101 protein-coding genes, 1 tRNA gene and 1 pseudogene (2 of these 103 cut by a window edge) are annotated in these 115,343 nt (G+C 60.3%); 45 read left to right on the top strand and 58 right to left on the bottom strand.

Translation table 11 applies throughout. The annotated features are described in order from the left end of the window. A protein-coding gene (gene fdhA / locus OC605_RS05775; protein ID WP_186568921.1) for a formaldehyde dehydrogenase, glutathione-independent crosses the window boundary here: on the top strand, positions 1-262 show its 3' end. It extends 938 nt beyond the left edge of the window; the window shows 262 of its 1,200 coding nt (coding positions 939-1,200); the start codon falls outside the window, past its left edge; its stop codon occupies positions 260-262. Positions 263-319: 57 nt separating this feature from the next. On the opposite strand, the gene OC605_RS05770 is transcribed toward fdhA, so the two are convergent. Both OC605_RS05770 and OC605_RS05765 read right to left on the bottom strand, forming a co-directional pair. Beyond that, positions 320-541, bottom strand: a complete 222-nt coding sequence (locus OC605_RS05770) for a cold-shock protein (protein ID WP_186568920.1) — start codon at positions 539-541, stop codon at positions 320-322. A gap of 38 nt (positions 542-579) precedes the next feature. Beyond that, positions 580-834 carry a hypothetical protein gene (locus tag OC605_RS05765; RefSeq protein WP_189691476.1) on the bottom strand — a complete coding sequence of 85 codons (255 nt, stop codon included), beginning with the start codon at positions 832-834 and terminating at the stop codon, positions 580-582. Between the two features lie 223 nt (positions 835-1,057). Between OC605_RS05765 and OC605_RS05760 the strand changes: the two genes are divergently transcribed. Further along, on the top strand, positions 1,058-1,621 hold the full coding sequence (locus tag OC605_RS05760; RefSeq protein WP_262136478.1) for a DUF2780 domain-containing protein: 564 nt from the start codon (positions 1,058-1,060) through the stop codon (positions 1,619-1,621). A 1-nt stretch (position 1,622) separates the two neighbouring features. Here the strand turns inward: OC605_RS05760 and OC605_RS05755 are convergent, their stop codons facing one another. Next, positions 1,623-2,510 carry an acyltransferase gene (locus tag OC605_RS05755; protein ID WP_262136477.1) on the bottom strand — a complete coding sequence of 296 codons (888 nt, stop codon included), beginning with the start codon at positions 2,508-2,510 and terminating at the stop codon, positions 1,623-1,625. Positions 2,511-2,789: 279 nt separating this feature from the next. Here OC605_RS05755 and OC605_RS05750 point away from each other — a divergent pair, with 279 nt between their 5' ends. The 4 genes from OC605_RS05750 to creD all read left to right on the top strand — a co-directional run bounded on the left by OC605_RS05750 (position 2,790) and on the right by creD (position 6,964). After that, positions 2,790-3,296, top strand: coding sequence for an ATP-dependent zinc protease (locus tag OC605_RS05750; protein WP_125925481.1), 507 nt, complete (start codon positions 2,790-2,792; stop codon positions 3,294-3,296). A 69-nt stretch (positions 3,297-3,365) separates the two neighbouring features. Continuing rightward, on the top strand, positions 3,366-4,046 hold the full coding sequence (gene creB, locus OC605_RS05745) for a two-component system response regulator CreB (protein WP_262136476.1): 681 nt from the start codon (positions 3,366-3,368) through the stop codon (positions 4,044-4,046). Next, positions 4,046-5,464 (top strand): two-component system sensor histidine kinase CreC, encoded by a 1,419-nt coding sequence (creC, locus tag OC605_RS05740; protein ID WP_262136475.1) that lies wholly within the window; start codon positions 4,046-4,048, stop codon positions 5,462-5,464. Before creB ends, creC begins: the two co-directional genes overlap by 1 nt. A 132-nt stretch (positions 5,465-5,596) precedes the next feature. Next, positions 5,597-6,964, top strand: a complete 1,368-nt coding sequence (creD, locus tag OC605_RS05735) for a cell envelope integrity protein CreD (protein WP_262136474.1) — start codon at positions 5,597-5,599, stop codon at positions 6,962-6,964. Between the two features lie 199 nt (positions 6,965-7,163). On the opposite strand, the gene OC605_RS05730 is transcribed toward creD, so the two are convergent. From OC605_RS05730 to OC605_RS05695, 8 genes are all read right to left on the bottom strand, one after another. Next, positions 7,164-7,793, bottom strand: a complete 630-nt coding sequence (locus OC605_RS05730; protein WP_051600799.1) for a glutathione S-transferase — start codon at positions 7,791-7,793, stop codon at positions 7,164-7,166. 163 nt (positions 7,794-7,956) lie between these two features. Continuing rightward, positions 7,957-8,136 (bottom strand): hypothetical protein, encoded by a 180-nt coding sequence (locus OC605_RS05725; RefSeq protein WP_016772844.1) that lies wholly within the window; start codon positions 8,134-8,136, stop codon positions 7,957-7,959. Further along, positions 8,133-9,263 carry a PepSY-associated TM helix domain-containing protein gene (locus OC605_RS05720; RefSeq protein ID WP_262136473.1) on the bottom strand — a complete coding sequence of 377 codons (1,131 nt, stop codon included), beginning with the start codon at positions 9,261-9,263 and terminating at the stop codon, positions 8,133-8,135. Before OC605_RS05720 ends, OC605_RS05725 begins: the two co-directional genes overlap by 4 nt. Positions 9,264-9,337: 74 nt before the next feature. Then, positions 9,338-11,764: a TonB-dependent siderophore receptor gene (locus OC605_RS05715; protein WP_262136472.1), complete on the bottom strand. Its 2,427-nt coding sequence runs from the start codon at positions 11,762-11,764 to the stop codon at positions 9,338-9,340. 258 nt (positions 11,765-12,022) lie between these two features. Further along, a complete protein-coding gene (locus OC605_RS05710) occupies positions 12,023-12,997 on the bottom strand; it encodes a FecR domain-containing protein (RefSeq protein ID WP_262136471.1) in 975 nt (324 codons plus the stop codon). Beyond that, positions 12,994-13,470, bottom strand: coding sequence for an RNA polymerase sigma factor (locus OC605_RS05705; protein WP_262136488.1), 477 nt, complete (start codon positions 13,468-13,470; stop codon positions 12,994-12,996). The genes OC605_RS05710 and OC605_RS05705 overlap by 4 nt, the downstream gene beginning before the upstream one ends. 204 nt (positions 13,471-13,674) lie before the next feature. Beyond that, positions 13,675-14,382, bottom strand: a complete 708-nt coding sequence (locus tag OC605_RS05700) for a PolC-type DNA polymerase III (RefSeq protein WP_197891300.1) — start codon at positions 14,380-14,382, stop codon at positions 13,675-13,677. Beyond that, on the bottom strand, positions 14,379-16,313 hold the full coding sequence (locus OC605_RS05695) for a putative nucleotidyltransferase substrate binding domain-containing protein (RefSeq protein WP_316044630.1): 1,935 nt from the start codon (positions 16,311-16,313) through the stop codon (positions 14,379-14,381). The genes OC605_RS05700 and OC605_RS05695 overlap by 4 nt, the downstream gene beginning before the upstream one ends. A gap of 255 nt (positions 16,314-16,568) precedes the next feature. Between OC605_RS05695 and OC605_RS05690 the strand changes: the two genes are divergently transcribed. Next, a complete protein-coding gene (locus OC605_RS05690; protein ID WP_016772851.1) occupies positions 16,569-17,015 on the top strand; it encodes a response regulator in 447 nt (148 codons plus the stop codon). A gap of 204 nt (positions 17,016-17,219) precedes the next feature. Here the strand turns inward: OC605_RS05690 and OC605_RS05685 are convergent, their stop codons facing one another. Then, positions 17,220-19,397, bottom strand: a complete 2,178-nt coding sequence (locus OC605_RS05685) for a malate synthase G (RefSeq protein WP_262136469.1) — start codon at positions 19,395-19,397, stop codon at positions 17,220-17,222. 623 nt (positions 19,398-20,020) lie between these two features. On the opposite strand from OC605_RS05685, the gene OC605_RS05680 reads away from it, so the two are divergent. Then, positions 20,021-20,539: a glycine cleavage system protein R gene (locus tag OC605_RS05680; RefSeq protein WP_016772854.1), complete on the top strand. Its 519-nt coding sequence runs from the start codon at positions 20,021-20,023 to the stop codon at positions 20,537-20,539. A 223-nt stretch (positions 20,540-20,762) separates the two neighbouring features. Here OC605_RS05680 and rarD read toward each other — a convergent pair whose 3' ends face one another. The 5 genes from rarD to OC605_RS05655 all read right to left on the bottom strand — a co-directional run bounded on the left by rarD (position 20,763) and on the right by OC605_RS05655 (position 26,556). Next, the gene (gene rarD / locus OC605_RS05675; protein WP_186568909.1) at positions 20,763-21,650 is read right to left on the bottom strand and encodes an EamA family transporter RarD; all 888 of its coding nucleotides are present in this window, start codon (positions 21,648-21,650) and stop codon (positions 20,763-20,765) included. Positions 21,651-21,854: 204 nt separating this feature from the next. Further along, on the bottom strand, positions 21,855-22,829 hold the full coding sequence (locus OC605_RS05670) for a serine/threonine protein kinase (protein WP_262136468.1): 975 nt from the start codon (positions 22,827-22,829) through the stop codon (positions 21,855-21,857). 164 nt (positions 22,830-22,993) lie between these two features. Continuing rightward, positions 22,994-24,895, bottom strand: coding sequence for a PhoX family protein (locus OC605_RS05665; protein ID WP_133336042.1), 1,902 nt, complete (start codon positions 24,893-24,895; stop codon positions 22,994-22,996). 70 nt (positions 24,896-24,965) lie between these two features. Continuing rightward, a complete protein-coding gene (locus OC605_RS05660) occupies positions 24,966-25,730 on the bottom strand; it encodes a TOBE domain-containing protein (RefSeq protein WP_262136467.1) in 765 nt (254 codons plus the stop codon). Between the two features lie 91 nt (positions 25,731-25,821). Continuing rightward, positions 25,822-26,556 (bottom strand): ComF family protein, encoded by a 735-nt coding sequence (locus tag OC605_RS05655; protein ID WP_262136466.1) that lies wholly within the window; start codon positions 26,554-26,556, stop codon positions 25,822-25,824. Positions 26,557-26,647: 91 nt separating this feature from the next. Between OC605_RS05655 and bioB the strand changes: the two genes are divergently transcribed. The 10 genes from bioB (at position 26,648) to OC605_RS05605 (ending at position 39,032) form a co-directional block, all read left to right on the top strand. Beyond that, positions 26,648-27,703: a biotin synthase BioB gene (gene bioB / locus OC605_RS05650; RefSeq protein ID WP_016772860.1), complete on the top strand. Its 1,056-nt coding sequence runs from the start codon at positions 26,648-26,650 to the stop codon at positions 27,701-27,703. A 160-nt stretch (positions 27,704-27,863) separates the two neighbouring features. Continuing rightward, a complete protein-coding gene (gene bioF, locus OC605_RS05645) occupies positions 27,864-29,042 on the top strand; it encodes an 8-amino-7-oxononanoate synthase (RefSeq protein ID WP_262136465.1) in 1,179 nt (392 codons plus the stop codon). Beyond that, a complete protein-coding gene (locus tag OC605_RS05640) occupies positions 29,035-29,766 on the top strand; it encodes an alpha/beta fold hydrolase (protein ID WP_262136464.1) in 732 nt (243 codons plus the stop codon). Before bioF ends, OC605_RS05640 begins: the two co-directional genes overlap by 8 nt. Then, positions 29,759-30,568, top strand: a complete 810-nt coding sequence (bioC, locus tag OC605_RS05635) for a malonyl-ACP O-methyltransferase BioC (protein WP_122692419.1) — start codon at positions 29,759-29,761, stop codon at positions 30,566-30,568. Before OC605_RS05640 ends, bioC begins: the two co-directional genes overlap by 8 nt. Then, positions 30,565-31,245 carry a dethiobiotin synthase gene (bioD, locus tag OC605_RS05630; protein ID WP_016772864.1) on the top strand — a complete coding sequence of 227 codons (681 nt, stop codon included), beginning with the start codon at positions 30,565-30,567 and terminating at the stop codon, positions 31,243-31,245. The genes bioC and bioD overlap by 4 nt, the downstream gene beginning before the upstream one ends. Positions 31,246-31,353: 108 nt before the next feature. Further along, the gene (locus OC605_RS05625) at positions 31,354-31,650 is read left to right on the top strand and encodes a hypothetical protein (RefSeq protein ID WP_016772865.1); all 297 of its coding nucleotides are present in this window, start codon (positions 31,354-31,356) and stop codon (positions 31,648-31,650) included. A gap of 274 nt (positions 31,651-31,924) precedes the next feature. Continuing rightward, a complete protein-coding gene (locus tag OC605_RS05620; RefSeq protein ID WP_024014564.1) occupies positions 31,925-33,730 on the top strand; it encodes a phenylacyl-CoA dehydrogenase in 1,806 nt (601 codons plus the stop codon). A gap of 191 nt (positions 33,731-33,921) precedes the next feature. Further along, on the top strand, positions 33,922-35,211 hold the full coding sequence (locus tag OC605_RS05615; RefSeq protein ID WP_041476719.1) for a GGDEF domain-containing protein: 1,290 nt from the start codon (positions 33,922-33,924) through the stop codon (positions 35,209-35,211). Between the two features lie 90 nt (positions 35,212-35,301). After that, complete coding sequence (locus tag OC605_RS05610) at positions 35,302-37,098, top strand: acyl-CoA dehydrogenase C-terminal domain-containing protein (RefSeq protein WP_262136463.1); 1,797 nt, start codon at positions 35,302-35,304, stop codon at positions 37,096-37,098. A gap of 155 nt (positions 37,099-37,253) precedes the next feature. Continuing rightward, complete coding sequence (locus OC605_RS05605) at positions 37,254-39,032, top strand: acyl-CoA dehydrogenase C-terminal domain-containing protein (RefSeq protein ID WP_262136462.1); 1,779 nt, start codon at positions 37,254-37,256, stop codon at positions 39,030-39,032. A 228-nt stretch (positions 39,033-39,260) separates the two neighbouring features. Here OC605_RS05605 and OC605_RS05600 read toward each other — a convergent pair whose 3' ends face one another. Further along, on the bottom strand, positions 39,261-40,175 hold the full coding sequence (locus OC605_RS05600) for a LysR family transcriptional regulator (RefSeq protein ID WP_262136461.1): 915 nt from the start codon (positions 40,173-40,175) through the stop codon (positions 39,261-39,263). A gap of 169 nt (positions 40,176-40,344) precedes the next feature. On the opposite strand from OC605_RS05600, the gene OC605_RS05595 reads away from it, so the two are divergent. Together OC605_RS05595 and OC605_RS05590 are read left to right on the top strand one after the other, a co-directional pair. Further along, positions 40,345-41,571, top strand: coding sequence for an aspartate aminotransferase family protein (locus OC605_RS05595; protein ID WP_262136460.1), 1,227 nt, complete (start codon positions 40,345-40,347; stop codon positions 41,569-41,571). 192 nt (positions 41,572-41,763) lie between these two features. Continuing rightward, entirely contained in the window at positions 41,764-41,922 is a 159-nt protein-coding gene (locus OC605_RS05590; protein ID WP_003228885.1) for a YqaE/Pmp3 family membrane protein, read from the top strand. A gap of 142 nt (positions 41,923-42,064) precedes the next feature. Here the strand turns inward: OC605_RS05590 and OC605_RS05585 are convergent, their stop codons facing one another. The 16 genes from OC605_RS05585 to rpsU all read right to left on the bottom strand — a co-directional run bounded on the left by OC605_RS05585 (position 42,065) and on the right by rpsU (position 62,559). Further along, positions 42,065-43,864: a S9 family peptidase gene (locus OC605_RS05585; RefSeq protein ID WP_262136459.1), complete on the bottom strand. Its 1,800-nt coding sequence runs from the start codon at positions 43,862-43,864 to the stop codon at positions 42,065-42,067. After that, complete coding sequence (gene pqqE / locus OC605_RS05580; protein ID WP_262136458.1) at positions 43,830-44,990, bottom strand: pyrroloquinoline quinone biosynthesis protein PqqE; 1,161 nt, start codon at positions 44,988-44,990, stop codon at positions 43,830-43,832. The genes OC605_RS05585 and pqqE overlap by 35 nt, the downstream gene beginning before the upstream one ends. Beyond that, positions 44,962-45,237 carry a pyrroloquinoline quinone biosynthesis peptide chaperone PqqD gene (gene pqqD, locus OC605_RS05575; RefSeq protein ID WP_016772874.1) on the bottom strand — a complete coding sequence of 92 codons (276 nt, stop codon included), beginning with the start codon at positions 45,235-45,237 and terminating at the stop codon, positions 44,962-44,964. The genes pqqE and pqqD overlap by 29 nt, the downstream gene beginning before the upstream one ends. Further along, a complete protein-coding gene (pqqC, locus tag OC605_RS05570) occupies positions 45,234-45,986 on the bottom strand; it encodes a pyrroloquinoline-quinone synthase PqqC (RefSeq protein WP_024014556.1) in 753 nt (250 codons plus the stop codon). Before pqqC ends, pqqD begins: the two co-directional genes overlap by 4 nt. A gap of 149 nt (positions 45,987-46,135) precedes the next feature. Then, positions 46,136-47,047: a pyrroloquinoline quinone biosynthesis protein PqqB gene (gene pqqB / locus OC605_RS05565; protein WP_073476540.1), complete on the bottom strand. Its 912-nt coding sequence runs from the start codon at positions 47,045-47,047 to the stop codon at positions 46,136-46,138. Between the two features lie 81 nt (positions 47,048-47,128). Further along, complete coding sequence (gene pqqA / locus OC605_RS05560; RefSeq protein WP_003444522.1) at positions 47,129-47,203, bottom strand: pyrroloquinoline quinone precursor peptide PqqA; 75 nt, start codon at positions 47,201-47,203, stop codon at positions 47,129-47,131. A gap of 156 nt (positions 47,204-47,359) precedes the next feature. Beyond that, complete coding sequence (gene pqqF, locus OC605_RS05555) at positions 47,360-49,771, bottom strand: pyrroloquinoline quinone biosynthesis protein PqqF (protein WP_262136457.1); 2,412 nt, start codon at positions 49,769-49,771, stop codon at positions 47,360-47,362. A 38-nt stretch (positions 49,772-49,809) separates the two neighbouring features. Next, complete coding sequence (locus OC605_RS05550; protein WP_016772877.1) at positions 49,810-50,604, bottom strand: carbon-nitrogen hydrolase family protein; 795 nt, start codon at positions 50,602-50,604, stop codon at positions 49,810-49,812. Positions 50,605-50,616: 12 nt separating this feature from the next. After that, complete coding sequence (locus OC605_RS05545) at positions 50,617-52,299, bottom strand: flavin monoamine oxidase family protein (protein ID WP_016772878.1); 1,683 nt, start codon at positions 52,297-52,299, stop codon at positions 50,617-50,619. Positions 52,300-52,511: 212 nt separating this feature from the next. Next, complete coding sequence (locus OC605_RS05540; protein ID WP_039757699.1) at positions 52,512-52,973, bottom strand: Lrp/AsnC family transcriptional regulator; 462 nt, start codon at positions 52,971-52,973, stop codon at positions 52,512-52,514. A gap of 272 nt (positions 52,974-53,245) precedes the next feature. Further along, positions 53,246-53,818 (bottom strand): PBECR2 nuclease fold domain-containing protein, encoded by a 573-nt coding sequence (locus tag OC605_RS05535; RefSeq protein ID WP_186568894.1) that lies wholly within the window; start codon positions 53,816-53,818, stop codon positions 53,246-53,248. Positions 53,819-54,012: 194 nt separating this feature from the next. Then, positions 54,013-54,089, bottom strand: a tRNA-Ile gene (locus OC605_RS05530). Between the two features lie 15 nt (positions 54,090-54,104). Beyond that, positions 54,105-57,851: a bifunctional diguanylate cyclase/phosphodiesterase gene (locus OC605_RS05525; protein ID WP_262136456.1), complete on the bottom strand. Its 3,747-nt coding sequence runs from the start codon at positions 57,849-57,851 to the stop codon at positions 54,105-54,107. Positions 57,852-57,977: 126 nt separating this feature from the next. Next, positions 57,978-59,825, bottom strand: coding sequence for an RNA polymerase sigma factor RpoD (rpoD, locus tag OC605_RS05520; protein WP_024014550.1), 1,848 nt, complete (start codon positions 59,823-59,825; stop codon positions 57,978-57,980). Between the two features lie 67 nt (positions 59,826-59,892). Continuing rightward, positions 59,893-61,857, bottom strand: coding sequence for a DNA primase (dnaG, locus tag OC605_RS05515; protein WP_262136487.1), 1,965 nt, complete (start codon positions 61,855-61,857; stop codon positions 59,893-59,895). 486 nt (positions 61,858-62,343) lie between these two features. Then, positions 62,344-62,559 carry a 30S ribosomal protein S21 gene (gene rpsU, locus OC605_RS05510; protein WP_002551877.1) on the bottom strand — a complete coding sequence of 72 codons (216 nt, stop codon included), beginning with the start codon at positions 62,557-62,559 and terminating at the stop codon, positions 62,344-62,346. 199 nt (positions 62,560-62,758) lie between these two features. On the opposite strand from rpsU, the gene tsaD reads away from it, so the two are divergent. Continuing rightward, a complete protein-coding gene (gene tsaD / locus OC605_RS05505) occupies positions 62,759-63,784 on the top strand; it encodes a tRNA (adenosine(37)-N6)-threonylcarbamoyltransferase complex transferase subunit TsaD (protein WP_262136455.1) in 1,026 nt (341 codons plus the stop codon). 23 nt (positions 63,785-63,807) lie between these two features. On the opposite strand, the gene plsY is transcribed toward tsaD, so the two are convergent. Then, positions 63,808-64,377: a glycerol-3-phosphate 1-O-acyltransferase PlsY gene (plsY, locus tag OC605_RS05500; RefSeq protein ID WP_186568892.1), complete on the bottom strand. Its 570-nt coding sequence runs from the start codon at positions 64,375-64,377 to the stop codon at positions 63,808-63,810. Between the two features lie 74 nt (positions 64,378-64,451). Between plsY and folB the strand changes: the two genes are divergently transcribed. Beyond that, complete coding sequence (folB, locus tag OC605_RS05495) at positions 64,452-64,808, top strand: dihydroneopterin aldolase (protein ID WP_016772885.1); 357 nt, start codon at positions 64,452-64,454, stop codon at positions 64,806-64,808. After that, on the top strand, positions 64,799-65,317 hold the full coding sequence (gene folK, locus OC605_RS05490; protein WP_186568891.1) for a 2-amino-4-hydroxy-6-hydroxymethyldihydropteridine diphosphokinase: 519 nt from the start codon (positions 64,799-64,801) through the stop codon (positions 65,315-65,317). Before folB ends, folK begins: the two co-directional genes overlap by 10 nt. Before the next feature lie 82 nt (positions 65,318-65,399). Here the strand turns inward: folK and OC605_RS05485 are convergent, their stop codons facing one another. The 11 genes and pseudogenes from OC605_RS05485 to OC605_RS05435 all read right to left on the bottom strand — a co-directional run bounded on the left by OC605_RS05485 (position 65,400) and on the right by OC605_RS05435 (position 79,471). Continuing rightward, positions 65,400-66,629, bottom strand: a complete 1,230-nt coding sequence (locus OC605_RS05485; protein ID WP_262136454.1) for a multifunctional CCA addition/repair protein — start codon at positions 66,627-66,629, stop codon at positions 65,400-65,402. A 63-nt stretch (positions 66,630-66,692) separates the two neighbouring features. Further along, positions 66,693-68,255, bottom strand: coding sequence for a SpoVR family protein (locus tag OC605_RS05480; protein ID WP_073476558.1), 1,563 nt, complete (start codon positions 68,253-68,255; stop codon positions 66,693-66,695). Next, positions 68,252-69,523, bottom strand: coding sequence for a YeaH/YhbH family protein (locus tag OC605_RS05475; protein ID WP_039757709.1), 1,272 nt, complete (start codon positions 69,521-69,523; stop codon positions 68,252-68,254). The genes OC605_RS05480 and OC605_RS05475 overlap by 4 nt, the downstream gene beginning before the upstream one ends. Positions 69,524-69,642: 119 nt before the next feature. Next, the gene (locus OC605_RS05470; RefSeq protein ID WP_016772892.1) at positions 69,643-71,565 is read right to left on the bottom strand and encodes a PrkA family serine protein kinase; all 1,923 of its coding nucleotides are present in this window, start codon (positions 71,563-71,565) and stop codon (positions 69,643-69,645) included. A gap of 296 nt (positions 71,566-71,861) precedes the next feature. Further along, positions 71,862-72,191 carry a thiosulfate sulfurtransferase GlpE gene (gene glpE, locus OC605_RS05465; protein ID WP_016772893.1) on the bottom strand — a complete coding sequence of 110 codons (330 nt, stop codon included), beginning with the start codon at positions 72,189-72,191 and terminating at the stop codon, positions 71,862-71,864. 33 nt (positions 72,192-72,224) lie between these two features. After that, positions 72,225-73,105: pseudogene (locus OC605_RS05460) on the bottom strand (symmetrical bis(5'-nucleosyl)-tetraphosphatase). Next, positions 73,105-73,485 (bottom strand): Co2+/Mg2+ efflux protein ApaG, encoded by a 381-nt coding sequence (gene apaG, locus OC605_RS05455; RefSeq protein ID WP_122506055.1) that lies wholly within the window; start codon positions 73,483-73,485, stop codon positions 73,105-73,107. Before apaG ends, OC605_RS05460 begins: the two are co-directional and overlap by 1 nt. Positions 73,486-73,598: 113 nt before the next feature. After that, on the bottom strand, positions 73,599-74,417 hold the full coding sequence (gene rsmA, locus OC605_RS05450; protein ID WP_186568889.1) for a 16S rRNA (adenine(1518)-N(6)/adenine(1519)-N(6))-dimethyltransferase RsmA: 819 nt from the start codon (positions 74,415-74,417) through the stop codon (positions 73,599-73,601). Then, positions 74,414-75,403 (bottom strand): 4-hydroxythreonine-4-phosphate dehydrogenase PdxA, encoded by a 990-nt coding sequence (gene pdxA, locus OC605_RS05445; protein ID WP_262136453.1) that lies wholly within the window; start codon positions 75,401-75,403, stop codon positions 74,414-74,416. Before pdxA ends, rsmA begins: the two co-directional genes overlap by 4 nt. Beyond that, positions 75,400-76,722, bottom strand: coding sequence for a peptidylprolyl isomerase SurA (gene surA, locus OC605_RS05440; protein WP_186568887.1), 1,323 nt, complete (start codon positions 76,720-76,722; stop codon positions 75,400-75,402). The genes pdxA and surA overlap by 4 nt, the downstream gene beginning before the upstream one ends. After that, entirely contained in the window at positions 76,697-79,471 is a 2,775-nt protein-coding gene (locus OC605_RS05435) for an LPS-assembly protein LptD (RefSeq protein ID WP_262136452.1), read from the bottom strand. Before OC605_RS05435 ends, surA begins: the two co-directional genes overlap by 26 nt. A gap of 130 nt (positions 79,472-79,601) precedes the next feature. Here OC605_RS05435 and OC605_RS05430 point away from each other — a divergent pair, with 130 nt between their 5' ends. From OC605_RS05430 to OC605_RS05420, 3 genes are read left to right on the top strand one after another with little or no spacing between them, the layout of a single operon-like run. Beyond that, complete coding sequence (locus tag OC605_RS05430; RefSeq protein ID WP_262136451.1) at positions 79,602-80,621, top strand: aminoglycoside phosphotransferase family protein; 1,020 nt, start codon at positions 79,602-79,604, stop codon at positions 80,619-80,621. Then, a complete protein-coding gene (murU, locus tag OC605_RS05425) occupies positions 80,618-81,289 on the top strand; it encodes an N-acetylmuramate alpha-1-phosphate uridylyltransferase MurU (RefSeq protein WP_262136450.1) in 672 nt (223 codons plus the stop codon). Before OC605_RS05430 ends, murU begins: the two co-directional genes overlap by 4 nt. Before the next feature lies 1 nt (position 81,290). Next, the gene (locus OC605_RS05420; RefSeq protein ID WP_262136449.1) at positions 81,291-82,058 is read left to right on the top strand and encodes a TerB family tellurite resistance protein; all 768 of its coding nucleotides are present in this window, start codon (positions 81,291-81,293) and stop codon (positions 82,056-82,058) included. Positions 82,059-82,180: 122 nt separating this feature from the next. On the opposite strand, the gene OC605_RS05415 is transcribed toward OC605_RS05420, so the two are convergent. Then, positions 82,181-83,167: an alpha/beta hydrolase family protein gene (locus OC605_RS05415; RefSeq protein ID WP_262136448.1), complete on the bottom strand. Its 987-nt coding sequence runs from the start codon at positions 83,165-83,167 to the stop codon at positions 82,181-82,183. A 73-nt stretch (positions 83,168-83,240) separates the two neighbouring features. On the opposite strand from OC605_RS05415, the gene OC605_RS05410 reads away from it, so the two are divergent. The 6 genes from OC605_RS05410 to OC605_RS05385 all read left to right on the top strand — a co-directional run bounded on the left by OC605_RS05410 (position 83,241) and on the right by OC605_RS05385 (position 91,264). Continuing rightward, entirely contained in the window at positions 83,241-85,637 is a 2,397-nt protein-coding gene (locus OC605_RS05410; protein WP_262136447.1) for a PAS domain S-box protein, read from the top strand. 84 nt (positions 85,638-85,721) lie between these two features. Further along, positions 85,722-86,351: a response regulator transcription factor gene (locus OC605_RS05405; protein ID WP_003228820.1), complete on the top strand. Its 630-nt coding sequence runs from the start codon at positions 85,722-85,724 to the stop codon at positions 86,349-86,351. Positions 86,352-86,684: 333 nt separating this feature from the next. Continuing rightward, positions 86,685-87,809 (top strand): ABC transporter ATP-binding protein, encoded by a 1,125-nt coding sequence (locus OC605_RS05400; RefSeq protein ID WP_016772906.1) that lies wholly within the window; start codon positions 86,685-86,687, stop codon positions 87,807-87,809. A 48-nt stretch (positions 87,810-87,857) separates the two neighbouring features. Beyond that, a complete protein-coding gene (locus tag OC605_RS05395; RefSeq protein ID WP_016772907.1) occupies positions 87,858-88,901 on the top strand; it encodes an ABC transporter substrate-binding protein in 1,044 nt (347 codons plus the stop codon). A gap of 278 nt (positions 88,902-89,179) precedes the next feature. Beyond that, positions 89,180-90,427 (top strand): ABC transporter permease, encoded by a 1,248-nt coding sequence (locus OC605_RS05390; protein WP_016772908.1) that lies wholly within the window; start codon positions 89,180-89,182, stop codon positions 90,425-90,427. A gap of 12 nt (positions 90,428-90,439) precedes the next feature. Beyond that, on the top strand, positions 90,440-91,264 hold the full coding sequence (locus tag OC605_RS05385; protein ID WP_016772909.1) for an ABC transporter permease: 825 nt from the start codon (positions 90,440-90,442) through the stop codon (positions 91,262-91,264). Between the two features lie 212 nt (positions 91,265-91,476). On the opposite strand, the gene OC605_RS05380 is transcribed toward OC605_RS05385, so the two are convergent. Beyond that, positions 91,477-92,619, bottom strand: a complete 1,143-nt coding sequence (locus OC605_RS05380) for an IS481 family transposase (RefSeq protein WP_410055979.1) — start codon at positions 92,617-92,619, stop codon at positions 91,477-91,479. Positions 92,620-92,839: 220 nt separating this feature from the next. On the opposite strand from OC605_RS05380, the gene OC605_RS05375 reads away from it, so the two are divergent. The 4 genes from OC605_RS05375 (at position 92,840) to trpE (ending at position 97,144) form a co-directional block, all read left to right on the top strand. Then, positions 92,840-93,988, top strand: a complete 1,149-nt coding sequence (locus OC605_RS05375) for an iron-containing alcohol dehydrogenase (RefSeq protein ID WP_262136446.1) — start codon at positions 92,840-92,842, stop codon at positions 93,986-93,988. 114 nt (positions 93,989-94,102) lie between these two features. Beyond that, positions 94,103-94,777, top strand: a complete 675-nt coding sequence (gene rpe, locus OC605_RS05370; protein WP_007918813.1) for a ribulose-phosphate 3-epimerase — start codon at positions 94,103-94,105, stop codon at positions 94,775-94,777. Beyond that, positions 94,774-95,592: a phosphoglycolate phosphatase gene (locus OC605_RS05365; RefSeq protein WP_122612452.1), complete on the top strand. Its 819-nt coding sequence runs from the start codon at positions 94,774-94,776 to the stop codon at positions 95,590-95,592. Before rpe ends, OC605_RS05365 begins: the two co-directional genes overlap by 4 nt. A gap of 70 nt (positions 95,593-95,662) precedes the next feature. Beyond that, positions 95,663-97,144, top strand: a complete 1,482-nt coding sequence (gene trpE / locus OC605_RS05360; protein WP_262136445.1) for an anthranilate synthase component I — start codon at positions 95,663-95,665, stop codon at positions 97,142-97,144. Positions 97,145-97,311: 167 nt separating this feature from the next. Here trpE and estP read toward each other — a convergent pair whose 3' ends face one another. Then, positions 97,312-99,219 (bottom strand): esterase EstP, encoded by a 1,908-nt coding sequence (gene estP / locus OC605_RS05355; RefSeq protein ID WP_262136444.1) that lies wholly within the window; start codon positions 99,217-99,219, stop codon positions 97,312-97,314. Between the two features lie 407 nt (positions 99,220-99,626). Between estP and OC605_RS05350 the strand changes: the two genes are divergently transcribed. The 4 genes from OC605_RS05350 (at position 99,627) to OC605_RS05335 (ending at position 102,941) form a co-directional block, all read left to right on the top strand. Continuing rightward, positions 99,627-100,220, top strand: a complete 594-nt coding sequence (locus tag OC605_RS05350; RefSeq protein ID WP_041476683.1) for an aminodeoxychorismate/anthranilate synthase component II — start codon at positions 99,627-99,629, stop codon at positions 100,218-100,220. 9 nt (positions 100,221-100,229) lie between these two features. Next, positions 100,230-101,279 carry an anthranilate phosphoribosyltransferase gene (gene trpD, locus OC605_RS05345; protein WP_016772917.1) on the top strand — a complete coding sequence of 350 codons (1,050 nt, stop codon included), beginning with the start codon at positions 100,230-100,232 and terminating at the stop codon, positions 101,277-101,279. After that, on the top strand, positions 101,276-102,115 hold the full coding sequence (gene trpC / locus OC605_RS05340; RefSeq protein WP_262136443.1) for an indole-3-glycerol phosphate synthase TrpC: 840 nt from the start codon (positions 101,276-101,278) through the stop codon (positions 102,113-102,115). Before trpD ends, trpC begins: the two co-directional genes overlap by 4 nt. Before the next feature lie 124 nt (positions 102,116-102,239). Beyond that, positions 102,240-102,941 (top strand): biotin/lipoate A/B protein ligase family protein, encoded by a 702-nt coding sequence (locus tag OC605_RS05335; protein WP_262136442.1) that lies wholly within the window; start codon positions 102,240-102,242, stop codon positions 102,939-102,941. 9 nt (positions 102,942-102,950) lie between these two features. Here OC605_RS05335 and crp read toward each other — a convergent pair whose 3' ends face one another. Next, positions 102,951-103,595, bottom strand: a complete 645-nt coding sequence (crp, locus tag OC605_RS05330) for a cAMP-activated global transcriptional regulator CRP (protein WP_016772920.1) — start codon at positions 103,593-103,595, stop codon at positions 102,951-102,953. A gap of 235 nt (positions 103,596-103,830) precedes the next feature. Between crp and OC605_RS05325 the strand changes: the two genes are divergently transcribed. Both OC605_RS05325 and speD read left to right on the top strand, forming a co-directional pair. Next, a complete protein-coding gene (locus tag OC605_RS05325; RefSeq protein WP_016772921.1) occupies positions 103,831-104,253 on the top strand; it encodes an OsmC family protein in 423 nt (140 codons plus the stop codon). A gap of 237 nt (positions 104,254-104,490) precedes the next feature. Further along, positions 104,491-105,285, top strand: coding sequence for an adenosylmethionine decarboxylase (gene speD / locus OC605_RS05320; RefSeq protein ID WP_090286802.1), 795 nt, complete (start codon positions 104,491-104,493; stop codon positions 105,283-105,285). Between the two features lie 110 nt (positions 105,286-105,395). On the opposite strand, the gene coq7 is transcribed toward speD, so the two are convergent. From coq7 to hemJ, 6 genes are all read right to left on the bottom strand, one after another. Continuing rightward, the gene (gene coq7 / locus OC605_RS05315) at positions 105,396-106,043 is read right to left on the bottom strand and encodes a 2-polyprenyl-3-methyl-6-methoxy-1,4-benzoquinone monooxygenase (RefSeq protein ID WP_041476678.1); all 648 of its coding nucleotides are present in this window, start codon (positions 106,041-106,043) and stop codon (positions 105,396-105,398) included. Positions 106,044-106,239: 196 nt separating this feature from the next. Beyond that, positions 106,240-106,578: a histidine triad nucleotide-binding protein gene (locus OC605_RS05310; protein WP_016772924.1), complete on the bottom strand. Its 339-nt coding sequence runs from the start codon at positions 106,576-106,578 to the stop codon at positions 106,240-106,242. Positions 106,579-106,634: 56 nt separating this feature from the next. Then, positions 106,635-107,423, bottom strand: a complete 789-nt coding sequence (locus OC605_RS05305) for an SDR family NAD(P)-dependent oxidoreductase (protein WP_133336122.1) — start codon at positions 107,421-107,423, stop codon at positions 106,635-106,637. A 61-nt stretch (positions 107,424-107,484) separates the two neighbouring features. Continuing rightward, entirely contained in the window at positions 107,485-108,432 is a 948-nt protein-coding gene (locus OC605_RS05300) for a DUF805 domain-containing protein (protein WP_262136441.1), read from the bottom strand. A 66-nt stretch (positions 108,433-108,498) separates the two neighbouring features. Continuing rightward, positions 108,499-109,467 (bottom strand): NAD(P)H-dependent flavin oxidoreductase, encoded by a 969-nt coding sequence (locus OC605_RS05295; protein WP_262136440.1) that lies wholly within the window; start codon positions 109,465-109,467, stop codon positions 108,499-108,501. A 33-nt stretch (positions 109,468-109,500) separates the two neighbouring features. Further along, a complete protein-coding gene (gene hemJ / locus OC605_RS05290; RefSeq protein WP_186568878.1) occupies positions 109,501-109,929 on the bottom strand; it encodes a protoporphyrinogen oxidase HemJ in 429 nt (142 codons plus the stop codon). 133 nt (positions 109,930-110,062) lie between these two features. On the opposite strand from hemJ, the gene argC reads away from it, so the two are divergent. Together argC and erpA are read left to right on the top strand one after the other, a co-directional pair. Then, entirely contained in the window at positions 110,063-111,097 is a 1,035-nt protein-coding gene (argC, locus tag OC605_RS05285; protein ID WP_110603588.1) for an N-acetyl-gamma-glutamyl-phosphate reductase, read from the top strand. 168 nt (positions 111,098-111,265) lie between these two features. Further along, entirely contained in the window at positions 111,266-111,616 is a 351-nt protein-coding gene (gene erpA, locus OC605_RS05280) for an iron-sulfur cluster insertion protein ErpA (RefSeq protein WP_007918905.1), read from the top strand. A 69-nt stretch (positions 111,617-111,685) separates the two neighbouring features. Here erpA and OC605_RS05275 read toward each other — a convergent pair whose 3' ends face one another. Together OC605_RS05275 and OC605_RS05270 are read right to left on the bottom strand one after the other, a co-directional pair. Next, positions 111,686-112,777 (bottom strand): anhydro-N-acetylmuramic acid kinase, encoded by a 1,092-nt coding sequence (locus tag OC605_RS05275; RefSeq protein WP_262136439.1) that lies wholly within the window; start codon positions 112,775-112,777, stop codon positions 111,686-111,688. A gap of 3 nt (positions 112,778-112,780) precedes the next feature. Further along, the gene (locus tag OC605_RS05270) at positions 112,781-114,205 is read right to left on the bottom strand and encodes a peptidoglycan DD-metalloendopeptidase family protein (protein ID WP_186568876.1); all 1,425 of its coding nucleotides are present in this window, start codon (positions 114,203-114,205) and stop codon (positions 112,781-112,783) included. A 212-nt stretch (positions 114,206-114,417) separates the two neighbouring features. Between OC605_RS05270 and tyrS the strand changes: the two genes are divergently transcribed. Next, positions 114,418-115,343, top strand: the 5' portion of a protein-coding gene (gene tyrS / locus OC605_RS05265; RefSeq protein ID WP_016772931.1) for a tyrosine--tRNA ligase. It continues 274 nt past the right edge of the window; only the first 926 of its 1,200 coding nucleotides appear in the window; it begins with the start codon at positions 114,418-114,420; its stop codon lies beyond the right edge, outside the window.

Raw genomic sequence — 115,343 nt, 5'->3', positions numbered from 1 at the left:
TGCCGCGAAAATGGGCAGCCTGAGCATCCGCTTCGGCCTGGGCTGGGCCAAATCCCACAGCTTCCACACTGGGCAAACGCCAGTGATGAAGTACAACCGCCAGTTGATGCAGGCGATCATGTGGGACCGCATCAACATCGCTGAAGTGGTCGGCGTGCAAGTGATCAGCCTCGATCAGGCGCCGGAAGGTTACGGCGAGTTCGATGCCGGCGTGCCGAAGAAGTTTGTGATTGATCCGCACAAGTTGTTCAGTGCGGCGTAGGGTTTACCGCAACGCAGAACGGCGACCTCAGGGTCGCCGTTTTGTTTGGTTTATGGCTCATGCAGGGCGGACTTGTGCTGCCTGGAGGCCTTTCTGCCCTTGCTCAGCTATGAAGGAAACGGCTTGCCCTTCTTTCAGTGATTTAAAGCCATCACTTTCAATAGCTTTGAAATGTACAAAAAGATCGTCGCCTCCAACCTGAGGAGTAATGAAGCCGAAGCCCTTTTCATCGTTAAACCATTTAACCGTACCGTTTTCTCTTTGGCCTGTGATGCGCATGGTCGTGCTTCCTATTTCGCTTTGAATAATGGTTCACATCAGAACCGGGGATTGACGGTTCTCTTGTCGCGAACCAATCGAACGTTGATTGCGTATTGCTGCCCTGTATCGCTTTTTATCACTTCATAACTAACCCTTCGTCCGGCCTTGATTTTTCCAATGATGGGGTCGTCCGGATCAACGCAAAAGATGATTGCTGCGGGTTGAGCAATCACTTCCTTTGCAGCGCCTTTGGACGGTCCCTTCACTGGCGCGATGATCGAGTCGTCGCGGTCTGACAATCGCTTCTCCATCGCAGCACCTCCCTCAGAATGATCCGCGGCAAACTTGTCTCGAATTCAAATCTAAACAACTTGAATTCAGCAGGTAACTGTCAGGTTTGACAGTTTTTAGAATCGTTTTGGAATAGCCTGAATCTCGATTTGGAATGACCGGAACATGCCGCCAGATCCCCGGTCAAACCGGCAGTTTCGTCGCCGTTGTCCGGTGGCAGCTTTTCCCCAAGAGGATGTCTGAATGAAGATTTCACGCGGTATTGTCCTGGCATCGCTCCTGACCCTGGCCGCCGGGCCGGTGTTTGCCGGTTTCAGTTTGAACGACGTGGCCGGTGCGGTAGCGGGGATGCAGGGTGGTGACAAGGCGGCCGCTGCGGCGCCGACCTCGGAGACCGCTGGTTTGTTGAGTGCCTTGAGTGCGCTGGACGTCACGCCGGAGCAGGCCGTTGGCGGTACCAGTGCGATGCTCGGGCTGGCGAAGAATCAGTTGAGCAGCACCGACTATTCGCAACTGGCCAAGGAAGTGCCGGGTATCGACAAACTGTCCGGTGGCAGCGGCAATCTGGCGGCGCTGGGCGCGTTGCTCGGTTCGTCCGGCAAATCCGCTGGCCTTGAAAATGCGCTGGGCAATGTCAAAGACACTAACGACCTCAACAACGCGTTCAGCGCGCTGGGCATGGACAGTGGCATGATCGGCCAGTTTGCCCCGGTGCTCCTGCAATACCTCGGTCAGCAGGGCGTCGGTGGTTCGCTGTTGAGCAGCCTGGGCAGCATCTGGGGCACCGGCACCGGCACCGGCACTTGAGTCAGCCGCGCTCGTTGCGCAGCTCGACGATGCGCTGATCCTTCTCGGTCCAGAGCTGGTTGACCCAGTTCTGGACGCGCTGGCGAAACGCCGGATCTTTCTCGTAATCGCCCTGCCACAGCGTCGGGTCGAGTTCGCGGGTCCTGATGTCGATGATCACTCGCGGCACGTTGCCGCTGATCAGGTCCCAGAAGCCCGGGATTTTTTCCTGCGGATACACCACCGTCACATCGAGCATCGCATCGAGTTGTTCACCCATCGCCGCCAGCACGAACGCCACGCCGCCGGCCTTGGGTTTGAGCAAGTGGTTGAACGGTGATTCCTGCTGGGTGCTTTTCGCCAGGGTGTAGCGTGTGCCTTCCAGATAATTCACTACCGTCACCGGCTGGCGCTTGAACAGCTCGCACGCCGCTTTGGTGATTTCCAGATCCTTGCCCGCCAGCTCGGGGTTCTTTGCCAGAAAGGCTTTGGTGTAGCGCTTCATGAACGGGTAATCCAGCGCCCACCACGCCAAGCCCAGGAACGGCACCCAGATCAGCTCTTTCTTCAGAAAGAACTTGAAGAACGGCGTGCGCCGGTTGAGGGTCTGGATCAGTGCTGGAATGTCGACCCACGATTGATGGTTGCTGACCACCAGATACGAGGTATCGCGGCGCAGATCGTCGCCGCCGCGAATGTCCCATTGCGTCGGGATGCACAGCCGGAAGATCAGCTTGTCGATCTCGGCCCAGGTCTCGGCGATCCACATCACCGCCCCCGATGCGTAATCCCGCCAGCGCCCGGGTGCAACCAGCTTGAGCAGGGCGAACACCATCAACGGCCCGATCAGGATCAGGGTGTTGAGCAACAGCAGCAGGGTGACGAAACAGCCGGTGAGCAGGCGGCGCATAAGCAACTCTATGAAGTGGCAGGGGCGAGCCATGATAAGCAGCTTCGCGCAACAGGCCAAATCGGCGCTGACGAATGTTCCACTTTTCGCCGGGTATGCTTCGCTCAAGATTGGATCTGAATGCACTGGCCGCTTCGCGAGCAGGCTCGCTCCCACAGGGCAATGCATTTCAATGTGGGAGCGAGCCTGCTCGCGAAGGGGGCCGAGAAGCGAACGAATAACTTGGCGCGTGTCTAAAATCCCAGTTTGCCGCCCTCAATTTCCAAGGAAGCCCCTTACGTGAAATCCCTCCTTGCTCTGTTTGCCCTCGTCGCGCTGCCGGTCATGGCCGCCGAGCCGACGCTGTACGGTCGCTACGAATACATCGCGCTGCCGGAAATCGGTGGCGAAGTGCTCAAGGCCAAGATGGACACCGGTGCGCTGACCGCCTCGCTGTCGGCCAAGGACATCGAGACCTTCACCCGCGACGGCGAAGACTGGGTGCGTTTCCGCCTCGCCACCAAGGACGCCAGCAACAAGGTTTTCGAGCACAAGGTCGCGCGCATCAGCAAGATCAAAAGCCGTTCCGACGAGGACGATGATGAGCGCGACAGCAGCGATGTCGCCAAGCGCCCGGTGGTCGATCTGGAACTGTGCCTGGGCAACGTCAAACGCACCGTCGAGGTCAACCTGACCGACCGCAGCCACTTCAACTATCCGCTGCTGATCGGCGCCAAGGCCCTGCGTGAGTTCGGCGCGGCGGTCAACCCGGCGCGGCGTTACACCGCCGACAAGCCTGACTGCTAAGTGGTCTGATTGACGTAACCCCGGGCTTGGGGCACCGTTCGCGCACTAACTGCCACGGGCTCGGACGCCATGCCGCACATCCTGATTGTCGAAGACGAAGCGGCGATTGCCGACACACTGATTTTTGCCTTGCAGGGCGAGGGGTTCAGCACCACCTGGCTGAGCCTCGGCGCAGCGGCGCTGGAGCATCAGCGGCAGACCCCGGCCGACCTGATCATTCTCGATATCGGCCTGCCGGACATCAGTGGCTTCGAAACCTGCAAGCAGTTGCGACGCTTCACGGAAGTGCCGGTGCTGTTTCTCAGCGCCCGCGACGCCGAAATCGACCGCGTGGTGGGTCTGGAGATCGGTGCCGACGATTACGTGGTCAAGCCGTTCAGCCCGCGTGAAGTGGCTGCGCGGGTCAAAGCCATCCTCAAGCGCATGGCGCCGCGCGCAACCCTGGAAGCAGGCTCAACGCTGTTTCGCATCGATGCCGAACGCGTGCAGATCAGCTATCGCGGCCAGCCGCTGAGCCTGACCCGCCATGAATTCCGCTTGTTGCAATGCCTGCTCGAACAACCTGAGCGGGTGTTCAGCCGCGAGCAATTGCTCGATGCGCTGGGCGTAGCGGCCGACGCCGGTTACGAGCGCAGCATCGACAGCCACATCAAAAGCCTGCGCGCCAAGTTGCGCCTGGTACGTGCCGAGGCCGAGCCGATCCAGACCCATCGCGGCCTCGGTTACAGCTACAGCCCGGGGCACAGCTGATGTCGCTGGGGCTGCGGATCTTTCTGGTGTATGTGCTGTTTGTCGGCCTGACCGGTTATTTCGTCCTCAACACGGTGATGGAAGAAATTCGCCCCGGCGTGCGCCAGTCCACCGAAGAGACGCTGGTAGACACCGCCAACCTGATGGCAGAAATCCTGCGCGACGATTTCAAGGCCGGCACCCTCAGCGAGAACCGTTGGCCGCAGCTGCTCCGTGCCTATGGCGAGCGTCAGCCGCAAGCGACCATCTGGGGCTTGCCGAAAAACCAGGTCAACCACCGCATCTACGTCACCGACGCCAAGGGCATCGTTGTGCTCGACTCCAGCGGCGTCGCGATCGGCCAGGATTATTCGCGCTGGAACGATGTTTACCTGACCCTGCGCGGCGAGTACGGCGCGCGCTCCAGCCGCAGTGATCCTGATGATCCGAGCTCTTCAGTGATGCACGTCGGTGCGCCGATCCGCGACAACGGCAAGATCATCGGCGTGGTCACCGTGGCCAAGCCCAACAGTTCATTGCAACCCTACGTTGATCGCACCGAGCGGCGCTTGCTGTTTTACGGCGCCGGACTGATCGGCCTCGGTCTGCTCTTCGGCGCCTTGCTCTCATGGTGGCTCAGCCGCGCGCTGCATCGTCTGACCGGTTATGCCCAAGCGGTCAGCGAAGGCCGGCGCGTGGAAGTGCCGCATTATCGCGGCGGCGAGCTGGAGCAACTGGCCACAGCGGTCGAGCAGATGCGCACGCAGCTCGAAGGCAAGGCCTACGTCGAGCGCTACGTGCACACGCTGACCCATGAATTGAAAAGTCCGCTGGCGGCGATCCGGGGCGCAGCGGAGCTGCTGCAAAGTGATATGCCGGCCGTCCAGCGTTTGCGCTTTGTCAGCAATATCGACAGCGAAAGCGCGCGGATGCAGCAGTTGATCGAGCGCCTGCTCAACCTGGCGCAAGTCGAACAACGCCAAGGGCTGGAAGAACGGGTGGCAGTGCCGCTGGCACTGTTGGTCGCAGAACTGCTCAAGGCGCAGGCCGCGCGGATCGAGGGCAAACAACTGCGCGTCGAGCAAGCGATCGGCGAGGATCTGCTGTTGATTGGCGAGCCGTTTCTGCTGCGCCAGGCGTTGGGCAACCTGCTGGAAAACGCCTTGGATTTCACCCCGGCGCAGGGCCTGTTGCGCTTGAGCGCCGAGCGGGTTGGCGAGCAGATCGAATTCCACCTGTTCAACCAGACCACGCCGATTCCTGATTACGCCTTGCCGCGTTTGACCGAACGCTTCTACTCGTTGCCGCGCCCGGACAGCGGCCGCAAGAGCACCGGGTTGGGGCTGAACTTTGTTGAAGAAGTGGTCAAGTTGCATGGCGGGGTGATGCGCATTGGCAATGTCGAGGGCGGGGTTGAGGTGGTATTGCGCCTGCCGTGAGACCCCGTTGCTGCCTTCGCGAGCAGGCTCGCTCCCACAGGGGAATGCATTCTCCACACAATCTCCACGTTCCCCCCACATTCCCACCACACCGCATCAGCAGACTTTTCCTATCCAAACAGGGAGAGTCCCATGAACAAGAATCTGACCATCAAGCTCGGCGCGATTGCCTTGCTGATCATGCTGTTATTGATCCCGTTGCTGATGATCGACGGCATCATCGATGAGCGTCAGCTACTGCGCGACGGTGTGCTCGAAGACATCGCGCGCAGTTCCAGTTACAGCCAGCAACTGACCGGGCCGGTGATGGTGGTGCCGTATCGCAAGGTGGTGCGCACCTGGAAGACCAACGACAAAACCAACAAGCGCTACGAAGAAGTCAGCGAGGCGCGCGGGCGTCTGTACTTTCTGCCGGAGCGTTTTGAACTCGACGGCCAGGTGCAGACCGAACTGCGCAAACGCGGCATTTACGAGGCGCGGCTGTTCCACGCCGATAACCGTATCGACGGGCATTTTTCCCTGCCGGCACAGTTGGGCATCAAGGAAAATTTTGCCGATTATCGATTCGACGCGCCGTACCTCGCCGTGGGTATCAGCGACATTCGCGGCATCGAAAACGCGCTGAAACTCGAGCTCGCCGGCCAGCAACTGGACTTCGTGCCCGGCAGCGAAGTGGCCTGGATCGGCGAGGGCGTACACGTGACCCTGCCGGCGCTCGACGCCAGCAAAGCCACGCAACTGACTTTCGGTTTCGACCTGCGCCTGCAAGGCACCGGCTCGCTGCGTGTGGTACCGGTAGGCAAGACCAGCAGCGTCAGCCTCGCCGCCAACTGGCCGCATCCCAGCTTCGTCGGCAACTTCCTGCCGGCCAAGCGCGAGATCAACGATCAGGGTTTCACCGCCGACTGGCAGACCTCGTTTTTCTCCACCAACCTGCAAGAGGCGATGGAGCGCTGTGTCGCTGGCGACTGTGATGCACTCAACGGGCGCAGCTTCGGCGTCAGCTTCATCGATCCGGTGGATCAGTACCTCAAGAGCGACCGGGCGATCAAATACGCGCTGCTGTTCATCGTCCTGACCTTCGCCGGTTTCTTCCTCTTCGAAGTGCTCAAGAGCCTGGCGGTGCACCCGGTGCAATATGCCCTGGTCGGTGTTGCGCTGGCGTTCTTTTACCTGCTGCTGTTGTCACTGTCGGAACACATCGGTTTTGCGCTGGCGTATCTGTTGTCGGCGAGTGGCTGCGTGTTGCTGATTGGCTTCTATGTCAGCCACGTCTTGCGCAGCGCACGGCATGGCTTGAGTTTTTCGGCCGGGCTGGCGGCGCTGTATGGCCTGCTGTACGGATTGCTCAGCGCCGAGGATTACGCGCTGCTGATGGGCTCGCTGATGCTGTTCGGTCTGCTCGGGGTGTTCATGGTGCTGACGCGCAAACTGGACTGGTACGGGATTGGTTTGAAGTCCGCCAAGCCGCTGGAGTTTGACGTGGAGGCGATGCAATGAGCGGGTTGAGGGCTGAGCGCAGGGAAGTGGCGGTTCTGCTGACGCTGATTGTTGCAGCGCTGCCGCCAGAACCGAGGTGGTGCCATCGCTGGCAAGCCAGCTCCCACAGGATATATGCCGACACACAGGTCAGCGGTCTGTCCCGATTCAATGTGGGAGCTGGCTTGCCAGCGATGGGGGCAGATCAGGCGCCGCAGAATCAGGGCTTGGGCATCGTCGCCACCATGGACGGTCGCTGACTCACCTCGAAATACCAGTTGGCCAGTTGCGGATTGGCTGCACGCCAGTCCATGTCCGGGAAGCGCAGGTCCAGATAGCCCAGCGCGCAGGCCACGCTGATCGCCGCGACATCGAAGTGGCTGGTCAGCTCGGCAATCGCTTCGCTCTCCAGCACGGCGAGGGCGCGGCGGATCTTGTCGCGCTGGGCGTCGAGCCATTCGTCCCAGTGTTTTTCCACCGGGCGCAGGACGGTTTCATAACGCACCATCACCGAGGCATCCATGATCCCGTCAGCCATCGACGCCAGGGTCAGGCGCCGCCAGCGCGCCGCACCTTCACGGGGGATCAGCGGATTGCCGACGTGCTGCTGGTCGAGGTACTCGAGGATGACGCGGCTGTCATGGATGACATTGCCGTCGGCCAGGCGCAGGGCGGGGATCTTGCTCAAGGGGTTGTCGGCGATCAGCTCCGGGTTCGGGCTGACCGGGCTGAGCACACAGTCCTGCAGCGCGACACGATCCTGCTGACCGGTTTCGTGCAGCAGCACCATGACTTTGCGGACAAAGGGCGACAGGGTGTTGTGGTACAGGGTCATGCTGGGGGCGGACATGGGCAAGGTCTCGATCAGGACAATGATCGGGCAGCATAGCCTGCTCGAGTCCGGCGCAGAACCCATGTGGGAGCGAGCCTGCTCGCGAAGGCGTCGTGACAGTCGACTTTGATGTTGAATGTCTGGGCGCTTTCGCGAGCAGGCTCGCTCCCACAAGGGATTCTCAGCTTCGCGGCAGAAAACCTCTTATCGCCAGAAATGCCGGCACACCAAGCCCGACCCAGCTCAAGGCATCCCAGATTCCATCCCCCAGCAACGCCGCAAACAGCCCCGCCGCACTGAGCAGCGCGATCACGATCGGTGTGCTGAAAACTTTCCAGAAACTCGACTGACGCGGCTTCATGCCGAGGCCTCCGCCGCTTCCAATACAGGCTTGGCCGCCTTGCGCCGCACTACCCAAAGATAAACGCCACTGGCCAGCACGATGATCGTCAGCACATCCAGCGTCGCCCAGAGAATCTTCATCGGCATGCCGCCGTAGTCACCAAAGTGCAGCGGCTGCGACATGCCCATGGCGTCCATGTACCACGGCCGTTCGGCCACGGCGGTGACCTGCAAGGTCGTGGCGTCGATCAGCACCGGCGTCAGCAGGTGCGAAGTCAGGTGCGTGCCGCCCTTCATGAACACCGAATAATGGTGCTCGCTGGAAAAGCGTGTGCCGGGGAAGGCGATGAAATCCGGCTTCATCCCCGGTGCGACTTCCTCGGCGATGTCGAGCAGCCGCGTAGCCGGCGCCAGTTGGGACAGCGGCGGCGCATCGCGATAAGGCGCGATCAGCGTGGTCAACGCGTCGTTGCGCCACGCAGCGATGAGCAGGTCGGCGCAGGCGCTGATCACCCCGGTCACGCCCACCACCAGGCACCAGGTCAGGGTCACGACGCCAATCAGGTTGTGCAGATCGAGCCAGCGCAGGCGGGTGGATTTGTCCTGGCGCACGGTGCCGAACTTCAAGCGGCGCATGAACGGCAAGTACAACACCGTGCCGGAGACGATCGCCACGACAAACAGCAGGCCCATGAACGCCAGCAGCAGCTTGCCCGGCAGCCCGGCAAACATGTCGACATGCAGGCGCAGGATGAACAGCATCAAGCCGCCGTTGGCCGAAGGGGTTTCCAGCGCTTCGCCAGTGCGCGCATCGAGCATGAAGGTGTGCGAAGAATTCGGCTCGGTGTCGGCCGTCTTGGCCATGATCGCGAACGCCGCGTTCGGCTCTTCGTCGTCATAACCGAAGTACTGCATGACTTCGCCCGGGCGATGTTTCTGCGCGGCATCGACCAGTTGCTGCAGGTTGAGTTGCGGCGTGTCGGCCGGCATCTCGCGCAGTTCCGGGGCGTTGCCTAGCGCGTGATCAATCTCGTGGCTGAAAATCAGCGGCAGACCGGTCAGCGCCAGCATCAGCAGAAACACCGTGCAGATCAGGCTGGTCCAGGTGTGGATGAACGACCAGCGGCGGATGGTTTTACTTTTCATTGCATGACCTTCAAAAACACCAAAGCCGTCCGGTACGGACGGCCTGGGAACAGGGCCTGTTTCAGCTCACTGGCTTACCACTTGTAAGTGGCGCTGGCGACGACACTGCGCTGGTCGCCGTAGTAGCAGTAGAAGCTGTCGCAGGTGGAAATGTAGTCCTTGTCGAACAGGTTGGTCGCATTCACCGCCAGCGATGCACCCTTCAGACTGTTGTCCAGACGGCCGAGATCATAATGCACGCTGGCGTCGAACACGGTGTAGGCGTCAGCCTTGCCCAGCCAGGTGTTGGCCTTGTCGCCGTAGGTGTTGCCGGTGTAGCGCACGCCGGCACCGATACCGAAACCGTCGAGCACGCCGGTGTGCCAGGTGTAGTCGGTCCACAGCGAGGCTTGTTGGTTGGGCATCAGTTGCAGACGATTGCCCTTGTCGATGCCTTTCTGCACTTCGGACTTGGCCAGGGTGTAGGCGGCGATGACTTTGAGGTTATCGGTCACATCCGACACGGCCTCGAGTTCCAGGCCTTTGACCTTCACTTCGCCGGTCTGGCTGGTCACCGAGACGTTGTTGACGAAGGTGTTCACCGCGACGTTCTTCTGGGTCAGGTCATACACGGCGGCGGTCAGCAGGGTCTTGCTGCCCGGAGGCTGGTATTTAATGCCCAGTTCCCACTGCTTGCCTTCGGTTGGCTTGAGCGAGCCGGTCGAGGTGGCATCGGCGCCGGTGGTCGGCTGGAACGATTCGGCGTAGGACAGGTACGGCACGAAGCCATTGTCGAAGACGTAGCTGAGCGCCGCGTTGCCGCTGAATTTCTTGTCACGCTGGGTGTTGGTCGCGTCGTCCTTGTTGAAGAATTCAGTGCTGGTGTGCACCCAGTCTTCACGGCCGCCGAGGGTCAGGCGCCACTGGTCGAGAGCCATTTGGTCCTGCACGTAGAGGCCGGTCTGATAGGTCTTCTGGTTGTAGTCGTAAAACGCCGTGGAGCGCGCCGGACGTACGATCGGCTGGCCGTAGATCGGGTTGATGACGTTGGTTTGCAGACCATCGCCAAAAATCGAGGTGTAGTTGGTGTTGCTGCGCTGGTGATCCAGACCCAGCAGCAAGGTGTGGCGAATCTCACCCGTGGCGAAGTCGGCCTGGAAGTTGTTGTCCACGGCGAACTGGCTGATGTCTTCGTCGACGCTGGTGCTGGTGCGGCCGACGTTGCCCTCTGCATCCACGGTAGTGAACGGGTAGGAACCGGGTGTCAGCGACTGGAACGACAGGTCCGACTTGGTGTAGCGCAGGTTCTGTTTGAACTGCCAGACATCGTTCAACCGATGTTCGAAGGCATAACCCAACGCGTAGTAGGTGCGGTCGTAGTATTCCCAATCCGGATCGCCGAGATTCTTGTGATGGGAAATATCACCGAGCGGCGATTTGATCTTCGTGCCCTGAATGGGCAGAAACTGGCTGGTGATGCCGGTGTCGTCGCGGGTGAACTGGCTCAGCAGAGTGAGTTTGGTGTCGTCATCGATGTTCCAGGTCAGGCTCGGCGCGATGTTGTAGCGCTTGTTGTCGACGTGATCGACCTGGGTGCCGCTGTCGCGTACCACACCACTGAGGCCATAGAGAAACTGCCCGGCGTCATCGATCTTGCCGGTGCTGGCAAAGTTGATCTGGCGGTGATTGTCGCTGCCGTATTGCAACTGGATTTCGCTGCTGGTCTCGGCGCTCGGGCGACGGCTGACCATGTCGAGCAAACCGCCCGGCGGGGTCTGGCCGTACACCGACGAGGCCGGGCCACGCAGCAGGGCGAGGCGGTCGAGGTTCCAGGTTTCCTGTTTCGGGTTGGCGTACACGCCTTTGGGCAGCGGCAGGCCATCGAGGAACTGGGTCGGTTCGAAACCGCGCACGCGCAGCCAGTCGGCGCGGGTGTCGCTGCCGTAGCTGCTGGCGGTGATGCCCGGCATGTAGCGCACCGCGTCGTCGAGGCTGTGCACGCTGCGGTCGTCCATTTGCTGACGGGTTGCCACCGAAATCGAACGCGGTGCTTCGACCAGCGCGGTGTCGGTCTTGGTGCCGGCGGCGGTGCGAGTCGCGGTGTAGCCTTCGACCGGGCCCCAGGCGCTTTCGAAGTTTTCCACGCCGATGACCGAAGTTTCCGGCAGGGCCAGCGTGCCTTCCGGCACGGCCACCAGGGTGTAAGTGCCGGCGCTGCTCTGTTCCAGCTGCAGACCGGTGCCGCGCAAAGCCGCGCGCAGGGCACCGGCGGCGTCGTACTGGCCGTCGACCGGCGCCGAGGTTTTGCCGGCGGCCAGCGCAGGATTGAGCGACAGGGCGAGGCCGCCCTGGCTGGCGATCTGGTTCAGGGTGGTCGACAGCGGCGCCGCCGGCAGGTTGTAGGCGCGCACGCTGGACGCTTGCTCAGCGGCGAGCAACGGACTGCTGATCAGCGGCGTGCCGAAAGCGATGGCAAAAGCCAGCAGACTGGGGCGCAACAAGGTGTCTGGCGAACGGGACATACGGCGGCTCCTGAATGGAAATATTTCTCAATTGCCTGTGTGCCGGACGAGATTGGAAAAGTGATAGGGCTGGGTGGAAATTCTTTTTGGCAGGAAATGGTTGTGCGGCTGATGGCGCCTTCGCGAGCAGGCTCGCTCCCACACTGATCGTTCCCACGCTCCGCGTGGGAATGCCTCAATGGACGCTCTGCGTCCGCTTCGGCAGGGACGCAGAGCGTCCCGGGCTGCATTCCCACGCAGAGCATGGGAACGATCATGTCAAGGGGCGGAGGGCTCCGCCTTCGCCACGGTGACCCAATACGGCGTATGCCGCTCGATCTGCACCGGCAAGGTCGGCAGCAAAGCGCTCAGGGCCTTGTCGGTGTCATGCAATGGAAAGCTGCCGGTAATGCGCAGATCGGCCACTTCCGGCGCCACGCCCAGATGGCCACGACGATAGCGCCCGAGCTCATGCACCAGATCGCCCAGCCGCGCGTTGTCCACCACCAGCATGCCGCGCGTCCAGGCATCGGCGCCGGGGGTGAGGGCGGCAATCGAGCCCAGCCCGTCACTACGCAACAGCACCTGCTGGCCTTCGCGCAGAATCTGTTCTTGCGGGTTGGCTTGGGAATGTGCCGCCACCGCTGACTGCAACACGCTCAGGCGTGTGCCATCGTCCTCGCGCTTGACCAGAAACCGCGTGCCCAGCGCGCGCATGCTGCCTTCGCGGGTTTCGACGATAAACGGCCGCACGTCGCCATGCCCGGTCTCGACGAGAATTTCGCCTTCCTGCAACACAATCAAGCGGCGCTCGTCATCGAAGCGTACGTCGACCGCGCTGTGGGTATTGAGGTTGAGCAGAGTGCCGTCGGACAGGCGCACGGTGCGTTGTTCGCCGGTGGCGGTACGCTGATCGGCGAGCCAGTAATCCAGCGGCAGGTAGCGCTCACTGACAAACAGCCCCAGCCCGATAACCACCACGACACTGGCCAGCCCGCTGCCGAGTTTGCGCACGCGCCGGCGAATGCCTTCGCGCGATTGCAGCAACGCGCTTCGGGCCGGGCCTTTGGCGACGCTGAAACGCTGATCGAGCATGCCCAACTGACGCCACGCGCGGGCGTGTTCTTCATGGGCCGCGTGCCATTTGGCGAATTCCTCGCGCTCCAGTGCGGTGCTCGAATCGAGGGTCAATTGCCAGGCAATCGCCGCGTCCAACACATGCGCCGGCACCGGCCGCGAACTGGCCGCGGTCATGTCGGCTCACCGTAAAGGGCGATGTAACACTGGCGCAGGCCTTGCGCCAGATACTGCCGCACGCGCGGTACCGAGACGCCGAGTTTGCCGGCGATCTCGGCGTGGCTGAGGCCGTCGAGGCGGTTGTACAGGAAGGCCGCACGAGCCTTGGTCGACAACTTGCCGAGCAGGCGATCGATGGCTTTGAGGTCGTCGAGGATCATTTGCTGTTCTTCAACCGACGGTTGTTCGTCTTCGGGGATCAGCATCAGTTCGGTGAGGTAGGCCTGTTCCAGCGCGGCGCGGCGGAAGTAGTCGAACAACAGGCCTTTGGCGATCGCCACCAGAAACGCCCGAGGTTCGCGCGGCGTCAGCAATTCGTCGCGGTCGAGCAGGCGCACGAACGTGTCCTGGCTCAGGTCCTCAGCACGCTGCGGACACGCCACATTGCGCCGCAACCACGCCAGCAGCCAACCGCGATGGTCGCGATACATCGCACCGACGAGCTCACTGTGGGGGTTGGGCACTGACGACACCGGACATCACCGATTGGGAAATGTTAACTAACGAGAATAATTCGCGATTCTGGCAGAGGTGGGAATGGTTAGCAATTGGCCACTGGTCAGGTGATCTGACGCAACGCGTTGCCTTGTGGGAGCGAGCCTGCTCGCGAAGGCGGCTGGAGAGGTGCCGAAAAGCTAAAAGGACGGCGCCTGCTGCCTGCGCTTCCACTGACTCAACCGCTGCTGCAGCTGCAACGGACTGTAAATCTGCTGCGCCCGCGCGCGGCTGAACAGAATCAACGCCAACTCCGCCGTGGCCAGCGCATCGGCACTCGCGTTATGCCGCTCGAACACTTCGAGGCGGAACCACTCGATCCACTCATCCAGCCCCGCCTCGCGGATCTGCGCCTGCGGACATAACAGCGGCGCGATGTCCGCCACATCCAGAAACACATGCTGCAGCTTATGCCCCAAGTGTTCTTTCACTGCGCGCCCGAGCATGTGCTGATCGAACGGCGCATGAAACGCCAGCACCGGGCTGTCGCCGATGAACTCCAGCAACTCCAGCAACGCTTCCGCCGGGTCGCTGCCTGCGGCAATCGCATTCGGCCCCAAGCCATGAATCAGTACGCTGGGGCTTAGCTTCAGCTCGCGACATTGCAGCGTGCGCTCGAACTGCTGACTGAAATCGATCGCGCCGTCCTCGATCACCACCGCGCCGATCGACAGAACCCGATCCTTGCTCATATTCAGGCCGGTGGTTTCCAGGTCCAGCACCACCCAGCGCTGCTCGCGCAGGCTGCATTCGCTCAGTCCGGCAAGCGCCGGCAGCTTCGCCAGCCGCTGCTGCAAATCCGCCGACACCACGGGGCTGGCCGGGCGTAGCCAGGAGAACAGGCTCATAGCTGATACCGCAAGGTCAGGCTGCTTTGCAGGCGCTGCGCCTGGCGCAGGGATTCGCGCAGGATGCGCCGGTCGAGATGATTGAGGCTGTCGGGATCGACGCGGTTGGAGTACGGCTGGTTCTCCCGGGTCTGCAACTGATGCTGCTGCATCCGCGTTTGTTGAATGAAGTGATAGGCCTCTTCATACGCCGCGCCGTCGAGCGGCTCGATGACTTGTTTATCGACCAGTTGGCGGAAGCGTTCGAGGGTGTTGTTGGCGTCAATGCCGTTGGCCAGCGCCAGCAAACGGGCGCCGTCCACGAATGGCGTCAGGCCCTGGATTTTCAGATCCAGCGTGGCCTTCTCGCCGTTCTTGCGGGCCAGCACGAATTCACGGAAACGCCCAACGGGAGGGCGGTTGCGCAGCGCATTTTCGGCGAGCATGCGCTGGAACAGACGGTTGTCACCGACCTGATCGAGGATGCCCCGGCGCAATTGCTCGCAGCCTTGTTCATCGCCCCAGACCACGCGCAGGTCGAAATAGATGCTCGAGCCCAGCAGGTTCTCCGGCGTGGCTTCGCGGATGAACGCCGCGAAGCGTCGCGCCCATTCGGCCCGCGACAGACACAGCTCGGGATTGCCGGCCATGATGTTGCCCTTGCACAGAGTGAAACCGCACTGCGCCAGGCTCTGGTTGATCTGCTGGGCAATCGGCAGCAGCTTGCCGCGAATCTCTGCTGCGTGCGCGGCATCGCGGGCATCGAACAGGATGCCGTTGTCCTGATCGGTGTGCAGCGTCTGCTCGCGTCGGCCCTCGCTGCCGAAACACAGCCAGCTGAACGGCACGCCCGGGTCGCCCTTTTCGGCGAGGGTCAATTCGATCACCCGACACACCGTGTGATCGTTGAGCAGGGTGATGATGTGAGTGATCTGCGTCGACGACGCGCCGTGGGCGAGCATGCGTTCGACCAGTTGGCCGATCTCGCCGCGCAAGGTCACCAGTTGTTCGACCCGTTGCGCGCTGCGGATGGTTCGGGCCAGGTGCACCAGATCGACCCGTTGCAGGGAGAACAGATCACGCTCGGACACCACGCCGCACAAGCGCTGATCCTTGACCAGACAGACGTGAGCAATGTGCCGCTCGGTCATGGCGATCGCCGCATCGAAGGCACTGTGATCCGGCGACAGATAAAACGGTGATCGGGTCATGTGCTGTTCGATGGCGTCGCTGAAATCGCCGACACCTTCGGCGACCACATGGCGCAAATCGCGCAGGGTGAAAATCCCCAGCGGCGCCTTGTGCTCATCCACCGCGACGATGCTGCCGACCTGTTGCTCGTGCATCAGCTTCACCGCTTCACGCAGTGGCGTCTCGGCGCTGCAAGTCACCGGATGACGCATCGCGAGTTCACCGAGACGGGTGTTCAGCGAGTATTGGGTGCCGAGGGTCTCAACGGCTTTTTGCTGGACTTGCTGGTTGACCTGATCGAGCAGGCTGCTGACCCCGCGCAAAGCGAAATCGCGGAAGGCGCTGGAAAGGGCGAACAGTTTGATGAACGCCAGTTTGTTCAGTTGCAGACAGAAGGTGTCTTCGCCCGCCAGGTGCTCGGTGCGTGTGGCGCGTTCACCGAGCAGCGCGGCCAGCGGAAAGCATTCGCCGGTGGTGATTTCGAAGGTGGTCTCGGTGCCGGGCTTGGTGATGTGCTGGCGTTCGCCGACCACTCGCCCCTGTTTGACAATATAAAAGTGCTCCACCGGGCCGTCGGCCGGTTTGATGATGCTCTCGCCCTGGGCAAAAAAACGCAGCTGACATTGCTCCACCAGATAGGCGAGGTGGGCATGTTCCATCTGATTGAAGGGCGGGAAGCGCTGGAGGAATTGCAGGGTGCCCTGAATGTTCTGCAACACCGCGGTTTTCCCTGCCTGGGTGAAGGCGTCCGCTTTGCTCATAACCATTACCGCAGTCTTTTTCGAATTGTTGTTGTCGGATCGTTGCGACCATGGTCGGCCCCGGCGGGCAGGGTGCCCATTGGACGTAAGTCTAGGTTTTGCCACCATTGGCCAATTTTCGGAAATAACCTACGCAAAAGCTCGGAAAAGCTTGCGCTAGCCACTTGGAAAAAATTCCGACGAAGTGCACATTGAAGCGCTGTCCGGTGATGTCTGACGACTTGCCAGGGATTGTTTGAACATTTAGAGAGCGCCATGTCCGACCACGATATTTTGAGCGACGCCGAGCGGGAAGCGCTCAGCGCAGTGATGCTCGAACCTGATCTGCCGCCGCAGCGTGTCCTGATCGTCGACGACGACAAGGACGCCCGCGAGCTGTTGTCGGAAATTCTCGCGCTGGACGGCATTCGCTGCATGACCGCAGCCAGCGGTGAAACCGCGCTGAAAATGCTCGATGAAAAGCCTTCGATCGGTCTGGTGATTACCGACCTGCGCATGGGCAATGTCGACGGCCTCGAGCTGATTCGCCAGGTGCGTGAATCGGTACGGGCAGCGATGCCGATCATCATCGTCTCCGGCGATGCCGACGTGAAAGATGCGATCGAAGCGATGCACTTGAGCGTGGTGGATTTTCTGCTCAAGCCGATTGATACGGGGAAGCTGCTTGAGTTGGTGAAGCATGAATTGGGCATCGAGCCTTAAGATACATCCCGTTGCCCAGCAGATGATCGTTCCCACGCTCTGCGTGGGAATGCATCAATGGACGCTCCGCGTCCGCAGTTGTGGGACGCGGAGCGTCCCGGGCTGCATTCCCACGCAGAGCGTGGGAACGATCAATCCACCTCAAAAACATAAAGGCCCTGATCTCTCGATCAGGGCCTTTTTCATTTCCAGCGTCAGCGCAAATTACAGACCATTCGCGGCCTTGAACTCACGACGACGACGGTGCAGCACCGGCTCGGTGTAGCCGTTCGGTTGCTTGGTGCCTTCGATGACCAGTTCGACCGCCGCCTGGAAGGCGATGTTGCTGTCGAAGTCCGGTGCCAGCGGGCGATACAGCGGGTCGTTGGCGTTCTGGCGGTCGACCACCGGCGCCATGCGCTTGAGGCTTTCCATCACTTGTTCCTCGGTGACGATCCCGTGGCGCAGCCAGTTGGCGATGTGCTGGCTGGAGATACGCAGCGTCGCACGGTCTTCCATCAGGCCGACGTCATTGATGTCCGGCACTTTCGAACAGCCGACACCCTGGTCGATCCAGCGCACCACGTAACCGAGAATGCCCTGGGCGTTGTTGTCCAGTTCGTTCTTGATCTGCTCTGGTGTCCAGCTTGGGTTCACTGCCAATGGAATGGTCAGGATGTCGTCCACCGAGGCGCGCGCACGTTTGGCCAGTTCAGCCTGACGCGCAAACACGTCAACCTTGTGGTAGTGCAGCGCGTGCAACGCAGCGGCAGTCGGCGACGGTACCCACGCAGTGTTGGCACCAGCAAGCGGGTGAGCGATTTTCTGCTCGAGCATCGCGGCCATCAGGTCCGGCATGGCCCACATGCCTTTACCGATTTGCGCACGACCTTGCAGGCCGGTGCTCAGGCCGATATCGACGTTCCAGTTCTCGTAGGCGCCGATCCACTTCTCGGCCTTCATGTCAGCCTTGCGTACGACAGGGCCGGCTTCCATGGAGGTGTGGATTTCGTCGCCGGTGCGGTCGAGGAAACCGGTGTTGATGAACACCACACGCTCGCTGGCCGCCTTGATGCAAGCCTTGAGGTTGACCGTGGTGCGGCGCTCCTCGTCCATGATCCCGACTTTCAGGGTGTTGCGCGGCAGGCGCAGGACGTCTTCGATGCGCCCGAACAGCTCGTTGGTGAACGCCGCTTCTTCCGGGCCGTGCATTTTCGGTTTGACGATGTACACCGAACCGGTGCGGGTATTGCGCCGCGAGGTGTTGCCGTTGAGGTTGTGCATTGCTGCCAGGCAAGTCACCAGACCATCGAGGATGCCTTCCGGTACTTCGTTGCCTTGACTGTCGAGGATCGCATCGATGGTCATCAGATGGCCGACGTTGCGCACGAACAACAGCGAACGACCGTGCAGGGTCACTTCTCCGCCGTTGGGCGCGGTGTATGTGCGATCCGGGTTCATGGTGCGGGTGAAGGTCTGGCCGCCCTTGGACACGGATTCCGCGAGGTCGCCCTTCATCAGGCCGAGCCAGTTGCGGTAGATCACCACTTTGTCGTCGGCATCGACGGCGGCCACGGAGTCTTCGCAGTCCATGATCGTGGTCAGCGCCGCTTCCATGAGGATGTCTTTGACGCCGGCGGCGTCGGTCTGGCCGACCGGGGTGCTGGCGTCGATCTGGATTTCGAAGTGCAGGCCGTTGTGCTTGAGCAGCACCGCGATCGGCGCGTTGGCGTCGCCCTGGAAACCGATCAACTGAGCGTCATCGCGCAGGCCGCTGTTGCTGCCGCCCTTGAGCGTCACGACCAGTTTGCCGTCAGCGATTTTGTAGCCGGTCGAATCGACGTGGGAGCCTGCGGCCAGAGGCGCGGCTTCGTCGAGGAAGGCGCGGGCGAAGGCGATGACTTTGTCGCCACGCACTTTGTTGTAGCCTTTGCCTTTTTCCGCGCCGCCGTCTTCGCTGATCGCGTCGGTGCCGTAGAGAGCGTCGTACAGCGAACCCCAGCGGGCGTTCGAGGCGTTGAGCGCAAAGCGCGCATTCATCACCGGCACGACCAGTTGCGGGCCGGCGGTGCGGGCGATTTCATCGTCGACGTTTTGCGTCGTCGCCTGGAAATCAGCCGCTTCTGGCAGCAGATAACCGATCTCTTGCAGGAAAGCTTTATAGGCCACGGCGTCATGCGCCTGGCCGGCATGCTGCTGATGCCAGGCATCGATGCGCGCCTGGAAGTCATCGCGTTTGGCGAGTAGGGCTTTGTTCTTCGGCGCCAGGTCGTGAATGACCTTGTCGGCACCTTCCCAGAATTGTTCGGCGGTGAGGCCGGTACCGGGAATGGCTTCGTTGTTCACGAAGTCGAACAGGACTTTGGCGACCTGCAGGCCACCGACTTGAACGTGTTCAGTCATTGCTTGCCTCACTCTGCTCAGCTATTTCGCTTTTCAGCTCGTCAATTTAACAATGAAGCTTCTGGCCATTTAAACCACAAACCTGCGGACCAGTACATGCCATTGCTGGCGGCTGGGCTAGAACCAATCAACGGCTTGGAGGCCTTGCTGACGGGGCTTTCAGGGTTGCGAAGGGCCTTAGGCAGACATCGATCCAGCGTTATGTAGTGCGCGCTGCGGCATACTACATGATGAGTTGCGCTTGTGAAAATCAGACTAATTACGTCGTTCTGCGACCTCATGACGCATTGCGGTCACGTCGCGGAACGGGATGTTCTCAAAAAAGCATTGGATTGTTCCAGCTAAATATCGAAAGTTGTACACATAATTACTGTGGGCCTGCTAAGGAGCAATTCGGGTGTAACGATTTGTGGCGAGGGGATTTATCCCCGTTGGGGGGCGAAGCCGCCCCCTGCGGTCCGGCTGGCAGACCCAATTGGCAGGACTCACGACTGCTGCGCAGCCGGACGGGGATAAATCCCCTCGCCACAGGTCATCATCTGCCAACACTGGGTCAGGCTGAATCAATCCGCTTGCCTATACTTGCCCTTCGATAACAAAAGTCATGACAAGAGGGCTGCGCCATGGACCATCTCGTACTCACCGTTTTCGCCCCGGACAAGCCCGGGCAGGTCGAGCGCATCGCCCAATGCATTGCCGAGCACGGCGGCAACTGGCTGGAAAGCCGCATGTCACGCATGGCCGGGCAGTTCGCCGGGATCCTGCGCGTGGGCGTGCCGGCGGAGGCTTACGACGAATTGGTCGATGCCCTGCAAGCGTTGTCGGCACATGGCATTCGCGTGTTGATTGCTGAAAGTGGAGTGGAGCAGTCCTGCACCTGGAAACCGATCGCCATGGAGCTGGTCGGCAATGACCGGCCGGGTATCGTCCGCGATATCACTCGGCTGTTGAGCGAGCAGGGTGTGAATCTGGAGCGGCTGGTGACGGAAGTGCGCCCGGCGCCAATGAGCAGCGAGCCGCTGTTTCACGCCGAGGCGATTCTGGCGGTGCCGCTGACCTTGTCGCTCGACGTTCTGCAGGCGCGCCTGGAAACCCTGGCCGATGATCTGATGGTCGAACTGGTGTTACGCACAGAGGTTTAAGCGCAGACATGGTTATTCAGGTTTAACGTGCACCTGCCTGTGGATAACCTGTAGAGACAGACCGCCACGCCACGCCGGCCGTGGCTTTGCGCCCGTTGATCAAAAAACCGCCAACATTCAGTGACTTGCGCACAAACGGCGGGGATCACGCTGTGGATAAGCTTGGGAAGGAACGATGCAGGCCACGAGAACCGTGGCCTGCGGAGGTTTGTGCGTTTTTTGATCAGGCGCGCCGGCGCAGACTTATCCACGCATCGACGCTGTAGACCGCCAGACCGGCCCAGATAAACATGAACGCGACCAGCGTGCTGGACGACAAATGCTCGCCAAACAGCAGCACGGCTTGCAGCAACACCAGCGTCGGCGCGATGTATTGCAAAAAGCCGATGGTGGTGTAGGGCAAGTGGCGGGTGGCGGCGTTGAAACACACCAGCGGCACCAGCGTCACCGGGCCGGCGGCCACCAGCCACCAGGCTTCGGAGGTGGTCCAGAAGGCTGGCTGCACACTCGTCGCAGTCTGATTGAACAGCAACCACGCAATTGCGATCGGCACCAGCATCCAGGTTTCCACTACCAGTCCCGGCAACGCCTTGACCGGCGCCTGCTTGCGGATCAGGCCATAGAAACCGAAGGTCAGCGCCAGCGCCAGCGACACCCACGGCAGACTGCCGACCTGCCACACCTGCTGCGCCACGCCGATGGCAGCCAGCCCGACCGCCATCCACTGCATGCGCCGCAGTCGTTCGCCAAGGATCACCATGCCCAACAGCACGTTGACCAGCGGATTGATGTAGTAACCCAGACTCGCCTCGAGCATGCGACCGTTGTTCACTGACCACACGTAGGTCAGCCAGTTGGCCGCGATCAGCGTGCCGCTCAGAGCCAGAATCGCCAGGCGCTTGGGATTGTCGAGCAACTCGCGCAGCCAGCCCGGGTGTTTCCACACCATCAGCAGCAACGCACCGAACAGCGCCGACCACAGCACCCGGTGGATGATGATCTCGACGGCCGGGACTTCGGCAATGGCTTTGAAATAGATCGGGAACAGGCCCCAGATGATGTAGGCGCTCAGGCCCAGAATGTACCCGCGACGCGGGTTGGCGGCTTGCATGCAGAATCCTTGCTCAGGCAGCTGACAAAGGAGGGATTGTAAGGAGATTTGTCCGCGAATGTCGTAGACCAATGTTCATAGAGTTGTGAACAACGATCTTGTGGGAGCGAGCCTGCTCGCGAAGGCGGTCTGACATTCAACATCGATGTTGCCTGAAATGACGCCTTCGCGAGCAGGCTCGCTCCCACAGGTTTCAGGTTTGTATCAGAAAAGCTTCAGCGGTTCTTCATTCAGTGCCGACAACTGTTCACGCAATGCCAGCACCTGATCGCCCCAGTACCGTTCCGTGCCGAACCACGGAAAGCTGTGCGGGAATGCCGGGTCGTCCCAGCGCCGCGCCAGCCAAGCGCTGTAGTGCATCAGGCGCAGGGCGCGCAACGGTTCGATCAGCGCCAGCTCGCGCGGGTCGAAATCATGGAATTCGTTGTAGCCGTCCATCAATTCCGATAGCTGTCCCAGACACTCCTGGCGATCGCCGGCGAGCATCATCCAGATATCTTGCACCGCCGGGCCCATGCGGCAGTCGTCGAGGTCGACGATGTGGAACATCTCGTCGCGGCACATCATGTTGCCGGGATGGCAGTCGCCGTGCATGCGGATGTTCTGGTGCGGCGTGGCGGCGTAGACGTCTTCGACGCGTTTGAGCAGGTCGCGGGCAACCGACTCGTAAGCCGGCAGCAGGCTCTTGGGAATGAAATTGCCTTCGAGCAAAGTGTTCAGCGAGGCATGGCCGAAGTTCTGCACGGCGAGGGCTTCGCGAAGCTCGAACGGCTTGGTGCCGCCCACCGCATGCATGCGCCCGAGCAACTGGCCGAGGCGATAGAGTTGATCAAGATTGCCCGGCTCCGGCGCCCGGCCACCACGACGCGGGAACAGGGTGAAGCGGAAGCCGGCGTGCTCATGCAGGGTTTCGCCGTTATGAATCAGCGGCGCTACCACCGGAATGTCGATGTCGGCCAGTTCGAAAGTGAACTGGTGCTCTTCGATTATGGCCTCGTTGGTCCAGCGCTGCGGACGATAGAACTTGGCGATCAGCGGCTCGGAGTCTTCGATACCGACCTGATACACACGGTTTTCGTAGCTGTTGAGCGCCAGGATGCGCGCGTCGCTGAGGAAACCGATGCTTTCAACGGCATCCAGGACGAGATCGGGGGTGAGGGTTTCAAACGGGTGGGCCATGCTGACTCCTGCGCGCAGCAGGCTGCTGCGTCCGGCTCGGCATGGTAGCGCAGATGGCGGCGCGAAGGGTGTTGGTGTCTGCCCGGGCCTCTTCGCGAGCAGGCTCGCTCCCACCTTGGAATGCGATTCCCTGTGGGAGCGAGCCTGCTCGCGAGAGCGGTTTATCAGGCGCCGACAATCCCGCCGTCTTCGCGGGTAATCGCCATCACCGAAGACCTTGGCTTGCCATTGGGCAGATGCTCGGGGAAGGTCGAACCGCCGTTCTCGCCCGGATGCTGAATCCCGACAAACAGGGTTTTCTGATCCGGCGAGAAGCTGATTCCGGTCACTTCGCAACCCACCGGCCCGACCATGAAACGGCGAATCTCACCGGTCGCAGGATCGGCGCAGAGCATCTGGTTGTTGCCCATCCCGGCGAAGTCGCCAGCGTTGCTCGAATCGCCGTCGGTGAGAATCCACAGGCGTCCGGCCTTGTCGAAACCCAGACCGTCGGGGCTGTTGAACATGTTCTGCGGGGTGATGTTGGATGAGCCACCCTTCGGCGTCCCGGCATGCACGCCCGGATTGCCGGCGACCACAAACAGATCCCAGGCAAACGTCTTCGAGGCGTGATCGTTGCGGTCGGTACGCCAGCGCAGAATCTGCCCGTAGACGTTCTTCTCGCGCGGGTTTGGACCGCCCACCGGTTGCCCGTCTTCACCGCGCTTGGCGTTGTTGGTCAGGGTGCAATAAACCTGGCCGTCCTTGGGGCTGACGACGATCCACTCCGGACGGTCCATGCGTGTTGCGCCAACCACGCTGGCGGCAAGGCGCGCGTGGATCAGCACTTGCGCCTGATCGGCAAACCCGCTACTGGCGTCGATGCCGTTCTTGCCGTGGGTCAGTTCGATCCACTGGCCCTGGCCTTTCGGGTGATCAGGGTTGCCGTCGCCGGCGTCGAACTTGGCCACATACAAAGTGCCGTGATCGAGGATGTCGCGGTTGGCTTTCTGATTGCGATGGTTGATGCGATCGCGGCTGACGAATTTGTAGATGAACTCACCACGCTCGTCGTCGCCCATGTACACCACAGCGCGACCATCGTCGGTCTCGGCCAGTGCGGCGTTTTCATGTTTGAAGCGGCCCAGCGCGGTGCGTTTGACCGGGGTCGATTGCGGATCGAACGGATCGATCTCGACCACCCAGCCGTGACGGTTGAGCTCGTTGGGGTTCTTGGCCATGTCGAAGCGCGGGTCGTGCGGGTGCCAGTTGATGTCCTTGCTGCTGGCGACAACGCCGTAGCGCTTTTGCGCGGCATCGAACTGCTGCTGGGCGTTGCTGCTGCCGAAGCAGTCGGTGAAGTTTTCTTCGCAGGTCAGGTAGGTGCCCCACGGTGTCTTGCCGTTGGCGCAGTTCTGGAAGGTGCCGAGAACTTTCTTACCGTGCTTGTCGGCAGCGGTTTTCATCAAGTCGTGGCCGCGGGCCGGACCGCTGATGCGCAGCGGCGAGTTACCGTGAATCCGACGGTTGTAGCGCGAGCCCTGGACGAATTGCCACTGGCCGTTCTTGCGCTGCACTTCGATCACCGACACGCCTTCGCAGGCCAATGCCTTGCGCACATCCTCAGCCGACTGCGGCATGCCGCCATGCGGATACAGGTAGCGATAGTTGGTGTATTCGTTGTTGATCGCCATCAGCGCGCGGTTCTTGTCGTCCGGGAAGGCGAACAGGCTCATGCCGTCATTGTTGTCGCCGAACTGCACTTCCTGTGCGGCAGCGGTGCCGTTACCGCTCGGATCGAAAGCCGGGCCGTTCTTGTGCAACGGCTGGCCCCAACTGATCAGCACCGAAGACTTGTAACCCTTGGGCAGGCTGATGGCGTCGGTGGTCGCCGCCGGAATGCTCTCGAAACCGAGCAGGCGGCTGTTGCCGGCGCTGACGCTGGCGGCCATGACGCTGCGGCTCAGCAGGTTGCCGCCGAGGAACATCGCCGCGCCGCACAAGGCACCGGCGCTGATGAAACCGCGACGGCTGAGGCCGACCATTTTTTCCAGATCAGTGGATTGGTTTTCTTCTAATAGGCTCACATCAGGCTCCCTGCTTGGTTATGGGCAACACCTTAATGCGGGTCGATGACGCTTTTGTGGCAGGGACAAATCAGAGCGGCGTGCCGATCAGCACGTTGGACGGCGCGCATTGCACCTGCACCGCAGACCCCACGGCGAGTTGCTGGTTGCGCAAGTGCAGCGGTTCGGCCAAGGCGCAAAGTGTCTGGCCGTTGGGCAGGGAAATGCGCACCTCGCTGGGACCGTCCTCGGCATCGAGGATGGCTTCGATGGTGCCGCGCAGGACATTGTGTCCGGGCGTTGTCGACTGATCGGCGCCGAGCAACTCAAGCCAGCCAGCCTTGATCAGCGCCATCACTTCGGTACCGATCTGCAATTCCAGATGTACGGTGCTGTCGTGGGTGATCTGCGCATCCAGAGCAATGCCTTCGGCCAGTTCGAGGTGGATCAGATCGTTGCGCCCCTGCGCCTGAATCGCTGCCACCGTGCCATGCAGTTGATTGCGCGCGCTGGTCCTGAGCATCAGACGCCCGAGCAGGTCGAGATCACTGGCGTCTTCCGCCGCTTCCAGCACCTGCGCCTGCAATGCCTGCAATTTCTGATACAGGCGCAGCACCCGCTCGCCCTCGCTGGACAGTCTGGCGCCGCCGCCACCCTTGCCGCCCACCACGCGCTCGACCAAGGGCTTCTGCGCCAGATTGTTCAACTCATCGATCGCATCCCATGCCGCCTTGTAACTGAGCCCCGCGCTCTTCGCCGCACGGGTGATCGAGCCTTGCTCGGCGATGTGTTGCAGCAGGGCAATGCGCTGCGGACGGCGGACGATGTGCTGGGAAAGCAGGGAGGGCAGGGACATGGCAGAACGCTTCTGGCTCGGGCGATGAGAGGGACGTTGGCCACTTGCAACGCGCGAGTCAAGCCGAACACACAACCTGTAGGAGTTGAGCTCAGGTACCGGGCTTCGGCGTACGAGCCAGGCAATACACATCAACCCGCGCCGCACCAGCATTCATCAACAACCGCGCCAGCGCCTGAGCGGTCGCGCCCGTGGTCAGAACATCATCCACCAGCGCGAAATGGCGGCCGCTTGCCTCTGCATCAGGCGCCAGCGCAAAGGCATTGCGCAAATTGCGTTTGCGCGCCTTGGCGTCGAGATCCTGTTGGGCGTCGGTGTCCATGACTCGCCGCAGCACCTGTTCTTCACAGGGCAAATCCAGCGACACACTCAACCAGCGCGCGAGCATCGCCGCTTGATTGAATCCGCGCCGACGCAGGCGTTTATTCGCCAACGGCACCGGTAGCAACACATCGGGTCGCGGCAAGTCTTCGGCGAAGCGATGCTGCAGGTATTGGCCGAGAACGTCGGCGAGCAGGTGACCAAGCGGCCATTTCGCGTTGTGTTTAAACCGTGTAATCAGACTGTCCACCGGGAAGCCATAAACCCAGGGCACGGCGACCTGCTCGAAGGCTGGAGGCTCTAGCAGGCACTCGCCGCAAGTCAGGCCATCCGCCGCCAGCGGCAAAGCGCAGCTCTGACAATGGCTGCCGAGCCAGGGCAATTCGGTTTCGCAGGCCTCGCACATTGGCATTTGTGCTTCTGCGGGCTCATCGCACAGCAAACAGGTCTGTACGTTTTTTAAACAGATGTAAACCTGTCCTTGGTATTGCGGTTGACAGCGCATCGCTCTTCCTTAAATATGCCGAACATCCGTGTAGCGCCTGTGGATATTCCATTTTCCCCGGCGCCAGCCAAGCATAACCAAGGAATTGCCCATGAGCGCGAGCACCACTGCCACCCTGCGTCACGATTGGTCTCTGGCCGAAGTCAAAGCACTCTTCGTACAGCCATTCAACGACTTGCTGTTCCAGGCGCAAACGGTGCACCGCGCACATTTCAATGCCAACCGCGTGCAGGTCTCGACACTGCTGTCGATCAAGACCGGCGCCTGCCCGGAAGACTGTAAGTACTGCCCGCAGTCCGGGCACTACAACACCGGTCTGGAAAAAGAAAAGCTGATGGAAGTGCAGAAGGTCCTCGAAGAGGCGGCCCGCGCCAAGGCCATTGGTTCGACGCGATTCTGCATGGGCGCGGCGTGGAAACATCCATCCGCCAAAGACATGCCGTATGTGTTGAAGATGGTTGAAGGGGTGAAAGCCCTCGGCCTGGAAACCTGCATGACCCTCGGCCGTCTCGATCAGGAGCAGACCGAAGCGCTGGCCAAGGCCGGTCTGGATTACTACAACCACAACCTCGACACCTCGCCGGAGTTCTACGGCAGCATCATCACCACCCGCACTTACAGCGAGCGTCTGCAGACGCTGGCCTACGTGCGTGAGTCGGGGATGAAAATCTGCTCCGGCGGCATCCTCGGCATGGGCGAATCGCTGGACGATCGCGCCAATCTGCTGATCCAGCTGGCCAACCTGCCGGAGCACCCGGAGTCGGTGCCAATCAACATGCTGGTAAAAGTCGCCGGCACGCCGCTGGAAAACGCCGAAGACATCGACCCGTTCGACTTCATCCGCATGCTCGCCGTGGCGCGCATCCTCATGCCGCAATCCCATGTGCGCCTGTCCGCCGGTCGCGAAGCGATGAACGAGCAGATGCAGGCCCTGGCATTTTTCGCCGGCGCCAACTCGATTTTCTACGGCGACAAATTGCTCACCACCGCCAACCCGCAGGCGGACAAGGACATGCAGTTGTTCGCCCGCCTCGGTATCCAGCCGGAGGCCCGCGAGGAGCATTCCGATGAGGTTCATCAAGCTGCGATCGAGCAGGCACTGGTGGAGCAGAAGAGTAGCGAGCAGTTCTACAACGCTGCGGTGTAATAAACCGCGCGGATTGCCCTGAAGAAATGCAAAACCCCTGTGGGAGCGAGCCTGCTCGCGAAAGCGGTTTGGCCGCCAACATCCCTGTTGGAGGTGACGCCCATTCGCGAGCAGGCTCGCTCCCACAGGGGATCTGTGTCATTTGAAAATCGAGGCCTGCATGTCATTCGATCTCGCCGCACGCCTTGCTGCCCGCCGTGCCGACAACCTCTACCGGCAGCGCCCACTGCTCGAATCGCCGCAAGGCCCGCAAGTCGTGGTCGACGGCCAACCGCTGCTCGCTTTCTGCAACAACGACTATCTGGGCCTGGCCAACCATCCGCAGGTGATCGAAGCCTGGCGCGCCGGTGCCGAGCGCTGGGGTGTCGGCGGTGGCGCGTCGCATCTGGTGATCGGCCACAGCAGCCCGCATCACGTGCTGGAAGAAGCACTCGCCGAACTGACCGGACGCCCACGTGCGCTGCTGTTCACCACCGGCTACATGGCCAACCTCGGCGCGGTCACCGCGCTGGTCGGGCAGGGCGATACGGTGCTCGAAGACCGGCTCAATCACGCCTCGTTGCTGGACGCGGGCCTGTTGTCCGGCGCGCGTTTCAACCGCTATCTGCACAACGACGCCGAAAGCCTGAGCAAGCGCCTGGAGAAAGCCACTGGCAACACACTGGTGGTGACCGATGGCGTATTCAGTATGGACGGTGACATCGCCGACCTGCCGGCGCTGGCCCGCGCGGCCAAGGCCAAAGGCGCGTGGCTGATGGTCGACGATGCCCACGGCTTCGGCCCGTTGGGCGCCAACGGTGGCGGCATCGTCGAGCATTTCGGCCTGAGCCAGGACGACGTGCCGGTGCTGGTCGGCACCCTAGGAAAAGCCTTCGGCACCGCCGGGGCCTTTGTCGCTGGCAGCGAAGAGTTGATCGAGAGCCTGATCCAGTTCGCCCGCCCGTACATCTACACCACCAGCCAACCGCCGGCGCTGGCCTGCGCGACGCTGAAAAGCCTTGAGCTGTTGCGCAGCGAACACTGGCGCCGTGAACACTTGCAAACGCTGATTCGCCAGTTCCGCCACGGCGCCGAGCAGATCGGGCTGGAGCTGATGGACAGCTTCACGCCGATCCAGCCGATCATGATCGGCGATGCCGGCCGCGCCGTGCGGTTGTCGCAGATGCTGCGCGAGCGCGGGCTGATGGTCACTGCGATTCGCCCACCGACCGTGCCGGCCGGCAGCGCGCGACTGCGCGTCACGCTGACCGCCGCGCACAGCGAAGCTCAAGTGCAACAGTTGCTGGAAGGATTGGCAGATTGTTTCGCCCGATTGTCGTTGGAGCCAGGCCATGCGTAATCGTTTGATCCTGCTGCCCGGCTGGGGCCTCGGCGTGTCGCCGCTGGAACCGCTGGCCGCAGCATTGCGTGGCCTCGACGAACATCTGCAAGTCGAGATCGAACCGTTGCCGGAGCTGGACTCCGCTGACCTTGAAGACTGGCTCGACGAACTCGATGCGCGCATTCCACAGGAAGTCTGGCTTGGTGGCTGGTCGCTGGGCGGCATGCTCGCGTCTGAGTTGGCGGCACGACGCGGTGAGGCGTGCTGCGGGCTGCTCACGCTGGCGAGCAACCCTGCGTTTGTCGCCCATGAACAGTGGCCGAGCGCGATGCCTGGCGAGACGTTCGATGCGTTTCTTGCCGGTTGCCAGGCCGATCCGCGTACCACGCTCAAGCGCTTCGCGCTGTTATGCGCGCAAGGTTCACCAGACCCGCGTGGCTTGTCGCGCTTGCTGCTCGGTGGTGCACCGGCAGCCGCGCCGACTGCGCTGATGGCGGGTCTGGAGCTCCTTGCGCAACTGGACACACGCCAAGCGTTGCTGGGGTTTCGCGGCCCGCAGTTTCATCTGTTCGGCAGTCAGGACGCTCTGGTCCCGGCGGAAGCGGCCGGCGCATTGTTCGCGCTATTGCCGGATATCGAAATTGGTCTGATCGAACAGGCCAGCCATGCTTTTCTGCTGGAAGACCCGCACGGAGTCGCGGGCGCGATCCAGGCTTTTCTACATGAGTGCGCTGATGACTGACCTGTCCCTTGTGCTGCCTGGGGGCTTGCCCGACAAGCGCCAGGTGGCGGCGTCGTTTTCTCGCGCTGCGGCCAGTTACGACAGCGTCGCCGAGTTTCAGCGTGATGTCGGCACGCAGTTGCTTGAGCGTTTGCCTGGGAGTTTCATGCCGTCGCGGTGGCTTGATCTCGGTTGCGGCACCGGCTATTTCACCCGGGCGCTGGCCTCGCGTTTCACCCAGGGCAGCGGTGTCGCGCTGGACATCGCCGAGGGCATGCTCAATCACGCACGGCCGTTGGGTGGCGCTGAGCATTTCATTGCTGGCGATGCCGAACGGCTGCCGTTGCAGGATGCGAGCGTCGATCTGATTTTCTCCAGTCTCGCGGTGCAGTGGTGCGCCGACTTCGAGGCGGTGCTCGGCGAAGCCTTGCGCGTGCTGAAACCGGGCGGGATTTTTGCCTTTGCTAGTCTATGTACAGGAACGCTGTTCGAGTTGCGTGAGAGTTGGCAGCAGGTCGACGGGTTGGTGCACGTCAATCGCTTCCGCGAGTTCGCCCGCTATGAACAGTTATGTGCCGGCAGTGGCATGCGCATTTTGGCGCTGGAGAATCAGCCGCACGTGTTGCATTACCCGGATGTGCGCAGCCTGACTCACGAGCTGAAGGCGCTGGGCGCGCATAATCTGAATCCCGGGCGGCCGGGCGGTTTGACAGGACGGGCGCGGATTCTCGGGCTGATCGACGCGTATGAGCGGTTCCGTCAGGCGTCGGGGCTGCCGGCAACGTATCAGGTGGTGTACGCCGTGTTGGAGAAACCTCTATGAGCGCAGCCTATTTCATCACCGGTACCGACACCGATGTCGGCAAGACCACCGTTGCTGCCGGATTGCTCCATGCGGCGCGGTCGGCAGGCTTGAGCACGGCGGCGGGCAAACCGGTGGCTTCCGGGTGCGACGTCACGCCCAAAGGCTTGCGTAATTCCGATGCCTTGGCGCTGCTGGCCGAATGTTCGTTGCCGCTGACTTATCAACAGGTCAACCCGGTGGCGTTCGAGCCAGCGATCGCTCCGCATCTGGCGGCGCGCGAAGCAGGTGTGGCGCTGACAGTGCAATCGCTGCTGGCGCCGATGCGCGGGATTCTGGCGATGAACGCCGATTTCACCCTGATCGAAGGCGCGGGCGGCTGGCGGGTGCCGTTGGCGGATCAGGACAATCTCTCGGACCTGGCGATTGCGCTGAAGCTGCCGGTGATTCTGGTGGTGGGCGTGAGGCTTGGGTGCATCAGTCATGCGTTGCTGACCGCCGAGGCGATTGCCCGCGACGGTCTGCAATTGGCGGGGTGGGTGGCTAATATTATCGATCCGAAAACTTCGCGGCTGGAGGAAAACCTTGCGACCCTGGCCGAGCGCATTCCCGCGCCGTGCCTGGGGCGGGTGCCGAAACTCAAGGCGTTGAGCGCCGAAGCGGTCGCCGAGCATCTGCAACTGGATTTGCTCGATTAAGTTTCTCGCTATGAACAGGCACTGTGCCATTAGTGTTTTTGACGGGTGTTTTGCTGGCGCGTCTGCTTCAATGGCGAGCATTGATCCTTTGCAGGGATGAGAGTGACTATGGAAATCTCCGGCAACACAGCTTTTTATGCGGGGCTGAGCTCGATTCAGTCCGGGCAGAACCGCGTCGATCAGGCGGCCAGCCAGATCGCCAACAACACCATCGAACGTTCGGTGACCAGCCAGTCGTCCGAAGTGCAGGTCAATCGCCTTCGCGGCGTGGATCGCGCACAAGAATCGGATCTGGCGAGCAATATCGTCGAGCTGTCGCAGGGCAAAATCCAGGCAGAGCTGGGTGTGAAGGTGGCCAAGGCGTCCGACGAAGTGCTCGGGACGATCATCGATACCTTTGCCTGATCGAATTTGTTGTAGACCCCGAAACGCCGCGCCCTGTCGCGGCGTTTTTCGTTTAAGTCCTTCTTGCTCAACTAATCTTTTTACAACGCCCGTGGCTTATGTGAAGTCGCGGCGATTTCCAGTTTCCGGCATTTGGAGAACGTGATGACGAACGGCAAAAGAACGATGCTTGACAAGATTTCGGCGTAAACGTATGTTTCAAACAACTGTTTGACCGTCACAACAACTCAACACGGTCGTTCATTCCCGGTTACATCAGCAGAGGTTTATCGCTATGCCTGACTACAAGGCCCCCTTGCGTGATATTCGCTTCGTTCGTGACGAGCTGCTCGGCTACGAAGCGCACTATCAGAGCCTGCCAGCGTGCGCAGACGCAACGCCGGACATGGTTGACGCCATCCTCGAGGAAGGCGCCAAGTTTTGTGAGCAGGTACTGGCGCCGCTGAACCGCGTGGGCGACATCGAAGGCTGCACCTGGAGCGAGTCCGGCGTGAAAACCCCGACTGGCTTCAAAGAGGCGTACAAGCAATTCGTCGAAGGCGGCTGGCCAAGCCTGGCCCACGACGTTGAGCATGGTGGTCAGGGCCTGCCTGAGTCGCTGGGCCTGGCGGTGAGCGAAATGGTCGGCGAAGCCAACTGGTCGTGGGGCATGTACCCAGGCCTGTCGCACGGTGCGATGAACACCATCTCCGAGCACGGCACCCCTGAGCAGCAGGAAGCCTATCTGACCAAACTGGTCTCCGGCGAATGGACCGGCACCATGTGCCTGACCGAACCGCACTGCGGCACCGATCTGGGCATGCTGCGTACCAAGGCCGAACCTCAGGCCGACGGTTCCTACAAAGTTTCCGGCACCAAGATCTTCATCTCGGCCGGTGAACACGACATGGCCGACAACATCGTCCACATCGTACTGGCCCGCCTGCCGGATGCTCCGGCTGGCACCAAAGGTATCTCGCTGTTCATCGTTCCAAAGTTCCTGCCAAACGCCGATGGCACCATTGGCGCGCGCAACGCAGTGAGCTGCGGTTCGCTGGAACACAAGATGGGCATCCACGGCAACGCGACCTGCGTGATGAACTTCGACGGCGCCACCGGTTACCTGATCGGCCCGGCGAACAAAGGTCTGAACTGCATGTTCACCTTTATGAACACCGCCCGTCTCGGTACCGCACTGCAAGGTCTGGCTCACGCCGAAATCGGCTTCCAGGGCGGTCTGAAATACGCTCGTGATCGCCTGCAAATGCGCTCGCTGACTGGCCCGAAAGCGCCGGACAAGGCCGCTGACCCGATCATCGTCCACCCGGACGTGCGCCGCATGCTGTTGACCATGAAGGCGTTCGCCGAAGGCAACCGCGCGATGGTCTACTTCACTGCGAAGCAGGTCGACATCGTCAAGTACGGCGTCGATGAAGAAGAGAAGAAGAAGGCCGACGCACTGCTGGCATTCATGACCCCGATCGCCAAAGCGTTCATGACCGAAGTCGGTTTTGAAGCCGCCAACCACGGCGTGCAGATCTACGGCGGCCACGGCTTCATCGCCGAGTGGGGCATGGAGCAGAACGTTCGCGACAGCCGCATTTCGATGCTGTACGAAGGCACCACCGGCATTCAGGCTCTGGACCTGCTCGGCCGTAAAGTGCTGATGACTCAAGGCGAAGCTCTGAAAGGCTTCACCAAGATCGTCCACAAGTTCTGCCAGACCAACGAGGGCAACGAAGCCGTCCAGGAATTCGTCGCGCCGCTGGCTGCACTGAACAAGGAATGGGGCGAGCTGACCATGAAGGTCGGTATGGCTGCCATGAAAGATCGCGAAGAAGTCGGCGCGGCCTCCGTGGACTACCTGATGTACTCCGGTTATGCCTGCCTGGCCTACTTCTGGGCGGACATGGCACGTCTGGCTGCGGAAAAACTGGCCGCCGGTACCAGCGACGAGGCGTTCTACACCGCCAAGCTGCAAACCGCGCGCTTCTACTTCCAGCGCATCCTGCCGCGTACCCGTACGCACGTGGCCACTATGCTTTCGGGTGCTGGCAACCTGATGGACATGAAAGAAGAAGACTTCGCGCTGGGCTACTAAGCCTTAGCGCAGTCTGAGGAAAACCGCTGCTCCCATTAGGGGGCAGCGGTTTTTTTGTTTGCGGATCGCTCAGATAGTCGAGCTTCCGGCCGTTATAGAGACCGTGTGTGATCTGGATCACATTGTATGGGCTTGGCCGCACTTTGCAGGCACAATGCCATCTCTTTGCTATGACGGGTCGGAGCTTACCCTTGCCGCGTTCTTCCGCTGTACGTTTCAGCCATTTCCTGCCATCACTGCTGTTATTGCTTGCGGGGTTGGCGGCTGCGTACGTCAAAGACCTCAGCGTATTCTTCACATCGCTGTTCAACGTCCTGCCGACATTGGTTCTGCTCCTCGGTGGCGCGTATTGCGCGGTGTACCGACGTCAGCGCGAACTGTTTCTGATGCTCACGGTGTACATCGCCTACTTTCTGCTCGATACCCAGACCGATTTCTACCGCGACAACGGCAAGGTCCGCGAAGACGCTGCGGTGGTGTTTCATCTGGTCTGCCTGCTGCTGCCGTTGTTGTTCGGGCTGTTCGCGGCGTGGCAGGAACGTACGCATCTATTCCAAGACATGGTCGCGCGCTTTGCCGTGCTGCTGGCATTTGGCAGCGTGGCGCTGGGCCTGGAGCAAAGTTACCCACAGGCGCTGCTGCTGTGGTTGTCGGAGATCCGCTGGCCGGCGCTGCACGGCGCGTGGATGAGTCTGATCCAGTTGTCCTATCCGGTGTTCATCTCGGCCTTCCTGCTCCTGGCCTGGCAATACTGGCGCAACCCGCGTCCGCTGCACGCGGCGCAACTGGTCGGCTTGCTCGGGGTGTTCTGGATGCTGCCGAAGACCTTCATTCTGCCGTTCACCCTGAACATCATGTGCAGCCAGGTGATGCTGATGATCGCCGCCGCCGTTGCGCATGAGGCCTATCAAATGGCCTTCCGCGACGAGCTCACCGGCCTGCCGGGACGTCGCGCGCTCAACGAACGCATGCAGCGTCTGGGGCGCAACTACGTGCTGGCGATGAGCGACGTCGATCACTTCAAGAAATTCAACGACACCCATGGCCATGATGTCGGTGATCAGGTGCTGCGCCTGGTCGCCAGCAAGCTGTCGAAAATCAGCGGTGGCGGTAGGGCGTATCGCTACGGCGGTGAGGAATTTGCCTTGGTCTTTGCAGGCAAAACCCTTGAGGAGTGCATGCCACACCTGGAAGTGATCCGTGAATCGATTGCGTCTTACAGCATTCAGCTACGCAACCAGGAAAACCGCCCGCAGGATGATCAGCAAGGTCGCCAGCGCCGTAGCGGTTCCGGGGCTTCGGCGGTGTCGGTGACGGTGAGTATCGGCGTCGCCGAACGTGTCGAGCAGCGCACCCCTGAAGAAGTGCTCAAGTCCGCCGACCAGGCGTTGTACAGCGCCAAGGGCGCCGGGCGTAACTGCGTCATGGCATTCGGGCAGAACCGCCGTGGGGCGGTGCGCATGGACACTGCTGCGGGTTGAGTGATGACGGCGCATTCAGCGCCTGCACAGTGATTGTCGCGCGTGGTGACCAGCAGTAGGTTGAACAAATCTGCTGACGGAGAAGCCACCATGCCCGAGTACAAAGCTCCCCTGCGCGACATGCGCTTTCTGATCGATCACGTCTTCGACTTCCATACCAACTACGCCAGTCTCGGCGCGCATGACGCCAGCCCGGACATGATCAGCGCGATCCTCGAAGAAGGCGCGAAGTTCTGCGAGAACGTGCTGGCCCCGCTCAATCGCAGCGGCGATGAAGAGGGCTGCCATTTCGACAACGGCGTGGTGACAACGCCTACAGGCTTCAAGAAGGCCTTCGCACAATATGTCGAGGGCGGCTGGCACGGTTTGGCGGCTGATCCGGCTTACGGTGGCCAAGGGTTGCCGAGCTCGCTGGGGCTGGTGATAAGCGAAATGGTCGGCTCCAGCAACACGTCCTGGGGCATGTACCCTGGCCTGACCCACGGCGCGATGTCGGCGATCCACGCCCACGGTACCGCCGAGCAGAAAGACACCTACCTGAGCAAACTCACCGCCGGCCAGTGGACCGGCACCATGTGCCTGACCGAAGCCCACTGCGGCACCGATCTGGGCATCATCAAGACCCGCGCGGTGCCCCGGGCCGACGGCAGCTACGCGATCACCGGCAGCAAGATTTTCATTTCCGCCGGCGAGCATGACCTGAGCGACAACATCATCCATCTGGTCCTGGCCAAGCTGCCGGATGCACCGGCCGGAACCAAGGGCATTTCCCTGTTTATCGTGCCCAAGTTCCTGCCGGATGCAGCAGGCGAAGCGGGTGAGCGCAACGGCGTTTCCTGTGGCTCGATCGAGCACAAGATGGGCATCAAGGCTTCAGCCACCTGCGTGCTGAACTTCGATGCCGCCACCGGTTACCTGATCGGCGAGCCGAACAAGGGCCTCAACTGCATGTTCACCATGATGAACCACGCGCGGCTCGGCACCGGCATGCAAGGGCTGTGTCTGGGCGAGGCGAGTTTTCAGGGTGCGATCAAGTACGCCAATGACCGCCTGCAGATGCGCGCGCTGACCGGCGCCAAGGCCCCGGAAAAACCAGCCGATCCGATCATCGTTCACCCCGATGTGCGGCGCATGTTGCTGACCATGAAAGCCTTCAACGAAGGCAACCGCGCGCTGACCTATTTCACCGCGCAGATGCTCGATGTCGCGCACCTGAGCAGCGATGCCGAGGCGCGTCAGGAGGCCGAAGACCTGTTGGCGTTCCTCACGCCGATCTGCAAGGCCTTCATGACCGACACCGGGCTGGAAGTGACCAACCACGGCATGCAGGTGTTCGGCGGCCACGGTTTCATTCGTGAGTGGGGCATGGAGCAACTGGTGCGCGATTGCCGGATTGCGCCGATCTACGAGGGTACCAACGGCATTCAGGCGCTGGATTTGCTCGGGCGCAAAGTGCTGGGCAGCCAAGGCAAATTGCTCCGCGGCTTCACCAAAATCGTCCACAAATTCTGCGCAGCGAACGCCGACCATCCCCAGCTGGGCAGCTTCGTCGGGCAACTCAACGGGCTCAATCAGCAGTGGGGCGACCTGACCATGAAGGTCGGCATGGCCGCCATGAAGAACCCGGACGAAGTCGGCGCCGCATCGGTGGATTACCTGATGTACAGCGGCTACATCATCCTTGGCTACCTGTGGCTGCGCATGGCGTTGGTTGCCCACACGCAGCTGGAGGCGGGCGAGGGTGAGGCTGATTTCCTCAAGGGCAAACTGGCGACGTGCGAGTTCTACTTCAAGCGCTTGTTGCCGCGTACGGCTGCGCATCAGGCAGCGATCGAGGCAGGCAGTGATTGTTTGATGAATATGCCGGCGGAGGCATTTGCTTTGTAGGGCTTATCGAAAGATCGCGGCGATCTTTTTCTGGTGACTAAAAGTAACAAATCAGTCACCGGCTGACCCTATGTGTCGCAAAAGTTGTTGAGGTACACTCAGGCTCAGAAAACATCATTCCACGAACCACCTGTTTAGATCTTGCGAGGTTTGCCATGGCTGACTACAAAGCGCCGCTGCGCGATATGCGCTTCGTCCTCAATGAAGTGTTCGAAGTCGCCAAACTCTGGGCCGAACTGCCGGCGCTGGCCGAGACCGTCGATGCCGAAACCGTTGAAGCGATTCTCGAAGAGGCCGGCAAGGTCACCAGCAAGAGCATCGCGCCACTGAGCCGTGCCGCTGACGAGGAAGGTTGTCATTGGGCGGACGGTGCCGTCACCACGCCGGCCGGTTTCCCACAGGCCTATAAGACTTATGCCGAAGGCGGCTGGGTCGGCGTCGGCGGTGATCCCGCCTACGGCGGCATGGGCATGCCCAAAGCCGTGTCGGCGCAGGTCGAGGAAATGGTCAACTCCGCCAGCCTCGCGTTCGGTCTGTATCCGATGCTGACCGCCGGCGCCTGCCTGTCGATCAATGCCCACGCCAGTGAAGAACTGAAAGCTGCGTACCTGCCGAACATGTACGCCGGCATCTGGGCCGGTTCCATGTGCCTGACCGAGCCGCACGCCGGCACCGACCTGGGGATCATTCGCACCAAAGCCGAACCTCAGGCCGACGGTTCCTACAAGGTCAGCGGCACCAAGATCTTCATCACTGGCGGTGAACACGACCTCACCGAGAACATCATTCATCTGGTACTGGCCAAGCTGCCGGACGCCCCGGCCGGTCCAAAAGGCATTTCGCTGTTCCTGGTGCCGAAGTTCATGGTCAATGCCGACGGCAGCCTCGGTGCGCGCAACCCGGCCAACTGCGGTTCGATCGAACACAAGATGGGCATCCAGGCGTCGGCGACCTGCGTGATGAACTTCGACGAAGCCGTCGGCTATCTGGTCGGCGAGCCGAACAAAGGCCTCGCGGCGATGTTCACCATGATGAACTACGAGCGCCTGGGTGTTGGTATTCAAGGCCTGGCCACCGGCGAGCGCTCTTACCAGAACGCCGTCGAGTATGCGCGCGATCGTCTGCAGAGCCGTTCGCCAACCGGTGCGCAGAACAAAGACAAAGTCGCTGACCCGATCATCGTCCACCCGGACGTGCGGCGCATGCTGCTGACCATGAAAGCCTCGAACGAAGGCGGCCGTGCGTTCTCCACGTATGTGGCGATGCAACTGGACACTGCCAAGTTCAGCGAAGATGCGACCACCCGCAAGCGCGCAGAAGATCTGGTGGCGCTGCTGACGCCGGTAGCGAAAGCCTTCCTGACCGACCTGGGGCTGGAGACCACCGTCCACGGCCAGCAGATTTTCGGCGGCCACGGTTACATCCGCGAGTGGGGCCAGGAGCAACTGGTGCGTGACGTGCGCATCACCCAGATCTACGAAGGCACCAACGGTATCCAGGCGCTGGACCTGGTCGGGCGCAAGATCGTTGGCAGTGGCGGCGCGTTCTACCAGCTGTTCGCTGACGAGATCCGTCATTTCACCGCAACCGCCAGTGCCGATCTGGGCGAGTTCACCAAGCCGCTGAACGATGCCGTCGACACCCTCGACGAGCTGACCGCGTGGCTGCTGGACCGGGCGAAAAACAATCCGAACGAAATCGGCGCGGCCTCGGTCGAATATTTGCAAGCGTTCGGCTACACCGCTTACGCCTACATGTGGGCGTTGATGGCCAAAGCCTCGCTGGGCAAGGAAGCGCAAGATGACTTCTACGCGAGCAAGCTGGGCACCGCACGTTTCTATTTCGCCCGTTTGCTGCCGCGTATCCACTCGTTGAGCGCGTCGGTCAAGGCCGGTAGCGAGTCGCTGTTTCTGCTGGATGCGGCACATTTTTGATCCTGTAGACATCATGTAAGCATTTGCTTACGTGACGTGCTGCTGTTCTCCCATATCCGTATATTGGATCCACGGCTAATCTACATTTCATGGACGTCGCGCAGGAAGCGCAAAGTAAACAACAAGGACACGTAGGATTCTGCCAGGGTGGCGGAGTGAAATGGATGTCAGGGAAACAGTCTGCAAAGCCCCGCTTCGGCGGGGTTTTCTTTTGCCTGAAAAAAAGTTTCAGGCGAGCGGATCGAGGGGCGGCTTCACTTCGCGATCGATCACCTCTTCAACCAATGTCCGCAGCAATGCCAACGAGGCCTGCTGGCGTTGCACATCACGGCACACCAGGCCAACTTGCAACGGCACCCGTGGCTCGCTCAGCGGTTTCCACAGCAGATCCTCATCGTCGTATTCCTTTTGCGAACGTCCCGGCAGTACCGTCGCCAGCCGGGTGTGCGGCAGGCTGTCGAGAATCCCCAACATATTGTTCAGCTCGGCCTGCACCTGCGGGCGTCGTCCGAGGCTGGTCAGTTGTGCCTGCCAGATCTGCCGGATCTGGAACTCTTCGCCGAGCAGCAGCATTGGCAGCTCAGCAGCCTGGCGCATCGACACTTTCTTGAACTCGCGCAATGGATGGTCTGCCGGGATCACCAGCGTCAGTTCGTCTTCATACAGCAACACCCCGTGCAGACCGGGTTGGCGCGGCGGCAGATAGCTGATGCCGATGTCCAGCGAACCATTGAGCAGACGCCGCTCGATTTCCAGCCCCGTAAGTTCATAGATCTGCACCACCAGATGCGGCTGCGCCTTGCGCACACGCTCGAGCATCTGCGGCACAAGGCTGGTGTGCACCGTTTGCAGCACACCGATCGCCAGGGTGCGCAACGCCTGCCCCTTGAAGTTACCCAATGCCTCGCGCGCCCGCTGCAAGCCATCGAGCAGCGGCAACGCGTGGTTGTACAGCGTGTGCGCAGCGAGAGTCGGCAGCAGGCGTTTACTGCTGCGTTCGAACAGGGTGACGTCGAGATTCTGCTCCAGCTGACGGATCTGTTGCGACAGCGCCGGTTGCGAGATCGACAAGCGCTCAGCCGCACGGCCGACATGGCCTTCTTCGTAGACCGCGACGAAATAACGCAGTTGTTTGAAATCCATAAGTCGCGCTTATCGAAATGGCTGAAAAATCGAAATGGCCTGAAGCCGTTTGCGCGCCTAGTCTAACCGCATTCACAGGGCTTAAAGGGCCAGAAAGCGTGACGAATTCCATTTGCTTCGTTCGTGATTACATAGGCAGTTCAAAAAACCTCAAGCGAGGTTTTTGCTCATGAATCTGTTCAGTTTGCGGCGCCAGACGCCGAGTCTGGATGACCTGACCTTCGAGGCGGGGCCATCCGCTATGACCGACCAGCTCAATGGCCAACGCCTGATGCCCAGTGTCGAGCGGCCGCATCAAGTGTTCGTTCGCGGCCAGGGTTCCTGGCTGTGGGACAGCAATGATCGCGCCTACCTCGACTTTTCCCAGGCAGGCGGCGCCAACAGCCTTGGCCACAGCCCCACAGCGCTGGTCAAAGCCATCGCCAATCAGGCCCAGGCGCTGATCAATCCCGGCTTCAATCTGCACAATCGCGGCATGTTCAGCCTCGCCGAACGTCTGTGCGCCAGCACGTCCAGCGATCAGGCATACCTGCTCAACAGTGGCAGCGAGGCTTGTGAGGCGGCGATCAAACTGGCGCGCAAATGGGGGCAACTGCATCGCGGCGGCGCTTCGCGGATCATCGTGGCGCAGCAGGGTTGCCATGCCCGCAGTCTGGCGACGGTCGATCGAGTGCCATTCAACGACCTGCCGGCGCTGCATGCGGCGGTTGATGCGCAGACCGTGGCAATCATGCTGGAGCCGATCCAGAGCGATGCCGGGGTCATCCCGGCGACCGAGCACTACCTCAAAGGGGTCGAACGACTGTGTCGTGACCTGGGCATTCTGCTGATTCTCGACGAAGTGCAGACCGGTATGGGCCGCTGCGGCAGCTTGCTTGCCGAACAGTCCTACGGGATTCGCGCCGATATCGTCGTGCTCGGCAAAGGCCTCGGCGGCGGCTTGCCGTTAGCGGCCTTGCTGGCGCGAGGCAAGGCTTGCTGTTTCGCCATCGGCGAGCTGAGCGGCACCCATCACGGCAACGCCTTGATCACGGCGGCCGGTCTGTTAGTGCTCGACAGCATCCATGACCGCAGCTTCCTTCAGCAGGTCAACGACAACGGCCAGCACCTGCGCGAAGGTCTGTCACGACTGGCGTACCGCTACGGCCACGGCGAATTGCGCGGCCAAGGCCTGTTCCATGGGCTGACGCTGTCCGACGAATGCGCCGACGCCGTCGTCCATGCCGCACTGCACGAAGGCCTGATATTGAACGCCGCGCAGCCTGACTGCCTGCGCTTTACCCCGGCACTCACTGTCAGCAAAGCCAACATCGACGAAATGCTCCTGCGCCTGGGCCGCGCCTTCTCGCGAGTGCGCACCGCCCAATTGCAATGCCGCAAGGGCATTGCCGTCTGAGCTGAGGTGCCCCAACCGATTACCCGAACCGTCTCGCGGTATAACGCACGCCCCACGCCTGATTCTTTTGGCGTGGGGCATTTTTTTGTGATGCTGGCGATCAAATAGCAAGCGTAATGAACCCTGACGAACGGCGCAGGTCGATTAGCTTGTATGGCTCAAGTGAGCCAACCCCCATTCAGGAGCTGCCCCATGGATTTCATTCGTATCATCATCGCTATTCTGTTGCCGCCACTGGGCGTGTTTCTGCAGGTCGGGTTTGGCGGGGCGTTCTGGCTGAACATTCTGCTGACGTTGTGCGGCTACATTCCGGGGATCGTGCATGCGGTGTATATCATCGCCAAGCGTTGAGTTCAGTGGCGTCTGATCAATAGCTATCGCGGGCAAGCCCGCTCCCACAGTGTTATGAGGGATCACAATTTTTGTGTACACCAAATAACCTGTGGGAGCGGGCTTGCCCGCAATTGGAGCGACGCAGTCTCAAAGTGAGGGCTCAGTCATTCAGCCCCATCACCCGCCGATAAAACGTCCACTCCCGCTCCAGCGCATGCGCCTGGTTGGCCGCGCGACGAAAGCCGTGGCGTTCGTCAGGGTAGTAATGCGCTTCGACCGGGATGCCGTTGTGCTCCAGCGCCGCGACCATGTCACGGGTCTGTTGCGGCACGACCACCGCGTCCAGTTCACCCTGGAAGAAAATCACCGGCACGCGAATGTTATCGGCGTGCAGCAATGGCGTGCGGGCGGCATAGCGTTCGGTATCTCGCTCGGGATCGCCGATCAGCCAGTCCAGATAATCGCCCTCGAACTTGTGCGTGGCCCGTGCCAGCGCGACCGGATCGCTGACGCCATAAAGGCTGGCGCCTGCGCGGAAAACCTGCCTGAACGCCAGTGCGCACAATGTGGTGTAACCACCTGCACTGCCACCGCGAATGAACGCGCGGTCGCCATCGATCAAACCTTGGTCAGCGAGATAACTCACCACCGCGCAGGCATCCTCGACATCCACCTCGCCCCAGCGCAAATGCAGCGCTTGCCGATATTCGCGACCATAGCCACTGCTGCCGCGATAGTTGAGGTCGGCGACGGCAAAGCCGCGCTGCGTCCAGTACTGGATGCGCGGATCGAGGATCGGATAGCACGCCGACGTCGGGCCGCCGTGGATAAACACTACCAGCGGCGGTTTCGCTTCACCGCTCATGGCCGGATAAAAGAAACCGTGTGCCTCGCCGGAGCCGCTCGGATAACGCAAGGTCTGCGGACGGCTGATGCGTTCGGCAGGCAATGGAGCCACGCCGCCAGCGAGGATTTTCGCTGCATGAGAGACACGATCAATGGCAATCACTGCTGACGGGCTCACCGGCGTTGCGGCAATGCAATAGATGAACTGTTGATCCATCGCCAGGTGGCGGAAGCGGCTGTAGTCGCCGCTGAAATCTTCATCGCCAAGGGCCAGGCGACCGAAACCGGCCTCGGTCCAACTGGCTAAATAATGATCGCCGACAGGCAGCCAAGTGCAGCCGCCAAGCTGCCACGGCGCCGGCGCGTGATCGGCCTCGGCACTCAGTAGCGCGGGCAAGCCATCGGACGTTTCGACCCACGGCTGCCAGTAGCCGCCACGATCTGTCAGGCAGTAGAGCCGGCCGTCGGCGTCGAAACGCGGCTGCTGGATCGACTCCTCGATCTGCTCGCCGGCAATACAACGAGGCGCAGAAAAATCACCGTCCGCGACCATCAACCGCGTCGAGGTCCACGGCTGATGCGGTCGGCTCCACTCGATCCACGCCAGCCGCCGGCCGTCCGGGCTCAGCGTTGGCGACGCATAGAAATCCGCACCTTCGGCCAGCACCTGTCGCGTACCGCTCGCCAGATCGATCGCCACCAGGCGATGTCGATCCTGCTGCTCTTCGACCGCCAACACCCGGCCAGCGGCGAATTGCAGATCGCCGTAGCGGCAGTCAGTCGACGTCAGCGCGACCGGCTCGCCATCCAGCGCCTGCTGATACATCTGCTGATCCGCTTCATTGACGAAAACCACCCCATCAGGCGTCAGACAAAACGCACCACCGCCATATTCGTACACGCGGCTACGCACGCTGAAGCCGTCCGGCGTCAGACGTTTCGCCACGCCATCGCGGCAATGCCAGATTCGGCACGCGGCATCCTCGGGGCGATATTCATTCCAGAACACGCCATGGGCGCCGAGCTGCAGTTCGGCGAAGTCGGTTCCGGCGGCGACGGCTTGGGCGGCGCTGAAAGGCTCAGCCCTTGGCGATGAGGCGTGAGTTTCGTTCATTGCGAAAGGCCAGTTGTTCGATGGTTTGAGTGGCGGTCTCGGCTTCTTCGCGGGCCTTGAGGATCACGCCGTGATGTTCGGACTTGCTGCACACCGGGTCGGCATTACTGGCGTCGCCGGTGAGCATGAACGCCTGGCAGCGGCAGCCGCCGAAGTCTTTTTCTTTCTCGTCGCAAGAGCGGCATGGCTCGGGCATCCAGTCGTAACCGCGAAAACGGTTGAAGCCGAACGAGTCATACCAGATGTGCTGCATGCTGTGATCGCGCACGTTGGGAAACTGCACCGGCATCTGGCGGGCACCATGGCAGGGCAGGGCGGTGCCGTCCGGGGTGACGGTCAGGAAGATGCTGCCCCAGCCGTTCATGCAGGCTTTCGGGCGTTCTTCGTAATAGTCCGGAGTGACGAAAATCAGCTTGCACGGATGCCCTTCGGCTTCCAGCTTGGCCCGGTATTCGTTGGTGATGCGTTCGGCGCGCACCAGTTGCTCCTTGGTCGGCAGCAGGCCAACACGGTTGAGCTGCGCCCAGCCGTAGAACTGGCAAGTGGCGAGTTCGACGAAGTCAGCCTCCAGCGCAATGCACAGTTCGATAATGCGGTCGATCTTGTCGATGTTGTGCCGATGGGTGACGAAGTTCAGCACCATCGGATAGCCGTGGGCCTTCACCGCACGAGCCATTTCCAGCTTCTGTGCAAAGGCCTTTTTCGAGCCCGCGAGCAGGTTGTTCACTTGCTCGTCGCTGGCCTGAAAACTGATCTGGATGTGATCAAGCCCGGCCTTTTTGAAGTCGCTGATTTTCTGCTCGGTCAGGCCAATGCCGGAGGTGATCAGGTTGGTGTAGAAACCCAACTGCCGCGCTTCACGGATAAGTTCGGCCAAGTCCTGACGCACCAGCGGTTCGCCGCCGGAAAAGCCCAATTGCGCCGCGCCCATCTCCCGCGCTTCGCGGAACACCTTGATCCATTGCTCGGTGGTCAGCTCTTTGCCCTGCTCGGCGAAATCCAGCGGATTGGAGCAGTACGGGCATTGCAGCGGGCAGCGGTAGGTCAGCTCGGCGAGCAGCCACAGCGGCAGGCCGACTTGCGGTTTGGCCGGCAGATCAGCCAAGGGTGAGCCAGTGTTGCTCACGGGCAACCTCCATGAATTGCTCGACGTCGTCACCGAGCTCGGGCACGCCGGGGAACTGCTTGTCGAGTTCGGCAATGATTGCCGCGACATCGCGTTCGCCATCAATCAGGCCGCCGATCAGCGCGGCCGTTTCGTTGAGCTTGATCATGCCTTCCGGGTACAGCAACACATGGCCCTTCTGCGCCGGTTCGTACTGGAAGCGATAGCCCGGGCGCCAGCTCGGCACTTTGCTGCGGTCGAAACTCATAAGATGATTCCTTTATGCCAGACCCGTTGTTCGGTCACGCTGTGATACGGCGGACGGTTCAGTTCATAGGCCATGCTCATGGCATCGAGCATGCTCCAAAGAATGTCCAGTTTGAACTGGAGAATTTCCAGCATGCGCTCCTGGCCTTCGCGGGTCTTGTAATGCTCAAGGGTGATCGCCAGCCCATGCTCGACGTCACGCCGCGCCTGACCGAGACGGGTGCGGAAGTATTCGTAACCGGCCGGGTCGATCCACGGGTAATGCTGCGGCCAGCTGTCGAGGCGCGACTGGTGGATCTGCGGCGCGAACAACTCGGTCAGCGAGCTGCTGGCGGCTTCCTGCCAACTGGCGCGACGGGCGAAGTTGACGTAGGCATCGACGGCGAAACGCACGCCGGGCAGCACCAGCTCCTGAGAACGCAATTGGTCCGGGTCGAGGCCAACAGCCTGGCCCAAACGCAGCCAGGCTTCGATGCCGCCATCTTCACCGGGTGCGCCGTCGTGATCGAGCAGGCGCTGAATCCACTCGCGGCGGATTTCCCGATCCGGGCAATTGGCAAGGATCGCCGCGTCTTTCAGGGGAATGTTCACCTGATAGTAGAAGCGGTTGGCGACCCAGCCCTGAATCTGCTCGCGGGTCGCGCGGCCTTCGTACATCGCCACGTGGTACGGGTGGTAGATGTGGTAGTAGGCGCCCTTGGCGCGCAGGGCCGCTTCAAATTCGGTGGGGGACAGCGGGGTGTCGGTCATTGCGGTTCTCCGGGGAACAACCGTTGGATTCTGTGGTGTCTGTCAGGACGTCATCGCTGGCAAGCCAGCTCCCACAGGTTTTGTGTACGCCACAGATCCAATGTGGGAGCGAGCCTGCTCGCGATAGACCGCGCAGCGGTCTCGATTGCTTAAAGCACGATACTCATGCCATCAAACGCCACTTCAACATTACGCCGCACCAGCTCCGCACGCTCCGGGGAATCCTCGTCGAGGATCGGGTTGGTGTTGTTGATGTGAATAAGTACCTTGCGCTGCTCGGGCAACTGCTCCAGCACTTCCAGCATACCGCCGGGGCCGTTCTGTGCCAGGTGGCCCATCTCGCGACCGGTGCGGGTGCCGACGCCACGGCGCTGCATTTCATCGTCATCCCACAGCGTGCCGTCGACCAGCAGGCAATCGCTGCCCGCCATGATTTCCAGCAGCGGCGCATCGACCTTGCCCAGCCCTGGCGCGTAGAACAGCTTGCCGCCGGTGTTGAGGTCTTCAACGATCAAACCGATGTTGTCGCCCGGATGCGGATCGAAACGGTGCGGCGAATACGGCGGCGCGGCGCTGCGCAATGGCAGCGGGGTGAAACGCAGGTTAGGGCAGGCCGCTACGGTGAAGCTCTGGTCGAGCTCGATACGGTTCCAGTCCAGCCCGCCGTTCCAGTGGGTGAGCATCTTGAACAGGGGAAAACCGGTGCTCAGGTCTTCGTGAACCATGTCCGTGCACCAGACCTGATGCGGGCAGCCTTCGCGCAGGCTGAGCAGGCCGGTGGTGTGGTCGATCTGGCTGTCCATCAGGATGATCGCGCTGATGCCGGTGTCGCGCAGGGCGCGGCCCGGTTGCATCGGGGCGAAGCTTTGCAGTTGCGCGCGGATGTCCGGCGAGGCATTGCACAACACCCAGTTCACGCCGTCATCGGAAATGGCGATGGACGATTGGGTACGGGCCTTGGCGTTCAGGCTGCCGTCGCGAAAACCTGCGCAGTTGACGCAGTTGCAGTTCCACTGCGGAAAACCGCCACCGGCGGCCGAACCCAGAATCTGGACGAACATGAACGCTCCATCATTTCAACGCGGAAAATAAAACGCCTCGGCGAGCCGAGGCGTTGCACTGCGATTCTGCGTAAGCAGAACTCAGCGGCTGGCGAAGTACATGGTGACTTCGAAGCCGATACGCAGGTCGGTGTAAGCAGGTTTGGTCCAGGCCATGAGATGTCTCCTTCTGAGGGTTGGGATAGCGCTATCCATAGTTATAGTCCACGGCAGCGCGGTGATGTTCCAATTAGTTAGGCGGCTATGTTACTCAAAATTTCAACGCCGTGACCCGTGAATCTTTGAGAAAGCTCCTTGCAGCCTCGGTAATGATCAGTTTGTCGCTTGCCACGGCGCGTCCGGCATCGATTCATTGGCCAGGCAGTGCCAGCCGCCCTCGGCGTTGATCAGACGCTGTGCAGCATCGAGTAAAGCCTCGCGATTCAGCTGCTGAATCGCCGCGACCAACTGCTCACGATAATCGGACGAATGGCCAGCGAGTTTGCCCTGCCACAGCAGCTCGGCAGCATCCTTGGTGGACAGCGTGGCGTCGTCGAACTGATCGGCGAGGCTTTGGCGCTGTTGCTTGAGGCTTGCGTCATCGAGCATTTCGATCAACGCGGGGATGTTTTTGAGGAACTCTTGAATGTATTCGAGCAACTCGGCGGCCGAAGTCGTCGGCGATTGTGCGCCAAAGACAATCGCGGTCCTGCCGTGCAATTGACGCAGCGCGCTGAACACGGCGTACCCCAATTGCAATTCGACGCGCAGGCGCTGGTAAAAAGGCGTCTGGCACAGCTGAGCCAGAAGGCGCCATGCAGCTTCATCAGCGATGTCGCGGCTGGCAGTCGGGCAGATCAGTAGCAAGGCGTGTTCGCTGGAGGCCGTGTTGACCTGGCTCCAGTGGTACTGGGCTTGGGCGATCGGTGTCACCGCTAGCTGGTTGTCCGGTGTGCCGGGAATGCGGCTCAGCGCCAGGCCCAAGGCTGATTGGGTTTGTTGGTCAAGGCCTAGAGCGAGGCCGTCCCAGCGCAAAGTTGTCCACAGCTGATTGGCGTCATCGCTGGTTTCAATCGTGGGCAGGGATTTCTCTGGCAACGCTTCGAGTAGTTGGCGGATCGGCATCGACGGTATCTGCACCGCGTCGCGCGGCGAATCGGCGTCGATCATCGTCAGACATTTCAGCGCATGCTCGAGGACGCTGGGCATCGGTTCCTGTAATCCGCTCATTTTCAGCAGCCACTGGTTACCTGCGCCGCTGAAAGACAAGTCCACTCCGGCTTCGGACGCATCCTGCCGTGTCTGGCGCAGACTGCGCTGCAATCTGGAGAGCAGATCTGCGCTGGCCGCCGCCTCGACCTGCCAGCGCAGGTAAATCGCGCCTTCATCGCTGTTGTCTGGCAGCGCCTGGCTGAATTGCATCGGCGACCGTTCGCGACGACTGCGCGAGCGATCCTGGGCGAACGTGCGCAGGCCACGGTGGGCGCTGGTCTGGCCGCGAATCAGCCCGGCGTTGGCCAGCGGTTCACTGGCGCGCAAGAAAGGATTGGCGGCGGGCAGATGCCAATGATCGCTGAAGTTATCCACAACGCCGATCTCGCGAAGGATGTGCTCAAGTGCGGTAGCGCCGGATTCGGACAGGCCGAATGCTTGCTGCTGGAGATCGAGCCGTGCCAGTTGCAACGCGCCGCTGACTTGCTGCTGGCGCTGAAGCAGGGCGGCGTATTCCTCGCGCAACGGCGTCCAGTCCTGACGGGCGAAGAAGCTCAGCCAATCCAGCAGCCGTTCGTGAATGGCTTTCAACTGCTCGCCGTCGGCATGGAATTGAAGATGCAGCAGCGCTTGGCCGGCGAACTGGTAAAGCGGCGTGGCTTTCAGGCTGTCAGCCAGATTCTGTTGATGCAGGTATGCGAGCAATCCACCAGGTTTTGCGCTATTCAACCAATGACAGAGAAAGGCCATCGCCTCGGCGGATGACTCGGACAACGCGTCGAAAGCAAATAACAGGTTCGCGTGAGCGCCGACCTGTTGGTAACTTTTCACTGCCAACGGTGGCGGTGCGGCCTGGGCAACTTTATCCCCAACCGGCAACACCGCTGCGAATTGCTGCGCCAGCTCCCGAAGCTCATCGATACTTTGCGGCCCGACCAGACTGAGGGTCATTTGCCCGGTTCGATAAAACCGCTGATGGAAATCTTTCAGCGCCGACTGAAACCCAGGCGATTCGACCTGCAAGCTGTCCCGATTGCCCGCATGAAAACCGCGCAACGGATGCTCCGCTGGTAAACCTTCATACAAGGCAAACTGCTGTTGCGCTGTCGGATCCTGCGACCAGGCGACAAACTCCGCCTGCAGCACTTCCCGTTCACGCAGTTGATCGTCCAGATTCATACGTGGCCGGGCGAGCATGTCTGACAGACGCTCGAGCCCCGCGCTGAAGGACGACACAGGCAACTCGAAGAAAAAGTCCGTGGTGCGCTCGCTGGTGCTGGCATTCACCTGCCCGCCGTGACGTTGCACGTAGGCCATCAGCCCTTCGTCTGTGGGAAAACGCTCGGTGCCGAGAAACAGCAAATGCTCGAGAAAATGCGCCAGCCCCGGCCATGCCGGCGGCACGTCATGGCTGCCGGCCGCCACGCGCAACGCCGCAGCGCTGCGCTTGAGACCGGGCACGTGGCGCAGGGTCACGCGCAGGCCGTTGGCCAGGGTTTCAGAGTGGGGGCGGGGATGAGTCAGCGCAGGCATGGGCACTTCCAGAACAGTGAAGTGCCCATGCTAGCGGATTAGCGGCGGTTGAGCGCGCCGTAAAGCTCCGGGCGGCGATCGCTGAGATAGCGATTGGCCTGACGTGAGTCGTTCATCAATTGGCGGTCCAGTTCACCGACGATCAACGCCTCGTCCAGGCCTGCCAGGGCGATACGGCTGCCGTCCGGTGCGGCAATGCTGCTTTGCCCACAATACTGAATATCGCCTTCATGTCCGCAGTAATTGGCATAAGCCACGTAGCACTGGTTTTCGAAGGCGCGGGCACGCACGGTGACATCGGCGACGAAGTCGAACGGAATCATGTTGGCCGTAGGCACCACGATCAGCTCGGCGCCGGCCAAGGCCAGGCGCCGCGCGTTTTCCGGAAACTCCAGGTCGTAGCAGATCAGGAAGCCGAGCTTCCAGCCGTTCAATTCAACCACCGGCAAGTCGGAGTCACCGGGGCTGAACATCGACCGATCGAGGTCGCCGAACAGATGCGACTTGCGGTAATTGCACAGGCGCTCGCCATGGGCGTCGATCAGTTGCACGGCGTTGTAGATCTGACCGTCGGCGGTGCGCTCCGGATAACCGTAAACGATCGCCAGACCCGCAGCCTTGGCAATCCGGCCGATCTGCTGCGCCCATTCACCGTTGTAGACCTCGGCCAGCGTGCTCACCGCTTCGGCGCCGATGTTGTAGCCGGTCATGAACATCTCCGGCAGCACCAGCAGGTCGGCGCCCTTGGCCTCCATCGCTACCTGATGCAGGCGCTGCAGGTTGGCGGCGGGGTCCAGTGGCAGCGGTGGACATTGGTAAACGGCTACGCGCATCGGGGAATCCTCTTACTCGGGCAGGGCGATAGGGCCGATGTCTTTGAACACATCACCCGGGCCGGGGTTCTCTTTATGTGTCGAGCCGCCGAAATGTTTCATGATGCCCCACACCGCGTTGAGCGAGGTCTGCACCGCGCCTTCAACCCACGCGGGCGTCCATGACACATCGTCGCCAGCGATGAAGATCCCGCGTTGCTCGGCCGGCATGTCGTCCTGCATGAAGTGCGCATACATGCGCTGGTTGTAGCGGTAATGGCCGGGCAGGGCGCCCTTGAAAGCACCGAGGAAGTATGGATCGGCTTCCCACGATACGGTGATCGGATCGCCAATGATCCGCGCGGCGATGTCGACTTTCGGGTAGATCTTTTTCAGCGCGTTCAATGCCAGTTCAACGCGTTTTTCTACCGGATGCGGGAGCATTTTCAACGCGTCGCTCATCCACGAGTACGACAGGCAGATCACACCCGGTTTGTCGTCGCCGTTGTCGAACAGATAGGTGCCACGGGTCAGGCGATCGGTGAGGGTCATGCTCATCACATCGCGGCCGGTTTCTGGATCCTTGTCCTTCCAGAACGGCCGGTCGACCATCACGAAGGTTTTCGACGACTGCATGTAGCGCGTGCGGTCGAGGGCCATCCACATCTTCTGCGAGAACAGGGTTTCGTCGCATTCGATCTGAGTGGTCAGCAGCCAGCTCTGGCAGGTGGTCAGCACAGCGGCATATTCGCGGGTGTCACCGTTGTTGTCGGTAACGGCGAAACGGCCTTGCGGTGCGTGGGCAATCTTCTTCACACCGGAACGCGGCGCGCCACGGTGCAGGGATTTCAGGCTGGTGCCCGCCGGCCAGTGCACGCAGCGCTCCGGCACATGGCGCCAGATGCCCTGCGGCACCTGCTCGACGCCACCGACCACCAGGTGCTGATGGTCGTCGCAGTTGGTCATTACCACGCGGAAGATTTCCAGCATCGAATTGGGGAAGTCCGAATCCCAGCCGCCGGTGCCGAAACCGACCTGGCCGAACACTTCGCGGTGCTGGAACGACAATTTGGCGAAGGCTTTCGAGGTGGCGACGAAGTCGTAAAAAGTCCGGTCGTCCCACAGCGGCACCAGCTTGTTCCACAACTCTTTCAGGCGCGGCACATCGCGATCACGGATGGCTTGCTGGATGTCGGAGAATTGCGAACCTGCTTCCAGCGCATCCGCCCAGGCGTCAGCCACTTCCTGAAACAATGCAGGAAGATCCTTCAGGCTTTCGGCGTAGTAGGTTTCGCCTTCCAGATCGATCACGGTACTGCCAGACGCGCCGGTCAGCGGGTTGGGGAAGGGCTTGGTTTCCAGGCCGAGCTTGTCGACGTAGTGATAGAACGCGGTGGAGGACACTGGAAAGCGCATGCCGCCAAGCTCGGCGACGATGGCGTCGGTGCCGTTGAAGGCTTGCGAGCGCAGACGACCGCCGAGTTTCGACGCCTCGTACACCACCGGCTTCAAACCGAGTTTCATCAGTTCATACGCAGCCACCAGACCGGCAATACCCGCGCCGACAATCGCCACCTCAGCGCCATGGTGCTGCTCGGGAATGCTCCCCAGACCGGCGGGATGCTCGATCCAATCGTCAAACGCGAACGGAAAGTCCGGACCGAAAATGGTGACTGGTTTTTTTCCGTCTGCAGGATGGCGATTGTTCTTGTTCATGGCTGACCTTATTGGCGACCCGACGCAGGATTCGCGTCAGTATAGGAAAAGATGCCAGCCATTCTAGGGAGCGTGGAGCGCGTTAATAAGACGCAATGTGTCGTCGTTTTGCCTGATTGTTGTGCAGACTGACGATTGCGGGCTGCATACCGACCAAAAAAGTGGGAGCGAGCCTGCTTGCGAAGCGGCTCAGCCAAATGCCCGGCCAATGCTCAGACCGGCTGCCCGCGATCAATCTTGCTGCTCAGAATGATCGAAGTCGTGGTTTTCTCCACCCCATCGACGCTGCCAATCTGATCCAGCAACTGATCCAACTGCTCCGGCGAATCGGTGCGCAACCACGCCACATAATCAAACTCGCCACTCACCGCACACAGCTGCTGCACCTGCGCCATCGCACTCAAGCGCCGCAGCACGTCCTTGCCGGAACGCGGCTGCACCTTGATCCCGACGTAGGCTTGCAGCCCGCCATCGACCACGCGCTGGCCGAGGCGTACGCCATAACCGGTGATCACTTTGGCTTTTTCCAGGCGTGCCAGACGCGAAGTGACGGTGGTGCGAGCAATCCCCAGTTGTCGAGCGAGCATGGCTACGCTTTCGCGGGCGTTGATTTGCAACGCGGCGATCAGCTGGCGGTCGATTTCGTCGAGGATGGGGTGGCGGGTGTCTGGCAAGGGAAGCTCCACTGGCGTTGAGTCGGAGGGAGGCGCACTTTACAGGCAAATAAGGAAAGGCTTTTGCGCCATAGCAAAGTGGTCACTGATGAATTTGATGAAACAAATGTTCTGACAATTGATTTGACTTGTCTGCCCTGTTTCCCAAGAATGCCAACAAGAGCGCGAAATCTGCTGCCTTGCAGGGCGTTAGCAGATGTAGGTACCTCAGCGATGCTGCAACATCGGTGTCAGGTGAGACCTCTTCATCCCATTTCCTGGGGATGTAAATATCAGGATTTAGATGTTACGGGCAGCCCGATGGCTGCCCTTTTTTTGTCCGTAAGAATGTACCGCCTATACAAAAGCTCGCCTTTTCGATGCCTGTTCATGGCTCTCGCCGGAGCGTGCATAAAATTCCAGAGAACGTGTCCATCCCGAATGTCCACAACCACAAGCATGTCGTTTTTTGCCTCATAGGCATTGATGAAAGCCATGCGGTGTGCGCCGTTATCGTATCGGACTTTCCATATTTCAAAGGGTCCCTTTAAGGTATCGATAGCGTGTCGCACATAGCGCTCGCGGGAGTCCGGGCGTTTCTCAACGATATGGGCCAGCTTGTCTCTCGCAACCGCAACGTTTCCAATGGGCGTCAGGATAGTCACGGCCATAACGGACTCATCGATGAATCCGAAGTTTTCCAAGAGTATTCCCAAGGCACCCGCTACATCGTCAGCCCTTTTTATTTCTGCAATTGCGGCTGATCGAAGTTCTTTCGTGAGTGTTCTCAAGTCGGGTAGGGCAAGATCGATCCAGGTTGCTTGGTCGGCTGCTTCCCTGATTGTTGGAGCAGCATTCATGAGCATGGAAACAATCCTGAGCGGCGATGGCGTCAGGAGATTAATTGCTGGCAGGAAAGCCTAACAAGGCTGGAAACGTCCCGGAAACATCGCTTCAGAATGTTCCTACAGATAGCGCAGCTTTCTTCCTGGGTTGGTATTAGCAAGACTGGATAACTACACCCACAAAAAAGCCGCGCATCAAGCGCGGCTTTTCAATTTGGTGGGCCCACACGGACTCGAACCGTGGACCAAAGGATTATGAGTCCTCTGCTCTAACCAACTGAGCTATAGGCCCTCAGTAGGCGGCGGATTATAACGACGGTTTCGCGGCTGTGCTATCCGAAAAATCCGATACGGTTACATGCAGAAACGTCGCGGCGAATTCGTCCGGTGGCAGCGGCAGGCTGACGATGTAGCCCTGTATCTGTTCGCACCCTTCAGCAGCGAGGAATTGTTGTTGCGCCTGGGTTTCCACGCCTTCGGCAATCACGGTGAATTGCATGCTGCGCCCCAGAGCGATGATGGCGCGCACAATGGCTGCGTCGTGGGGGTCGTCAGGCAGTCCGCGGACGAAGGATTGATCAATCTTGAGGATGTCCAGCGGCAGGCGTTTGAGGTAGCTGAGCGAGGAGTAGCCGGTGCCGAAGTCGTCGATCGCCAGTTGCACACCGAGGTGTTTGAGTTGGTGCAGCACCGCCAGCGCCTCTTCTGCCTGACTCATGATGAAATTCTCGGTAATTTCCAGTTGCAGTAAATCCGGCCTGAGGTGGTTGTCCTTGAGCAGTTGTTCGATGCGCACCAAGAGGTTGGGCTGACGCAATTGCGCACCGGCGAGGTTTACCGAAAGCGGCCCCAACGGTTGGTAGATCTCGTTCCACTCGAACATCTGCCGGCAAGCGGTCTCCAGCACCCAGTCACCGATCTGCAGGATCATGCCGTTTTCTTCCGCCAACGGAATGAAATGCTCGGGCGGCACGTCGCCGAAGGTCGGGTGGCGCCAGCGAATCAGCGCCTCTGCACCGACCAGACTGTGATCGACCAGGCTGATTTTCGGTTGGTAATAGAGAAACAGCTCATCGCGCTCGATGGCGCGGCGCAGTTCGTGTTCCAGCGCTATGCGCTCGCTGGCCTGGGCGGTGAGGTCGCGGGTGTAGCTTTCGACGCGGTTGCGTCCTTTGGCTTTGGAGCGGTACATCGCCGCGTCGGCGTTTTTCACCAGCGTGGCCACATCGCAACCGTCGCGGGGATAGAGGCTGGTGCCGATGCTGGCGCTGATAAAGAACTCGTGTTCGCCGGCCTGGAACGGCGCGCCGAAGCAGTTGAGCAGTTTCGTCGCGATGTTGTCGGCGTCGCTGGCTTGCTGCAAGCCTGGCAACAGGATGATGAACTCGTCACCACCCAATCGCGCGACCGTGTCGATATCGCGCAGTTGCTCTTTCAAACGCACGGCAATGCCCTTGAGCAACAGGTCGCCGACCGGGTGGCCGAGGCTGTCGTTGATGTGTTTGAAACGGTCTAGGTCAAGAAACAGCACGGCGCCCTGGCCACCATTTTCCTGCTGGCTGGTCAGGGCCATTTGCAGGCGACTCTCGAACAAGGTGCGGTTGGGCAAACCGGTGAGGGGGTCGTGGTGAGCCTGGTAATCGAGCTTGGCCTGGGCATGCTTGAGGCTGGAAATATCGGCGAACACCGCGACGAAGTGAGTGATGAACTTGTCGCGATTGCGCACCGCGCTGATCGTCAGCCAGCTCGGGTACAGCTCGCCGTTCTTGCGCCGGTTGGAAATCTCGCCTTGCCAGTGGCCCTCGTCGGTTAATTGATGCCACATCGCTGCGTAGAAAGCGCTGTCATGCAGCCCTGAGGCCAGCAAGCGTGGCGTGTGGCCCAGTGCTTCGCTTTCGCTATAGCCGGTAATTTCGGTGAAAGCACGATTGACGGCGCTGATGTGTTGTTGGGTATCGGTGATCAACACGCCTTCGGCAGTGCTCTCGAAAACGGTCGCGGCCTGCTGCAGTTTTTCCTGCATGAGATGGCGTTCGGTGATGTCGCGGGCGATGGTCAGCATGCAGTCTTCGTCGCCGATCGGCAGCGGGCGACTGGACACTTCACACAGACGAATCTGCCCGTCGCTGCGACGGATGTGACAAGTGAAGTCACGGACGAACCCGTCGCGTTGTAGCAGGTCGAGCATCTGTTTGCGTTCGTTGAGGTTGACCCAGATGCCCAGATCCAGGGTTGAACGATCCACCGACATGGCGCTGTTGAAACCAGTGATGCGGCTGAAGCCTTCGTTGACCTCCAGTAACAGTCCGTCGCTCTGGCGCGACAGTAGCAGGCCATCCGGTGACGCATGAAAAGCCTTGGCGAATTTCTCTTCAGAGGTTTGCAGTTGCTGTTGGGTTTCCTTGAGCTGGCTGATGTCGCGCACCACGACCACCAGCGCCGGCGTGGTGTCGAGGTCGAAAGGTTCGGCAGAAATCAGCCCGGTGAAGACTTGGCCGTTATTGCGGCGAAAGGGCATTTCCAGATTACGGATGCTGCCGGCCTGCAAACGCTGCAAGAGGCCCGGGCCGACGCCGGGGATGCCCCAGATATTGAGGTTGGTGGCGGTTTGGCCGATCACGTCTTCAGCCCTGAGGCCGATCTGCTCTTCAAAGGCCTCGTTGACCTCCAGCAGGCAGCCGTCGGACAGGCGTGCAATCACCAGAATGTCCGGGCATTGCTCGAACACTGACGCGAACTTCTGCTCGGACAGCCGCAGCGCTTCTTCGGTGCGTTTGATTTCGCTGATATCGATCATCAACCCGCGCATCACCGGTTCGTGGCCATGCTCGATCAGGCTGACAATGTCGCGCACCCACAGGCAGCGGCCGTCGGCGGTGATCACGCGATAGTCGACGATGTGATCGCGGCCCTGGCGCAGCGCTTCCCTGCAATAGTTCTGCGTGCGGGTCAGGTCGGCGGGATGAATGATGTTGTGCCAGAAACCCGGAATCAGCCAGTGAGACTGTGGATAACCGAGCAGGTCTTCAGCATGGGGCGAAACATAGCTGTAGGTGAAGTCGCTCATCCGCGCTTCCCAGGCGATCGCCGACAAGCTCTCTACCAGGCCACGGTAGTGATATTCGCTACTGCGCAATTCCTGTTCGAGGTCGATGCGCCGGCTGATTTCCGAACTCAGTCGGCGGTTGATGCGAATCACCACGGCGAGGATCGTCATCAGCAGCAACAGACCGGGCAGACCGTACATCAGCAGGTCCGACCAGAACGTGCGGTGGTCGAGCACATTGCCGACCCAATGTTCCTGAATGCTACTGATTTCCGCCGGGGTCATGTCGGCGAGGACTTTATCAAGTATCCCGACCAGCACCTTGTTGTCGCGGGGCACGGCCATCGCCAATTGATAGCGATATGGGGTTTCGCCGCTGACGTAGAGGCCGTCGAGCTTGAGCTGGCGCAGGCTCCACACGCTGGAAGCGAGATCGCCGACCACGGCGTCCACTTCATCGGTCGCCAAAGCTTGCAGCGCCGAGCTGACATTGGGCATGGCGACCAGATTCAGATCGGGGTGGTGAGTACGCAGCAGTTCGTGGGGGGCGTAGTTTTCCACCACGGCGATTTTCAGACCGTAGAGGTCGTCGAGTTTGCGCGGCTGGGCGCCGCCGACATGGGCGAGAATGACGATCGGGAAGTCGAGGTACGGCCGGGTAAATGACAGGTAATTCTGGCGCTCCGGCGTGGACATGATTCCCGGCAGCAAATCGATCTTGCCTTTTTTCACCTGCTCCAGCACCACCGTCCAGCTTGCCGGTTCGATCGGCGTCAGCTTGATCGCCAAACGTTGGCGAATCACGTCGATATAGTCAGCGGCCAGACCCTGATAGCGGTTCTGATCGTCACGAAATTCGAAAGGCGGCCACGACGCGTCAACACCCAGTCGCAAGTCAGGGTGAGCCGCCAGCCAGCTGCGTTCTTCATCGGTGAGAGTCAGCGCGTCAGCCGTGGCGGTGCAGATCATCAATGACAGCAGAAAAAGCACGGGCGCCAGTCTGGGCATAACGCTCTCGTCACGGCTTGGGGATGATTGTTTCGAGTGTAGACGGGGTACGCGGCGGGGAGGGCGGAGCGGGGAATTTAATCTGCCATAAAACAAAACCCCCGGCCTGGGCCGGGGGTTCTGGTATCACTCGTCGAGGAAGGAGCGCAGATGCTCGCTTCGCGTCGGGTGGCGCAGCTTGCGCAGCGCCTTGGCTTCGATCTGACGGATCCGCTCACGCGTTACGTCAAACTGTTTGCCTACTTCTTCGAGCGTATGGTCGGTGTTCATGTCGATACCGAAACGCATGCGCAGTACCTTGGCTTCACGGGCAGTGAGGCCGGACAGCACTTCGCGAGTCGCTTCCTTCAGGCTTTCCACCGTGGCGACATCGATTGGCGACTGCATGGTCGAGTCTTCGATGAAGTCGCCCAGATGGGAGTCTTCGTCATCGCCGATCGGGGTTTCCATGGAGATCGGCTCTTTGGCGATCTTCAGTACCTTGCGGATCTTGTCCTCAGGCATTTCCATGCGTTCGCCCAGCTCTTCCGGAGTCGGTTCGCGACCCATTTCCTGCAGCATCTGCCGGGAAATACGGTTGAGCTTGTTGATCGTCTCGATCATGTGCACCGGAATACGGATGGTGCGGGCCTGGTCGGCGATCGAGCGAGTGATCGCCTGACGGATCCACCAGGTGGCATAAGTCGAGAACTTGTAACCACGACGGTATTCGAACTTGTCCACCGCCTTCATCAGACCGATATTGCCTTCCTGGATCAGATCGAGGAATTGCAGGCCGCGGTTGGTGTACTTCTTGGCGATCGAGATCACCAGACGCAGGTTGGCTTCAACCATCTCTTTCTTCGCGCGGCGGGCCTTGGCCTCACCGATCGACATGCGACGGTTGATGTCCTTGATTTCCGCGATGGTCAGGCCGGTCTCGGTTTCCAGCGCAATCAGCTTCTGCTGGCAACGGATGATGTCCGGCTGCACGCGACCGATGGCTTCGGCGTACTTGCTCTTGCCTTTGGCCAAGGCGTCGGACCAGCTTTCGTCGACTTCGTTGCCCGGGAACTGACGCAGGAAATCGGCGCGCGGCATACGTGCATCACGTACGCACAGCTGCATGATCGCGCGCTCTTGCTGACGCAGACGATCCAAAGCACTGCGTACACGCTCGACCAGGGCTTCGAATTGCTTCGGCACCAGTTTGATCGGCATGAACAGCTCGGCCAGGGCCAGCAACTCGGCAACCGCTGCCTTGTTGTGACGACCGTGCTTTTTCAGGGCCTTGCGAGTGATTTCCATCTGGTCGGCCACGGCGCCGAAGCGCTGTGCAGCGATGACCGGGTCCGGACCGCTTTCGGCTTCTTCTTCGTCATCGGAAGATTCGGCATCATCGTCGTCAGTGTCGTCGTCGGCCTTGACGGCTTTCGGGTCAACCGGCGGCGGCACTTCTGCCGCAGGCGGCGCTATGCCATCGTCCGGGTCGATATAACCGCTCAGGACGTCGGACAGGCGACCACCTTCGGTGGTGACGCGGGTGTACTCGGAGAGAATGTGGTCAACCGTGCCAGGGAAGTGCGCAATTGCGCTCATCACTTCACGAATGCCCTCTTCGATCCGCTTGGCGATTTCGATTTCGCCTTCACGGGTCAGAAGCTCGACCGTACCCATTTCACGCATGTACATGCGCACCGGGTCAGTGGTGCGACCGATATCGGTCTCCACCGCCGCCAACGCAGCGGCTGCTTCTTCCGCAGCGGCCTCGTCGGTATCGGCGTCGGCCAACATAAGGGCGTCCGCATCCGGAGCACTCTCGTGTACGGGGATCCCCATGTCGTTAATCATGCGGATGATGTCTTCCACCTGCTCCGGATCTGAAATATCCTCGGGCAGGTGGTCGTTGACCTCGGCGTAAGTCAGATACTTCTGCTCACGACCCAGTTTGATCAACTCAATAATACGAGACTGCTGTTGCGCTTTTCCGGACATAACACCCTATCCACTGAAGGTCTTGGCGGGCAAAAAACAAGCCGAGGATTATACCTGAGCTATGACCTCACGCGCCAGTTGAGGTCGGGTTTGATGCGGAAACATTGCGACTTAAAAGGTCGCGCAGTTGATTTTTCTCTTCGACGCTCAGTTCGCTTTGCCGCGCTTTCCTGAGTAACTGTTCGAGATTTCGCTCGCGTTGGCGGGCGGACAAGCTAGTAATGGTGTCGAAAAACTGTTGTTCAAGGTTATCTCCGTCAATCAGCCATTCCTTTTCTGCCAGCGCCTTGAGCAAGCGACCCTGTTCAGTACCGTGCCATCGCGCGATCAACTGAAATGAGTTTAGCTTGGGATTCTTCTGTACGGCTTCGAGCAGCGCCACAAGCAACTGGGCGTTGGTCTGATTTTCATCGGCAATATGCCCGGCGTCTTCAACGCGCTTGGCCAGTTGCGGATGATGGAGCAATGTTCTCAATGCCGTCAGGGTTGGCGATTCGACGCCAATCGGCGTGCGCGGGCGCTGCTGTTCGCGGTCGCCACCACGCTTGCCGTTCTTGTCCCACGGTTTCTTGTCCCACTTCTTGCCGCCGGCGCCGGGTTTCTTCGGCGTCCATTCCTGCTGCGGCGCGTACATGTCCTGTGCCTGCGGCTGATGGTAGTCGCTGTAGTCCGGCATGGCGTCGTAATCGAAGCCCGGATCGTAGGCGGGCGGTGCTTCCTGCGGTGCGCTCTGAACCAATTGGCTGACGGTCTCGCTGCTCAGGCCGGTGATTTCGGTCAGGCGCTGACGCATGAGGATGCGCAGGTTCGCGCCCGGCACCTTGTCGATCAGCGGTGCGGCGAGGGTGGCCATGTGCGCCTTGCCCTCAAGCGAGCGCGGGTCGGCCTCTTCGGTCAGTTGCTGGAAAAAATAATCGGCCAGCGGCTGCGCGTGCTGATTGATGCGCGCCTTGAAAGCGTCGGTGCCTTCGGCGCGAACCAGGGTGTCCGGGTCTTCGCCTTCGGGCAAAAACAGGAACCGCGCGCGACGACCGTCCTGCAGGCACGGCAGGGTCGCTTCCAATGCGCGCCACGCGGGGTTGCGGCCCGCCTGGTCGCCGTCGAAGCAGAACAATACGTTCGGCACGACGCGGAACAGGCGCTTGAGGTGTTCTTCGCTGGTCGCGGTACCCAGCGTGGCGACGGCATTGCGCAAGCCTTGCTGGGCGAGGGCGATGACGTCCATGTAACCCTCGACAACGATGATTTCGTCGAGGTTGCGATTGTTCTTGCGCGCTTCATAGAGGCCGTAGAGTTCCTGGCCTTTATGGAACACCGGGGTTTCCGGTGAGTTCAGGTACTTGGGCTTGTCGTCGCCCAGTACGCGACCGCCGAAGGCGATGATCCGTCCACGGGTGTCGCGGATCGGGAACATCACGCGATCGCGGAAGCGATCGTAGCGCTTACCGGTTTCGGCGTTCTCGATCAGCAGGCCGGCTTCGATCATGGCCTTCTGTTGCAGGGTGTCGCTGCTGAGATGCTTGAGCAGGTTGTCCCAGCCTGGTGGCGCAAAGCCGAGGCCGAAATCCCGAGCGATCTCGCCGGTCAGGCCGCGGCCCTTGAGGTAATCCACCGCAGCCTTGCGCGACGGATGACTCTTGAGTGCCTGCCGGTAAAAATCAGCGGCGGCGGTGAGCAGTGGATACAGCGGCGAATCGGTCGGCTGACGCGGCTTGCGCTCGCGGCCGCTTTCTTCGCGGGGGATTTCCATGCCGGCGGCTTTGGCCAGATCTTCGACGGCTTGGGGGAAGTCCAGGTTGTCGTGATCCATGAGAAAGCCGAGGGCGTTGCCGCCAGCGCCGCAGCCGAAACAATAATAGAACTGCTTGTCGGGGCTGACGCTGAACGACGGGGTTTTCTCTTTATGGAACGGGCAGCAGGCGGTGTAGTTCTTGCCGGCCTTCTTCAATTGCACGCGCGAACTGACCACGTCGACAATGTCGGTGCGGTTCAGCAGGTCGTCAATGAAGCTCTGGGGAATCAGCCCGGCCATGGCGTTCTCGTCGTCTGCGCTGCAATAAATCCGTTGCGACGGGCTGTCGGACGCGGGCCATTGCTGGAAACGCACAAAAAGTGCGGCTCGACCGGTGTCGTCTGCGTGATCGCTGTCGGGAAGTGTATCTGCCGAAAATCCACTGACGTTAGTACCTATCAGTCTTCGACTATTTGAAAGTGTTGCGCTGAATCCGCTGACGGCCGGTTGTCGGCCTCGGATAGCTCAATAAAGCGGGCACACATGCAGGTGCCTTGGGCTGATCGTCGTAAGAGGAATCAGTGGGTGTGCTCGTCAGTAGCCTTGAAAGGCTCGTCAGAAAAGACGTGCACCGCTGGCAAAAGAGCCAGGCCTGACGCGGTGAAGCAGATTTGTCTCGGTCGCATCGGCGGCGTCGACGGTGAAGCATCAAGCGTTTTACGCAAATGCCATTAGCCCGGCTGAGGGCCGGGCTTAGGCAAGAAGCTTGCTACGAACGTCTGTGGATTAGTACAGACGAACGGCGCGGCGCTGTTCGCGCTGAACTTTCTTGGCGTGACGCTTAACAGCGGCTGCTGCTTTGCGCTTACGCTCAGAAGTTGGCTTCTCGTAAAATTCGCGGCTACGAACTTCAGCCAGTACACCGGCTTTTTCGCAGGAGCGCTTGAAACGACGCAGAGCTACGTCGAAGGGTTCGTTCTCTTTTACTTTGACGGCTGGCATCCAGAGCTACCTTCATTCATTACCGGGGTCAACATCCTCGCGGCAAAAGAGCACTTGAAGACGTCGGTTTTTAAGGGTTGCGGATGTTAACCCCTCATCGCTCGGAATGCAAAGCCTCTGATCGAAAACCGCTGGTCGGGGCATCACGTGGCGACTATTATGCGCGCCTTCGAATTCAGCCTAAACAAGGCGCAAACCCATGCTAGTACTGGGATTAGAAACCTCCTGCGACGAAACCGGCGTCGCATTGTATGACAGTGAACGCGGTCTGCTGGCCGACGCGCTGTTCAGTCAGATCGACCTGCACCGCGTCTATGGCGGTGTGGGGCCGGAGCTGGCCTCGCGTGACCACGTCAAACGCATGCTGCCCTTGATCCGTCAGGTGTTGGCCGAGGCCGACTGTGTGCCGACCGAGATCGACGCAATCGCCTACACCGCAGGTCCTGGGCTGGTGGGCGCGCTGCTGGTCGGTGCCTCCTGCGCGCAGGCGCTGGCGTTTGCCTGGGGCATTCCGGCGCTTGGCGTGCACCATATGGAGGGCCACTTGCTGGCTCCGATGCTGGAGCCGAAACCGCCGCAATTCCCGTTCGTCGCTTTGTTGGTTTCCGGTGGCCATACGCAGTTGGTTCAGGTCGACGGTATTGGCCAATACAGCCTGCTCGGCGAGACGCTCGACGATGCGGCCGGTGAAGCCTTCGACAAAACCGCAAAGATGATGGGCCTCAATTACCCCGGCGGGCCGGAAATCGCCAAGCTGGCCGAGAAGGGCGTCGCAGGACGTTTCACTTTTCCGCGTCCGATGTGTGATCGCCCGGGTCTGGACTTCAGCTTCAGCGGCTTGAAAACTTTCGCCCTCAACACGTGGCAGCAATGCGTCAGCGCCGGGGACGACGGCGAGCAAGCCCGTTGCGACATCGCGCTGGCATTCCAGCAGGCCGTGGTGGAGACTTTGACCATCAAGTGCAAGCGCGCCCTGAAACAGGCAGGCATGAAGCGGCTGGTGATTGCCGGCGGCGTCAGCGCCAACAAGGCGTTGCGGGTTTCGCTGGAAAAGATGCTCGGCGATATGAAGGGCGATGTGTTCTATGCGCGCCCTGAGTTCTGCACCGACAATGGCGCGATGATCGCGTTTGCCGGTTGCCAGCGCCTGAAGGCCGGTCAGCAGGAAAGTCTGGCAATCACCGTGCAGGCACGCTGGCCAATGGAGCAGTTGTCGGCGCTGTAATGAGCGACGCTCATGGACGGCAGTCAGAAATGCCGTTCGCGCCCGGCAAACAGGTCGCGTAGATTGCCGCGATGGCGCCAGACAATCAGCAAGGTCAGCGCGCTCATTGGCAGCAAGGCTTCCGGCTCCTGCCAGGCCAGCAACGGCAGGGTCAGTGGCGTGGCAATCAGCGCCGCCAGCGAGCTGGTGCGGGTCAGGTAGAACGTCAGCAGCCAGGCGCACACCGCCAGCAGCGCGGCGGGTGGATACAGGCCGAGCAGCATGCCGGCGGCAGTGGCAACGCCTTTGCCGCCGCGAAAGCGAAAGTACAAAGGGAACAGGTGACCGATCACGGCGCACACGCCAATCCAGGCCTGATCCTGCAGTGAGAGGCCCGCGCCCGAGGCGATCAGCACCGGCAGCAGGCCTTTGCACAGATCACCGAGCAGGGTCAGGATCGCCAGTTTGCGACCGGCCAGGCGCAGCATGTTGGTGGCGCCGGCATTACCCGAGCCACTCATTCGCGGATCCGGATTTCCGGTCAGGCGGCTGAGCAAAATGGCGAAGGACAGCGAGCCGAGCAGGTAGGCGAGAATCGCCAGTAACCAAAACATGCTAACTATTCCGGGCGAGGACGCCCTGATTCTAACGGCGCATCGCGCCCTTGTCGTGCAGCGGAGAGAAGTGCTTGGACAGAGTGTTTATCGAGGGCCTGGAAGTCGACACCGTGATCGGTGCCTACGACTGGGAGCGTGGCATCCGTCAGTGCCTGCGTCTTGATCTGAGCTTCGCCTGGGACAATCGCCCGGCTGCCGCCGGTGACGACCTGACCCTGGCGCTCGATTACGCCAGTGTTTCCACGCGCATTCAGGCCTTCGCCGAGCAGGCGCAGTTCCAGTTGGTCGAAACCTTTGCCGAGCGTCTGGTTGAAGTGCTCATGGCCGAATTCAAGATCACCTGGGTGCGACTGAAACTGACCAAGCCGGGCGCCGTTCCGGCCGCCAAGGGTGGTGTGGGTGTGGAGATCGAGCGCGGATGTCGCTGATTCAAGTCTACCTCGGGCTCGGTAGCAATATCGAGCGCGAAACCCATTTGCGCGCAGGTCTCGATGCGCTGGCCACGTTCCTGGTGGATATCCGGTGTTCGGCGGTGTTCGAGAGCCAGCCGGTGGGCATCAAGAGCGGGCCGTTCTTCAATTTCGTGGTCTCGGCCTACACCGATCTGCCGTTGATGGAGCTTGATCGCCGCTTGAAATTCATTGAGGCGGATAACGGTCGCTATGCACCGGATCGCAAGGGCTTGCCGCTGGATATCGACGTGCTGTTGTATGGCGATCTGGTGGGTAATTTCGATGGATTGATCCTGCCGCGTGCGGAAATCCTGAAAAACGCCTTTGTGCTGTGGCCGCTGTCACTGATTGCTCCGGATCGGGTGCATCCGGGGGTGGGCCAAAGCTTTGCGACGTTGTGGGCTGAGGCGCAAATTGATCAGGTGTTGGCGCCGGTTGCGTTCGAATGGCGGGGGGAGCAGCTCACGCCTTCGGATTTGCGGTGATATCAAATGCGCTTTCGCGAGCAGGCTCGCTCCCACGTGGGATCGAGGTCTCCGGTGGGAGCGAGCCTGCTCGCGAAGTTTTTTAGGCTGTCGCCGCGTCTTTGTAGGCTTTCAATGCTTTCAACCGTTCCCGCTTCAGCGCTTCACCCAGTTCCGGCCCCTTGAATCCCTGCTCCAGCAACGGCTGCACCGCCACCGCTCGTGCAGCTTTCGCCGCTCCGCGCAAGTAATCCGCCTGTGGATAACTTCGCTGCTCCAGACCTTTACGTCCACGGGCATCCATCTCGCACGCGGCGATAAACTCTTCGAAGCGGTGCGGCCGGCGATAGATATCGAAACTCTGCAGCAACTCCAGCAGCGTCGAGGCTTTCAGCTCCAGCGCCCGGTGCCCATGGGTGTGGTACTGCCCCACCAGCAGCGCCAGTTCCTGACAGTCCTTGGGGGCCTTGAAGCGCTCGTTGACCGCTTTGATCAGCTTCAGCCCGGTGTGCTCATGGGCGATATGCCTGGGCCATTCTTCTTCCGGGGTCAGGCCTTTACCCAGGTCATGCAGCAGGCAGGCCCAGCGCACCGTGAGTGGTTGTTTGTGCAGGGCTGATTGCTCCAGCACGCTCAGGGTGTGCAGGCCTGTGTCGATTTCCGGGTGGTGGGTCTCCGGCTGTGGCACGCCGAACAAGGCGTCGACTTCCGGCATTAGCTCTTTGAGTGCGCCACAGTCGCGCAAGACCTGAATGAACACCTGTGGGTGGTCTTCCAGCAGTGCCCGGGAAATCTCCTTCCAACTGCGTTCGGCAGTCAGCGCCTGCAGTTCGCCGGACTCACTGAGCTGGCGCATCAACCCCATGGTCTCGTCGGCGACCGTGAAGCCCAGTCCCGCGTAACGCGCAGCAAAACGGGCAACGCGCAGCACTCGCAACGGATCTTCGGCAAACGCCGGGGAAACATGGCGAAGGATTCGTGCTTCGAGATCGCGCTGACCATGGTACGGATCGGTCAGGTTGAGCTGATCGTCCTCGGCCATGGCATTGATCGTCAGGTCGCGGCGAATCAGATCTTCTTCAAGCGTGACTTCGGGACTTGCGTAGAAAGTGAAACCGCCGTAACCGCGACCGCTTTTGCGCTCGGTGCGGGCGAGGGCGTATTCCTCACCGGTTTTCGGGTGCAGAAACACCGGGAAATCCGCGCCGACCGGGCGGAATCCCTGGGCGAGCATTTCTTCAGTGGTCGCACCGATCACGACCCGGTCGACATCAGTGACCGGCAACCCCAACAGGCGATCACGTACCGCGCCGCCAACCTTGTAAACCTGCATAAAAAACCTCCGTCAGTCCGACAGGATAACCCTTGCGTCAGACTTTCGGAGGCCGGAACCGGATCAAAGATGAATCACGGCCAGATCGAGCCGGCCGTAATCGCCTTCGCTGTGTTCACTGCGTGGCGGCACGTGATGGGTTTTCATGATCTGGTCGCCTTGCAGGGTTTCCAGATGAATGTCGAAGCCCCAGAGCCGGTGCAGGTGCTTGAGCACTTCTTCGGTGGAGTCGCCCAATGGTTTGCGATCGTGTTGCTGATGGCGCAGGGTCAGCGAGCGATCACCGCGCCGATCGATGCTGTAGATCTGCACGTTCGGCTCACGATTGCCGAGGTTGTATTGCGCTGCCAGGGTTTCCCGGATGATCCGGTAGCCGCCCTCATCATGAATGGCCGGCACCAGCAGGTCGTCTTTCTGGTCGTCATCGAGAATGCTGAACAGCTTCAGATCGCGTATCACCTTGGGGGACAGGTACTGCAGGATGAAACTCTCGTCCTTGAAACTGCTCATGGCGAACTTGATAGTCGACAGCCAGTCGGAGCCGGCGATGTCCGGGAACCAGCGGCGATCTTCTTCGGTGGGTTCTTCGCACATCCTCCGAATGTCGCGATACATGGCGAAACCCAACGCATAGGGATTGATGCCGCTGTAGTACGGGCTGTCAAAGCCAGGCTGAAACACCACGCTGGTGTGCGAGGTGAGGAACTCCATCATGAAGCCGTCGGTGACCAGGCCTTCGTCGTACAAATCATTCATCAGCGTGTAATGCCAGAACGTTGCCCAGCCTTCGTTCATGACTTGGGTCTGGCGCTGCGGATAGAAATACTGGGCGATCTTGCGCACGATGCGCACGATTTCGCGCTGCCACGGCTCCAGCAGCGGTGCGTGTTTCTCAATGAAATAGAGGATGTTTTCCTGTGGTTCGGCCGGGAAGCGGGCGTTGTCCTTATCGCTGTATTTGTCCGCGCCTTTGGGAATGGTGCGCCACAGATCATTGATCTGCTTTTGCAGGTGCTCTTCACGGTCCTTTTGCCGCCGGCGTTCCTCTTCGGCGGAAATCGGATACGGCCGCTTGTAGCGGTCGACGCCGTAATTCATCAAGGCATGGCAGGAGTCGAGCAGATCTTCTACGGCGTCGATGCCGTGGCGTTCCTCGCACTGCATGATGTACTGCTTGGCGAACACCAGATAATCGATGATCGAACTGGCATCGGTCCAGGTGCGGAACAGGTAGTTGCCCTTGAAGAAGCTGTTGTGGCCATAGCAGGCGTGAGCCACCACCAGGGCCTGCATGCAGATGGTGTTTTCTTCCATCAGATAGGCGATGCACGGATCGGAGTTGATCACGATCTCGTAGGCCAGGCCCATTTGCCCGCGGCTGTAGGATTTCTCTGTGCTGAGGAAGTGTTTGCCGTACGACCAATGGTGATAGCCCAGCGGCATGCCCACTGAGGCATAGGCGTCCATCATCTGTTCGGCGGTGATCACTTCGATCTGGTTGGGGTAGGTGTCCAGAGCATAACGGGCCGCGATCCGGGCGATTTCGCGGTCGTAGGTCTGGATCAGCTCGAATGTCCATTCGGAGCCGGTGGAAATCGGTTGGCGTTTCTGCTCTTTGGCGGTCATGTCACTAACCTGCGCTGGAAGAGTTCACGGAAGACCGGATAGATATCTCCGGCCGAGACCAGTTGCTGCTGCGCAAACGTGTCAGAGAAGGCTTCGGCGATGCGTTCGTATTCGTACCACAGGGCCTGGTGTTCGCGCGGGGTGATCTCCACATAAGTGTAGTACTGCACAAATGGCATGATCTGATTGATCAGGATGTCGCGGCAGATCGGCGAATCGTCGTTCCAGTTGTCGCCGTCGGAGGCTTGAGCGGCGTAGATATTCCACTCATTGCTCGGATAGCGCTCGGCCATGATCTCCTGCATCAGCTTCAGGGCGCTGGAAACAATGGTGCCGCCGGTCTCACGAGAATAGAAAAACTCCTCTTCGTCCACTTCCCGGGCGCTTGTGTGGTGACGGATGAACACCACGTCGATCTTGTCGTAGTTACGCTTGAGAAACAGGTACAGCAGGATGAAAAAGCGCTTGGCGATGTCCTTGGTCGCCTGCGTCATCGACCCGGAAACGTCCATCAGGCAGAACATCACTGCTTTGGAACTGGGGTTGGGTTGCTTGACCAGCAGGTTGTATTTCAAATCGAAGGTATCGAGAAACGGCACGCGGTGAATGCGTGCGCTGAGTTTTTCAATTTCAGCCTCGAGTTCCTGAATATCGCCGAAGTTGTCCGGTTCTTCGCGCTTGAGCCGTGCCAGCTCCTCCTTGGCTTCACGAAGCTTTGCCCGGCTGCTACCGGACAGGGCAATACGACGTGCATGTGCTGAGCGCAGGGTGCGGATGATATTGATGCGTGAAGGGTTACCTTCGTTGCTGATCCCGGCGCGTACGGTTTTGAACGTGTCGGTGCCGGTCAGGTTGCGTTTGACCAGATTCGGCAATTCAAGGTCTTCGAACATGAATTCGAGGAACTCTTCCTGAGTGATCTGGAAGACGAACTCGTCCATGCCTTCGCCGGAATTCCCCGCCTTGCCCGGACCGCGTCCGCCACCGCCCCCCGGTGGGCGGGCGATATGTTCACCGGCCGTGAACTCTTTATTACCGGGATGCACCACGGTCTGCTTGCCGCCGCGACCATGATGAAGCACCGGTTCGTCAATGTCGCGACCGGGAATACTGATCTGCTCGCCGTGCTCCATATCCGTGATGGAGCGGCGACTGACTGCCTCTTCGACAGCCTTCTTGATGTGGTCACGGTAACGCCGCAGAAAACGCTGGCGGTTTACCGTGCTCTTGTTCTTGCCATTGAGGCGTCGGTCGATCACATAGCTCATAAGGCCCCTCCGGGGAGCTTCAAGTTTTGAGCTGCAAGCTGCAAGTAGAAGCGAATGCCCGTGTTTTCGGGTTCACGCGCTTTGTTCTTGCAGCTTGTGGCTTATAGCTTGCAGCTGCCTCACTGCGACTTGCGGACCCGCAGGTACCATTCGGACAGCAGGCGTACCTGTTTATCGGTGTAGCCACGTTCAACCATTCGCGTAACGAAGTCGTTGTGTTTCTGCTGATCCTCCTTGCTGGCCTTGGCGTTGAAGCTGATGACGGGCAGCAGGTCTTCGGTGTTGGAGAACATTTTCTTCTCGATGACCACCCGCAGTTTTTCGTAGCTGAGCCAGGTCGGGTTCTTGCCGTTGTTGTTGGCCCGGGCGCGCAGGACGAAGTTGACGATCTCGTTGCGGAAATCCTTCGGATTGCTGATGCCGGCAGGTTTTTCGATTTTTTCCAGTTCTTCGTTCAGGGCCACGCGGTTGAGGATCTCGCCGGTTTCCGGGTCGCGATACTCCTGATCCTGAATCCAGAAATCCGCGTACAGCACGTAGCGGTCGAAGATGTTCTGACCGTATTCGCTGTAGGACTCCAGATAAGCGGTCTGGATTTCCTTGCCGATGAACTCGATGTAGCGCGGCGCCAGGTACTCCTTCAGATAGCGCAGGTAGCGTTCGCGGGTTTCGGCCTGGAACTGTTCCTGTTCGATCTGCTGCTCCAGCACATAGAGCAGGTGCACCGGGTTGGCGGCGATTTCGTGCGGGTCGAAGTTGAACACCTTGGAGAGGATCTTGAAGGCGAAGCGGGTCGACAGGCCGTTCATGCCTTCGTCGACACCGGCCGAATCGCGGTACTCCTGAATCGACTTGGCCTTCGGATCAGTGTCCTTGAGGTTTTCACCGTCGTAGACGCGCATCTTCGAATAGATGTTGGAGTTTTCCGGCTCCTTGAGGCGCGACAGCACGGTGAATTGCGCGAGCATTTTCAGGGTGTCCGGTGCGCAGTGCGCCTTGGACAGGGAGCTGTTGAAGAGCAACTTGTCGTAGATCTTCACTTCATCGCTGACGCGCAGGCAGTACGGCACTTTGACGATGTAGATCCGGTCGATGAACGCCTCGTTGTTCTTGTTGTTTCGGAAGGTATGCCACTCCGACTCGTTGGAGTGAGCCAGCAAAATTCCGGTGAACGGAATCGCGCCGAGGCCTTCGGTACTGTTGTAGTTGCCCTCCTGAGTAGCGGTCAGCAAAGGGTGCAGCACCTTGATCGGCGCCTTGAACATTTCGACGAATTCCATCAGGCCCTGGTTGGCCCGGCACAGCGCACCGGAGTAGCTGTAGGCGTCGGCGTCGTTCTGCGGGAATTCTTCGAGTTTGCGGATATCGACTTTGCCGACCAGCGCCGAGATGTCCTGGTTGTTCTCGTCACCGGGTTCGGTCTTGGCCACCGCAATCTGATTGAGGATCGACGGGTACAGCTTGACCACGCGGAACTGGCTGATGTCGCCGCCGAATTCGGCCAGGCGCTTGGTCGCCCAGGGCGACATGATGGTGTTCAGGTAGCGTCGTGGGATACCGAAGTCTTCCTCGAGGATCGCGCCATCTTCAGTGGCGTTGAACAGACCCAGAGGCGACTCGAAAACCGGCGAGCCCTTGATGGCGTAGAAAGGCACCTTCTCCATCAGCTGTTTCAGCTTCTCGGCCAGGGACGATTTACCGCCGCCAACGGGGCCGAGCAGATAAAGAATCTGTTTCTTCTCTTCCAGGCCTTGGGCGGCGTGGCGGAAATACGAGACGATCTGGTCGATGCATTCTTCCATCCCGTGGAAGTCTTCAAAGGCCGGATAACGGCGGATCACCTTGTTGGAGAAGATGCGCGACAGCCTCGAATTGGTCGAAGTGTCGAGCAGTTCCGGTTCGCCGATCGCCATCAATAGACGCTCGGCGGCGGAAACGTAGGCGCTGCGATCGTTTTTGCACAGCTCCAGGTACTCCTGCAGAGAGAGTTCTTCCTGGCGTGTGGATTCGAAGCGTTGTTGGAAGTGGCTAAAGATACTCATGACGTCACCTCGCTCGATACGTGGAGCCGACGCCGGATCACTCAGTCGATGCTGGCAGCAGTCGCTGTAGCAGCTGCTGTTTACCCCCCAGAATTCTCCCACGGTCGACAAACCGCGAAAGCTACTCCCGATGACCCGCGCGCCGGTGTACCGGCTCTCCCCTGATTTGGATGGCCTGCGCTTAAGGATAGTTGGGAATTCGAGAGGTAAAGGCGAGATACGTAATTAGTTGTGGCAGACCGTTCGTCTGCCGCGCGCAGGCCCACGGCAGCCGGGGCCTGCGCTGCGCAAAAAAATTATTCGGCGGTGCCTTGCGCGGTCTCCGACGGATAAGTCGTACGCCACAGCTCGAAACCGCCATCCATGCTGTAGACGTCAGAGAAGCCTTGGCTGACCAGATAGGCGGCTGCGCCCTGACTGGAATTGCCGTGATAGCAGACCACGACGGTCGGTGCATCAAGGTCGGCGCCTTGAATGAAAGCGTGCAGTGAGTGGTTATCGAGATGCTTCGAACCGCTGATGTGCAGCGCGGCGAAAGTCGCTGGATCGCGTACGTCAACCACGACGGCGCCTTGTTCACGCAGGGCCTGCGCCTGTTCCGGGGGGATTCGTTTGAATTCGCTCATGGCGGGTTCCTGTAGCTCAACTGAAAGTGCAGTCTAACGCGGCGCGTCGACTGGCGAAGATTCGGGGATAAGTGGCGCAACCGTGTGTGCAAGCCCGCCGTGCTCGTCGCATTTGCATGACAGACGTTCGCCGCTGTCGACGTTCATCAGCGTAAGGCTGCCGCCCCATACGCATCCGGTGTCCAGCGCGGAAATGCCCGGTTCGTGGATATTGCCCTCGAGCGCAGCCCAGTGACCGAAGATGATGCGCAGGCCTTTGGTCTTGCGCTCCTTGTGCTGAAACCACGGCTTGTAGCCGGGCGGGGCGCTGTCCAGGCCCTCCTTGCTCTTGAGGTCGAGCTTGCCCTCGGCGGTGCAAAAGCGCATGCGTGTGAAATAATTAGTGATCACCCGCAGGCGATCAATGCCTTTGAGGTCGTTGTCCCATTTCGCCGGTTCGTTGCCGTACATGCCATCAAGGTAGGCGGGGAACACGTTGTCGTCACGCAGGGCGGTCTCGACTTCGGCGGCGCACTTCAACGCACGGCGCAGCGACCATTGCGGCGGGATGCCGGCATGGACCATCGCAACATCGCGTGTTTCGTCGTAATGCATCAGCTTCTGCTGGCGCAGCCATTCCATCAATTGCGGGCCGTCGGGGGCCTCGATGATTTCGCGCAGAGTGTCGCTTTTCTTCAAGCGCTCGATTTTCTTCGCGGCTGCCAGCAGGTGCAGGTCGTGATTGCCGAGCACGCAGACCAGCGACTCGCGCATCTCGTAGAGAAAGCGCAGGGTTCCAGCGACTGCGGGCCGCGGTTGACCAGATCGCCGACCAGCCACAACCGGTCAAGCGCCGGGTCGAACGCGACTTGCTTGAGCAGGCACTTGAGCGGTTCGAGGCAGCCTTGCAGGTCACCGACGGCGTAAGTCGTCATCAGTGCAGGGCTCCGGGTACGGCGAGGCGAAACGGTTTGATGACGGCATCGAAATGTTTGCCGTCATCGGCGAGCATTTGATAAGTGCCCTGCATGGTGCCGACCTTGGTGGTCATCACCGTGCCGCTGGTATACGTGTGGCTCTTGCCTGCATCGATCAACGGTTGCTGGCCGACGACGCCTTCACCGCGCACTTGTTCGACATGGCCGTCACCATCGGTGATCACCCAGTGCCGGGACAAAAGCTTGGCCGCAATCTCGCCGTTGTTCTGCACGGTGATGGTGTAGGCGAAGGCGAAACGGTCGTGTTCGGGTTGCGATTGGTCTGCCAGATAGTGGGTGACGACGCTGACATCGACCTGATAACGGGAATCGGACATGCAAGAGGGCCTTAACGAAGCGGAACGCGGGGCGTAGCTGATGGGGAATCAGTCTAGGCAAGTATCGGGCAGTAAACCAGAGTGGTGTGCTGCCCGATAGCGTTCATCGCAGGTCAGTCGGCGGCAGGAGCGACCGGAACCTGTATCGCGAGCTGGTCAGCCAGGCGCACGAATGCGGCCAGATCCAGTTGCTCGGGACGCAGGCTGCCATCGACGCCGGCGGCCTCGATTTCCGCGTTGCTGAGCAATTGCTTGAGCGTATTGCGCAGGGTTTTGCGGCGCTGGTTGAACGCCTCGCGGACGACGCGCTCCAGCAACTTGTGATCCTTGGCCGGGTGCGGCAGTACCGCGTGGGGCACGAGACGAACGATCGCCGAATCGACTTTCGGCGGCGGATTGAATGCGCCCGGGCCAACGTTGAACAGATGTTCCACTCGGCAATGGTACTGAACCATGATCGACAGGCGACCCCAGTCACCGCCACCCGGACCTGCGGCCAGACGCTCGACCACTTCTTTCTGCAACATGAAGTGCATGTCGCGAATGATGCCGGCGTTGTCCAGCAGATGAAAAATCAGCGGCGTGGAGATGTTGTACGGCAGGTTGCCAACCACCCGCAGGCTGTTCGGCGCGGCATTCAGCGTATTGAAGTCGAACTTCAGCGCATCGCCCTGATGCAGGTTGAAATTGCTCATGCTGGCAAACTGCTGGTTGAGGATCGGGATCAGATCCTTGTCCAGCTCCACTACGTCGAGTTGCGCGCCGGAGCCCAGCAAACCTTGGGTCAGCGCACCCTGACCGGGGCCGATTTCCAGCAGGCGATCGTCAGGCTTGGCGTGGATGGAGCGCAGGATGCGGTCGATAACGCCGGCATCGTGGAGGAAGTTCTGACCAAAGCGTTTGCGCGCCTTGTGTTGGTATTGCTCGTTCATAAACGGGTCTCGGCCATCTGGTAGGCGGTTTCCAGGGCGACTTGCAGGCTGCCGGTGTCGATCCTGCCGCTGCCGGCCAGATCCAGGGCGGTGCCATGGTCGACCGAGGTGCGGATGATCGGCAGGCCCAGCGTCACGTTGACCGCAGCGCCGAAGCCTTTGTACTTGAGCACGGGCAAGCCCTGGTCGTGGTACATCGCCAGCACTGCGTCGCAGTGCTCCAGATATTTGGGGGTAAACAGAGTGTCGGCAGGCAGCGGGCCACGAAGGTCCATGCCCTCGCCGCGCAGGCGCTCTAATGTCGGTTCGATGATGTCGATTTCTTCATGGCCCAAGTGGCCGCCTTCACCGGCGTGCGGGTTGAGACCGCAGACCAGGATGCGGGGCCGGGCGATGCCGAATTTGTCTTGCAGGTCGGCGTGCAGGATCCGAGTCACTCGCTCCAGTCGCTCCGGGGTGATGGCGTCGGCAATCTCGCGCAGAGGCAGATGCGTGGTGACCAGCGCTACGCGCAAACCGCGAGTGGCCAGCATCATCACTACCTGCGCGGTGTACGTCAGGTCGGCGAGAAATTCAGTGTGTCCAGAGAATGCGATACCCGACTCGTTGATCACACCTTTGTGCACCGGCGCGGTGATCATCCCGGCGAAGTCGCCGTTCAAGCAACCGTTGCCGGCGCGGGTCAGGGTTTCGAGGACGAACGCCGCGTTGGCCTTGTCCAGTTGCCCGGCAACCACCGGTGCGCTGAGCGGCGTATCCCAGACATACAGGCTACCGGCCGGCGCCGGAACATCTGGCCACTGCCCCGGCGCAACATCCAGCAGGTTGATGGCCAGCCCCAGCTGCGCGGCCCGCTCAAGGAGCAGGTCGCGGCTGGTGATGGCAATCAGGGGATGTGGCTGGGCTTGCGAAGCGAGCAGCAGGCACAGGTCGGGACCGATGCCGGCTGGTTCGCCGGGTGTCAGCGCGAAACGCTTGGGTTTCACTGCGCTGCCTGGTCTGCACCAGGGAGTTTGATCTCTACGTACGCTTCGTCACGGATCTGACGCAGCCAGGTCTGCAGCTCTTCGTCGTATTTGCGGTTCCGCAGTACGGTCATGGCTTGCTGCTCACGGGCCTGTTCGGTGCCGTCAGTGGCGCGACGGCCAAGGACTTCCAGCACGTGCCAGCCGTATTGGGTCTGGAATGGCTTGGACAGCTGACCTTGTGGGGTCGAAGCCATCACTTCGCGGAATTCCGGTACCAGCACGTTCGGGTCGATCCAGTTCAGGTCGCCACCGTTAAGGGCGGAACCCGGATCTTCCGAATAGTTTTTCGCCAGTTCGGCAAAGTCTTCGCCGGCGGTGATGCGGTCATACAACGATTGCACCAGTGCCTTGGTCTTGGCTTCGTCGCGGATCGGGCTCGGCTTGACCAGAATGTGACGCACATGAACTTCGTCGCGCATCTGCGCTTCGCCGCCACGTTTGCCCAGCAACTTCAGAATGATGAAGCCGCCCGGCGTACGCGCAGGCTGAGTGACGTCGCCAACCGCCATGCTGCTCAGCTCACGATCGAACGGAGGTGGCAGTTGTGCGGCTTTACGCCAGCCCATGTCGCCGCCTTCCAGCGCGTTGTCGCTGCCGGATTTGGCCACGGCCATCTGACCGAAGTCAGCGCCTTGCTTGAGCTGCTGGTAAACATCCATGGCCTGACGATAAGCGCTCTGAATCGCTTCAGAGTTGGCGCTTTCCGGGGTCGGAATCAGGATGTTGGCCAGGTGCAATTCTTCGGACAGTTGCATCTTGCCGAGGTCGGAAGCGAGGAAGTTCTTCACTTCCTGCTCGGACACCTGAATGCGTTCTGCCACGCGACGCTGACGCACACGGCTGATGATCATCTCGCGCTTGATCTGGTCACGGGCGTCGTCATAGTTCAGGCCATCGCGAGCCAGCGCAGCACGGAACTGATCAACAGTCATGTTGTTGCGCTGGGCAATGGTGCCGACCGCCTGGTTCAGTTCTTCATCGGTGATGCGGATGCCGGAGCGCTCGCCAATCTGCAGTTGCAGGTTTTCGACGATCAGGCGCTCGAGCACTTGCTGATCGAGCACGCCCGGAGGCGGCAGACCGCCCCCGCGCTTGGCGATGGTCTGCTGAACTTCGTGAACGCGCTGGTCCAGTTGGCTCTGCATGACCACGTCGTTATCGACGATCGCCACCACTTTATCGATGGACTGTACGGCGGCGTTGGCCGCCGTACCCAGGAACAACGCGCCCAGCAGCACCGGGCGCAGACAATCAGAAAGCTTGGTCTTCACGTTCACGATAACCTTGAATGCCTTTGTCGAGGAAGCTCTCTACCTTGGCGCCAGTCAGGCCGCCGAGTCCCTTCAGAACAATTTGGAGGAAGATGCCATGGTCGCCTTTTTCGTTTTCCGGGGCGTTCTGACTGTTTTCGTCATAAGCGACCCAGTAACGATTGATCAGGCGCAGTTTCCAGCAGCAGTTGTCGTATTCGAAACCACCGAAGGCTTCCAGCGTGCGATTGCGGTTGTAGTCGTACTGCCAGCGGCTGATGGCGTTCCACTGCGGAACGATCGGCCAGATGACCGAGAAATCATGCTGCTGGATCTTGTAGTAGTCCTTCACGTAGCCAGGTTGACCCGGGGTGCCATAGTCACCGCCGCCCACCTGCCATTTACCGGTGTTCTGGTCATAACGAACCTGGTCGTTACGATAGCGATAACCAACGTTGACCACCTTGTTCGGGTTGTCTTCCGGCTGGTAATGGAACATCGCACTGCCGGAGCGTGGGCTGCGGCTGTCCGGATCCCAGTTGTAGTCGGCGGTGGTGCGCCAATCGCGGTTCCAGCGGTATTCGTATTCCAGCGCGTATGGCGATACGTCGGACTTCGCGTCGTCACGATCGTTGAAAGCGATACCCGGCAGTTGGACCTTGCGATCCTTGAAGTACAGAGCCTGGCCGACGCTGATGCGCTGACGCTCGAAACCGTTGTCTTCGATCCAGCGACTGGTCACGCCCAGCGACAGCTTGTTCTCGTCACCGACACGGTCGGCGCCGGAGAAGCGGTTGTCGCGGAACAGCGAGGCGTAGTTGAAGGTGTACTCGCTGGTGTCGAAAACCGGAATGTCTTCCTGATCTTTCTCAGGTACGTAGAGATAGAAGAGACGTGGTTCTAGGGTCTGGCGATAATTCTTGCCGAAATAGGAGGTATTGCGGTCGAAGTACAGTCCACTATCTACGCTGGCTATAGGGACGCCACGGTTCTGGTTGCGACTGTAGTCTTCACCAGCCAGTAGCGTGCTTTTGCCTTGCTGGTCGAGATCAAGCTGATACTGCGTGTACTGATACTTCAACGATGGTTTGAGGAAACCATACGTCCAGTTCATCGGCAGGCTGACGCCCGGCTTCAGATTCAGGCGATCGCCGTTGGCGCGAGCCAAGCCGGTGATGTTTGTGTCGAGACGTCGTTCGGCAATGCCATCTTCATTGATGAAGTCACCATCACGTAGATCGCGATCGAAACGAACCAGCTCGGTCTCGTAGTCGAAATTCAGACCTTCCGGATGATACGGCAGCTGACCATTGAAAGTGATCTGCGGCAGGCGACCATAAGGCGTGATATTCGACACGGTAGCCAGCTGATACTGCTGGGCATTCAGGCGTGCGGTGTAGCTGTCGCCACGATAAGTGACCGAGCCCTGCTGGTTGACGAAGTCGTCGCTCTTGACGCCGATCTGGTCGGTTTGCAGGTCCTGGAAGTAATACGGATCGCTTATCTTGGTGTAGTCAACCTGGGTCAGCACGCGGGAGTCGAGACCGCCCTTGTGCTGCCAGTTGTACATATAGCGAGTGTCCTTGTAGTCGGACTGAAGCTTGCGATCGTCGTTTTCATCGTTGAGATACGCCGCACCGAACTGACCTTCGCTCGACTTGGTCAGGTAGCGGAACTCACCCTCCACCAGCATGCCGCGCTTGCTCATGTAACGCGGGTACAACGTGGCGTCATAGTTAGGCGCCAGGTTGAAGTAGTACGGGGTGACCAGCATGAAGCCGGTGTCGCTGCCCGAGCCGATGGTCGGCGGCAGGAAGCCTGACTGGCGACGGTCGTCGATCGGGAAGTAGATGTACGGGGTGTACAGAATCGGAATGTCTTTGACGCGCAACGTCACGTTGGTCGCGGTACCGAAACCGGTGGCCGGGTTCAAGGTGATGTTGTTGCCCTTGAGCTGCCAGGCGTTGCTGTTCGGTTCGCACGTGGTGTACGTGCCGTCCTTCAAGCGGATGATCGCGTTTTCAGCACGCTTGGCGTACAGCGCGTTACCGCGGATGCGCGATTTGTGCATCACGTATTCGGCGTTGTCGACCTTGGCTTCACCAGTGTCGAGCTGTACATCGGCGTGGTCGCCGACGATCAGCGCGCCGTTGTCGCGGATGCGCACGTTGCCGGCCAGTTCGCCACGGCTCTCGGCCTGATACAGGTTGGCCTCGTCGGCTTCGACCTGCATGCTGCCCTGACGCATGACCACGTCACCGGCGAGGCTGGCGACTTGTGTGTCCTGCTCGTAACGCGACGCTTTGGCACCGATGAAGGTCGGCGCGTCACTTTTATTCGTCTTGTCATTCATGCCAGGACGAATCGGTTCGATATAGGAACCAGAGCAGTAAGGACCGGTCTCGGCCAGTTGCGCGGCAGTGAGCTTCTCGCGCGGAACCCAGTCGAGGTGACTGTAGTCTTCGCTACGGGATTTCAGGCCACGGCCCTTGGCTTCGGTGACCAGTGCGGTTTTCGCACCGGTCTCTGCGCCGGAACCGTTGTCGGCCGGGGTCTCGCCGGCAGCGCTGACGGCACTGCCGTCATGTACCGGGCGCGGCGGCAATGCCGCGGCGGGCGACTTGGGCGCACAGTCCCAGCCACCCGTAGCCGAGACGGAGCAGTCATACTGCTCGGCGGCAACAACGAATTGACTGGCCAGAGGTTGCATAGCCAGCAGACTGCCGGTTACCAACAACGGAAATTTTTTACGAAACGCGGGGGATTTCAATGCCATCTTATTAGTCCGGGCTTCCTGCGTGCCATCTGCCCGCGGTGTGGGCCGCACGCCTCTCGATGGTCTGAAAAAGATGCTGGATAATAAAGCATGACCCGCTTGACGGCTAGCGCCGTCGGAGACCCTTGCAATGCCTGACCAAGATGTACGCTTGCAACACCTGAAAGTTTGGCTCGATGAGCAGTTGGCAAAGCTGTTTGCCGAGCAGGGCTGGGGCACCGTGCCCCCGGCCACGTTGACCGCGGCCAGCAGCGACGCGAGTTTCCGCCGCTACTTCCGCTGGGAGGGCGATGGTCGCAGCTTCGTCGTGATGGACGCGCCGCCCCCGCAGGAAAACTGCAAACCGTTCGTGGATATCGCCTTTTTGCTGGCGAAATCCGGAATTAATGTGCCGAAAATTTACGCCGAAGACCTCGAGCGCGGTTTTCTTTTGCTCAATGACCTGGGCAACAAGACCTATCTCGACGTCATCGATGGCGAAAATGCCGACGCGTTATTCCACGATGCCCTGCAAGCGCTGTTGGCTTTTCAACAGTTGCCGATGGTTGCGCCGTTGCCCAGTTACGACGTCGCCCTATTGCGTCGTGAGCTGGAGTTGTTCCCCGAGTGGTACGTCAAACGTGAGCTGGGCGTCGAGTTCGATGCGGCCCAGCAGCAACAATGGCAGCAAATCAGCGAGTTGCTGATCGACAGCGCGCTGGCGCAGCCGAAAGTGCTGGTGCACCGCGACTACATGCCGCGCAACCTGATGCTCAGCGAGCCCAACCCTGGCGTGCTGGATTTCCAGGACGCGGTGTACGGCCCGGTGACCTACGACGTCACCTGCCTGTTCAAGGATGCTTTCCTCAGCTGGCCGGAAGAACGTGTACGCGGCTGGCTGGAAAGTTATTGGCAGCAGGCCTCGGCGCTGGATATTCCGGTGCAGGCGGATTTCGAAGACTTCCTGCGCGCCAGCGACCTGATGGGCGTGCAGCGTCACCTGAAAGTCATCGGCATCTTCGCGCGTATCTGCCATCGCGATGGCAAGCCGCGTTATCTGGCCGATGTGCCGCGCTTCTTCTCTTATATAGAAGCAGTGATCGCCCGCCGTCCTGAACTGGCGGAACTGCAAGCGCTGTTCAGCAGCTTGCGTGCTGGAGCGACGGCATGAAGGCAATGATTCTGGCGGCGGGCAAAGGCGAGCGCATGCGCCCGCTGACCCTGACCACGCCGAAACCGCTGGTGCGTGCCGCTGGCGTGCCGCTGATCGAGTATCACCTGCACGCCCTCGCGGCCGCAGGTTTCAACGAAATCGTGATCAACCACGCCTGGCTTGGTCAGCAGATCGAGGATCATCTGGGCGACGGCTCGCGCTTCGGCCTGAGCATCCAGTACTCGCCGGAAGGCGAGCCGCTGGAAACCGGTGGCGGGATTTTCCGTGCGCTGTCGTTACTTGGTGACGATGCGTTTCTGGTGGTCAACGGCGACATCTGGACCGATTACGACTTCAGCGTGCTGCACCAGCCGATCAATGGCCTGGCGCATCTGGTGCTGGCGGACAATCCGCCGCATCACCCGAAAGGCGACTTCACTCTCATCGACGGCAAAGTGCGGGACGGCGAGCCTGATGCGCAGACGCTGACTTACAGCGGTATCGCCGTGCTGCATCCGCAGTTGTTCGACGGTTGCAGCGATGGCGCTTTCAAGCTTGCACCGCTGCTACGCAACGCCATGGCCAAAGGTGAAGTGACGGGCGAGCGCCTGAAGGGGCATTGGGTAGATGTTGGTACCTACGAGCGTCTGGCCGAAGCCGAAGCTTTGATAGAAGCGAGTCGCTGAGATGCTGTGGCCAGGGACTCTGATTGGAGCCGGAGTGGGGTACGCGATTGCCAGCATTCCGGGGGCCATGCTTGGGGCGTTGTTGGGGCAGGCGCTGGATCGGCGCTTGCACTTGCAGAGCTGGGGACATTTACGCGAAAAGCTCGGCGGCCGGCCGATGCTGCGCAACGATGAATTGCTGTTCGTTTTGCTCGGGCGTCTGGCCAAGAGCGACGGGCGCGTCACTGACGGGCATATCCAGCAGGCGCGCAACGAAATGCGCGCGCTAGAAATGAGCGAGCCGGCGACACGGCGGGCCATTGCTGCATTCAATCGCGGCAAGTCCGGCAGCGACAATCTGCGCGGCTATCTGCGTCGATTGAGTGCGCAACCGCATGCGGCTGAGGGCGTGTTGCGTGCCTGCTGGCGAATGGTCTGGGCTGATGGTCGCGCCGGGGTCAGCGAACGCGAGTTGCTGGCGCAGTGGGGCAAATGGCTCGGCTGGACGGCGCAGCAGGTGCAGGCATTAGCCAGCGATTACGAGCCGGGCAAGCGGCCGATCGTCAGTGCGGCAGTGAGTTACCAGGAGGCAATGAAGTTGCTTGGGGTGTCGGCGAGCAGCGAGCCGGCGCAGATCAAGCGCGCTTACCGACGGTTGCTCAGTCGCCATCACCCGGACAAGATCGCCGGCAGTGGCGCGACCCCGGCACAGGTGCGTGAGGCGACCGAACGTACGCGGGAATTGCACCATGCCTATACGTTGATTCGGGAGCGACGGGATTTTCGCTAGGCGTTAGAGAGGTGTCGTATGTGCGGGCCTCTTCGCGAGCAGGCTCGCTCCCACATTGAATTTTGCATAGATCCAATGTGGGAGCGAGCCTGCTCGCGAAGAGGGGCGACTCGGTGTAACAGTCAGTCAACAGCCTGAGGATTCAACCAGCCCCGCACCCGCCGAAACAATTGTTCCTGCTCGGCCTTCTTGTCCGGCAATACCTTCAGCGCCACTTGGCTGAACGCCGAGGTCTTCAGACGCTTGCTCGCCTGCATGCGCTCCAGCGCCGCGTTGCGATCCAGCGCTTTGTCCATGTAGAAAATATCCACCGTCGGCAGCTTCAGTGTCGGCGTCAGTTCGGCGAGTGGCGGCAGGGCTTTGGTCGGGACTTGCGCGTCAACCATCACCAGTTTCTCCACCTGCGGCGTCTGCCGCTCGCTGAGAACACGCGCCGCCCAATAAGCGCCGGTGCCGTGGCCGAGCACGACAATGCTGCGCGCGCTCTGCTGTTCGGCGTAGGCAATCGCTGCGTCGATGCGTCCGAAAATGCGATCGGCATCGGCTTTGGCCTGTTCTTCGCTGGTCTCGGCGACCACCTGTTCGGCAACTTCCGCTTCACCGCCAGCGGCCTGTTCGATCGGTTGTGCGGTGGCGGCATCCTTGCTTGTGGTTTCCGGGGCTTTCGGCGCGGCGGTTGGTTCGATCACGCGCGGAGCAATGGCGTCGCCTTGCAGATCCGGCAGGGGGATACTCAGGCTGCTCCACTCGACGTCCGGCAATTTGCGTCGCAATGGGCCGATTGCCTGAGGCCAGTCAGCGGTTTCGCCGGCACCGGGAACGATGATCACCGCGCCTTTGGGTTCGGCGCTGTTGGCCGGTTTCCACAGGGCGAGGAAAGTGTCGCTGCCAGCCTGCAGTTGTTGCTGCTCTTGCGCCGGCAGTTTACGTTGCAGTGCGGCGGCCTCTTCCTGACTACGCTCAAGCAGTGGCTGGCGCTCGGCCGGTTTTTCTTCGGCGGGTTTATCCGTGGCGGCAGGCGCCGGGTCGGCGGCTTCGACGGAAAACGCACAAGGCAGGATCAGCGACAGGCACAATGCTGGCAGTGCCAGGCGGTAGACAGAGGGCATCGGTTATTCCAGGCCAGAAATTATCCCGGCAGCCTAATGGGTTGGTCAGTATTTGTCAGTGTATGAGACTTCAATGAAGCGATTTTGCTGCCTGTGGGTTATCGGCTGTTTGTGGTTTCCCTTGATGGGCTGGGCGGCGCCTGCGCCACCGGATCATGCCGCGCAATTGTCGCCAGAGCAGCAGCAATGGCTGGCGCAGCGCAACGAATTGCGCGTCGGCCTGGTGTTGCAGGCGCCCTACGCGACCTACGATCGGCGCCTGCAGCGATTGTCCGGGGCCAATGTCGAGTTGATGAAACTGCTGGCCAAAACCCTCGGCGTGGAACTGAGCTGGCGCAACTTTCAGGATCTCGGGCAGTTGGAAAACGCTTTGCGCGAGGGCGAGATCGACATCGCCCCGGGCCTCAGCCAGACCCCCAGCGCGCTGCGCCTCTGGCAGTTTTCCGACCCGTACATGCGCGTGCCGCAACTGGTGGTCAGCGACCAGAAGAGCAGCGGCGCGGTCGATCTGGAAAAGCTCGACAGCCAGACCCGCGTCGCCGTGCGCATGCCGAGCAGCACCGCCGATTATCTGCGCAGCAACTATCCGCATCTGAATCTGCAAGGCGTGCCGCTGGAACGGCAAGCGTTGCAACTGCTGTTGAGTCAGCAAGCCTCCTACGCGGTGGTCGACGAAGCACAGTTGGGGCGTCTGTCGGTGGAGCCGGAATTTGCCGAACTGGTGGTGGTCGGCGATATCGGCCTGCCGCAGTTGCTACGTGTGGCCTCGCGGCGCGATTGGCCGGAGCTGGCCGGCATCGTCCAGAGCGCCTTGCGCGCGATCCCGGCCAAGGATCTGGAACAACTGCACAACCAATGGCTGCAGCCGAAATACCCACGGCTGACCGAATCGCCGGGGTTCTGGCAGAACCTCAGCCTGTTGTTCGCGGTGATGCTGCTCAGTTGCGCGGCGATCGTGGTCTGGCAGCGGCGCCAACAGCGCAGCCTCGAACAACGCTTGCTCAGCGCCCGCGAGGACATCGCGTTGCGCGCGGCCAGTGAAGAGGCGCTGCGGCTGACACAGTTTTCCATCGACCAAAGCACGGTCGGCATTCTCTGGGTCAATTGGGACAGCCATGTGCGCTACGCCAACCGCGCAGCGGAAAACATGCTCGGTTATCCTTCGGGCGGGCTGATCGAACGGCCGCTGATCGATTTCGAGCCCGGCCTGCACATGGATCGCTGGCTCAATCTGTGGAAGCGTGCACGGGCCAGTGAAGAAGGGCCCTTGAGCTTCGAAACCAGTTGCCTGCGCGCCGATGGCAGCGTGTTGCCGGCCGACGTTTCCCTGAGTTTTCTGCGTTTTCGCGACAGTGAATATCTGGTGGTCTACCTCACCGACGTCACCGACCGCCGCCGCGCGCTCGCCGCTTTGCAGGAAAGCGAGGCGCGCCTGCAAGGCATCGCCGCCAACGTTCCGGGTCTGGTGTTCAGGCTGGAGCGGGCACCGGTCACCGGGCAGATCGACTTTGCCTACATCAGCGAGGGCAGCGAAAGTCTGGTCGGTTATGCGCCGGCAACCATCGCTCATCGCGACATGGGCTTGCGCAGCCTCGTGCACCCCGACGACAAGGCCAGTTATCACCGCACCCAGGATCAGGCGCTGGACACTGACAGCGACTGGTCGTGGCAGGGCCGCATCGTCACGCGCCAGGGGGAGCAGCGCTGGGCCGAGATCAAGGCGATCACCCGCCAGCTGGAGGACGGCGCCTATGTGTGGGACGGCATCGTCTGGGACATCAGCGAAAGCAAACGCATCGAGCTGGAACTGGCGGCCTCGCGCGAGCAACTGCGTGAACTGTCGGCGCACCTGGAAAGCGTGCGTGAAGAAGAGAAGGCGCGCATTGCCCGGGAAGTTCATGATGAGTTGGGGCAGATGCTCACCGTGCTGAAACTGGAGACATCGATGTGCGAATTGGCCTACGCGCAACTCGACCCGGGTCTGAACGAGCGGCTCAACAGCATGAAACGCCTGATCGCGCAGTTGTTTCAGCTGGTGCGCGATGTGGCGACGGCGTTGCGCCCGCCGATTCTCGATGCCGGGATTGCCTCGGCGATCGAGTGGCAGGCACGGCGCTTCGAGGCGCGCACGCAGATACCGTGTCTGGTGCAGGTGCCGGATAACCTGCCGGCGCTCAGCGACGCCAAGGCGGTGGGGCTGTTCCGGATTTTGCAGGAAGCGCTGACCAACGTGATGCGCCATGCTCAGGCGCATACGGTGGAATTGACGCTGGCGCTTGCGGGCGATGAATTGTGTCTGACCGTCAGCGATGATGGCGTAGGATTTGTCGCCGCCGAGGGTCGGCCGACGTCGTTTGGTCTGGTCGGCATGCGTGAGCGAGTGTTGATCATGGGCGGGCGGCTGGAGCTGGTGAGTGAGCCGGGGGAGGGCACCAGTCTGGTGGTGCGAGTGCCGGTGAGTGAAGTCTGAGGATTTGTGTCGTGAGTGCTGACGCCTTCGCGAGCAGGCTCGCTCCCACAGGGATTGGTGTGTACCTGAAATCTGGAGAAGAACGTGATCCGTGTACTGGTAGCCGAAGACCACACCATCGTCCGTGAAGGCATCAAGCAACTGATCGGCCTGGCCAAGGATCTGCAAGTGGTGGGGGAGGCGAGCAATGGTGAGCAACTGCTCGAAACCCTGCGCAGCGTGCCGTGCGAGGTGGTGTTGCTGGACATCTCCATGCCCGGCGTCAATGGCCTGGAAGCGATCCCGCGCATTCGGGCGCTGAACAATCCGCCGGCAATTCTGGTGCTGTCGATGCACGACGAAGCGCAAATGGCCGCTCGCGCATTGAAGGTCGGCGCGGCAGGGTATGCGACCAAGGACAGCGATCCGGCGCTGCTGCTCACGGCGATCCGCAAGGTCGCGGCGGGCGGGCGTTACATTGACCCGGAACTGGCCGACCGCATGGTCTTCGAAGTCGGCCTGACCGATACCCGGCCGCTGCATTCGCTGTTGTCAGAACGCGAATTCTCGGTGTTCGAACGCCTGGCCCAGGGCGCCAACGTCAACGACATCGCCCAGCAACTGGCCTTGAGCAGCAAGACCATCAGCACCCACAAGGCGCGGCTGATGCAGAAGCTCAACATCACCTCCCTGGCTGAGCTGGTGAAATACGCGATGGAGCACAAACTGCTCTGACCATCACCGCCCTCATGTGGGAGCGAGCCTGCTCGCGAAAGCGGCGTAACAGTCAGCCATTCAGTTTGATGACCCACCGCATTCGCGAGCAGGCTCGCTCCTACAGGTTCGGAGTGGGCATATCCATTAGCGACAGACGCTTTTGCCTGTTCTTGCCGCTTGCAGCTTGCCCCTTGCCGCTGCGTTTGCCCAAACGCGCCATCCTTGTAGGGCAATCCCTACCCCCAACCTTCCATTGCGCTTAAGCGATTCTCTCCTGCGCCCCGATTTGCGTGGCCGCCGCCAGCCACTAGGCTTGATGAACAAGCAGTCATCAACAACAAAGGTGTGGGTATGAGCCAGGTCGATACAAGCGCAGGGACCAGTGATGTGCTGGTCAGCTTTCGTGGTGTGCAGAAGAGCTACGACGGCGAGAACCTGATCGTCAAAGACCTCAACCTGGACATTCGCAAGGGCGAATTCCTCACCCTGCTCGGGCCGTCCGGTTCCGGCAAGACCACCAGCCTGATGATGCTCGCCGGGTTCGAAACGCCGACCGCCGGTGAAATCCTCCTGTCCGGGCGTTCGATCAACAACGTGCCGCCGCACAAGCGCGATATCGGCATGGTGTTCCAGAACTACGCGCTGTTCCCGCACATGACTGTCGCGGAGAACCTTGCTTTCCCGTTGACCGTGCGCGGCTTGAATAAAAGCGACGTCAGCGAGCGGGTGAAGAAAGTCCTCAGCATGGTTCAGCTCGATGCCTTCGCTTCGCGCTACCCGGCGCAGTTGTCCGGTGGTCAGCAGCAGCGTGTGGCACTGGCCCGCGCGCTGGTGTTCGAGCCGCAACTGGTGCTGATGGACGAGCCGCTGGGCGCCCTCGACAAACAACTGCGTGAACACATGCAGATGGAGATCAAGCACCTGCACCAGCGCCTCGGCGTGACCGTGGTCTACGTGACCCACGATCAGGGTGAAGCGCTGACCATGTCTGACCGCGTGGCGGTGTTCCATCAGGGCGAGATCCAGCAGATCGCCCCGCCGCGCACGCTCTACGAAGAGCCGAAAAACACCTTTGTCGCCAACTTCATTGGCGAGAACAACCGCCTCAACGGCCGCCTGCTCAGCCAGAGTGGCGAGCGCTGCGTGGTCGAGTTGGGGCGTGGCGAAAAGGTCGAGGCGCTGGCCGTCAACGTTGGCCAGACCGGCGAACCGGTGACTCTGTCGATCCGTCCGGAGCGCGTCAGCCTCAACGGTTCGAGCGATCAATGCGTCAACCGCTTCTCAGGGAGGGTGGCGGAATTCATCTATCTGGGCGACCACGTCCGGGTGCGCCTGGAAGTCTGCGGCAAGACCGACTTCTTCGTTAAACAACCGATTGCCGAGCTCGATCCCGCGCTCGCTGTCGGCGACGTGGTTCCGCTTGGCTGGCAGGTCGAGCACGTTCGTGCGCTCGATCCGCTTTTAGAGGCGCACTAAGCGCCCCGGCAATACCAACACCAACCCTGCACGTGGAGAGAACAATAAATGTTGAGATCCCTGAAGTTCACCGCCCTGACTCTGGGCCTGATGGGTGCCACCGGCGCAATGGCTGCCGGCCCGGACTTGACCGTGGTGTCGTTTGGCGGGGCGAACAAGGCGGCGCAAGTCAAAGCCTTCTATGCACCGTGGGAAGCGGCGGGTAACGGCAAGATCGTTGCCGGCGAATACAACGGCGAGATGGCCAAGGTCAAAGCCATGGTCGACACCAAGAGCGTGTCGTGGGATCTGGTCGAAGTTGAATCGCCAGAGCTGTCCCGTGGTTGCGACGAAGACATGTTCGAGCAACTCGACCCGGCGCTGTTCGGCAAGACCGAAGACTACGTCAAAGGCGCCATTCAGCCGTGCGGCGTAGGTTTCTTTGTGTGGTCTACCGTGCTGGCCTACAACGCCGACAAGCTGAAGACCGCACCGACCAGTTGGGCGGATTTCTGGGACACCAAGAAATTCCCGGGCAAGCGCGGCCTGCGCAAAGGCGCCAAGTACACCCTCGAATTCGCGCTGATGGCCGATGGTGTGGCGCCGAAAGACGTCTACAAAGAGCTGGCGAGCAAGGGCGGCCAGGATCGCGCCTTCAAGAAACTCGATGAGCTCAAGCCAAGCATTCAGTGGTGGGAAGCCGGCGCACAACCGCCGCAATACCTCGCTTCCGGCGACGTGGTGATGAGTTCGGCCTACAACGGTCGCATCGCGGCGGTGCAGAAAGAATCCAACCTGAAAGTGGTGTGGAACGGCGGCATCTACGACTTCGACGCCTGGGCCATCCCGAAAGGTCTGGACGCCAAGCGCGCCGAAGCGGCGAAGAAGTTCATTGCCTTCTCGGTGCAGCCGCAGCAGCAGAAGACCTACTCGGAAAACATCGCCTACGGCCCGGCCAACACCCAAGCCGTGCCGCTGCTGGCCAAGGATGTCCTGAAAGACATGCCGACCACCCCGGAAAACATCGCCAACCAGGTGCAGATCGACGTCAGCTTCTGGGCTGATAACGGCGAACAACTGGAACAGCGCTTCAATTCCTGGGCGGCGAAATAACCACTGTTTTACCTGTATGGAGGATGGCAAGGGGGCTTTTGTGGCGAGGGGATTTATCCCCGTCCGGTTGCGAAGCAGCCCCAAAGCCATACCCGCTCGGTGGGTCAGATAAACCGCATTCTCAGGTTTTACGACTGCTGCGCAGCCGAACGGGGATAAATCCCCTCGCCACAAAGGTTCGCTGCCACAGGAGGGCTCGCTCCCACAGGTAGCAGTGTTTCAACGCAACAGAGGTGGTTCGCCACCTCTGTCACGATCAAAGATTTGCGGAGTACGTCATGGCCATCGCCGTTCCCCTGAACGAGGGCGCCAGCCCCACCTTGAAGCAGAAGCTCAAGCACGCCGAGCGGGTCAACCGCTGGAAAGCCCAGGCGCTGATTGCGCCGCTGGTGCTGTTTCTGCTGCTGGTGTTTCTGGTGCCCATCGTGGCGCTGCTCTATAAAAGCGTCGGCAACCCGGAAGTGGTTGGCGGCATGCCGCGCACTGTCACCGCCATCGCCAGTTGGGACGGTCGTGGTCTGCCCGCCGAGCCGGTGTACAAGGCTGCCAGCGAAGACCTCGCCGAAGCCCGCAAAAACCAGACGCTGGGCGATCTGTCCAAGCGCTTGAACATGGAGTTGGCCGGCTACCGCAGCCTGCTGACCAAAACCGCCCGGGCGCTGCCGTTCGCCAGCGAACCGGCTTCTTATAAAGAAGCGCTGGAAGCGCTCGACGAACGCTGGGGCGACCCGGCCTACTGGCAAGCGGTGAAACGCAACACCAGCAGCATCACTCCGTATTACCTGCTGGCGGCGGTCGATCACCGCATCGATGACCTTGGCGAACTGGCTCCAGCCACCCCGGATCAGGCGATCTACCTTGACATCTTCGCGCGCACGTTCTGGATGGGCCTGGTCATCACCGTGATCTGCCTGTTGCTCGCTTATCCATTGGCCTACCTGCTGGCGAACCTGCCTTCGCGGCAGAGCAACCTGCTGATGATCCTGGTGTTGCTACCGTTCTGGACCTCGATTCTGGTGCGGGTCGCCGCCTGGATCGTGCTGCTGCAATCCGGCGGTCTGATCAACAGTGCGCTGCTGGCCATGGGCATCATCGATAAACCGCTGGAACTGGTGTTCAACCGCACCGGCGTATACATCTCGATGGTGCACATCCTGCTGCCGTTCATGATTCTGCCGATCTACAGCGTGATGAAAGGCATCTCACCGACCTACATGCGCGCGGCGATTTCCTTGGGCTGTCATCCGTTCGCCAGTTTCTGGCGGGTGTACTTCCCGCAGACCTACGCCGGTGTTGGCGCCGGCTGCCTGTTGGTGTTCATCCTTGCGATTGGCTACTACATCACCCCGGCGCTGCTCGGCAGCCCGAACGACCAAATGGTCAGTTACTTCGTCGCCTTCTACACCAACACCAGCATCAACTGGGGCATGGCCACTGCGCTCGGCGGGCTGCTGTTGCTGGCGACCGTGGTGCTTTATCTGATCTACAGCTGGCTGGTCGGCGCCAGTCGCCTGCGCCTGAGCTAAGGGGAATTTGCGATGCTGAGTCCTTACATGTCGCCCATCGAACGGGTGTGGTTCTACAGCCTGCGGATTCTCTGCGGCCTGATCCTGCTGTTCCTGATCCTGCCGGTGCTGGTGATCATTCCGCTGTCGTTCAACTCGGGGAGTTTCCTGGTCTATCCGCTGCAAGGTTTCTCGCTGCAGTGGTACCACGACTTCTTCGCCTCGGCGGAATGGATGCGCGCGCTGAAGAACAGCATCATCGTCGCCCCGGCGGCGACGGTGCTGGCGATGATCTTCGGCACCCTGGCGGCGATCGGCCTGACCCGTGGCGACTTCCCCGGCAAGTCACTGGTGATGGCACTGGTGATCTCACCGATGGTGGTGCCGGTGGTGATCATCGGCGTGGCGAGTTATCTGTTCTTCGCGCCGCTGGGGCTGGGCAACAGCTTCTTCTCGCTGATCGTCGTGCATGCGGTATTGGGTGTGCCGTTTGTGATCATCACCGTGTCGGCGACGTTGCAGGGTTTTAATCACAATCTGGTGCGTGCTGCTGCGAGTCTCGGCGCATCGCCGCTGACTGCATTCCGCCGGGTGACCTTGCCGCTGATTGCGCCGGGAGTGATTTCCGGGGCGCTGTTTGCCTTTGCCACTTCTTTCGATGAAGTGGTGGTGACGCTGTTTCTTGCCGGGCCTGAGCAGGCGACATTGCCTCGGCAGATGTTCAGCGGGATTCGCGAAAACCTTAGCCCGACGATTGCCGCTGCGGCGACGTTGCTGATTGCCTTCTCGGTGATTCTGCTGCTGACACTGGAATGGCTGCGCGGGCGCAGCGAGAAACTGCGTACTGCGCAGGTCTGAGATCAAGGTCAAAAGCCACCCCTCACCCCAGCCCTCTCCCCAAGGGGGCGAGGGGGAAGGGAGCAGATTTTCGTGGCTTTCGCGGCCGGAGTTCGACTCGGTAATTCAGGTCGATGTATTTCGAGAGTACAACCCGGTCAGTCCCCTCTCCCTCCGGGAGTGTATGTACCGGAGACATGGTGGACACATGTTCGGAGACATGGTGGACGGTTTTAGATCTTCTTACCTGCCGTAACGGTCTGCAAGTTCAAGTCGATTCGGGCGATACGATGTCTACTCCAGTAGACATCGTAGATGCCGTCCTCCGTCGTTTCCCGGATAGCTACTGACCTCCCGTGAAAAGCCTTTCCGACTGTGTATTCACGGTTCCTCCAGTAGATCTCTCCTTTTACCTGAACCTTCCTGACCACATCCCCATCGTCGTACTCCGGTGCCGCTGGTTGCTCCTGGTATTCCCGTGGGCTGCTGCTGTAGCGAGTAGCAGGAACCTGCATGTTCAACGCTTGATGCGGACGCTTCTGGTTGTAGATATCACGCCAGATATCAAACGCCCGTTGCGCATCGTCGAGATCGGTGAAATACCGGCCTTGCAGGACTTCATTTTTCAGGCTGCGGTGGAAGCGCTCCAGCTTTCCTTGGGTTTGCGGGTGATAAGGTCGGGAGTGGCCTACCTTGATACCCTGGCTCATCAGCCAGACCTCCAGCGCGGTATAAACGCCGGTCTGGTCACCCCATGGCGAACCGTTGTCCATCGTCATGCGCAGAGGCAGACCGTAGAGCCGAAAGGCCCGCATTAGATGATCCTGGACGGTTCGGCGCTGCTCATTGGCGCACGCAGCGATGCACAGTGAGAACCGTGAGTGATCGTCCAGTATCGTCAGCGGATGGCAACGTCCGTGGCTCAGGCTGATATGGCCCTTGAAGTCGATCTGCCAAAGATCGTTGGGCGCCTCGTGCTCGAACCGGATAAACGGTTTGACCTCGGCAGCCTTTGGATCAACGCGCGAATGACGCTGTAAAACCGCATGCACGGTGCTGACAGAGGGCATCACCTTGCCGTCGTCTTCCAACACGCGCTTGAGCTTGCGAGCGCCCCAAGCGGCGTACTCCTGACTCATGGTCAAAATCTGCTGCTCAACCTCTTCAGCGCAGCGTTTGGGTGACGTCTTTGGTCGTCGAGACTGATCGATCAACCCTTGCGCACCGAGATTTTCAAACCTGCTGAGCCATTTGTAGGCAGTGCTTGGGCTGATATTGAATCGACGGCAAAGCTGCCGAACATTGGCCCCTTCTTGCCGAGCCAACAGCACGAATTCCGAACGAAGCTGCACGGTGGACACCTCTTGCCAAGACACAGGCCATCTCCTTCGCGATGAGCAATGTGTCTATTAAAATGTGTCCACCATGTCTCCGAACACCTGTCCACCATGTCTCCGGTACATACAGGGAGAGGGTTAGGGTGAGGGGCTCTTGATCTTCCTATCCGATCAACCATTCACACCCTGAATAGCAGACAACCCCAAATCCCCAGCTAATCTTGTGCCCAGCTCCCACATCTATAAGAGGCTGCGCACCATGAGTCTGTCCCAGTTCAAAATCGCTCATAAACTGATCACCGGCGCCGCAGCCATCGAACAACTGGCCGCCGAACTCACCCGCCTCGACATCGACAACCCGTTGATCGTCACCGACGCTGCGCTGGTCAAGTCCGGCACCGTCGAGCTGGCGCTGGTGCAACTCGGCGGGCGCGAATACGAGATTTTCGACCGTGTGCTGCCCGATCCGGAAATCGCCATCGTCGAAGACTGCATGCGCGCCTATCGCGAAGGCGGGCATGACGGCTTGATCGGCCTTGGCGGTGGCAGCGCCATTGACATTGCCAAGAGTGTCGCCGCCTACGCCGGCTACCACGGTGCGCTGGAAGATCTGTTCGGCGTCGATCAGGTACCGCGCAAGGGCCCGCCGCTGATCGCCATTCCGACCACCGCCGGCACCGGCTCTGAAGTCACCAACGTGGCGATCCTCTCGGACAAGGTCGCGCAGTTGAAGAAAGGCATCGTCAGCGACTATCTGTTGCCGGATGTGGCGCTGGTCAGCCCGCAAATGACCCTGACCTGTCCGCGCAGCGTTACCGCAGCCAGTGGTGTCGATGCACTGGTGCACGCTATCGAATCCTATCTGTCGGTGAACGCCTCGCCGATCACCGACTCCCTCGCCATCGGCGCAATCAAGCTGATCGCCAAAGCTCTGCCCAAGGCCTACGCCAATGGCGCTAACCTGCAAGCGCGTGAAGACATGGCCACCGCCAGCCTCATGGCCGGCATGGCGTTCGGTAACGCCGGGGTCGGTGCGGTGCATGCGTTGGCGTATCCGCTGGGCGGTCGCTTCAACATTGCCCACGGTGTCAGCAATGCCTTGCTGCTGCCCTATGTGATGACCTGGAACAAAATGGCCTGCGTCGAACGCATGCAGGATATTGCCGAAGCCATGGGTGTGAAGACCGCGCATCTGAGCGCCAGCGAAGCCGCAGACAAAGCCGTACAGGCCATGACCGACCTGTGCGCAGCGGTGGAAATCCCTGCCGGGCTGCGCAGTTTCGGCGTGCCGGAGGAAGCGATCCCGGCGATGGCCGTGGAGGCCGCCGGCATCGAGCGGCTGATGCGCAACAATCCGCGCAAGCTCAGCGCCGGCGACATCGAGAAGATCTACCGCGCGGCTTACTGAAGCGCGGTCGCTGAGGGCTCATGGCACAACCCAATCATCGCGGTCCCGGTGCGCGCGTGGAAACTTGAGGTATACAATGCGCGCCATCGTGATTTAGCTCAGCACAGGTGCGTCATGCAGCCCTTCGTAATTGCTCCGTCGATCCTCTCCGCCGACTTCGCCCGCCTCGGCGAGGAAGTGGACAACGTTCTCGCCGCCGGCGCCGACTTCGTCCACTTCGATGTCATGGACAACCACTACGTACCGAACCTGACGATCGGCCCGATGGTCTGCGCGGCACTGCGCAAGTACGGCGTCACCGCGCCGATCGACGCGCACCTGATGGTCAGCCCGGTGGACCGCATCGTCGGCGACTTCATCGAAGCCGGCGCGACCTACATCACCTTCCACCCGGAAGCCACTTTGCACGTCGATCGCTCGCTGCAACTGATCCGCGAAGGCGGGTGCAAGTCCGGTCTGGTGTTCAATCCGGCGACTCCGCTGGACGTGCTCAAGTACGTGATCGACAAGGTCGACATGGTCCTGCTGATGAGCGTCAACCCGGGCTTCGGCGGGCAGAAGTTCATTCCCGGCACCCTCGACAAACTGCGTGAAGCGCGGGCGATCATCGACGCCTCGGGCCGCGACATCCGCCTGGAAATCGACGGCGGCGTCAACGTCAACAATATCCGCGAAATTGCCGCTGCTGGTGCTGACACCTTCGTCGCCGGCTCGGCCATTTTCAACGCGCCGAACTATCAGGAAGTCATCGACAAGATGCGTTCCGAACTGGCACTGGCACGCCCATGAGCGGTTTTGAGCAGTTGTTCCCGGGGCAGCTGCCACGGTTGGTGATGTTCGATCTGGATGGCACGCTGATCGATTCGGTTCCCGACCTGGCAGCGGCGGTGGACACCATGCTGCTCTCCCTCGGCCGTCCGCCGGCAGGTATCGAAGCGGTGCGCGAATGGGTCGGCAATGGCGCGCCGGTGCTGGTGCGTCGGGCCTTGGCGGGTGGTATCGATGACTCGGCAGTGGACGACGCTGAAGCCGAGCGCGCACTGGAGATTTTCATGGAGGCTTACGGCGCCAGCCATGAGCTGACCGTGGTCTATCCCGGTGTGCGCGACACGCTCAAGTGGCTGCACAAGCAAGGCGTGGCCATGGCGCTGATCACCAACAAGCCCGAGCGCTTCGTCGCGCCGCTGCTCGATCAGATGAAGATCGGCCGCTACTTCAAGTGGATCATCGGCGGCGATACCCTGCCGCAGAAGAAGCCTGACCCGGCGGCGCTGTTTTTCGTGATGAAAATGGCCAACATTCCGGCCTCGCAATCGTTGTTCGTCGGCGACTCGCGCAGCGATGTGCAGGCGGCGAAAGCAGCGGGGGTCAAGTGTGTCGCGCTGAGTTATGGCTACAACCATGGCCGGCCGATTGCCGAGGAATCCCCGGCACTGGTGATCGACGATTTGCGCAAACTAATTCCCGGTTGCCTGGATCTGGCCGGTGGGATAACGTTGCCCGACGCTGTTCAACCCCCTTCTGGAAACGCCATCGTGGTGGTCACCCGCAAACTCTGGATGAAAGTCATCAAGGCCCTGGCCCGCTGGCGTTGGCGCGCCTGACTGATTCTGGCCGGCCGTGCCGGCGCGTTTGCATACCTGACTGATTGCACCTCACACCACGAGGCACCTTATGAATCGCGAAGAATTCCTGCGTCTGGCCGCTGACGGCTATAACCGCATCCCGTTGGCCTGCGAAACCCTGGCTGACTTCGACACGCCGCTGTCGATTTATCTGAAACTGGCCGACCAGCCCAACTCCTACCTGCTCGAATCGGTACAGGGCGGCGAGAAATGGGGCCGTTATTCGATCATCGGCCTGCCGTGCCGCACCGTGCTGCGAGTCCACGACCATCACGTCAGCATCACCGTCGATGGCGTCGAGACCGAAAGCCAGGAGGTTGAAGACCCGCTGGCGTTCGTCGAAACCTTCAAAGCGCGCTACAACGTGCCGACCATCGCCGGCCTGCCGCGCTTCAACGGTGGTCTGGTCGGTTACTTCGGTTACGACTGTGTGCGCTATGTCGAGAAGCGTCTGGGCAAATGCCCGAACCCGGATCCGCTGGGCGTGCCGGACATTCTGCTGATGGTTTCCGACGCCGTAGTGGTGTTCGACAATCTGGCTGGCAAGATGCATGCGATCGTCCTCGCCGACCCGGCCCAGTCCGATGCCTTCGAGCAAGGCCAGGCGCGGTTGCAAAAACTGCTCGAGCAACTGCGTCAGCCGATCACCCCGCGTCGTGGCCTGGATTTCAGCAAACAGCAATCGGCCGATCCGGTGTTTCGTTCCAGTTTCACTCAGGACGATTACGAAAAAGCCGTCGACACCATCAAGGAATACATCCTCGCCGGCGACTGCATGCAGGTGGTGCCGTCGCAGCGCATGTCGATCGACTTCAAGGCTGCGCCGATCGATCTGTACCGTGCCCTGCGGTGCTTCAACCCGACGCCGTACATGTACTTCTTCAACTTCGGCGATTTCCACGTCGTCGGCAGTTCGCCGGAAGTGCTGGTGCGGGTCGAAGACAACCTGATCACCGTACGCCCGATCGCCGGCACGCGCCCACGCGGTGCCACCGAAGAAGCCGACGTGGCGCTGGAGCAGGATCTGCTTTCGGATGACAAGGAGATCGCCGAGCACTTGATGCTGATCGATCTGGGCCGCAACGATACCGGGCGCGTTTCGGAAATCGGCTCGGTGAAGCTCACCGAGAAAATGGTCATCGAGCGTTATTCCAACGTAATGCACATCGTCTCCAACGTCACCGGCCAGTTGAAGTCGGGCCTGACCGCGATGGACGCACTGCGGGCGATTCTGCCGGCGGGTACTTTGTCCGGCGCGCCGAAGATTCGCGCGATGGAAATCATCGACGAGCTGGAGCCGGTCAAGCGCGGTGTGTACGGCGGCGCGGTCGGTTACTTCGCCTGGAACGGCAACATGGACACCGCCATTGCCATTCGCACGGCGGTGATCAAGAACGGCGAGCTGCACGTGCAGGCCGGCGGCGGCATCGTCGCCGACTCGGTGCCGGCGCTGGAATGGGAAGAAACCCTGAACAAACGCCGCGCGATGTTCCGCGCCGTGGCGTTGGCCGAGCAGACCCCTGACGCCTGATCCACGCAATTTCCCATGTGGGAGCGAGCCTGCTCGCGAAGAGGTGAGTCAGTCACCGTTGATGCTGACTCACCTCTTCGCGAGCAGGCTCGCTCCCATATTGGGTTTTGTGTTGAGGCATAAAAAAAGCGGCGCCCTGACAGGCGCCGCTTTTTTGCATCTACGACTCAGAAATCCAGCACAACTCCGACATTCAGGCCCTGCTGCTTGAAGTCATCATCCTTGCGGAATGTATAACCCCCACGCAGCGCCAGATCAGCCGTCAGCTTGTGACTGACGCCCAGGCTCAAGCGGTTCAGGTGACTAGCCGGTGTGTAGCCTTCAAGGGTGAAGTCATTGGCCGGCAGGGTATTGAGGGCGATGTTGACCTTCTGCACGTCATCTTCGTACTCACGCTCGTGGGCGTATTCGCCATACACCTGTGTTTGCGCGGTGAAGTTGTACTTGCCTTGAATCCCCAGGCCCAAGCGCTTCGAATCGCGGCTCTGGTCATCGAAGGTCAGCGCGGTGGCGCGGTTGCTCTTTTCCGAGTAACCGTCGACGTCGACACTGGCGTAATCGGCGCTGACAAACGGCGACAGATGCCATTGGCTGCCTGGTTGCGCAATGTCATAGCCCAGGCGCGTGCTGAACGCCCACAGGCTGCCGTCGGTATCGCCTTTCTCCGCGCCCTCGCTGGCGCCGAGGTCGAACTTGCGCTTGAGGTTGTCGTAGTCGAGTTTGCCGCCGGTCAGCGCCGCGTCGGCCCACCAGCGGTTCTGCTGGAACTGGGCGAACGCGGTGGCCATGTAGCTGTTGAGTTTGTAATCGGAGTCGTTGTGCCCGGCCTCGAGATTCTGCCGGTACAAACCGGCCGCCACGCCCACGCGCCAAGCCTCATTGAGACGATAGCTGCCGCCGACGTTGAGGTTGTAACCGCTGCCATCGGCGCTGGCGCCGCTGCTTTGGCTGTCGACATCCAGATGCTGTCCGCCGGCCGAGACAATCGCACGCCATTGGCCGACCGCTTGCCAGTTCTCCCAGTCCGCCTGCCATTGGTTGCGCAATTCATCCTGATGCGCGCGCACCGTGCCATGGGCCATTTCCGGCAGCAGGCTCAATTCCCATGGCGCTGCCAGCAACGAATAGGCGTAATCGGCGATCAGTTTCTGCCCGGATTCGGTCGGGTGTACGCCATCGTTGTAGATCAACTTGGTCGGATCCGGCGTGGCGCTGTTGATCCCGTAGCGGGCGTTTTCCGTGCAGCTATTGCCACTGAAGCAGGTCGCGGTGAGGTTCTGGTCGGTAGCCAGACCGAAGCGCCCCGGGTCGGCGAAGACTTCCGAGAGCAGCGCCGGAATGTTCAACGGAATGACTTCGGCGTTGATGCCTTGCAGGCGCGTCACCAACTGACTGTTGAACTGGTTGGCGAGGGTGCTGCTGAACGCTTGCAGCGGCGTGCCGTTCAGAGCAGGTGTCAGGCCCACGTCGGGCAGCAGCCAGACCATCACGTATTTGGCGCCGGCGGTCTGCAGGGTTTGCACGCTATCGGCCAGTCGATCGGCTGCGGCGTTGGCCTGGGGCAGGCTGAGAATGCGGCCCTGGAGGAAATCGTTGCCGCCACCGGAAATGTAATACAGCGCATTCGGGTCGGCGCGGAAGCCGTTCGACGGCAGGTATCCGGCGCGGGTGCGTTCGCCGGTGGCCGATTGGGTGGTGATCGAGTCGAGAATCTGGTCGGTGCGATAACCACCGACCGCCCAGTTGTTGCCGTCGGGCTGGCCGTTTTCCGCGCGCACTGCGGAGCTGGAAGAGGCTGTCTGGTCGGGCGAAAAGCCCAGGCGGCCGCCAAGCAACTGGGTGGAATTCAATGAAAAAACTTCGCCGCTGCCATCCTGATACACCGGCCCGGTACGGTTGGTGTAACGCTCGGTGGAGCCCGCCGGGCCGCCGGTGTCGGCGAAGGTGCCGGCATCGTTGAGGCTGTCGCCGAAGACGATGAAACTGGAATAAGGATTGGGCGCCGCATTGGCCTGGGCGCAGGCGAGTGCGAGCAAGCAGCTGGCCAGCGGTACAAACAACGTCTGTCTGATCATGAGCAAGTCCGTTTATTTATTGTTGTAGGTGAACGAAACGACAGTACCAAAAACGTTCGGCGTTTTGCCATCGGTCGTGAATCCCTCTGCCGTTTTATAACGCGCAGGCCCCGCCATATTGCGTGCTCCGCCCAGCTAAGTTACTGTGCCGGAACGTATGAACGAGACCTTCCCCGTGTTGATCACCAGCAAACTTCTGGATCAAGTCATCAAGGCACACGCCCGCTGGCGTTGGCGCGCCTGAATCTTCTCTGCCGGCTCCGCCGGATCTGTATCGCTTTGCCTTCCTTGTCTGTTTGAAATGCCGCTGTGCTGGCGCCCTGTGCGCGTCCGACATCGCGCAGCGCCCTGCGGGCAAGTTATCTGAAGGCTGTCATCAAGTCAGAATTCAAGAGGTTCGAAACGCCATGTTGCTGATGATCGACAACTACGACTCCTTTACCTACAACGTTGTGCAATACCTCGGCGAGCTGGGTGCCGAGGTCAAAGTGGTGCGCAACGACGAACTGACCATCGCCGAAATCGAAGCGCTGAATCCCGAGCGCATCGTGGTTTCCCCCGGGCCGTGCACGCCCACCGAGGCGGGCGTTTCCATTGATGCGATCAAGCACTTCGCCGGCAAACTGCCGATCCTCGGCGTCTGCCTCGGCCACCAGTCCATCGGCCAGGCTTTCGGCGGTGATGTGGTGCGTGCCCGCCAAGTCATGCACGGTAAGACTAGCCCGGTATTCCACGAGGACAAGGGCGTGTTCGCCGGTCTCAATCATCCGCTCACTGTTACGCGCTATCACTCGCTGATCGTCAAGCACGACAGCCTGCCCGATTGCCTTGAGCTGACCGCGTGGACTCAGCACGATGACGGCTCGGTCGACGAGATCATGGGCCTGCGTCACAAGACCCTGAACATCGAGGGCGTACAGTTCCACCCCGAGTCGATCCTCACCGAGCAGGGTCATGAACTGTTTGCCAATTTCCTCAAACAAACCGGCGGCACGCGCTAAGGACTTCCCATGAATATCAAGACAGCCCTCAGCCGTATCGTCGAACACCTCGACCTCAGCACCGATGAAATGCGCGATGTGATGCGCGAGATCATGACCGGCCAGTGCACCGAAGCGCAGATCGGCGCGTTCATGATGGCCATGCGCATGAAGAGCGAGAGCATCGACGAGATCGTCGGCGCGGTGTCGGTGATGCGTGAGCTGGCCGATCAGGTCGAGCTGAAAACCCTCGACGGCGTCGTCGATGTGGTCGGCACCGGCGGTGACGGTGCGAACATCTTCAACGTATCGACCGCATCTTCCTTTGTTGTCGCAGCGGCCGGTTGCACCGTGGCCAAGCACGGCAACCGTGCGGTGTCCGGCAAAAGTGGCAGCGCCGATCTGCTGGAAGCTGCCGGCATCTACCTGAACCTGACTCCGGTCCAAGTCGCGCGCTGCATCGACAACGTCGGCATCGGTTTCATGTTCGCCCAGACCCATCACAAAGCGATGAAGTACGCCGCCGGCCCGCGCCGCGAACTCGGCCTGCGCACGCTGTTCAACATGCTTGGCCCGCTTACGAATCCGGCCGGTGTGAAGCATCAGGTCGTCGGCGTATTCACCCAGACGCTATGCCGGCCACTGGCCGAAGTCTTGCAGCGACTGGGCAGCAAACACGTGCTGGTCGTGCATTCGAAGGACGGCCTGGACGAATTCAGCCTCGCCGCGCCGACCTTTGTTGCCGAGCTGAAGAACAACGAAATCACTGAGTATTGGGTCGAACCGGAAGACCTCGGCATGAAGAGCCAGAGCCTGCACGGTCTGTCGGTCGAAGGCCCGGAAGCATCGCTGGCGCTGATCCGCGATGCCCTCGGCAAGCGCAAGACCGAAAACGGTCAGAAAGCTGCCGAGATGATTGTGCTCAATGCCGGTGCGGCGCTGTACGCCGCCGACCTGGCAAGCAGTCTGAAACAGGGTGTGGAGCTGGCGCACGACGCGCTGCACACCGGCCTCGCTCGGGAAAAGCTCGAGGAGCTGGGTGCCTTTACCGCGGTATTCAAAGTGGAGAATGAAGGATGAGTGTACCGACGGTTCTGGAAAACATTCTGGCGCGCAAGGTTGAGGAAGTCGCCGAGCGCAGCGCCCGGGTCAGCCTGAGCGAGCTGGAAAGTCTGGCCAAGGCGGCCGATGCACCCCGTGGTTTTGCCCAGGCTTTGCTGGCGCAAGCGAAGAAGAAACAACCGGCCGTGATTGCCGAAATCAAGAAGGCTTCGCCAAGCAAAGGCGTGATCCGCGAAGACTTCGTGCCGGCCGACATCGCCAAGAGCTACGAGAAGGGCGGGGCGACCTGTCTGTCGGTGCTGACCGACATCGATTACTTCCAGGGTGCCGATGCCTACCTGCAACAGGCGCGCGCCGCCTGCAAATTGCCGGTGATCCGCAAGGACTTCATGATCGATCCGTACCAGATCGTTGAAGCCCGCGCGCTGGGCGCCGATTGCGTGCTGTTGATTGTCTCCGCGCTGGACGACGTGAAAATGGCCGAGCTGGCTGCCGTGGCCAAAGGCGTCGGTCTCGACGTCTTGGTGGAAGTGCACGACGGTGACGAACTTGAGCGCGCGTTGAAAACCCTCGACACGCCGCTGGTCGGGGTCAACAACCGCAACCTGCATACTTTTGATGTCAGCCTGGAAACCACCCTCGACCTGTTGCCGCGCATCCCGCGCGATCGCCTGGTGATCACCGAAAGCGGCATCCTCAATCGGGCCGACGTCGAGCTGATGGAAATCAGCGACGTGTATTCGTTCCTGGTCGGCGAAGCGTTCATGCGTGCGGAAAATCCGGGCATGGAATTGCAGCGCCTGTTCTTCCCGGAGCGTGGCGGTCCAGTCGTAAGCGGTTCGACCCTTGACTGACCGAGTCGACCTCATTCGCGAGCAGGCTCGCCCCCACAGAGGATTGCATTCCAGTGTGGGAGCGAGCCTGCTCGCGAAGGGACCATCGAAACCGCTAAAGATTTCCATGTTGCCGGAGCCTGTTATGTCGCTGCCAACCCCCCTGACCATCGAATCCGGCCTGCAAGCCGAACAGGACTTGCTGGCCTCGGTCTGCGCCGGCGACGCTGAATTCGGCCTGCTGTTCTGGCAACCCACCGACCGCGCGCTGGTCATGCCGCGCCGCCTTAACCGTCTCGCGCAATTCGACCACGCCTGCGAAGTCTCCGCTGCCGCTGGCTGGCCGGTGCTGCTGCGCGAAACCGGTGGCGAGCCCGTCCCGCAATCCGCTGCAACCATCAACATTGCCTTGGTGTATGCCCCGCCTCGCAGTGAAGGCGACTTGAATCGCATCGAAACCGGCTATCGCCGCCTGTGCGATCCGATCTGTCAGTTGCTGGATGAGTTGGGTGGCACGTCGTCAGTCGGGGAAATCGACGGCGCATTCTGCGACGGCCGTTTCAACGTCAATCTCGACGGTCGCAAGATGGTCGGCACCGCCCAGCGCTGGCGCCAGAGTCAGGGCGGCCAGCGTCCGGTGGGGCTGGTGCACGGTGCGATGCTGATGGATGACGAGCGCGAATCGATGGTTGCCGCGGTCAATCGCTTCAACGAAGCCTGCGGTCTGGAGCAGCGGGTGAGGGCGCAAAGCCACATTGCCCTGCATGAGAAATTCAACGCGCCACAGGCGTTGGCGCGTCTCGATGAATTGTTTCGTTTGATGCTGGCGCAGATTTACAGTGCCTGATTTACGAGCTTAGCGCGTACCGAAGACCACCATGGTCTTGCCCTTCACGTCGACCAGATTGCGTTCTTCCAGATCCTTGAGCACGCGGCCGACCATCTCCCGTGAACAACCGACAATCCGGCCGATCTCCTGACGGGTGACTTTGATCTGCATGCCGTCCGGATGGGTCATGGCGTCCGGCTGTTTGCACAGCTCCAGCAGGCAGCGGGCGACGCGGCCGGTGACGTCGAAAAACGCCAGGTCGCCGACTTTGCGCGTGGTGTTGCGCAGGCGTTGTGCGATTTGTCCGCTGAGCGCGTAGAGAATGTCTGGATCCTGCTGCGACAGTTCGCGGAACTTGGCGTAACTGATTTCCGCGGTTTCGCATTCGACCTTCGCCCGCACCCAGGCGCTGCGTTCCTGCTCCTGACCTGCTTGCTCAAACAGACCCAGTTCGCCGAAGAAATCCCCGGCGTTGAGGTAAGCGATGATCATCTCGCGACCATCGTCGTCTTCGATGAGGATGGTGACCGAACCCTTGATGATGAAGTACAGCGTGTCCGAGCGATCGCCGGCGCAGATGATGTTGCTTTTGGCCGCATGACGCCGGCGCTGGCAATGCATCAACAGCTTGTCGATGTTCTTGATTTTGGGTGTGGGGGTAATAGCAACCATGGTTGTATCCCGAAAAGACTGCACGGTGATGTTTGAGTTTTTATGAGGCGCTGAAGGCGGTCGCTACAGAGCTGACGAATTGGCGCCAGCGAATTGGCGCCAGCTTACCAGACACTTCGTCGTAAATTCGAGAAATTACCTACAGCCAGAAAGCATCCGTCCTAGGACGTCGTTCCTGTCGGGACAAAGTGCTGTGCTAAGCTGGCGACCCTTTTTTTACAGTGGAGTCTGGGCGATGAAGGCACGCATCCAATGGGCTGGCGAAGCCATGTTCCTCGGCGAATCCGGTAGCGGTCATGTCGTGGTGATGGACGGCCCGCCGGACGCCGGTGGCCGTAACCTCGGGGTACGCCCGATGGAAATGCTCTTGCTGGGTGTCGGCGGTTGCAGCAACTTCGATGTGGTCAGCATCCTGAAGAAGTCGCGTCAGGCTGTAGAAAGCTGTGAAGCCTTCCTCGATGCCGAGCGTGCGACTGAAGATCCCAAGGTCTTTACCAAGATCCACATGCACTTCGTGGTCAAGGGCCGGGGCCTGAAAGAAGCCCAGGTCAAGCGCGCCATCGAGCTGTCGGCCGAGAAGTATTGCTCGGCGTCGATCATGCTCGGCGCGGCTGGCGTGGCAATTACCCACGACTATGAAATCGTCGAACTCGGCTGAACCGACATTCAACTATCATAAAAGCAGTGCAGACTCTGGCGATCCCCCGCTGACGTCTGCATAATGCGCCACTTTTTTCAGGGCAGTGATCGGTCAGCCGACAGGTCATCCGCCTGAACAGATAACCAAAATCGCCATCGCGAAGAGGTGTTAACCGTCCTACGCAGGTGCGTTGTTCGCACTTGACGGGCATGCTTGATCACGCGGCCGCGCCGCATACATAGAGAGTTTTTAACGGTGAAAAGCAAACTCAAGCTCCACGGGTTCAATAACCTGACAAAGACCTTGAGCTTCAACATCTATGACATCTGCTACGCGGAGACCCCGCAAGACCAGCAGGCTTACGTCGAGTACATCAATCAAGAGTACAACGCGAAACGCCTGACGCAGATTCTCACAGAAGTTGTCGAGATCATTGGTGCCAACATCCTGAACATCGCCAGTCAGGACTATGAACCCCAGGGCGCCAGCGTCACGATTCTGATTTCGGAAGAGCCGGTGACCCCGACTGACAGCCAGATCGAAGAATCGCCGGGCCCGTTGCCCGAAATCATTCTGGCCCACCTCGACAAGAGCCACATCACGGTGCACACCTATCCGGAAATCCATCCGGACGACGGTATTGCGACCTTCCGTGTGGATATCGACGTGTCGACCTGTGGTGTCATTTCACCGCTCAAAGCGCTCAACTTCCTCATTCACCAGTTCGATTCGGACATCGTGACCGTGGATTACCGTGTGCGCGGCTTCACCCGTGACGTTGAAGGCAACAAGCACTTCATCGACCACGAGATCAACTCGATCCAGAACTACCTCTCCGAAGACACCCGCGACGCGTACCAGATGACCGACGTGAACGTGTACCAGGAAAACCTGTTCCACACCAAAATGCTGCTGAAGAACTTCGAACTGGATAACTACCTGTTCGGCGACGCCACCAGCAACCTCTCGCCCGAGCAGCGTGCCCAGGTGACCGACCGTGTGAAACACGAAATGCTGGAAATCTTCTACGCGCGCAACATGCCGGCCTAAGATTCCCGGACACAAAAAAGGCGACCTCCTGGTCGCCTTTTTCATGCCTCACCCAAAACCCTGTGGGAGCGAGCCTGCTCGCGAAGAGGTCATCAGCACCGACACAGATCTCAGATCCGATAAGTACTCTTGGTCATCACCTTCGCCAACAAACTCATGCCGAACTTCACCGGCGCCGGAAAACGAAATCCGCCCGCATCCAACGCGCTTTCCGCATGGTGTTCTTCATCGATGCGCATCTGTTCGAGAATCGCCCGGGATTTTTCGTCCTCGGCCGGCAACTGCTCGAGATGCTCGTTCAAGTGTTTGCAGACCTGATGCTCGGTCGCCGCAACGAAACCAAGGCTGACCTTGTCGCTGATCAGCCCGGCCACCGCGCCGATACCGAACGACATGCCATAAAACAGTGGATTCAGCACGCTGGTATGGCTACCCAGCTGATGGATGCGCTGTTCACACCAGACCAGATGATCGATCTCTTCTTCAGCCGCGTGCTCCATGGCTGCGCGTACCTGCGGCAACTTGGCGGTCAGCGCCTGTCCCTGATACAGCGCCTGGGCGCAGACTTCGCCGGTATGGTTGATGCGCATCAGCCCGGCGACATGGCGGGTGTCTTCATCGCTCATCTGCGTATCCGGCTGCAGAATCGCTGGCGACGGGCGGTACGGCTGGCCACTGAAGGGCAACAGAGTGCGCATCGCGGCATCGGCTTGCAGCAGCAAACGGTCTATGGGCGAGTAGTGACGTTGGGTAGTCATGCTGACCTCCGGGAAGAATCTCGGCGGCCAGTTTAACCGAATCGGCCGGCGAGGGTTTGCGCTGGGTCACTTGCTGGGCGGTCAGGCTTTTTTGTGGGAGCGAGCCTGCTCGCGAAAGCGGATTATCGGCTACTGAAGTGTCGGATGTATCGGCGCCTTCGCGAGCAGGCTCGCTCCCACAGTTGGTTGTCGCCAATCAGCCCGGCGGCCAGTTCATCTGGCGCTGCCCCAGCACGTGCATATGGATGTGATAGACAGTCTGCCCGCCAAGTTCATTGCAGTTCATCACCACGCGGAAGCCTTCTTCGCAACCCAGTTCCAGTGCCAGACGCTGCGCGGTGAACAGGATGTGCCCGGCCAGCGCCTTGTCGTCTTCGGTCAGGTCGTTGAGCGTGCGCACCGGTTTTTTCGGGATTACCAGAAAGTGCACCGGAGCCTGTGGGGCGATGTCGTGGAAGGCCAGAACCTGGTCGTCCTCGTAAATGATATTGGCCGGGATTTCCCGGTTGATGATCTTGGTGAACAGAGTATCCACTGCTGTTTCTCCGTTGAGTTGGGCTGAATCGAGTGTACCGCTTCGAAGTCGTCTTCCTAGCGGGGGCAGTAAGCTTTGTTGACCATGCCGACAATCGTCCGGTTAAGCCAGCGCGAACCCAGTCGCGGCAAAAAGGCCAGCCAGCGGTTGCGTCGTCCCGGAATGATGATGGCGCGGTTTTTATCCAGTGCGCGTACGGCATGCAGTGCCACTTCTTCCGCACTCATGAGCGAGTGGCTGCTTTCGATCTTTTCGCTACTCATCTGTGCGGTTCGGAAGAACGGTGTCCGCGTCGGGCCGGGGCACAGCACCGAAACTTTCACGCCGCTTTGTTTGAGCTCCACGCGCAAGGCTTCGGAAAAATGCAGCACATACGCTTTGCTGGCGTAGTACGTGCTCATCCACGGGCCAGGACTGTAGGCGGCGACCGACGCGACGTTGAGAATCTGCCCGCCACCCAGCAGCGCCATGCTGTTACCCAGCGCATGGCAGAGGCGGGTGAGAGCGAGGATATTGACCTCGATGAGGTCCTGCTCGGTCATCCAGTCTTGCGCCAGGAACGGCCCGCAAGTGCCGATGCCTGCGCAATTGACCAGCAGATCGATCTGCCGGTCGCCTTCTTCCAGTTCCAGCAAAAAGCCCGACAGGCGCAACGGTTCGCCGAGGTCGCAGGCGCGAAACAATACTTCGACATCGAAACGCTGGGTCAGCTCGATGGCGATACTTTCCAGCTGATCACGCTGTCGTGCCACCAGAATCAGGCTGCGGCCGCGCCGGGCCAGTGCTTCGGCCATGGCCAGGCCGATACCGCTGGAAGCACCGGTGATCAGAGCGTAACGGGTCATGCAGTTCTCCATCGCAACAGCTCCGCGCCGGCGACGCGGTTGTCGCGGCAGGGAGCGCTGTTCATTCTTGCGCAGAGTCTACAGGGGCCTGCGCCGGTTCGGCTGCCTCGTCGGCGGAAATCGCTGGCGGCTCGACAACCTCAACTTCGTCGGTGGTCACCGAGCCGCTGTCATAGCTGCTCTCCAGATTGCTTTCATATTCTTCCTGCACAGCCGAGAAGCCGCCAAGCAGGCCGCCGGCAAAAATCAGTGCGAAGAATACGATCCACAACGAGCACAGCACTTTGACCGCCGTGCTGTTCGGTGGCGGCGGCGGCCCATAGCGGTTGGCGCCGGTATTGCCGGGCACAACCATGATCACCAGCGGGAAGAAACTGCCCACGAACGGCACCAGATTCAACAACCACAGCCAGCCCGACCAGCCGATATCGTGCAGGCGCTGAACGCTGAACAGAATGCTGACGATCATGAAGCCAATGAACAGGAAGACCGCCAGAATGCCGCCGAGGATCAGGCCGGTAGTCGAGTCGCCGCTGACCAGGCCCAACGCAATCAAGGCAAACACGCCGACGATGGGCAGGGTCACCAGACTCAAGAACATGGTCCAGGCCAGAAAACGCAGGCGACCGATCCGGCCTTCGACGCTGAATGGCTTGAGCGTGGCGAATGGCGGCAGAGCTTCACCGACATTGGCGCGCGGCGGTGCGTAAGGCGAGTCCGGTTCCACCACCGCAGCAGGGTTATCGTGTACGTCCGCGAGATTCAGCTCGATGGCTGTTTCCGCTTCGATCCGCGCATCGATCCCGGTTTTGTTCAACGCCTGCAGATACGTCTGCGCATCGCTGTGAGACAAATCACGTTTGAGGGCGACGGTGCGGCCATTGAACAGGCGCTCGATGGCGGCCACATCGCTTTTGAACAGATCCGCCAGATTCAGTTTGGCGGTGGTGAGGTCGACGCCGGGCTGCAGCGCGCCGTCGAAGACGATCTTGTAACGGGTGTCGCTCATGGCCGAGGCATCCTTGTCGCGATTCATTTGGCAGCCAGTCTGATCAGGACTGGCCAGATATGTTTTTCAGCGCGGCCAGCGTTGTGGCAACTGTGCAGCGCGCGCTTGGGCCTGACGATATTCAGCGTCGAGCCGCGCGATCAACTGATCCACGCTTGGCAGATCGCCAATCTGGCCAACACCCTGACCCGCCGACCACACGGTCTTCCAGGCTTTGGCTTCATCGTTGATCGGCTTTAGCTTGTCGCCGAAATTGACCTCGCCCTTGCCTTGCAGTGCCGCCATGTCGAAACCGGCCGCCTCCAGGCTCTGGCGCATGAAACTGGCCGGCACTCCCGACACCGCTGGAGTATGAATGATGTCGGCAGCCTTGGCTGTCAGCAGCATGTCTTTGTAGGCGTCAGGCGCGTGACTTTCTGTTGTGCCGATAAATCGCGTACCGAAGTAGGCCAAATCCGCACCGAGCAGCTGCGCGGCGAGAATCTCATGGCCGTGGTTCAGACATCCTGCAAGCAACAGCGTCTTGTCGAAAAACTCACGGATCTCGGCAATCAGCGCAAACGGACTCCAGGTGCCGGCATGCCCGCCGGCGCCGGCCGCGACGGCAATCAGCCCGTCGACACCGGCTTCAGCGGCTTTCTCGGCATGGCGCCGCGTGGTCACGTCGTGAAACACCAGACCGCCGTAGCTGTGCACCGCGTCGACCAGTTCCTTCACCGCGCCGAGGCTGGTGATCACGATCGGCACCTGGTGCTCGACGCAGATGTCCAGATCCGCCTGCAGACGCGGGTTGCTGTGGTGAACAATCAGGTTCACCGCATAAGGAGCCGGATTATCGAGCGCCGCCAGGCCCGCTTCGATCTGTTCCAGCCAGGCCTTGAACCCACTGCTTTCGCGTTGGTTCAGAGCCGGAAAGCTGCCGACCACGCCGTTGCGGCAGCAGGCGAGCACCAGTTCCGGATTGGAGATCAGGAACATCGGCGCTGCTACTACGGGCAGACGCAGACGTTGTTCGAGCAAAGCGGGCAGCGACATTGTGAACCCCCCAAGGACCTGTATTGGTTGAAGTTAGAACGGCTTGACCACGACCAGAATTACGATAGCCAGCAATATCAGAACCGGCACTTCATTGAACCAGCGATAAAAGACATGGCTGCGGGTGTTTTCGCCACGGGCAAAGCGTTTTACCTGCGCGCCGCACATGTGGTGGTAGCCGATCAGCAATACGACCAGAGTCAGTTTTGCGTGAATCCAGCCGCCCTGGCTGAAGATTGATGGATTAAGGTAGATCAGCCAGCCACCGAAGATCAGCGTGGCGATCATCGCCGGGCCCATGATGCCGCGATACAGCTTGCGCTCCATGACGCTGAAGCGTTCCTGGCTGATCGAGTCGGTGCTTTGCGCGTGGTAAACGAACAGGCGCGGCAAGTAAAACAGCCCGGCAAACCAGCAGACGACGCTGACAATGTGAAACGCTTTGAGCCATAGATAGAGCATTTTTGGTTATTCCTCATTCACGGTAGCCAGATAGTAGAGGCTTGAGCGTCCGCGCGTCACCTTGGCGGTTGTCGCAGGCGCGCGCGGCCCCTATTATCGACGGCTTTCCAGTGGGTTCGTTGAGGGCAGGTTTATGGTCAAGGTCGGTATCGTCGGCGGCACGGGTTACACCGGTGTCGAACTGCTGCGTCTGTTGGCACAGCATCCGCAGGCAGAAGTGGTCGTCATCACTTCCCGATCCGAGGCCGGTCTGGCCGTGGCTGACATGTACCCGAACCTGCGCGGTCACTATGACGGGCTGGCGTTCAGCGTGCCGGACGTGAAAACCCTTGGCGCCTGCGATGTTGTGTTTTTCGCCACGCCGCACGGTGTGGCTCACGCCTTGGCAGGCGAGCTGCTGGCGGCGGGCACCAAGGTCATCGACCTGTCCGCCGACTTCCGTCTGCAAGATGCTGATGAATGGGCCAAGTGGTACGGCCAGCCACACGGCGCACCGCAATTGCTGGACGAAGCGGTCTATGGTCTGCCGGAAGTCAATCGCGAGCAGATCAGGAAAGCGCGCCTGATCGCGGTGCCGGGTTGCTATCCGACCGCAACGCAATTGGGTTTCCTGCCATTGCTGGAAGCAGGTCTGGCCGACGCATCGCGTTTGATCGCCGACTGCAAATCCGGTGTCAGTGGTGCCGGGCGTGGTGCGGCTGTAGGTTCTTTGTACTCCGAGACGTCGGAAAGCATGAAGGCCTATGCGGTAAAAGGTCATCGTCATCTGCCGGAAATTCGCCAGGGCCTGCGTCGCGCGGCGGGCAAGGACGTCGGCCTGACCTTCGTCCCGCACCTGACGCCGATGATTCGCGGTATTCACTCCACGCTCTACGCGACAGTAGCGGATCGCTCGGTTGATCTGCAGGCACTGTTCGAAAAGCGCTATGCCAACGAACCGTTCGTCGATGTCATGCCAGCCGGCAGCCACCCGGAAACCCGTAGCGTGCGCGGCGCCAACGTATGTCGCATCGCCGTGCATCGTCCACAGGATGGCGATCTGGTGGTCGTGCTCTCGGTGATCGACAATCTGGTCAAGGGCGCCTCGGGCCAGGCGGTGCAGAACATGAACATTCTTTTCGGACTGGACGAGCGCTTCGGCCTGTCCCACGCCGGCATGCTGCCTTAAAAGCAGCTACGAGCTTCAAGCCACAAGCTACAAGAGATCAGAGGCAAGCTTGAAGCTCACCGCTTGAAGCTTGCCGCTGCTCCTCTAATAGTTGACCAATTTTCTAGGACAAGCGGATAATGCGCGTCATCACGCATTATGGCGGCGTAACGCCGGGAGATAGTCAGCATGAGCGTCGAATCCTTCACCCCCACGGCTTTGCAATTCACTCAAGGTGCTGCGCACAAGGTGAAGAGCCTGGTCGATGAAGAGGGGAATGATCGCTTGAAGCTGCGCGTATTTGTTACGGGCGGCGGTTGTTCAGGGTTTCAATACGGTTTCACCTTCGATGAAGACGTGGCCGATGACGACACCATCGTCGAGCGCGAAGGCGTGAGCCTGGTGGTCGATCCGATGAGCTTCCAGTACCTGGCCGGTGCCGAGGTGGATTATCAGGAAGGTCTGGAAGGTTCGCGCTTCGTGATCAAGAACCCGAATGCCACCACGACTTGTGGTTGCGGGTCGTCGTTCTCGATCTGATCGCGCTTCACCGCACACAACAAAACGCCGCAGAGCCTTTCGGTTCCGCGGCGTTTTTGTATCTGAAGTTTAGGCCGGGTAGATGGCGCCGAGTACGCGCAGGCCGCGAGCGCCGGTGACGCTTGGTCGATTGGCGGCGATGCCTTCGAGGCAGCAGTGCGCAAGCCAGGCGAAGGCCATGGCTTCTACCCAGTCAGGGTCAACGCCGTGAGTTGCGGTGCTGGCGACTTGGGTATTTGGCAGCAGATCCGCCAGACGTCTCATCAGCGTCGTGTTGTGCGCGCCGCCGCCACAAACCAGCAATTCCTGAGTGTCCGATTGAGCGCCTTGTAGCGACTCGACGATGGTCAGCGCCGTCAGTTCGAGCAGCGTGGCCTGAACGTCTTCGGCTGCGAAAGTCGGCAGACGCGATAGATGCTGTTCCAGCCATGGCAGATTGAAGACTTCCCGGCCGGTACTCTTCGGGCCTTTGGTCACGAAGAACGGGTCGCTGAGCAGTGCCTTGAGCAGGGTTGGTTCAACCTTGCCGGTCGCAGCCCATTTGCCGTCCCGGTCATAGTTCTCGCCCCGTTGCCGGTTAATCCAGGCGTCCATCAGAACATTCCCCGGCCCGCAGTCGAAACCGGCTACAGGTTTGTTCGGCTCAATCAGGCTGAGATTGCTGAATCCGCCGACATTCAAGACTGCCTGGTTACCAGTACGCTCTTCAAACAACGCTTCGTGAAAGGCTGGCACCAGAGGCGCACCTTGGCCACCCGCTGCGACATCGCGACTGCGGAAATCGCTGACGACGGTAATACCGGTCAACTCAGTCAGCAGGGCTGGATTACCGATCTGCACGGTAAACCCGCGCGCCGGCTCATGGCGAATGGTCTGACCGTGGCTCCCGATGGCACGGATGGCATCGGGCTTGAGTTGTTGTTGCGCGAGGAGGCTGTGAATGCCCGAGGCGGCAAGTTCGACCCAATGTTGCTGGGCAATCGCCGAACGGGCGATCTCGTCGGGGCCGCTGGCGCACAAGCCAAGCAGCTCGGCGCGCAGGGGTTCAGGCATTGGCAGGTAGTGGGTGGCGATCAGTTTGATCGCCGAGGTCTGTTCGATCAGGGCGATGTCCAGCCCGTCGAGACTGGTTCCGGACATCACACCGATATACAGGGCCATGGCTTAGCGCTTGCTCGAAGCCAGCATGGTGGCCTTCTCTTGATCCATGCGCGCCATCAACGGCTGGCTCTGCGCGAGGAAGCGCGCGCGTTCGGACTTGGCGATCGGATCGGCCATCGGCAGCTTCTGGCCCAGCGGATCGACGTGAACGCCGTTGACCTGGAACTCATAGTGCAAATGCGGGCCGGTGGAAAGGCCGGTTGTACCGATATAGCCAATGACTTGACCTTGCTTGACGCTGCCACCGGTTTTCACGCCTTTGGCAAAGCCCTGCATATGGCCATAGAGCGTACGGTAAGTGTTGCCGTGCTGAATGATCACAGTGTTGCCGTAACCACCACGACGACCGGCCAGCAACACTTTGCCGTCACCGGCAGCCTTGATCGGCGTGCCTCGCGGCGCTGCATAGTCGACACCTTTGTGCGCGCGGATCTTGTTGAGGATCGGGTGTTTGCGGCCCATGGAGAACTTCGAGCTGATGCGGGCGAAGTCAACCGGCGTACGGATGAAGGCCTTGCGCATGCTGTTGCCATCGGCAGTGTAATAGCTGCTGTTGCCTTGTTTGTTGGTGTAGCGAACAGCGGTGTAAGTCTTCCCGCGGTTGGTGAAGCGCGCCGACAGGATCGGGCCGGTGCCGACAGCCTTGCCGTTGATGACTTTCTGCTCGTAGATCACATCGAACTCATCACCCTGACGAATGTCCTGCGCGAAATCGATGTCGTAGCCAAAGACGCTGGCCATATCCATGGTCATGCTGTGAGAAAGGCCGGCGCGGGCTGCGGACTGCGACAGTGAGCTGTTGATGACACCGTGGACGTAGGCAGTGCGAACGGTTGGCTTGGCGGTGACCCGATTGAACGTATAGCCCTTATCGTTCTTGGTCAGAGTAATGGTTTCAATGTCGCTGACCTTGCTGTGCAGGCTGGTCAACTGGCCTTCCGGGCTGAGTTCGAATTCGAGTTTCTGGCCGCGCTTGAGTTGGCTGAACTGCTTGGCTTGCTTGTCGCTTGCCAGTACTTCGTGCACGGAGGCCGCAGGCAGACCGACTTTTTCAAACAGGGTAGACAGCGTATCGCCTTTGGAAACCACGACCTCACGGTGCCCAGGCTCTTTTGGTTTCTCAGCAGGCGCTACAGGTGCCGGCGCGGTTTCAGCGGTTTGCGCGGCGTTTTCGTCGCTGTTTTCGATTTGTGCGAACGGCGAAGCTACCGGCTCGTTTGTGGCTTGAGTCGCATCAGCAGCGTCTTGATCTTGTGTCAGTTGTTCAGCTGGACTTTCCAGTTCAAGACTCAGAGTCGTCTTTTTGGCTTCAACATCGCTGGAGGGAAATACCAGCAGCGCCAGGCTGAGAAGGGCGGCGATTCCACTTGCGGCGAGCAGGTGGGTCTTCGGGTAAAGCGGGGGCGCTTTAGACGGTGCTGTGGTCATAGGTAATTTTTGACTTTGAAATAGATGAATTGGAAAAGATGAATGACATGATGAAGATGAAATAACTGTATAAAATATAACCAAATCATCGCTGAAGCAAGTCTACAGACCTCGGGTCTGTGGATTGGTGTCCGTGCGCCGGGCAAAACTTGTAATTGGTGCGCGTTCTTGTATGGTTGGTTCCCTTTGAATCTGAGCCTTGCGGGTCTGTTATGAAGTCGGTTGAAGAGCAGCTAGCGCTGATTAAACGTGGTGCGGAAGAACTATTGGTCGAGTCCGAGCTGGTCGAGAAGCTCAAGCGCGGCCAACCGCTGCGTATCAAGGCTGGTTTCGACCCTACCGCTCCGGATCTGCATCTTGGGCATACCGTGCTTATTAATAAGCTGCGTCAGTTCCAGGAACTGGGGCACCAGGTGATCTTCCTTATAGGTGACTTCACCGGGATGATCGGTGATCCGAGTGGCAAGAGCGCCACGCGTCCGCCACTGACGCGTGAGCAGGTTCTGGAAAATGCCGAGACCTACAAGACTCAGGTTTTCAAAATCCTTGATCCGGCGAAAACCGAAGTTGCCTTCAACTCCACCTGGATGGACAAGATGGGGCCGGCGGATTTCATTCGCCTGACTTCGCAATATACCGTCGCTCGCATGCTTGAGCGCGATGACTTCGACAAGCGCTACACCACTAATCAGCCAATCGCTATTCACGAGTTCCTCTATCCGCTGGTTCAGGGTTATGACTCGGTCGCGCTGCGCGCCGATGTCGAGCTGGGCGGTACCGATCAGAAATTCAACTTGCTGATGGGGCGTGAGTTGCAGCGTGGTTATGGCCAGGAAGCCCAGTGCATTCTGACCATGCCATTGCTGGAAGGTCTGGATGGCGTGAAGAAGATGTCCAAGTCGCTGGGCAACTATGTCGGTATTCAGGAAGCACCAGGCGTTATGTACAGCAAGCTGGTTTCCATCCCGGATGCGCTGATGTGGCGTTACTTCGAGTTGCTCAGCTTCCGTTCGATGGATGAGATCAACGCCTTCCGGGCTGACGTTGAAGCTGGGGCGAATCCGCGTGACATCAAAATCAAACTCGCTGAAGAGATCGTTGCGCGTTTCCATGGTGAAGAGGCTGCGGCGAACGCTCA

Source organism: Pseudomonas sp. Marseille-Q5117, assembly GCF_946901175.1.
Taxonomy (GTDB): domain Bacteria; phylum Pseudomonadota; class Gammaproteobacteria; order Pseudomonadales; family Pseudomonadaceae; genus Aquipseudomonas; species Aquipseudomonas iranensis.
This window is presented reverse-complemented; position numbering and strand designations above follow the sequence as displayed.

Excerpts from the sequence above, each read along its gene's own strand:
- OC605_RS05660 (WP_262136467.1), bottom strand. The coding sequence starts at position 25,730 with ATGTCCCTGCCCTCCCTGCTTTCCCAGCACATCGTCCGCCGTCCGCAG.
- creB (WP_262136476.1), top strand. The coding sequence starts at position 3,366 with ATGCCGCACATCCTGATTGTCGAAGACGAAGCGGCGATTGCCGACACA.
- OC605_RS05485 (WP_262136454.1), bottom strand. The coding sequence starts at position 66,629 with ATGCAGGTTTACAAGGTTGGCGGCGCGGTACGTGATCGCCTGTTGGGG.
- plsY (WP_186568892.1), bottom strand. The coding sequence starts at position 64,377 with ATGTTTTGGTTACTGGCGATTCTCGCCTACCTGCTCGGCTCGCTGTCC.
- OC605_RS05480 (WP_073476558.1), bottom strand. The coding sequence starts at position 68,255 with ATGACCGCCAAAGAGCAGAAACGCCAACCGATTTCCACCGGCTCCGAA.
- OC605_RS05325 (WP_016772921.1), top strand. The coding sequence starts at position 103,831 with ATGAAGGCACGCATCCAATGGGCTGGCGAAGCCATGTTCCTCGGCGAA.
- OC605_RS05590 (WP_003228885.1), top strand. The coding sequence starts at position 41,764 with ATGGATTTCATTCGTATCATCATCGCTATTCTGTTGCCGCCACTGGGC.
- OC605_RS05620 (WP_024014564.1), top strand. The coding sequence starts at position 31,925 with ATGCCTGACTACAAGGCCCCCTTGCGTGATATTCGCTTCGTTCGTGAC.
- OC605_RS05430 (WP_262136451.1), top strand. The coding sequence starts at position 79,602 with ATGCCTGACCAAGATGTACGCTTGCAACACCTGAAAGTTTGGCTCGAT.
- OC605_RS05720 (WP_262136473.1), bottom strand. The coding sequence starts at position 9,263 with ATGAAAAGTAAAACCATCCGCCGCTGGTCGTTCATCCACACCTGGACC.
- trpD (WP_016772917.1), top strand. The coding sequence starts at position 100,230 with ATGAATATCAAGACAGCCCTCAGCCGTATCGTCGAACACCTCGACCTC.
- crp (WP_016772920.1), bottom strand. The coding sequence starts at position 103,595 with ATGGTTGCTATTACCCCCACACCCAAAATCAAGAACATCGACAAGCTG.
- OC605_RS05305 (WP_133336122.1), bottom strand. The coding sequence starts at position 107,423 with ATGACCCGTTACGCTCTGATCACCGGTGCTTCCAGCGGTATCGGCCTG.
- argC (WP_110603588.1), top strand. The coding sequence starts at position 110,063 with ATGGTCAAGGTCGGTATCGTCGGCGGCACGGGTTACACCGGTGTCGAA.
- OC605_RS05400 (WP_016772906.1), top strand. The coding sequence starts at position 86,685 with ATGAGCCAGGTCGATACAAGCGCAGGGACCAGTGATGTGCTGGTCAGC.
- pqqC (WP_024014556.1), bottom strand. The coding sequence starts at position 45,986 with ATGACCGACACCCCGCTGTCCCCCACCGAATTTGAAGCGGCCCTGCGC.
- folK (WP_186568891.1), top strand. The coding sequence starts at position 64,799 with ATGTCGCTGATTCAAGTCTACCTCGGGCTCGGTAGCAATATCGAGCGC.
- apaG (WP_122506055.1), bottom strand. The coding sequence starts at position 73,485 with ATGTCCGATTCCCGTTATCAGGTCGATGTCAGCGTCGTCACCCACTAT.
- OC605_RS05585 (WP_262136459.1), bottom strand. The coding sequence starts at position 43,864 with ATGAACGAAACTCACGCCTCATCGCCAAGGGCTGAGCCTTTCAGCGCC.
- dnaG (WP_262136487.1), bottom strand. The coding sequence starts at position 61,857 with ATGGCCGGGCTGATTCCCCAGAGCTTCATTGACGACCTGCTGAACCGC.
- OC605_RS05475 (WP_039757709.1), bottom strand. The coding sequence starts at position 69,523 with ATGAGCTATGTGATCGACCGACGCCTCAATGGCAAGAACAAGAGCACG.
- OC605_RS05700 (WP_197891300.1), bottom strand. The coding sequence starts at position 14,382 with ATGAGCCTGTTCTCCTGGCTACGCCCGGCCAGCCCCGTGGTGTCGGCG.
- OC605_RS05765 (WP_189691476.1), bottom strand. The coding sequence starts at position 834 with ATGGAGAAGCGATTGTCAGACCGCGACGACTCGATCATCGCGCCAGTG.
- OC605_RS05640 (WP_262136464.1), top strand. The coding sequence starts at position 29,035 with ATGCGTAATCGTTTGATCCTGCTGCCCGGCTGGGGCCTCGGCGTGTCG.
- OC605_RS05295 (WP_262136440.1), bottom strand. The coding sequence starts at position 109,467 with ATGTCGCTGCCCGCTTTGCTCGAACAACGTCTGCGTCTGCCCGTAGTA.
- OC605_RS05725 (WP_016772844.1), bottom strand. The coding sequence starts at position 8,136 with ATGAAGCCGCGTCAGTCGAGTTTCTGGAAAGTTTTCAGCACACCGATC.
- rpoD (WP_024014550.1), bottom strand. The coding sequence starts at position 59,825 with ATGTCCGGAAAAGCGCAACAGCAGTCTCGTATTATTGAGTTGATCAAA.
- OC605_RS05415 (WP_262136448.1), bottom strand. The coding sequence starts at position 83,167 with ATGCCCTCTGTCTACCGCCTGGCACTGCCAGCATTGTGCCTGTCGCTG.
- OC605_RS05695 (WP_316044630.1), bottom strand. The coding sequence starts at position 16,313 with ATGAGCAAAGCGGACGCCTTCACCCAGGCAGGGAAAACCGCGGTGTTG.
- pqqB (WP_073476540.1), bottom strand. The coding sequence starts at position 47,047 with ATGTTCGTCCAGATTCTGGGTTCGGCCGCCGGTGGCGGTTTTCCGCAG.
- erpA (WP_007918905.1), top strand. The coding sequence starts at position 111,266 with ATGAGCGTCGAATCCTTCACCCCCACGGCTTTGCAATTCACTCAAGGT.
- OC605_RS05275 (WP_262136439.1), bottom strand. The coding sequence starts at position 112,777 with ATGGCCCTGTATATCGGTGTGATGTCCGGAACCAGTCTCGACGGGCTG.
- OC605_RS05715 (WP_262136472.1), bottom strand. The coding sequence starts at position 11,764 with ATGTCCCGTTCGCCAGACACCTTGTTGCGCCCCAGTCTGCTGGCTTTT.
- OC605_RS05270 (WP_186568876.1), bottom strand. The coding sequence starts at position 114,205 with ATGACCACAGCACCGTCTAAAGCGCCCCCGCTTTACCCGAAGACCCAC.
- bioF (WP_262136465.1), top strand. The coding sequence starts at position 27,864 with ATGTCATTCGATCTCGCCGCACGCCTTGCTGCCCGCCGTGCCGACAAC.
- trpC (WP_262136443.1), top strand. The coding sequence starts at position 101,276 with ATGAGTGTACCGACGGTTCTGGAAAACATTCTGGCGCGCAAGGTTGAG.
- OC605_RS05770 (WP_186568920.1), bottom strand. The coding sequence starts at position 541 with ATGCGCATCACAGGCCAAAGAGAAAACGGTACGGTTAAATGGTTTAAC.
- OC605_RS05375 (WP_262136446.1), top strand. The coding sequence starts at position 92,840 with ATGAGTCTGTCCCAGTTCAAAATCGCTCATAAACTGATCACCGGCGCC.
- OC605_RS05685 (WP_262136469.1), bottom strand. The coding sequence starts at position 19,397 with ATGACTGAACACGTTCAAGTCGGTGGCCTGCAGGTCGCCAAAGTCCTG.
- OC605_RS05300 (WP_262136441.1), bottom strand. The coding sequence starts at position 108,432 with ATGAGCGACACCCGTTACAAGATCGTCTTCGACGGCGCGCTGCAGCCC.
- OC605_RS05670 (WP_262136468.1), bottom strand. The coding sequence starts at position 22,829 with ATGGCCCACCCGTTTGAAACCCTCACCCCCGATCTCGTCCTGGATGCC.
- tsaD (WP_262136455.1), top strand. The coding sequence starts at position 62,759 with ATGCTAGTACTGGGATTAGAAACCTCCTGCGACGAAACCGGCGTCGCA.
- glpE (WP_016772893.1), bottom strand. The coding sequence starts at position 72,191 with ATGAGCGAATTCAAACGAATCCCCCCGGAACAGGCGCAGGCCCTGCGT.
- OC605_RS05420 (WP_262136449.1), top strand. The coding sequence starts at position 81,291 with ATGCTGTGGCCAGGGACTCTGATTGGAGCCGGAGTGGGGTACGCGATT.
- rsmA (WP_186568889.1), bottom strand. The coding sequence starts at position 74,417 with ATGAACGAGCAATACCAACACAAGGCGCGCAAACGCTTTGGTCAGAAC.
- OC605_RS05365 (WP_122612452.1), top strand. The coding sequence starts at position 94,774 with ATGAGCGGTTTTGAGCAGTTGTTCCCGGGGCAGCTGCCACGGTTGGTG.
- creC (WP_262136475.1), top strand. The coding sequence starts at position 4,046 with ATGTCGCTGGGGCTGCGGATCTTTCTGGTGTATGTGCTGTTTGTCGGC.
- OC605_RS05755 (WP_262136477.1), bottom strand. The coding sequence starts at position 2,510 with ATGCGCCGCCTGCTCACCGGCTGTTTCGTCACCCTGCTGCTGTTGCTC.
- OC605_RS05625 (WP_016772865.1), top strand. The coding sequence starts at position 31,354 with ATGGAAATCTCCGGCAACACAGCTTTTTATGCGGGGCTGAGCTCGATT.
- OC605_RS05350 (WP_041476683.1), top strand. The coding sequence starts at position 99,627 with ATGTTGCTGATGATCGACAACTACGACTCCTTTACCTACAACGTTGTG.
- estP (WP_262136444.1), bottom strand. The coding sequence starts at position 99,219 with ATGATCAGACAGACGTTGTTTGTACCGCTGGCCAGCTGCTTGCTCGCA.
- OC605_RS05710 (WP_262136471.1), bottom strand. The coding sequence starts at position 12,997 with ATGACCGCGGCCAGTTCGCGGCCGGTGCCGGCGCATGTGTTGGACGCG.
- bioB (WP_016772860.1), top strand. The coding sequence starts at position 26,648 with ATGAGCGCGAGCACCACTGCCACCCTGCGTCACGATTGGTCTCTGGCC.
- rpe (WP_007918813.1), top strand. The coding sequence starts at position 94,103 with ATGCAGCCCTTCGTAATTGCTCCGTCGATCCTCTCCGCCGACTTCGCC.
- OC605_RS05610 (WP_262136463.1), top strand. The coding sequence starts at position 35,302 with ATGCCCGAGTACAAAGCTCCCCTGCGCGACATGCGCTTTCTGATCGAT.
- trpE (WP_262136445.1), top strand. The coding sequence starts at position 95,663 with ATGAATCGCGAAGAATTCCTGCGTCTGGCCGCTGACGGCTATAACCGC.
- murU (WP_262136450.1), top strand. The coding sequence starts at position 80,618 with ATGAAGGCAATGATTCTGGCGGCGGGCAAAGGCGAGCGCATGCGCCCG.
- OC605_RS05535 (WP_186568894.1), bottom strand. The coding sequence starts at position 53,818 with ATGCTCATGAATGCTGCTCCAACAATCAGGGAAGCAGCCGACCAAGCA.
- OC605_RS05605 (WP_262136462.1), top strand. The coding sequence starts at position 37,254 with ATGGCTGACTACAAAGCGCCGCTGCGCGATATGCGCTTCGTCCTCAAT.
- OC605_RS05655 (WP_262136466.1), bottom strand. The coding sequence starts at position 26,556 with ATGCGCTGTCAACCGCAATACCAAGGACAGGTTTACATCTGTTTAAAA.
- OC605_RS05410 (WP_262136447.1), top strand. The coding sequence starts at position 83,241 with ATGAAGCGATTTTGCTGCCTGTGGGTTATCGGCTGTTTGTGGTTTCCC.
- rpsU (WP_002551877.1), bottom strand. The coding sequence starts at position 62,559 with ATGCCAGCCGTCAAAGTAAAAGAGAACGAACCCTTCGACGTAGCTCTG.
- OC605_RS05470 (WP_016772892.1), bottom strand. The coding sequence starts at position 71,565 with ATGAGTATCTTTAGCCACTTCCAACAACGCTTCGAATCCACACGCCAG.
- OC605_RS05680 (WP_016772854.1), top strand. The coding sequence starts at position 20,021 with ATGGACCATCTCGTACTCACCGTTTTCGCCCCGGACAAGCCCGGGCAG.
- OC605_RS05545 (WP_016772878.1), bottom strand. The coding sequence starts at position 52,299 with ATGAACAAGAACAATCGCCATCCTGCAGACGGAAAAAAACCAGTCACC.
- OC605_RS05600 (WP_262136461.1), bottom strand. The coding sequence starts at position 40,175 with ATGGATTTCAAACAACTGCGTTATTTCGTCGCGGTCTACGAAGAAGGC.
- OC605_RS05595 (WP_262136460.1), top strand. The coding sequence starts at position 40,345 with ATGAATCTGTTCAGTTTGCGGCGCCAGACGCCGAGTCTGGATGACCTG.
- OC605_RS05550 (WP_016772877.1), bottom strand. The coding sequence starts at position 50,604 with ATGCGCGTAGCCGTTTACCAATGTCCACCGCTGCCACTGGACCCCGCC.
- hemJ (WP_186568878.1), bottom strand. The coding sequence starts at position 109,929 with ATGCTCTATCTATGGCTCAAAGCGTTTCACATTGTCAGCGTCGTCTGC.
- pqqF (WP_262136457.1), bottom strand. The coding sequence starts at position 49,771 with ATGCCTGCGCTGACTCATCCCCGCCCCCACTCTGAAACCCTGGCCAAC.
- OC605_RS05395 (WP_016772907.1), top strand. The coding sequence starts at position 87,858 with ATGTTGAGATCCCTGAAGTTCACCGCCCTGACTCTGGGCCTGATGGGT.
- OC605_RS05390 (WP_016772908.1), top strand. The coding sequence starts at position 89,180 with ATGGCCATCGCCGTTCCCCTGAACGAGGGCGCCAGCCCCACCTTGAAG.
- OC605_RS05690 (WP_016772851.1), top strand. The coding sequence starts at position 16,569 with ATGTCCGACCACGATATTTTGAGCGACGCCGAGCGGGAAGCGCTCAGC.
- creD (WP_262136474.1), top strand. The coding sequence starts at position 5,597 with ATGAACAAGAATCTGACCATCAAGCTCGGCGCGATTGCCTTGCTGATC.
- OC605_RS05705 (WP_262136488.1), bottom strand. The coding sequence starts at position 13,470 with ATGTATCGCGACCATCGCGGTTGGCTGCTGGCGTGGTTGCGGCGCAAT.
- coq7 (WP_041476678.1), bottom strand. The coding sequence starts at position 106,043 with ATGACTACCCAACGTCACTACTCGCCCATAGACCGTTTGCTGCTGCAA.
- bioD (WP_016772864.1), top strand. The coding sequence starts at position 30,565 with ATGAGCGCAGCCTATTTCATCACCGGTACCGACACCGATGTCGGCAAG.
- OC605_RS05435 (WP_262136452.1), bottom strand. The coding sequence starts at position 79,471 with ATGGCATTGAAATCCCCCGCGTTTCGTAAAAAATTTCCGTTGTTGGTA.
- OC605_RS05335 (WP_262136442.1), top strand. The coding sequence starts at position 102,240 with ATGTCGCTGCCAACCCCCCTGACCATCGAATCCGGCCTGCAAGCCGAA.
- OC605_RS05760 (WP_262136478.1), top strand. The coding sequence starts at position 1,058 with ATGAAGATTTCACGCGGTATTGTCCTGGCATCGCTCCTGACCCTGGCC.
- OC605_RS05525 (WP_262136456.1), bottom strand. The coding sequence starts at position 57,851 with ATGCCCAGACTGGCGCCCGTGCTTTTTCTGCTGTCATTGATGATCTGC.
- rarD (WP_186568909.1), bottom strand. The coding sequence starts at position 21,650 with ATGCAAGCCGCCAACCCGCGTCGCGGGTACATTCTGGGCCTGAGCGCC.
- OC605_RS05730 (WP_051600799.1), bottom strand. The coding sequence starts at position 7,793 with ATGTCCGCCCCCAGCATGACCCTGTACCACAACACCCTGTCGCCCTTT.
- OC605_RS05385 (WP_016772909.1), top strand. The coding sequence starts at position 90,440 with ATGCTGAGTCCTTACATGTCGCCCATCGAACGGGTGTGGTTCTACAGC.
- pqqD (WP_016772874.1), bottom strand. The coding sequence starts at position 45,237 with ATGAGTTTCGACCGCAGCAAAGTGCCGAGCTGGCGCCCGGGCTATCGC.
- bioC (WP_122692419.1), top strand. The coding sequence starts at position 29,759 with ATGACTGACCTGTCCCTTGTGCTGCCTGGGGGCTTGCCCGACAAGCGC.